At 47.9% G+C, this 115343-nt stretch carries 98 protein-coding genes and 10 pseudogenes (1 of these 108 running past the window's edge); 43 read left to right on the top strand and 65 right to left on the bottom strand.

The window, feature by feature from the left end; all coding sequences use genetic code 11:
* Both JOY44_RS28750 and pyrC read left to right on the top strand, forming a co-directional pair.
* Positions 1-329, top strand: the 3' end of a protein-coding gene (locus JOY44_RS28750; protein ID WP_203032216.1) for a hypothetical protein. It extends 712 nt beyond the left edge of the window; the window shows 329 of its 1041 coding nt (coding positions 713-1041); its start codon lies off the left edge, out of view; the stop codon is at positions 327-329.
* Positions 330-655: 326 nt separating this feature from the next.
* On the top strand, positions 656-1684 hold the full coding sequence (gene pyrC, locus JOY44_RS28745) for a dihydroorotase (RefSeq protein WP_171576846.1): 1029 nt from the start codon (positions 656-658) through the stop codon (positions 1682-1684).
* Between the two features lie 121 nt (positions 1685-1805).
* On the opposite strand, the gene JOY44_RS28740 is transcribed toward pyrC, so the two are convergent.
* From JOY44_RS28740 to JOY44_RS28720, 5 genes are all read right to left on the bottom strand, one after another.
* On the bottom strand, positions 1806-2366 hold the full coding sequence (locus tag JOY44_RS28740) for a hypothetical protein (RefSeq protein WP_171576845.1): 561 nt from the start codon (positions 2364-2366) through the stop codon (positions 1806-1808).
* Between the two features lie 31 nt (positions 2367-2397).
* Positions 2398-2931, bottom strand: coding sequence for a hypothetical protein (locus JOY44_RS28735; protein WP_171576844.1), 534 nt, complete (start codon positions 2929-2931; stop codon positions 2398-2400).
* Positions 2932-3009: 78 nt separating this feature from the next.
* Positions 3010-3456, bottom strand: coding sequence for a CHAP domain-containing protein (locus JOY44_RS28730; RefSeq protein ID WP_171576843.1), 447 nt, complete (start codon positions 3454-3456; stop codon positions 3010-3012).
* Entirely contained in the window at positions 3446-3616 is a 171-nt protein-coding gene (locus tag JOY44_RS28725; protein WP_171576842.1) for a hypothetical protein, read from the bottom strand. Before JOY44_RS28725 ends, JOY44_RS28730 begins: the two co-directional genes overlap by 11 nt.
* A 57-nt stretch (positions 3617-3673) precedes the next feature.
* On the bottom strand, positions 3674-4213 hold the full coding sequence (locus JOY44_RS28720) for a hypothetical protein (RefSeq protein ID WP_171576841.1): 540 nt from the start codon (positions 4211-4213) through the stop codon (positions 3674-3676).
* A 209-nt stretch (positions 4214-4422) separates the two neighbouring features.
* Here JOY44_RS28720 and JOY44_RS28715 point away from each other — a divergent pair, with 209 nt between their 5' ends.
* From JOY44_RS28715 to JOY44_RS28705, 3 genes are all read left to right on the top strand, one after another.
* Positions 4423-4629: a hypothetical protein gene (locus JOY44_RS28715; RefSeq protein ID WP_171576840.1), complete on the top strand. Its 207-nt coding sequence runs from the start codon at positions 4423-4425 to the stop codon at positions 4627-4629.
* A 15-nt stretch (positions 4630-4644) separates the two neighbouring features.
* Complete coding sequence (locus tag JOY44_RS28710) at positions 4645-4812, top strand: hypothetical protein (RefSeq protein WP_171576839.1); 168 nt, start codon at positions 4645-4647, stop codon at positions 4810-4812.
* A 511-nt stretch (positions 4813-5323) separates the two neighbouring features.
* The gene (locus JOY44_RS28705) at positions 5324-6961 is read left to right on the top strand and encodes a hypothetical protein (RefSeq protein WP_171576838.1); all 1638 of its coding nucleotides are present in this window, start codon (positions 5324-5326) and stop codon (positions 6959-6961) included.
* 332 nt (positions 6962-7293) lie between these two features.
* Here JOY44_RS28705 and JOY44_RS28700 read toward each other — a convergent pair whose 3' ends face one another.
* The 18 genes from JOY44_RS28700 to JOY44_RS28615 all read right to left on the bottom strand — a co-directional run bounded on the left by JOY44_RS28700 (position 7294) and on the right by JOY44_RS28615 (position 27971).
* Positions 7294-8823, bottom strand: a complete 1530-nt coding sequence (locus tag JOY44_RS28700) for a DUF6519 domain-containing protein (protein WP_171576837.1) — start codon at positions 8821-8823, stop codon at positions 7294-7296.
* A 17-nt stretch (positions 8824-8840) separates the two neighbouring features.
* A complete protein-coding gene (locus JOY44_RS28695) occupies positions 8841-9377 on the bottom strand; it encodes a hypothetical protein (RefSeq protein WP_171576836.1) in 537 nt (178 codons plus the stop codon).
* 30 nt (positions 9378-9407) lie between these two features.
* Positions 9408-11666 (bottom strand): hypothetical protein, encoded by a 2259-nt coding sequence (locus JOY44_RS28690; protein ID WP_171576835.1) that lies wholly within the window; start codon positions 11664-11666, stop codon positions 9408-9410.
* Positions 11667-11668: 2 nt separating this feature from the next.
* Positions 11669-13234, bottom strand: coding sequence for a baseplate J/gp47 family protein (locus JOY44_RS28685; protein ID WP_203032215.1), 1566 nt, complete (start codon positions 13232-13234; stop codon positions 11669-11671).
* 20 nt (positions 13235-13254) lie between these two features.
* Positions 13255-13623 (bottom strand): GPW/gp25 family protein, encoded by a 369-nt coding sequence (locus JOY44_RS28680; protein WP_171576833.1) that lies wholly within the window; start codon positions 13621-13623, stop codon positions 13255-13257.
* Positions 13624-13679: 56 nt separating this feature from the next.
* Positions 13680-13946 (bottom strand): hypothetical protein, encoded by a 267-nt coding sequence (locus JOY44_RS28675; protein WP_171576832.1) that lies wholly within the window; start codon positions 13944-13946, stop codon positions 13680-13682.
* A 151-nt stretch (positions 13947-14097) separates the two neighbouring features.
* Entirely contained in the window at positions 14098-14958 is an 861-nt protein-coding gene (locus JOY44_RS28670) for a phage baseplate assembly protein V (protein ID WP_242541944.1), read from the bottom strand.
* Positions 14959-15006: 48 nt separating this feature from the next.
* On the bottom strand, positions 15007-16098 hold the full coding sequence (locus JOY44_RS28665) for a phage late control D family protein (protein ID WP_171576830.1): 1092 nt from the start codon (positions 16096-16098) through the stop codon (positions 15007-15009).
* A 9-nt stretch (positions 16099-16107) separates the two neighbouring features.
* A complete protein-coding gene (locus JOY44_RS28660; protein ID WP_171576829.1) occupies positions 16108-16632 on the bottom strand; it encodes a hypothetical protein in 525 nt (174 codons plus the stop codon).
* Between the two features lie 5 nt (positions 16633-16637).
* On the bottom strand, positions 16638-17315 hold the full coding sequence (locus JOY44_RS28655) for a hypothetical protein (RefSeq protein ID WP_203032213.1): 678 nt from the start codon (positions 17313-17315) through the stop codon (positions 16638-16640).
* 642 nt (positions 17316-17957) lie between these two features.
* Positions 17958-20120 carry a DUF4157 domain-containing protein gene (locus tag JOY44_RS28650; RefSeq protein ID WP_242541939.1) on the bottom strand — a complete coding sequence of 721 codons (2163 nt, stop codon included), beginning with the start codon at positions 20118-20120 and terminating at the stop codon, positions 17958-17960.
* Positions 20121-20132: 12 nt separating this feature from the next.
* Positions 20133-22391: an AAA family ATPase gene (locus JOY44_RS28645; protein WP_171576827.1), complete on the bottom strand. Its 2259-nt coding sequence runs from the start codon at positions 22389-22391 to the stop codon at positions 20133-20135.
* Complete coding sequence (locus tag JOY44_RS28640) at positions 22388-23227, bottom strand: Pvc16 family protein (protein ID WP_171576826.1); 840 nt, start codon at positions 23225-23227, stop codon at positions 22388-22390. The genes JOY44_RS28645 and JOY44_RS28640 overlap by 4 nt, the downstream gene beginning before the upstream one ends.
* A 12-nt stretch (positions 23228-23239) precedes the next feature.
* Positions 23240-24181 (bottom strand): hypothetical protein, encoded by a 942-nt coding sequence (locus JOY44_RS28635; protein ID WP_171576825.1) that lies wholly within the window; start codon positions 24179-24181, stop codon positions 23240-23242.
* Entirely contained in the window at positions 24171-25088 is a 918-nt protein-coding gene (locus JOY44_RS28630) for a DUF6760 family protein (protein ID WP_171576824.1), read from the bottom strand. Before JOY44_RS28630 ends, JOY44_RS28635 begins: the two co-directional genes overlap by 11 nt.
* Positions 25089-25095: 7 nt before the next feature.
* Positions 25096-25596: a phage tail protein gene (locus JOY44_RS28625; RefSeq protein WP_171576823.1), complete on the bottom strand. Its 501-nt coding sequence runs from the start codon at positions 25594-25596 to the stop codon at positions 25096-25098.
* A gap of 46 nt (positions 25597-25642) precedes the next feature.
* Positions 25643-27625, bottom strand: coding sequence for a phage tail sheath subtilisin-like domain-containing protein (locus JOY44_RS28620; protein WP_171576822.1), 1983 nt, complete (start codon positions 27623-27625; stop codon positions 25643-25645).
* Between the two features lie 94 nt (positions 27626-27719).
* Positions 27720-27971 carry a hypothetical protein gene (locus JOY44_RS28615; RefSeq protein WP_171576821.1) on the bottom strand — a complete coding sequence of 84 codons (252 nt, stop codon included), beginning with the start codon at positions 27969-27971 and terminating at the stop codon, positions 27720-27722.
* A gap of 313 nt (positions 27972-28284) precedes the next feature.
* Between JOY44_RS28615 and JOY44_RS28610 the strand changes: the two are divergent.
* Positions 28285-28547: pseudogene (locus tag JOY44_RS28610) on the top strand (transposase); the annotation flags it as partial.
* A 391-nt stretch (positions 28548-28938) separates the two neighbouring features.
* On the opposite strand, the gene JOY44_RS28605 reads toward JOY44_RS28610, so the two are convergent.
* Positions 28939-29946 carry a ParB/RepB/Spo0J family partition protein gene (locus tag JOY44_RS28605; protein WP_171576820.1) on the bottom strand — a complete coding sequence of 336 codons (1008 nt, stop codon included), beginning with the start codon at positions 29944-29946 and terminating at the stop codon, positions 28939-28941.
* On the bottom strand, positions 29939-30547 hold the full coding sequence (locus JOY44_RS28600; protein WP_171576819.1) for a ParA family protein: 609 nt from the start codon (positions 30545-30547) through the stop codon (positions 29939-29941). The genes JOY44_RS28605 and JOY44_RS28600 overlap by 8 nt, the downstream gene beginning before the upstream one ends.
* A 238-nt stretch (positions 30548-30785) precedes the next feature.
* Here JOY44_RS28600 and JOY44_RS28595 point away from each other — a divergent pair, with 238 nt between their 5' ends.
* From JOY44_RS28595 to JOY44_RS28560, 8 genes are all read left to right on the top strand, one after another.
* Positions 30786-31850 carry a PDDEXK nuclease domain-containing protein gene (locus JOY44_RS28595; protein ID WP_171576818.1) on the top strand — a complete coding sequence of 355 codons (1065 nt, stop codon included), beginning with the start codon at positions 30786-30788 and terminating at the stop codon, positions 31848-31850.
* 543 nt (positions 31851-32393) lie between these two features.
* Complete coding sequence (locus JOY44_RS28590) at positions 32394-35324, top strand: filamentous hemagglutinin N-terminal domain-containing protein (protein WP_171576817.1); 2931 nt, start codon at positions 32394-32396, stop codon at positions 35322-35324.
* A gap of 661 nt (positions 35325-35985) precedes the next feature.
* Positions 35986-37059 (top strand): IS630 family transposase, encoded by a 1074-nt coding sequence (locus JOY44_RS28585; protein WP_171576816.1) that lies wholly within the window; start codon positions 35986-35988, stop codon positions 37057-37059.
* Positions 37060-37422: 363 nt separating this feature from the next.
* On the top strand, positions 37423-41475 hold the full coding sequence (locus tag JOY44_RS28580; protein ID WP_171576815.1) for a zinc-ribbon domain-containing protein: 4053 nt from the start codon (positions 37423-37425) through the stop codon (positions 41473-41475).
* Positions 41476-41764: 289 nt separating this feature from the next.
* Positions 41765-42106: a YciI family protein gene (locus JOY44_RS28575; RefSeq protein WP_171576813.1), complete on the top strand. Its 342-nt coding sequence runs from the start codon at positions 41765-41767 to the stop codon at positions 42104-42106.
* 11 nt (positions 42107-42117) lie between these two features.
* A complete protein-coding gene (locus tag JOY44_RS28570) occupies positions 42118-42735 on the top strand; it encodes a glutathione S-transferase family protein (protein WP_171576812.1) in 618 nt (205 codons plus the stop codon).
* Positions 42736-42741: 6 nt separating this feature from the next.
* Positions 42742-43974 (top strand): RNA polymerase sigma factor, encoded by a 1233-nt coding sequence (locus JOY44_RS28565; RefSeq protein WP_171576811.1) that lies wholly within the window; start codon positions 42742-42744, stop codon positions 43972-43974.
* 131 nt (positions 43975-44105) lie between these two features.
* Positions 44106-44795, top strand: coding sequence for a hypothetical protein (locus JOY44_RS28560; RefSeq protein WP_203032212.1), 690 nt, complete (start codon positions 44106-44108; stop codon positions 44793-44795).
* A gap of 151 nt (positions 44796-44946) precedes the next feature.
* On the opposite strand, the pseudogene JOY44_RS28555 reads toward JOY44_RS28560, so the two are convergent.
* The 3 genes and pseudogenes from JOY44_RS28555 to JOY44_RS28545 all read right to left on the bottom strand — a co-directional run.
* A pseudogene (locus JOY44_RS28555) lies at positions 44947-45198 on the bottom strand (TetR-like C-terminal domain-containing protein); the annotation flags it as partial.
* Positions 45199-45482: 284 nt separating this feature from the next.
* Complete coding sequence (locus tag JOY44_RS28550; protein ID WP_203032211.1) at positions 45483-46025, bottom strand: IS630 family transposase; 543 nt, start codon at positions 46023-46025, stop codon at positions 45483-45485.
* Positions 46026-46068: 43 nt separating this feature from the next.
* Positions 46069-46434: a helix-turn-helix domain-containing protein gene (locus JOY44_RS28545; protein ID WP_171576807.1), complete on the bottom strand. Its 366-nt coding sequence runs from the start codon at positions 46432-46434 to the stop codon at positions 46069-46071.
* Between the two features lie 75 nt (positions 46435-46509).
* Between JOY44_RS28545 and JOY44_RS28540 the strand changes: the two genes are divergently transcribed.
* Positions 46510-46746, top strand: a complete 237-nt coding sequence (locus tag JOY44_RS28540) for a hypothetical protein (protein ID WP_171576806.1) — start codon at positions 46510-46512, stop codon at positions 46744-46746.
* A 147-nt stretch (positions 46747-46893) separates the two neighbouring features.
* Here the strand turns inward: JOY44_RS28540 and JOY44_RS28535 are convergent, their stop codons facing one another.
* A complete protein-coding gene (locus tag JOY44_RS28535; RefSeq protein ID WP_171576805.1) occupies positions 46894-47679 on the bottom strand; it encodes a GDSL-type esterase/lipase family protein in 786 nt (261 codons plus the stop codon).
* 196 nt (positions 47680-47875) lie between these two features.
* Between JOY44_RS28535 and JOY44_RS28530 the strand changes: the two genes are divergently transcribed.
* Positions 47876-49183 (top strand): IS701 family transposase, encoded by a 1308-nt coding sequence (locus tag JOY44_RS28530; protein WP_171573592.1) that lies wholly within the window; start codon positions 47876-47878, stop codon positions 49181-49183.
* A gap of 394 nt (positions 49184-49577) precedes the next feature.
* Here JOY44_RS28530 and JOY44_RS28525 read toward each other — a convergent pair.
* Positions 49578-49772 (bottom strand): annotated as a pseudogene (locus JOY44_RS28525) (hypothetical protein); the annotation flags it as partial.
* Positions 49773-49939: 167 nt separating this feature from the next.
* Between JOY44_RS28525 and JOY44_RS31920 the strand changes: the two are divergent.
* From JOY44_RS31920 to JOY44_RS28510, 4 genes and pseudogenes are all read left to right on the top strand, one after another.
* Positions 49940-50148: pseudogene (locus JOY44_RS31920) on the top strand (IS66 family transposase zinc-finger binding domain-containing protein); the annotation flags it as partial.
* Positions 50149-50380: 232 nt separating this feature from the next.
* On the top strand, positions 50381-51853 hold the full coding sequence (locus tag JOY44_RS28520; protein WP_203032209.1) for a right-handed parallel beta-helix repeat-containing protein: 1473 nt from the start codon (positions 50381-50383) through the stop codon (positions 51851-51853).
* Positions 51854-51928: 75 nt separating this feature from the next.
* Positions 51929-52117 carry a transposase-like zinc-binding domain-containing protein gene (locus tag JOY44_RS28515; protein WP_415881147.1) on the top strand — a complete coding sequence of 63 codons (189 nt, stop codon included), beginning with the start codon at positions 51929-51931 and terminating at the stop codon, positions 52115-52117.
* Between the two features lie 46 nt (positions 52118-52163).
* Positions 52164-52476, top strand: a pseudogene (locus JOY44_RS28510) (IS701 family transposase); the annotation flags it as partial.
* A gap of 6 nt (positions 52477-52482) precedes the next feature.
* Here the strand turns inward: JOY44_RS28510 and JOY44_RS31915 are convergent.
* The 7 genes and pseudogenes from JOY44_RS31915 to JOY44_RS28485 form a co-directional block, all read right to left on the bottom strand.
* Positions 52483-52569 (bottom strand): annotated as a pseudogene (locus JOY44_RS31915) (recombinase family protein); the annotation flags it as partial.
* Positions 52570-52850: 281 nt separating this feature from the next.
* Positions 52851-53063 (bottom strand): GNAT family N-acetyltransferase, encoded by a 213-nt coding sequence (locus JOY44_RS28505; protein WP_281063347.1) that lies wholly within the window; start codon positions 53061-53063, stop codon positions 52851-52853.
* A 63-nt stretch (positions 53064-53126) separates the two neighbouring features.
* Complete coding sequence (locus JOY44_RS28500; protein WP_171576800.1) at positions 53127-53888, bottom strand: alpha/beta fold hydrolase; 762 nt, start codon at positions 53886-53888, stop codon at positions 53127-53129.
* 3 nt (positions 53889-53891) lie between these two features.
* Positions 53892-55229, bottom strand: a complete 1338-nt coding sequence (locus JOY44_RS28495; RefSeq protein WP_171576799.1) for a family 1 glycosylhydrolase — start codon at positions 55227-55229, stop codon at positions 53892-53894.
* Positions 55230-56780, bottom strand: coding sequence for a GMC family oxidoreductase (locus JOY44_RS28490; protein WP_242541943.1), 1551 nt, complete (start codon positions 56778-56780; stop codon positions 55230-55232).
* A gap of 177 nt (positions 56781-56957) precedes the next feature.
* Positions 56958-57461: pseudogene (locus JOY44_RS31910) on the bottom strand (gluconate 2-dehydrogenase subunit 3 family protein); the annotation flags it as partial.
* Positions 57462-57532: 71 nt separating this feature from the next.
* Positions 57533-58405, bottom strand: a complete 873-nt coding sequence (locus JOY44_RS28485; RefSeq protein ID WP_171576798.1) for a glucose 1-dehydrogenase — start codon at positions 58403-58405, stop codon at positions 57533-57535.
* 470 nt (positions 58406-58875) lie between these two features.
* Between JOY44_RS28485 and JOY44_RS28480 the strand changes: the two genes are divergently transcribed.
* The 3 genes from JOY44_RS28480 to JOY44_RS28470 all read left to right on the top strand — a co-directional run bounded on the left by JOY44_RS28480 (position 58876) and on the right by JOY44_RS28470 (position 61848).
* Entirely contained in the window at positions 58876-59601 is a 726-nt protein-coding gene (locus tag JOY44_RS28480) for a bacteriorhodopsin (RefSeq protein WP_171576797.1), read from the top strand.
* Between the two features lie 836 nt (positions 59602-60437).
* The gene (locus JOY44_RS28475; RefSeq protein ID WP_171576796.1) at positions 60438-61040 is read left to right on the top strand and encodes a PEP-CTERM sorting domain-containing protein; all 603 of its coding nucleotides are present in this window, start codon (positions 60438-60440) and stop codon (positions 61038-61040) included.
* Between the two features lie 280 nt (positions 61041-61320).
* Positions 61321-61848 carry a TrkA C-terminal domain-containing protein gene (locus JOY44_RS28470; protein WP_171576795.1) on the top strand — a complete coding sequence of 176 codons (528 nt, stop codon included), beginning with the start codon at positions 61321-61323 and terminating at the stop codon, positions 61846-61848.
* On the opposite strand, the gene JOY44_RS28465 is transcribed toward JOY44_RS28470, so the two are convergent.
* From JOY44_RS28465 to JOY44_RS28440, 4 genes and pseudogenes are all read right to left on the bottom strand, one after another.
* The gene (locus JOY44_RS28465) at positions 61845-62021 is read right to left on the bottom strand and encodes a hypothetical protein (RefSeq protein ID WP_171576794.1); all 177 of its coding nucleotides are present in this window, start codon (positions 62019-62021) and stop codon (positions 61845-61847) included. The two genes, JOY44_RS28470 and JOY44_RS28465, sit on opposite strands and share 4 nt — an antisense overlap.
* 12 nt (positions 62022-62033) lie before the next feature.
* On the bottom strand, positions 62034-62252 hold the full coding sequence (locus tag JOY44_RS28460; RefSeq protein WP_207211235.1) for a hypothetical protein: 219 nt from the start codon (positions 62250-62252) through the stop codon (positions 62034-62036).
* Positions 62253-62979: 727 nt separating this feature from the next.
* Positions 62980-63162: a hypothetical protein gene (locus JOY44_RS28455; RefSeq protein WP_171576792.1), complete on the bottom strand. Its 183-nt coding sequence runs from the start codon at positions 63160-63162 to the stop codon at positions 62980-62982.
* Positions 63163-64749: 1587 nt separating this feature from the next.
* Positions 64750-65507: pseudogene (locus JOY44_RS28440) on the bottom strand (sensor histidine kinase).
* Positions 65508-66519: 1012 nt separating this feature from the next.
* Here JOY44_RS28440 and JOY44_RS28435 point away from each other — a divergent pair.
* The 3 genes from JOY44_RS28435 (at position 66520) to JOY44_RS28425 (ending at position 73941) form a co-directional block, all read left to right on the top strand.
* Positions 66520-69393 carry a GAF domain-containing protein gene (locus JOY44_RS28435; RefSeq protein WP_171575784.1) on the top strand — a complete coding sequence of 958 codons (2874 nt, stop codon included), beginning with the start codon at positions 66520-66522 and terminating at the stop codon, positions 69391-69393.
* A gap of 1282 nt (positions 69394-70675) precedes the next feature.
* Positions 70676-72370 carry a group II intron reverse transcriptase/maturase gene (gene ltrA / locus JOY44_RS28430; RefSeq protein WP_307822141.1) on the top strand — a complete coding sequence of 565 codons (1695 nt, stop codon included), beginning with the start codon at positions 70676-70678 and terminating at the stop codon, positions 72368-72370.
* A gap of 236 nt (positions 72371-72606) precedes the next feature.
* Entirely contained in the window at positions 72607-73941 is a 1335-nt protein-coding gene (locus JOY44_RS28425) for a vanadium-dependent haloperoxidase (protein ID WP_171576788.1), read from the top strand.
* A 170-nt stretch (positions 73942-74111) separates the two neighbouring features.
* On the opposite strand, the gene JOY44_RS28420 is transcribed toward JOY44_RS28425, so the two are convergent.
* The 4 genes from JOY44_RS28420 to JOY44_RS28405 all read right to left on the bottom strand — a co-directional run bounded on the left by JOY44_RS28420 (position 74112) and on the right by JOY44_RS28405 (position 79797).
* Complete coding sequence (locus JOY44_RS28420; protein ID WP_171576787.1) at positions 74112-74711, bottom strand: rhomboid family intramembrane serine protease; 600 nt, start codon at positions 74709-74711, stop codon at positions 74112-74114.
* A gap of 270 nt (positions 74712-74981) precedes the next feature.
* Positions 74982-75551, bottom strand: a complete 570-nt coding sequence (locus JOY44_RS28415) for a transposase (protein ID WP_203032116.1) — start codon at positions 75549-75551, stop codon at positions 74982-74984.
* Between the two features lie 298 nt (positions 75552-75849).
* Positions 75850-77316 carry a recombinase family protein gene (locus JOY44_RS28410; protein WP_171576785.1) on the bottom strand — a complete coding sequence of 489 codons (1467 nt, stop codon included), beginning with the start codon at positions 77314-77316 and terminating at the stop codon, positions 75850-75852.
* Positions 77317-77802: 486 nt separating this feature from the next.
* Entirely contained in the window at positions 77803-79797 is a 1995-nt protein-coding gene (locus JOY44_RS28405; RefSeq protein ID WP_197985785.1) for a hypothetical protein, read from the bottom strand.
* A gap of 1061 nt (positions 79798-80858) precedes the next feature.
* Between JOY44_RS28405 and JOY44_RS28400 the strand changes: the two genes are divergently transcribed.
* Complete coding sequence (locus JOY44_RS28400; RefSeq protein WP_171576783.1) at positions 80859-82769, top strand: helix-turn-helix domain-containing protein; 1911 nt, start codon at positions 80859-80861, stop codon at positions 82767-82769.
* A gap of 84 nt (positions 82770-82853) precedes the next feature.
* On the opposite strand, the gene JOY44_RS28395 is transcribed toward JOY44_RS28400, so the two are convergent.
* A complete protein-coding gene (locus JOY44_RS28395; RefSeq protein WP_171576782.1) occupies positions 82854-83783 on the bottom strand; it encodes a ParB/RepB/Spo0J family partition protein in 930 nt (309 codons plus the stop codon).
* Positions 83780-84538: a ParA family protein gene (locus tag JOY44_RS28390; protein WP_242541937.1), complete on the bottom strand. Its 759-nt coding sequence runs from the start codon at positions 84536-84538 to the stop codon at positions 83780-83782. Before JOY44_RS28390 ends, JOY44_RS28395 begins: the two co-directional genes overlap by 4 nt.
* A gap of 133 nt (positions 84539-84671) precedes the next feature.
* On the opposite strand from JOY44_RS28390, the gene JOY44_RS28385 reads away from it, so the two are divergent.
* The gene (locus JOY44_RS28385) at positions 84672-85778 is read left to right on the top strand and encodes a PDDEXK nuclease domain-containing protein (protein WP_171576780.1); all 1107 of its coding nucleotides are present in this window, start codon (positions 84672-84674) and stop codon (positions 85776-85778) included.
* Between the two features lie 135 nt (positions 85779-85913).
* On the opposite strand, the gene JOY44_RS28380 is transcribed toward JOY44_RS28385, so the two are convergent.
* Positions 85914-86939, bottom strand: a complete 1026-nt coding sequence (locus JOY44_RS28380; RefSeq protein WP_242541941.1) for a tyrosine-type recombinase/integrase — start codon at positions 86937-86939, stop codon at positions 85914-85916.
* Positions 86902-88092 (bottom strand): transposase, encoded by a 1191-nt coding sequence (locus JOY44_RS28375; protein WP_171575788.1) that lies wholly within the window; start codon positions 88090-88092, stop codon positions 86902-86904. Before JOY44_RS28375 ends, JOY44_RS28380 begins: the two co-directional genes overlap by 38 nt.
* 389 nt (positions 88093-88481) lie before the next feature.
* On the opposite strand from JOY44_RS28375, the gene JOY44_RS28370 reads away from it, so the two are divergent.
* From JOY44_RS28370 to JOY44_RS28340, 7 genes are all read left to right on the top strand, one after another.
* Complete coding sequence (locus JOY44_RS28370) at positions 88482-88790, top strand: DUF4058 family protein (RefSeq protein ID WP_171576779.1); 309 nt, start codon at positions 88482-88484, stop codon at positions 88788-88790.
* Positions 88790-89284 (top strand): hypothetical protein, encoded by a 495-nt coding sequence (locus JOY44_RS28365; RefSeq protein ID WP_171576778.1) that lies wholly within the window; start codon positions 88790-88792, stop codon positions 89282-89284. The genes JOY44_RS28370 and JOY44_RS28365 overlap by 1 nt, the downstream gene beginning before the upstream one ends.
* A gap of 9 nt (positions 89285-89293) precedes the next feature.
* Positions 89294-89989: a hypothetical protein gene (locus tag JOY44_RS28360; RefSeq protein WP_171576777.1), complete on the top strand. Its 696-nt coding sequence runs from the start codon at positions 89294-89296 to the stop codon at positions 89987-89989.
* A gap of 280 nt (positions 89990-90269) precedes the next feature.
* Positions 90270-90785: a helix-turn-helix domain-containing protein gene (locus JOY44_RS28355; protein WP_171572405.1), complete on the top strand. Its 516-nt coding sequence runs from the start codon at positions 90270-90272 to the stop codon at positions 90783-90785.
* Positions 90782-91327: a hypothetical protein gene (locus JOY44_RS28350; protein WP_171576776.1), complete on the top strand. Its 546-nt coding sequence runs from the start codon at positions 90782-90784 to the stop codon at positions 91325-91327. The genes JOY44_RS28355 and JOY44_RS28350 overlap by 4 nt, the downstream gene beginning before the upstream one ends.
* Positions 91230-91442: a transposase gene (locus JOY44_RS28345; protein WP_242541936.1), complete on the top strand. Its 213-nt coding sequence runs from the start codon at positions 91230-91232 to the stop codon at positions 91440-91442. Before JOY44_RS28350 ends, JOY44_RS28345 begins: the two co-directional genes overlap by 98 nt.
* Before the next feature lie 140 nt (positions 91443-91582).
* Positions 91583-91867, top strand: coding sequence for a hypothetical protein (locus JOY44_RS28340; protein ID WP_171576775.1), 285 nt, complete (start codon positions 91583-91585; stop codon positions 91865-91867).
* Here the strand turns inward: JOY44_RS28340 and JOY44_RS28335 are convergent.
* The gene (locus JOY44_RS28335; protein ID WP_171576774.1) at positions 91848-93464 is read right to left on the bottom strand and encodes a GAF domain-containing sensor histidine kinase; all 1617 of its coding nucleotides are present in this window, start codon (positions 93462-93464) and stop codon (positions 91848-91850) included. The two genes, JOY44_RS28340 and JOY44_RS28335, sit on opposite strands and share 20 nt — an antisense overlap.
* A 421-nt stretch (positions 93465-93885) precedes the next feature.
* Here JOY44_RS28335 and JOY44_RS28330 point away from each other — a divergent pair, with 421 nt between their 5' ends.
* Positions 93886-94563, top strand: a complete 678-nt coding sequence (locus JOY44_RS28330) for a response regulator transcription factor (protein WP_171576773.1) — start codon at positions 93886-93888, stop codon at positions 94561-94563.
* A gap of 134 nt (positions 94564-94697) precedes the next feature.
* Positions 94698-95207, top strand: a complete 510-nt coding sequence (locus JOY44_RS28325) for a DUF2721 domain-containing protein (protein ID WP_171576772.1) — start codon at positions 94698-94700, stop codon at positions 95205-95207.
* Positions 95208-95247: 40 nt separating this feature from the next.
* Here the strand turns inward: JOY44_RS28325 and JOY44_RS28320 are convergent, their stop codons facing one another.
* Positions 95248-97488 carry a glycosyltransferase gene (locus JOY44_RS28320; RefSeq protein WP_171576868.1) on the bottom strand — a complete coding sequence of 747 codons (2241 nt, stop codon included), beginning with the start codon at positions 97486-97488 and terminating at the stop codon, positions 95248-95250.
* Positions 97489-97750: 262 nt separating this feature from the next.
* Here JOY44_RS28320 and JOY44_RS28315 point away from each other — a divergent pair, with 262 nt between their 5' ends.
* Both JOY44_RS28315 and JOY44_RS28310 read left to right on the top strand, forming a co-directional pair.
* Positions 97751-98677: a transposase family protein gene (locus JOY44_RS28315; RefSeq protein ID WP_197985628.1), complete on the top strand. Its 927-nt coding sequence runs from the start codon at positions 97751-97753 to the stop codon at positions 98675-98677.
* 449 nt (positions 98678-99126) lie between these two features.
* Positions 99127-99582 (top strand): hypothetical protein, encoded by a 456-nt coding sequence (locus JOY44_RS28310; protein WP_171576771.1) that lies wholly within the window; start codon positions 99127-99129, stop codon positions 99580-99582.
* Positions 99583-99996: 414 nt separating this feature from the next.
* On the opposite strand, the gene JOY44_RS28305 is transcribed toward JOY44_RS28310, so the two are convergent.
* Positions 99997-100734, bottom strand: a complete 738-nt coding sequence (locus JOY44_RS28305; RefSeq protein ID WP_171576356.1) for a DUF4079 domain-containing protein — start codon at positions 100732-100734, stop codon at positions 99997-99999.
* Positions 100735-100845: 111 nt separating this feature from the next.
* A complete protein-coding gene (locus JOY44_RS28300; RefSeq protein WP_171576355.1) occupies positions 100846-101211 on the bottom strand; it encodes a hypothetical protein in 366 nt (121 codons plus the stop codon).
* A 448-nt stretch (positions 101212-101659) separates the two neighbouring features.
* Between JOY44_RS28300 and JOY44_RS28295 the strand changes: the two genes are divergently transcribed.
* Entirely contained in the window at positions 101660-102187 is a 528-nt protein-coding gene (locus JOY44_RS28295; protein ID WP_171576770.1) for a GrpB family protein, read from the top strand.
* Positions 102188-102220: 33 nt separating this feature from the next.
* Here JOY44_RS28295 and JOY44_RS28290 read toward each other — a convergent pair.
* A protein-coding gene (locus JOY44_RS28290) for an IS630 family transposase (protein WP_171573486.1) occupies positions 102221-103353 on the bottom strand; the annotation gives its coding sequence in 2 pieces (ribosomal slippage) (positions 102221-102924 and positions 102924-103353; 1134 coding nt in all).
* Between the two features lie 121 nt (positions 103354-103474).
* Positions 103475-104935, bottom strand: coding sequence for a sensor histidine kinase (locus JOY44_RS28285; protein WP_171576867.1), 1461 nt, complete (start codon positions 104933-104935; stop codon positions 103475-103477).
* 308 nt (positions 104936-105243) lie between these two features.
* Between JOY44_RS28285 and JOY44_RS28280 the strand changes: the two genes are divergently transcribed.
* Positions 105244-105612, top strand: coding sequence for an IS1 family transposase (locus JOY44_RS28280; protein WP_203032206.1), 369 nt, complete (start codon positions 105244-105246; stop codon positions 105610-105612).
* Positions 105613-105959: 347 nt separating this feature from the next.
* On the opposite strand, the gene JOY44_RS28275 is transcribed toward JOY44_RS28280, so the two are convergent.
* From JOY44_RS28275 to JOY44_RS28260, 4 genes and pseudogenes are all read right to left on the bottom strand, one after another.
* Positions 105960-106409: a GNAT family N-acetyltransferase gene (locus JOY44_RS28275; protein ID WP_171576768.1), complete on the bottom strand. Its 450-nt coding sequence runs from the start codon at positions 106407-106409 to the stop codon at positions 105960-105962.
* 3 nt (positions 106410-106412) lie between these two features.
* Positions 106413-106727, bottom strand: a pseudogene (locus tag JOY44_RS28270) (VOC family protein); the annotation flags it as partial.
* Positions 106723-106905: pseudogene (locus tag JOY44_RS33155) on the bottom strand (IS1 family transposase); the annotation flags it as partial. The pseudogenes JOY44_RS28270 and JOY44_RS33155, both read right to left, overlap by 5 nt.
* Before the next feature lie 37 nt (positions 106906-106942).
* A complete protein-coding gene (locus tag JOY44_RS28260) occupies positions 106943-107380 on the bottom strand; it encodes a DJ-1/PfpI family protein (protein ID WP_171576765.1) in 438 nt (145 codons plus the stop codon).
* Positions 107381-107498: 118 nt separating this feature from the next.
* On the opposite strand from JOY44_RS28260, the gene JOY44_RS28255 reads away from it, so the two are divergent.
* The gene (locus JOY44_RS28255; RefSeq protein ID WP_242541934.1) at positions 107499-107786 is read left to right on the top strand and encodes a transposase; all 288 of its coding nucleotides are present in this window, start codon (positions 107499-107501) and stop codon (positions 107784-107786) included.
* A 118-nt stretch (positions 107787-107904) separates the two neighbouring features.
* Here JOY44_RS28255 and JOY44_RS33150 read toward each other — a convergent pair.
* Positions 107905-108655, bottom strand: a protein-coding gene (locus JOY44_RS33150; RefSeq protein ID WP_415881146.1) for an IS1 family transposase whose coding sequence is annotated in 2 segments (ribosomal slippage) — positions 107905-108396 and positions 108398-108655 — 750 coding nt in all. Because the reading frame shifts where the segments join, the coding sequence is not laid out codon by codon here.
* A gap of 90 nt (positions 108656-108745) precedes the next feature.
* On the opposite strand from JOY44_RS33150, the gene JOY44_RS28245 reads away from it, so the two are divergent.
* Positions 108746-109617, top strand: a protein-coding gene (locus tag JOY44_RS28245) for an IS630 family transposase (protein ID WP_242541910.1) whose coding sequence is annotated in 2 segments (ribosomal slippage) — positions 108746-109066 and positions 109069-109617 — 870 coding nt in all. Because the reading frame shifts where the segments join, the coding sequence is not laid out codon by codon here.
* Positions 109618-109748: 131 nt separating this feature from the next.
* Here the strand turns inward: JOY44_RS28245 and JOY44_RS28240 are convergent.
* The 5 genes from JOY44_RS28240 to JOY44_RS28220 all read right to left on the bottom strand — a co-directional run.
* Positions 109749-110579, bottom strand: coding sequence for a cold shock domain-containing protein (locus tag JOY44_RS28240; RefSeq protein ID WP_171576764.1), 831 nt, complete (start codon positions 110577-110579; stop codon positions 109749-109751).
* Positions 110580-110585: 6 nt separating this feature from the next.
* Positions 110586-111152 carry an IS630 family transposase gene (locus JOY44_RS28235; RefSeq protein ID WP_171572406.1) on the bottom strand — a complete coding sequence of 189 codons (567 nt, stop codon included), beginning with the start codon at positions 111150-111152 and terminating at the stop codon, positions 110586-110588.
* Entirely contained in the window at positions 111149-111664 is a 516-nt protein-coding gene (locus JOY44_RS28230; RefSeq protein ID WP_171572405.1) for a helix-turn-helix domain-containing protein, read from the bottom strand. Before JOY44_RS28230 ends, JOY44_RS28235 begins: the two co-directional genes overlap by 4 nt.
* Before the next feature lie 132 nt (positions 111665-111796).
* Positions 111797-114511 (bottom strand): MGH1-like glycoside hydrolase domain-containing protein, encoded by a 2715-nt coding sequence (locus tag JOY44_RS28225; RefSeq protein WP_171576763.1) that lies wholly within the window; start codon positions 114509-114511, stop codon positions 111797-111799.
* Between the two features lie 203 nt (positions 114512-114714).
* Positions 114715-115343 (bottom strand): amylo-alpha-1,6-glucosidase (locus tag JOY44_RS28220; protein WP_281063346.1); only part of this gene is annotated, 629 nt, incomplete at its 5' end.

Raw genomic sequence — 115343 nt, 5'->3', positions numbered from 1 at the left:
GTCTTAAGGACGATCTCAGCGAACGCAGCAAGGCTTATGACGAGTTACTCCAACGCATTGAGGACTATCGTGGTGAGAACAGAAAGGCTTATCATTGGCCGGCTTGGCAAGAAGTTGAGTCGCAATTTTATGGGGGGAGAAACTCTAGAATGGCTGAGTTGAAGAAGGCTTCTGTTGTCGTTTTCGATTACTCTGTTGACCAATCCGTCAAGCGTAGGACTGCATTAAGGGTTTCCAGTAACCAACCTCCTTATACAGAATACTGGCAAGATCCAAACTACTGGCAAGTCACCTTAAAAGAATTTTGTCTAGAAATACCGCGCTGCTAACGCTCATCATGGATTCCTGTTCCATAGCGACCGACAAAGAAATTGAAGTTTCAGCGCTTTGTAGTAGCTTTGAACTTAATAAAGGCGATCGCTGCGGTACTGATTAACAAGAGCAAGATTCTTCAGACTCAATAAGACTGCCTCTAACTGTTCTGTCTCTAGTCTGTCCCACTCCACAGCAATCGGATACGACGAGTGAAACCGCCACGCTCGATTTGTCTCCGTTTTTGTTCTGCCAACACTGCTTCCCGATCAATGCTGTAGGCTGCCATCAGGTATTGTTAGCGTGCGTCTTTCTAAAGCACTAGCGGTTTTATAATTGAAGCATGCAAAAGCTCATGATCACCCGACCTGATGACTGGCATCTCCATTTACGCGACGGCGCGGCATTGAAAGCGGTTCTGCCGCATACGGTGCGTCAGTTCGCCCGCGCGATTATCATGCCAAATTTAAAGCCTCCAGTACGCTTGGTCGCTGATGCAGCAGCCTACCGCGATCGCATTCTTGCAGCAGTTCCAGAGGGTCAGCAGTTTGAGCCCCTGATGACGCTCTACCTCACCGACAACACCAACCCCGAGGAAATCATCGCGGCGAAAGCCTCTCAGTTTGTCAAAGCGGTCAAGTACTATCCAGCCGGGGCAACGACCAATTCAGCCCTTGGGGTGACGGACATTCGCAAGTGTGATCGCGTCTTTGAAGCAATGCAGCAGGTAGACCTGCCTTTACTCCTGCACGGTGAAGTGACCGATCACAATGTTGATATGTTCGATCTCGAGAAGGTGTTTATCGAGCAACATTTGATCCCTCTCAAGCAACGATTTCCCAGGCTGCGCGTAGTCCTTGAACACATTACCACCTCCGATGCGGTGCAGTATGTCCTATCTGCAAACAACATCGCTGCAACCATCACGCCACAACATTTGTTATTTAACCGCAATAGCCTGTTCCAGGGTGGCATTCGCCCCCATTTTTATTGCCTGCCAATTTTGAAACGAGAGGAGCATCGATCAGCTCTTTTACGAGCAGCAACCTCCGGTCATCCTAAGTTTTTTCTAGGCACCGATAGCGCCCCCCATCCTCGAAATAGCAAAGAAAGTTCTTGTGGCTGTGCAGGTTGCTATTCGGCTCTGCATGCGATGGAGTTGTATACAGAAGCGTTTGAGAGTGCCGATGCCCTTGATAAACTTGAAGCTTTCGCCAGCTTCTATGGGCCAGATTTTTATCAACTTCCACGCAACACTGAACACATTACATTAACCAAAACGACTTGGCGTGTTCCCGATGAAGTTCCATTTACGGAATCGGCACTTGTACCCTTGCAGGCAGGTCAAGAAATGACTTGGCAAATGGCTTGACCCTAGAATCCACCTGACTTCTGTCATGCGGTAGATTGACGGTATAGAAAAAACCTATAACGTCATAGTTGGTAGCACTGTATATGTTCCTGAGATAAAAACCAGGAGTTTTATCTCATGGTCAAGCGATCGCTCCGGTCCTCTCTTCCGGGAATTCAGCAAGATTGGTGAAATCAATGCGATTGGCTAGCAAGACGATGAAGTCTTGAAACGGCTGCACGTTCCAGGCGATCGCCATTAATAGCAATAACCCCAACAACAGAGAAACGACTAGCAGAAGAGGACTCCAGCCTTCTTTCTGTTCTTCTCTTGGCTCCGGCTTGCTCGCATCAGCCTGTTGATTCTTGCCAAGGCGAATTCGGAACTTACGTTTAGATTTGTCTGCGGTTTGGGTCATATTTTCAGAAATTTTGGTTTGCGCTTTTTCGGGTTGATAGGGATAGCTCGTTTTTGCAGAGTCGGTCAGATACCACTTGAAAAGGGTGTCGCCTTCCGATATCGCCTGGATATCCGACAGGCTGAGGTAAGAGGGCTTTTGATCCTGAAAAGGTGCTTGCAGCCATCCGTACTCTCCTTCGGCTTTGTAAGCCCAAAAAGTACCCCGCTCTGGGTGAGATGCTGATACCAAATATTGTTTAGTAGGGTCAATCTGCTGGGGAGGCTTGGCGGCGGTTTGAGTCATGAGAGTTGCTCCACATAGTTAGGCTGAATAATTAGTGTTGAAGTCGGGCATTCGCCCCACCGACGCGCCCATCGCCTGCTTGCGGGTTGATGCCGTGCAGGTCCATCGCTTTTCGCACGAGCTGGAAATCTTGAGTAATGGCAATGTCGGTCATGGCGATACCGCTGCCGCCTATATCTGCCATCACAGCAGTGCCACCCTGGTTATCACAGACTACGGAACCCGGTGCGAGGCTTAACCCAGTCGCAGGATTCACCACTTTTCCACCGGGATAAACGTTGCCAAATTTGGCAGTATTACTGGCAGATACCAGGAAGGTGCTACAGCCTTTCATCAGGCGCATATCAGCGGTTTCAGCTTCAGCAGCGACTTTCTCAGCGTCTAGTTTCTTGAGTTCCTGTTCGGTAGAGATGGCGGCGGCTCTGTCTCGCACCTGGCTGAGTCGTTCTAAATTGCGTTGAGTGTCAGGGATGGAGGCGATCGCACAGCCGACTAGAGCCACACCCAAAACAACTTTGATGACGGTGGACTGATGGCGGCGACGGTAGCGAAATGGTAGTTTCATAGGGTGAATCCTTGTGAGGGTTTGCTTTTTTGTAGGGGGTGATCGCGTTGCCGTCCAAAGTTCCGCGATCGCTCTCTCTTAGTTTTTTGCCCAGTAGGTAACGGCTTGGTTGAGATAGCTTTCATCGCGCTCCATAGCGACGTTGGAGCATCCAGCATCAAATTGGTTGCCGCCTGAGTTAGCAGAGTGGATGATGGGCACTCCATCAAAATCAACTGATTGAATGATGGCAACATGCCCGGTGTTGCCTGTCAGCCCAGGTGTGCCCGGTGGAATTCGGGCGATCGCTCCAGCTTCCGGCTGGGAAACTTGCTGGTAGCCAGCGGCGATCATGTGGTCTGCAAATTCCCCGGTGTACTCGCTCAGATCAGGCACTTGGAGATGTTTGCGATGCACATATTCAGCACAGTTGCAGACTTTAGTCGATGCTTGAGCGCGCTGAATGGGGGCATGTTCTGGTTTGATGGGATGGGCGATCGCGAAGCACCCGGCAATCATTAGAGCGACTGCGAAATCAAGATCCATAGGGTTCCTCCAGTAACTCAGCAAAGATTTGTTTGGCTCGTTCGTAGTCGGGGTCTGCGTCGGTTTCGATAATCAAAGTGGTCACGCGATCAAAAAGCGGCAATTGCCCAGGGCAAGACGGCGGCGCGGGTTTGGGTGGTTTGATCTTGGGTCGCTTCATTCGGATTCTTTTGAGGGGCAAGGATGAAGAGCAGCAGTGCTAAGCAGAGAAAAGCGGTTACTTCCCCAAGGCTTGCAACAATTCCAGTGCTTCTTTGAGGGAGTCGGTCTGGTCAGACTGCTCAGAGTCAATCCGATAGGCTTTCTCCTGATAGCGCTGCTGTTGCAGCTTCAACGCCATCGCTTTGGCGGCGATCGCGTCTTTGGCTTGCCTGGTCTGGTTCAGCTTTGCCTTGCGATTATCTAAGTCGGTTTCCATGGCATCACTGATTTGGTCTGCCACTTCAATAAATTGGGTGGCGACTGCCAGGGGGTCTTCAAAGGTGATGGATTTCCCAGTACGCAATGATTCCAGACTGAATGCAGCAGGTAGCTGTGGAGTGGAGAGCACAATCTGATGGTTGCCCACTTCTACGGTGGTCTGGATGGGCACAGGTTCAGGGTCTGATGGGGCGATGTCAAATTCATGCAGCAGGCGATCGCAATCAGTAGGACTGACCCCTTCTGAAGTGTCGATGCCCAATTCTTTACAGCGGTTGAAAACGGTCGTTTTGGCAAGGGAGTAATCTTTGCAAAACTTGGTCAGCGAAGTCTTCATGGTTGCCTCTGAACGGTGTGGGCACTGGGGTGGAACGATTAGAACACGCACGGAACAGCCGAAACAAGTAGCTCTCGTTTCAGGTGCGTTCTAGTGCTGTTTCTAAAGTGTTCCGATTTCTGAAATGATGCTAACATGCTAGAGACTAGATGAGTCAAATAGATCCTATGTGAGTCTTTTGCTATTATTCTGAATATGGAGCGTAGAATATGAGTCACATATCTCTAGTCAGTGACACAGTGGCGCAAAAAGGACGTATACCCGTGGATGTTAGTGATTTGCGGGATTCAATCGAATCGTGTAGGGATGATGCAGCATGGGCTGAACTGCCCTTAGCGGCAAAAATTCGTGTGCTGATTAGAGAACGGTTGGATCAGATGGAAAAGGAAAAGCTAGCCACTAGCAAGGGCAAGTAAGGGGAGCGATCGCTGATGACCACCCAAGTTCTACAAATATCCCAACCCAAACGAGCCAAAGTGATTGATAACGTCAGTTGGGAGCAGCTTGAAGAAATTAATTATTCTCTGGAAGATGTTTCAGGGCTAAAACTGATTAACCTGGATGGAACGCTTGATGATGCAATATCCCAATCAGCCTGATGCGGTGACTGAGTTTTTAAAGGCGATTCACCAGCAGTTGTAAAAGAGGCAAGGGGTAAAGCCGTCCATAACACCGTTTTGCCAAAGAGTTTCTCGAAAAGTGCGGCATTTCCCCAGATCTGCGGTTAGATCAGACATACTCTCTACAGCACAGATCACTGGCAACCGTCAAAGCCGGAGATGAGTCAACAAGTTTCCCTGTTTGAAACCCCCAGGAGGTGAGCCCGTGACATAGAAAACCCTTTAAAAAGTCGAAACCCCCACTGCGCTAACAGAAGGGGCGAAAGACTTTATTTAGTTCTGGATAGGATTCGGAGACTCTAACTACGCCCAGGAAAAGCAACGTTAGGTCATCCAGCTTTGCTATGCCAATTTTAGTAGCAATTTGTCAAAAGGTGCAACATCTTTGATGAATTGTTTAACTTTTTTGCATAGCTTCCTATCCTCTGTTGTTCAAACATAGGAAGTTGATCATGCGTCGAAGATTTTGTGACCATCGGGAGGGCAGCCCATGCCGCTAGCCCTCTCTCGCTCTTCCCATCAATTTCAATCGGTAGCGGAATCGGAGGATGCCTTCCTAGCGCTGTTTCCTCACCGCCATGACTACATCTGGGCAGAGCATCCCCAGCCCAACGCCACCCCAGCGTGGCAGACCGAGAGTCGTCACCCGCTCTCAGATCGCTTGATCCTGCAAGGGGGCTATCTCTACGGGGTGCGCTTTGGACCGAAAACCAACTACCTGCTGTTCGATATTGATAGCGGCAGTCTCTACCATCCCCGGCATGATCCCTTCGCGATCGCGCGTCTGGTCGCTGCCCTGGAAATGCTGGGACTGGTGAGCTACATTGCCGTGACCAGTTCCTACAGTGGCGGTCTCCATCTCTACTTTCCGTTTGAACGGGCGCAGAAGTCCTATGAGTTGGCGGGGGCGGTGCAAGCGCTATTGGAGAACGCTGGCTTTGTGTTCTCTCCCGGTCAGTTGGAACTGTTTCCCAATGATCGCGGCTTCGTCGATGGCAAGCCCACGCTGTATGCGGCGCATCGACTACCGCTCCAGTTGGGTTCTTATTTGCTTGGCTCCGATTGGGAACCGATCTTTAGCACTCCAGCAGAGTTTGTGCATCAGTGGCGGTTTTGTCTACGGCGCAATCGGATCACGTCTAGAGCGTTGAAGCAAGTGCTGAAGACGGCAAAGCGGCGGCGCTTTAGTCTATCGGGCAAAGTAGACAAGTTCTTGAATGACTTGAATGCGGAAATTGAACCGGGTTGGAGTGGGACGGGGCAAACCAATCGGATTTTGGGACGGATTGCGTTAAGAACGTACATCTTTGCCAAGATTCTCTATGGTCATTGCCTGGAGGGCAGGGCGCTGGTGGAGAAAATGGTGGAGATTGCCACGGCACTTCCGGGCTACCGAGAGTTTTGTCAACATCAGCATGAGATTCGGCATCGGGCAGAGGAGTGGGCACAGTCGGTTGAAACCACGACTCGTTATTTTCCCTACAAGGGGCGGAGGGCTAAACCGAATCGGTCTTCTAGACCAGCGGAGACTCCAAGCTGGCATGAGCAGCAGTTGGATGAAGCACGGGGACGGATTAGCAGGGCGATCGCGCTCATGCTGGAGTCGAATAGTCTACCGATTGGGGCGACAGCAAGGTTTAGTGCTTTAACGGCAAGTGGCATCGGTGGGGCGACGCTCTACAGGCATAAGGATTTATGGCATCCCGAATACTTGATGCCTGTGGATAACCCCCCGTACCCCCCAGGTTTAGACATTGAGCGCGAAGGGAACGCGCCAAAGTATCCAAGCTTATTAGCGCTTAAGTCCAGTAATGTGCCATCTGGTAAGGAGTTGAGCGGTGCGAGAGACTCAAATGCTCAAGCAATAAGTAGTAATACTCAAGAAAACCGGGAGGGGGTTGAGTTTGTCAGGCAGAAGCTGGCTGAGGTGGAAGAGGTGCAGGCATATAAGCGGGCGGCTCAGTTGGAGCTTTGGCAGCAGTATGGACAGCAGAGGGAACAGTTTACTCATCCTTCTCCGGCTCATGTGGATAAAATGCGGCGGTGGTTGGAGTCGGGAGATGCCATTCTGGTGGCGGAGGCTCAGGTGTTTCTTGGTCTGATGGAGGAGACCTCAAGGGGGGTCTGAGTAGAGGGTTAATTCGTCATTGGGGTTAGACTAAGCCGCCTCGGTGATGGGGTGGCTTAGTCTAACCCCTTAAGGGCATCCTTTGGACTGAAGCAGGGTCATAATTAAATTTAATCGCCTCAAGCAACACACTCGTGGTCAGCCTCTGGAATAATTGAAATTTAGTCTTTATCAAAGAAATTCACTAGTCGCCTCCACCAGCTTCTTCTGATTTAGAACATCAGTAGTTATGGGCTGAGTGATGGATAGTTGCGGGAGTAACATTGCAAACTGCTTCTGACAACGATGAAGCATCAGCAAGTGAGCCGAACGTGCAAAATTTGATTCCTTGGTCAACTGAGAGCATTAATTGCATAGTCAAAATATGAGTTAGCTGTTACAACGAATTCGCTCGTCGTAATACCATGATTTGCCTTCATGAATTCTAATGCTTCAATGTACCAGCTAGGAGAATCTCCTACACTGTTAAGTGATCTTTTGAGTTCATTCATAGCTGCATCGAGACTGCTCGTTCCTTCCTCTTCGGCTGCTTGCGCAACATTTAATAGGAGAACCCTCAAAACTCCTGAGAGACTTGACATCTCGATGCTTCCATACCGTCGAGCCAAGAATGGAAATTTCTGGTACATCGCTTGGACGGCGCCCCTCGCTAATCGATCTTGTTGCGACCTCAACATACTTGCCACGTCACGTCCACGTTCATCGAAAAGCCAAACACTAATGTTTTTTTGAGTAGAATATGTGTTAATTAGACTAGAAGCTGTTATTTCGTCTTTTAATAAATTCAAGTTGCGGCGATATCTGTTTATAAAATTCCCTTTGCCACTACTTGAGGGGCTTCCATGTTGGTCAAGCGTTTTCAAAAAGTTCTCTTGCGCGTCAGCAAGAATTTGCATTAACTGGAATACATCAGAAATACTTACATTGTTGGTCAGTACTTGTGTAATGCCAGATGTACATATCTGAAAAACATCTTGAAGTGTAAAGTAAACCAGAGTTCTATCCAGATCCGAAGGTGCTGCGTCAACAAAGAGGGTTTGGCTTGCTAAGCGATTCCGCAGAGCATTACGTAGTTGGGAAAACATGCTGCTGAGTGCTTGATTATCTATAACTGTTGACCCTTGTTGTGCATAAATAGGAGTTTTTAGGTATTTGGACAAGTTGAGTTCGGTTCGCCGCTGGTCAGTGATCTGTTCGGGGGTAATTGTTGCACCATCTGTTGGTCGGTTGATGGTTGCTAAAAGATAGTAACTGTGATTTGGTAAGCGATTTTCTGCGCCTGCTTGGAATACCCGCACTATCCAAGAACGCTTGAGACGGACACAGGTTTCTACGCCAATCGCCGGATTCACTAGGTGAGCATTATCTTCTGATGCACCAACTTCCCATTCCCATACATCCAAATAAACTAGATAGGAACCAGCGGTTGTGGGAATACCTGCAATTTTGGGAGCATTGGGATCTACAGGTGTGGCATCAGGAGCCACTGGTGAATTAGATCCGGCATAACTTTCATGTAAAGGTTGAGCTTTAAATTCGATGTCTTGGGTAATAAAAACCTCAACACCATCGACAAGACAGCGATTTGCACCTGAATCATCAGTACCACCACCCGCCAAAATCCTAAAATTTGCACTATCTGGTGTAGGTATTGCCGCAATGCGGAATGCGTCATTCCTAGAGCCATCGCTCTTAGCAGGAATGCCATCGCCGATAAACCATTTTATAAACGTCCGCAACTCAGTTCGGCGGATGTCGTCCATTTCATTCCAGTCAGCATCAATTAGCGGCACCCCCTGCTGTAAGCGCACGCTGGCATACCGCTTGAGCGGATCAAAGGTATCGCGGGAAAAGTTGCCCATTGCTGCTAACTCCTACTCTAAAAGGTTAAGCGCAAGGTGCGCTGGAGGGTAAAGCCCTCCTGGAGATCAATGCGGGGATGAATCCGATGGTTGATCAGAACTCCAGTATTTGAAGCAGCGGTTCCGCCTGAAATCAGCCCAAACTCTCGCAATTGGCGATCGCCAATCGTAGGAATATCTTCTGCGAGGAAATCGACTCTAATTTGTAATTGATTGGATGGACTTAAAGAGGTACCGCCGACAAAAATCATTTGGTTGGCAGGTATGGGTTTGCGTTTCGTTTCACGATATAGTCGTGTGAGTTGGCGACGTTCGTCATCACCAGGTAGCACTGGGGGTAGGCTATCCCAAGAATCCTGTCCTGTTCCAACTGCCCAAAATGTTAATGCCTGTCCCTCTCCCTTTATCAGCGCAGCTAACACTCTACGCAAACCATCGACAATTAAATTGGGCTGCCAGGGAGTTTGCCAAATGACATGACCGTCAATATCGATTAGGGTGTCCTGAAACTCTCCCTGGGGGCAAGAATATTTGAATAGTGGTTCCTCAATCATGGAGTGCCTCCACTAGGAGATGGTAAGGATTTATTCATAGGTAAGGGCAGAGTGCCAAGTTCTGAAGCGGACTTCGATGGGAGAGGCTGAAAAATTTGTAGTCAGATGGTTAAGCGTGTTGGTCACAAATAACTGCCATTCAGGGATGCGATCGCTACCTACATCAACCCCATCACTATAGATTTCTGCCTCGTTTAAAACACCAATATCCTCTGCCAATTCTGTGACGTTTTGTATTGTGTCGTAAATCTCTTCAGCTTCAGCCGGTTGCAGGAAGAATTCAACTCGCGTCTGAATGGGTAGGAATTGTGGCAGGACATTTTTTAGGAGCTCCTGATCGCGTTGTAGCAGATCGGGATCTTCGGTGTCCGGCGTTAAGTAGAGTCCGACGGTATCGCGACGGGCAAACCAGGCAAACCAGTCAGCTGAGCTTGTGGGTCTACCCTGCGAGTTTACAACAGCGGTGTAGGTCTGGAAATCATCGAACTGTTCCCGTAAATTCAGCTTAGTTAGATTACGAGTATCAACGGTAGTACACCCGACGTATCGGAAATCCGTGGTGTCGGTGGCACCATAGACCTGACTGGTGTAGGTCAAACTCTGGTTAGAGCGGTAGATCAATAGAGTACCCTCTGGATTAGCGATACAAAGGGGTGCATGTTGAGAATAGGCACCTGTGGTGATGGGTTCAGCTGTACCCCAAGTATGGGTGGTTGCATCCAGCAATGTGTGCCAAATCGACCAGCTTCCACCCCGGGTAGAACTCCAAAACAACTCAATTGTGCCGTCTTCACGCACCAGTGCAGATGGGTCCCGATCGTCATTGCCCAGTGCAGCCCAGGGGAGGGTACGCACCTCACTCCAGTCACTGGTCACCGTTGGATCAAGTCCCTGTTTGACTCGATAGGTAATCTGCCAGCGGGTTTGGGGAACAATGCCAGATGGCTCTTGGCGTGCCCAGAAAATCCAGAGGGGCTGCGTGGCGGCGGTGGGATGGATGACTACAAATACATCGTTCACGGCCCATGGATCTTGTCCACTTGCCAAAGGGAAGGTAGCGGCGGTTGGAAGCTCCCAATTGGTGCCATTGTGTCGGTTGTATTTGAGTTGTTGCCGTCCATCAATGGATTCAATCCAGAATAACCAAAGACCATTGCTGGTATCCGTAACTGCGCAGGGTTGGCGGCGATCGCTCCCATCGTTTCTAAAAAGCTCAACCGTAGACCAACGGTCATTGATGCGAGTTTGATATTGAATTTGCCAACGGTTCTCAGCCTTTACATAGGCACTCCAGAACACCCACAATCTTTCACTTTGAAGCACTGGGTCTCGCTGAAGCGCGGCGGTTGGATATTTTTCAAATACCTGATTGCTGTTTAAGGGTTGACTGGGTGTCCATTTCTTTTCGTCTGGCGCGTTGGGCGTATAAATCTTGTACCAGATCTCACAGCGGTTTTGCTTGAAGGTGTGATAGAACAACCAGAGCTTTCCACTCTGATCTCGAATAGCGGATGGACGACCTTCATAGGCAAAATTGAGGGATAGAGGTTTGGTTGACTGAGACCACTCGCCGCTGCTATTGCGTTGGCGTAGCCAGAGGTTTAGCCGCTCTGGGCAGTTAGAGCGAAAGACGTTATGAACAAACTCTTTGGTGCGACTCTCCCAACCGATGAACCGCTTGACGGTTGCTTCCAGGGTTGGAATCAGCCCTATTGTTTGATATAGATAAGGGGCGTATCGAATTTCATTGCGTTGCTTGGCAATTTCTATGCGGTAATCGGTTTGCCAACCAATCCACTCCGCTAACAGGGGCAGCAAGCGCCCATCGACACGATCGAGATTGTAGGCGTTGAGCAGGGCAGTGGCAAAACTGTAGAGCTGGTCAAGCTGCTCTCCTGGCAGTTCAAGAAAGTCGCGCAATTGACCAGACTCTGCATCGTAGCGATGATAGATAGCCGGGAGGAGATCGTACAACTGCCCCGCTGTATTGTATGGCGCAGTTGCCATCGCAGATATACGGTTGTGCGGATCGAAGTGGTACTGCTGCGGGCTGCGGTAAGGAAACAGGGTGTAGTAGTAAACGGTTTCGCCCTTGAGATCCTCATCCTCAGCCGTTGTCAAACCCTCCCCCTCTTTGACTAGTTTGCCATCGTTGGGGGATATTGGGTGGGTCTCTTCCCGCCGGACTACCCGCACACCTGGGTACTGATTGGGTGACGGATTCTGCCAGTGCAAGCTGATCTGGTTACCAACAGGATGGGGAGTGGCAGTAATTTGCAGCAAGCGCATGATTACCCTCCCTCTTCTGAGGTTGAAAATTTGATGCCCTTGAGATAAGCGGGATCATCTGAGACAATCGGTATCTCATTACTCCCCAACTCAATCTTGCCGCTGTTCTCGATCGAACTAGGTGCTGCGCCCTGTCGTCTGAACTCTGTGATGTTGACGTAGGCAACCCCTGCGATCGCCTCCATCGCTTCATAGAATTTACTGAGGTAGAGGGTCTGCTTGAAATCAACATTCTCCAGTGCCAGTAACTTAGCAACAGCGCCTTCTAACTGCTCCTTAATCTCATTACGGGAATAGTAGCTTTCAACTCCAACTTCGGCTGTGATATAAATTTTGACGTAATCGACATCGGCGATTTCAATGAGGGTTGTGAGCGGACGTTTATCCTCAAAGTAGGCTAATAGGTTCGCTTCTAGCACATCGCTGACTCGTCCGCCGCCTTCAGGGGCGATATAGAGTGTTACAGTATTCCAGTTCGTTGACTCTGCCCGCACTTTACTCACACCATTGAAGTCAAGCGCCAGTGATTTGTAGTCATCCGCCGTGACAGCCCGTTTGAGGGAACGAAACACTTTGGGCGCGTTCATGACAGCGCGTTCAATGCTCTCTCGATCGGCACCGCCACTAGCAAGAGCAGGATTGGTGACTTTGGCCCCGACCAGTGCTAGTTGAGGCGCACTGGCAAGTGTCTCGATCGTGTTAGCAGGCACATTACCGAACGCTCCACCACCAACCCGATAGGTTACTTTGATCTGGCGTCCACTGGGTGGAATAAATCCGAACGCCCCATCCCCAAAAATCACGGTTGCCCGATCCTGGTCATCGATCGCTAAAATAAAATCGCGCTGCTGCTCTCGACTAAAGGCTAAACTTTCGCGCAATGTCCAGGGTTCAATGATCCCGCCCTGCTCTGTCAGCAGCAGCAGATCTTGATTGACCTGCCGTGTGGTGTTAAGGGAACGTAAAATTACACCCGCATGACTCAGGGTGAAGCGTTGATTCGGCTTACCATCGGAAACTCCCAGAATTTCATCCTTCACTAACCGTCCTTCTTCAACAGGGATACCGTCTGCGTAGATTTTCTTGGTTCTATCCTTTAGATCGAGAGGGAGTGTAGCGCAATTGATGATTAACGGTGTTTCACTCGTATATTCAAAGCGCACACTCTTTTTGTTCTTCTGGCTCTTAGTCGCGAAGGCATCCCCTTTAGAGATTGTCAATACATCACTGACCGAGGTGGGAACGGTCAGGACGAGTTTGGCTGCTGCTGGAGAAGCGGTTGAGAGGCGATAACCGATGAGGCGCAGATGTTGAATAATGCTGCGGCGCGTTTGGGCAGTGCTGAGAAAGCTCTCATTGGCAATGCGATCCTGGTAGTAGCTAAGGGTATCGCCCATATGGGCAAAAAGCTGCAAGAGCACATTGCCCATGTCAGCTTCTGAGGTATAGTCGGTCCACTCCGGCAGCTTGGTGGAAATCTGATCGCGCATGGACTGGAGCAGACTATCGTAGTCGCGAGCCACGTAATCGATGACTGATTGCCCATCTACTTTTTGGATTTCCGCCATGTGTCACCTCTGAATCACTGTTACCGGAATTGAATCCGCACCATCTGGCGCGACAGGTCTACCCGTTTGGTATAGACAATTTCAATCATTGCCGTTTCTTGTTCTGCTTCGACACTCACCGCATCCACGATAATTTCATCCCGAAGCCAGCGAGTCAGCGCCTGCCCCACGGTAAATTCCATCGCATCCGCCAGCACAACATCGTTTGGTTCAAAGACCAGATTAAATAAACCACAGCCAAATTCCGGTAAGTTGACCCGCTCTCCCGGTGCTGTGAAGAGCACCTGAATCATTTTGCCACGAATGGCTTCGTCACCATCGCTAGAAATAATGCGACCTGCTAGATTGACGGAAAATGGAAACCCAAAACTTGTTTTACCCTGTGCCATGAGCCTTTAAGGATTGATTGACACTATGGTTGAATGACCTAATCGGTAATATCGAATCACTCAATTTTCCCTGTTCCCGTTTGAGTCCCTTTACCAATCATGTTATTGTTCGCATCCTTAACCTCAACAGTGATATCTGAAACTGAGCCTCCTTTCACAAACTTATCGATTGCCTCAGCAATATCTAGAGACAACTTCTCAAGGATATTGTTTTGAATCTCATCAATTTTTTGGGGATCTGGATCTTTGGGAGCCTGAGTTTCTTTTGCATCTTTAAAGGCTTGCTTGATGTCTTGCTTTAAAGTTTCTTTATCTAAACTCATTTCATTAGTTCCCTCATTAATCTAGGGGGCAAGCTGGGAAATCAGGCAATTTGGGTAAAGCAAGGGGTGATTTAGAGATTGGTGACGAGATTCCAACATCCGGCGGCGTAAGCGTTGGTAGAGAGGGAAATTTACAGTTGCTCATCCTTCTTCACTTGACTAATACATTGCTGGTGATGAATGGTACTACTGGTGCCGCTAACATTGGTGCAACCGGAGGGATAGGAGGACCGGATGGACCAAGCGCTGTGGGATGGGTATGGGTCGCCCATATGGTACTAAAAAATGTTTTGGCTTTGATGGTCGGTTCCAGTTCTGTTGGTGCTCCCGCTGCCCCCAGCACGACTGATTTTCCCTGCATGACAATCTCTTCTGCAGCAATCCGCGCCATACTACCGCTTAACTCGATCGCCACTTTACCGTCTTTAGTAACGATTGTGATGCTTTCCTCAGACATGATCACTGAATTAGCGTGTTCATCGACCAACATTAGGTTCTTATCTTTTGAATTCAAAAGAATCGTAGAGCCTTTTTGATTACCAATGATGACACTTCCGTTCTCATCGATCGCAAAAAACGATTTATCTTTGTGTTTGATAGTTATTTTTTCCTTGCCATCTGCATCTTCCAATTGAATCGTATGGCCCTTCTTTGTCTTAATGATTTTCTGAGTAGGTGAATTTTGAATCTCATCAGCTACTTTTGGGAGTTCACTTTCACCATCAGGCTTACTCCAAAAAGTGCCTACCCAAATCGGAAATTCTAGATCGCCTTCTTCAAACTCCACCCAAACCCCAGCGCCAACTTCAGGAATAAACAGGAAACCTTGATCGCGATCGCCCCCATAGGGAGTACAAGGCATTGCCCACCCAGAAACAACTTCATTGCCAAGCACACTGGGAACTTTAACTTTCAAGCGACCTAATTTTTCAGGATCAGCATTTTCTACGACAAGCCCCCGATATTTCCCATAAAATCGGTTCTCTATTTTCTGCACTAAGTTGGCAACCACTTTTTCCAAACTCATAACCAATCGTGCTCCGAAATTTAGGTCTAGAAGTTAGGTAGAAAATTGTTCTGATCCGGTCGGCAGAATGGCATTCCGTTTCACTCGAAAGATTTGTTTGTATCCCTCAGCAGAAAACGAATGGGTGACATGGGTGACATAGTAGACACCGCTGTAAGTTTCCCCAATCCCTTTAATGGTGACAGTTTGTCTAGCTCTCAGCACATGCCCGTAACCGTTTGCGGCAACCTCTCCTTCTCCAGTGACAAACCAACTGCCCTGGTCATAAAGTCCTTGACAGAGAGCAGCCATTTCTGGCTGTCCGGTTGCCACAACTCCACCTACGACTACCACTCCAGGCTTCATACCAACTGGTAGCAAGCCGATGGCATCCATTTTTCCTAGAGCTGCTTGTTGGCTAGTTTCGGTAATTACATCCAGCACTTTCTTCGTAGCGCGATCAACTTGAACCATGGCGACGTTGGCAGGAGTCAGCGCATTCACCTCTAAAGAAAATTTCTGCACAGTGGTTTTATCGTCAAAGCGAACTTCCAGCACAGGTTGAGGAGGTGCATCGATTTGCAATGAACGGAAATAGCCGATTGCACCCTCAACGTAGCATTCAAAACCATTTCGCAGGGCTAAACGACGTAAAAACTGAATGTCAGTTTCCCGTTGAATAGTTGTGGAAATCGCTTCATTGTGAATTACGGCTGTATCTTCTGTTTTTGGTGTAAACCCATACAGGTTAAAAATTTCAGATGCGATATCACTATCTTTTTTGTTGGGCCAGTCTTTCAACTTTTCTTCTCGATCCATCAAAACGCTGCTGTCCATACCCCAGACTTCTAGCGTGTATTGAATAGGGTTACGAGAGAAAGATGGTTTGACATGGGTGATATAGCCAGAAATTAGTTCTTCAGCACCACTCTCTAAGCCAGCGGTAATAGTAATAGGCTGCCAAACTCGAAATCGTTCGTCATCAAGATAGGGCCAGGAGCCATCGGGCTGGAGGGCGATCGCAATATGCAACTGGAACATTGCTGCGAGTTCGTCATCAAGCTCTACGTCAAGACTCACCAGGTTCTCATAGAGCTCGCTGACCTCTTCGTCATCAATGGTAATTGCAAGATGTTCGAACGCCATAAATTGCCTTTATGCAAAAATATCAGGAGGAATGACGATCTGCTTGCCCGTGCGTCCAATGGTCTGCGGTTGCCCTACGATAAAACCGGCCCTGCTGATTATCTCAGTCAAGGTGCTGGCTTGAATGTTAATTTGATTAAACGTGATGATCAGGTAATTTTCGTCATCTGTCAGCAAAATATCTTCAATACCAACCTGGTCAGAGATTGTCTTCATCAACACAGCCCAAGGCGGTTGTCCTTGACTCTCAGGAAAAGAGAGGGGAAATTGTTGAGTAATGAATGGTGTTTTGCCTAATAAAGCCTGGGGTGACATGAATTCTGGATTGGCATCACAGATGCGCCACCATTTGCGGGGTTGATTGTAGTATTTATGGGCTAAGTGGTCGAGGCGATCGCCATCTGCAAGGGTGTGTTGAAAGATACCTGTTACTTCGGGTAGCGCTCTTGAACTCTTAGATGTCAGCCGTCGCCCTTTGGCATCCACTGTTACTTCATCTGGCAGTTTGCGGTAACGCGAATTTTTGAAAAACATAAGTTTTATCCTGGAATCACAACATTAGCGATGTCAGTGATATTGGTTAAATTGAGTTCCGACATGGCTTCTTTCCTCGCCTTGGAATACATGTAGGGGCTACTCCGTCCCTCAATGACGGTTAAGCTGACGCTGACAGTAGCCTGGGTTGGGTTTAGATCGGCGCTATACAGCGTTTCAGTGATGTTTAGACTATTGATGTTGACGGGCAATACTCGTTTACGTCCCCAAATGAACAGGACTAAAGGCGGATTAGGCTTGCGAGTAAAGCTAAATCCCCCCGGCGAACCTAAGAGCGATCCGAGTGCTTGACCAATCAAGCTTTCATCTTTTGGATGAACCATCAACTCCAGCGTAGAAAGCTGGGGCGAAATGCCAAACTGCTCGGTAATGGTGTCACCTTCATTCAGCTTATCGGAGGCATCTAGGCGGATCTCAAATCCTATCGTTTCCTCTTGCACGGTGACGATCTGCTCATCCCTGATCTCGGCAAGGTCGTCAGAGATCTTGTGGAAGTCCCTAAGTGAGTCTGGTCCACCACTCGGTGGAGCGTGGGTGAGGCTGCGATTGCGAGTTAATTGTATCGGATTGAACTGAAACACCACAAAGAGAGGGGGAAGGCTGATGCCGTATTCGACAAATGCTCCACGCAGAATTCTGGGTTTATTGGGGAAGCCAGACATAATTGTTTCTTTTTCACAAATGTGAACTGCGTGACCTGAGCTATTGGTGACGATTTTAGGTATTGGGGATGAATTTATTTTATGTTGTCCAGAACAATTGGGTTTCTCAGCTGCAACAAATCGATGTGAAGCGATCGCAACTGATTCATAAAGTGGGTGATTCAGGATAGTGACAATCGCCCTGCCAGGACACCTATGTCGGGCTCTGCCATTTTGAGGAGAATCGCCCGACAATCGTCTCTTACTACCTCAAACAAATACGATCCCCCTTATCCTAAAACGCAACTGCGATCGCTCCTTTCTCTTGAGCCCTAGGCACGATCGTACGGTTCCCTTCACCTGGTTAGGTGTAATTAGCTGCAACCCGTAGACTACATTCGAGTTTTCACCGTTATGTGCGGGATGACTGTTATCCCCTCGATTGGGGTACGGAGGGCGATATTCAATTTCCCCCAGAAATCAGCAATTAATAAACGTAGGTTGGGTTGCGCGACAGCAAAACCCAACAAAGCCAAAGGTTGCATTTGTATTCCGTTTGACCCGAAAGGCTTATAGGTGTTGGGTTTCCTTCGTCAACCCAACCTACGAGGCGATCGATCGCACTATGCAGGGTGCGGATCGCGCTCGCGCCCTAGCATTGCCTCACAACCTATTGTACGAAAGGTCAGGCGGCGGCACGCCCCGCATCTCGTCTTTACGCGGCTGGCCGATGAGCTTGGGGGAGCCGAAGCCGCCGCTAAGGCCGACGACCCTGATCGCGTCGCCATCCACGGCCTCGCCATAGATCTGGATCGTCATGCCGTCGGCGCGCGCCCAAGGCGTGCGCTGATCGCCCACCTGCCTGCTTAGGGCAAGCTTGCCATGAGTCGGAGAGTAAGCGTAGAGCACTCCTATTTGGCCCACAGCGGCAATCGCCGCCGAGTAGAGCTGCGCGCGTTTCACCCCCTCCTCCACGTCACTCCCGGAGGTCCAATCGCCAGTGTACCAGTCGATAAGGCTACCACCGCCCCCATGAGGGCGGTAGCCCTGAATGCCGAGTCGATTAAGCCGATTCTCGATGGGGTCTGCATCGATCAAGTCGGCATCATCGAGCGGCAGCGAGCCCATCCATTGAATCCAGAGGTGGCGCTCCATCCGATCGGCGTCGGCTTTGGCGGCCGCGTCGCTTGCCGCCTTCTGTGCCTCGCGGATGCGCCCGGAGATGGAAGCGATCTGATCGCCAAGTTTGTTCTGCGACTCCGCCGCCCCCTCCAGAATGGAGATCTGCATATCGAGCTGAATCTCGGAGAGCGTTCGGTGGCGACCTGTCAACTCGAACTCGCGTGCATCCGCTTTCGCTTCGACACACCAGTCGGAGACTTGCGCCACATCGTCAATCTTGAGGCCGAGCATCGCTAGCTCGCGGTAGAGGTCCGTAAGCTGCTGAAAAACCTCCAGGCGCTTCAGGGTCGGGTTCACTTTGCCCTTAAAGTCCTCCGTCGCCGCTTCCGCGGTGGCTGCCAGCCCGCCACCGCTGTCCGGCATAAGGGTCTTTTTCACCCCTTCCTTGACCATCGTCTTGCCGAACTCGATGAGCGTCTTATCGAGAATCCGCACCACAACCATACCGCTCAGCGCTGCGCTAAGCGGCACACCGACGGCAACACTGATAGCTATGCTGAGGACCAAATTCTGGATCGCAGCGTTCACCTTCGCCTCTGCCTCACCCCTCTTGAGAATCATCTCGAAGTGCGTGTATGCCAGCATGTAAACCTTGGCAACCGCTTCGAGATCGGCGCGGGTTGCATCCAGGCCCTTTATCCCATCGTCTAAGGCGGTGGTGATTGCCATACGGGAATTCTGGGCTTGCGTCACCACTACGTCTACGCGCTTCTCGAACCCCTTGCCAACGACCCGAAGCGCGCGCGGGGTCGCGCGCGCGGGGTTTCTCTGGAGTACGGGTGCTGATTCGCTACGGCGGACAGATGCCTCACTACCAACCATATTTTGCTGCATTACATGCGTTAACTCATGCGCGAAGAGCCAGCCGCCTTCTGCCGATTGAGGCGCATACTCACCGTTCCCAAACACCACGTCCCGCCCGACCGTGTAAGCTCGTGCGTTCACCGCCTGCGCCGACTCAGCCGCCTTCGCGTCCGTGTGCACGCGCACCCTACTGAGATCGTGACCGAAGCGCGGTTCCATAAAGGCGCGGGTAGCTGGGTCAAGCGGTTGGCCGGGCGAGTTCAAAACTTCGTGGACGATGGAGGGAACTTCAGAGGATTCTCGCGGGGGAAAAGGAGCAGTTTGATTGCCAATCGTTTTCGTCTGAATGACTTCCTCTTCTTCCTCTTCCATCTCAGGCAACGCTTCCCTCTGGACTAAAGGAGTAATTTGGTCAGCAACCTTCCTCTGAACCATGTCCTCTTCTTCTTCCGGATCCATCCGTCGTTGAATCGTTGGCTCTGGCATTCGCATCACCTGATCGGCAATGCGATCGGCTTCTTGCTCGTACCTGTCATTGGGTGAGCCAATCGTCAGCTTAGGCTGGAGTATTCGTTGCTCATTTCCTTTTGCGGCACACTTCGCACATGAACTGCCACAGGCACAAGCCCGTTGAAGCCGCAACCCATTGACGTCCGTTGTCATGTGAGTGCTTGTCGGATTGCTTGCTTGCAGGTAGCCATTACCCAGATTGCGTTGTAGGGATTGCAGAGAACCAACCGGCTCGCGCATTTGTGGCCCACTGTGGGTCTTCCCATCCAAACCTTTAGAACGGGAAGTAACAGCTTTTTTCTGTGGGTCTTGATCCTTCACAGTAAACATCCCAGATCCTCCTCAATGCTTCCTAGTTCCAGATGACGGTGCGTTCACCTCATTCCACAGTTTGCCGATCTTCTCAAATTCTCGCTTTGCTCCCCGCAAAACATGATTCATGCAGATCGCCCCTCCCTCCTCAGCCGCAAAGAAAGCCGCGCTCAACACAATGTTCTTGATACTGCCCCCTGCCACCTGAAACTTTCGTGCCAGGAATTCATAATCTAACTCCTCACTTAAAGGAGCATCAGGTGGGAAATGGGTTTTCCAGATGAGCCCTCGGTTGGCATCATCCGGGAAGGGAAACTCGACAATAAACCGTAGTCGCCGAGTAAAAGCATCGTCCATATTCGCCCGCAGGTTCGTAGCCAGAATCACAATCCCTTCATACTCCTCCATCCTTTGCAGCAAATAGCTAGTTTCAATGTTGGCATAGCGATCGTGGGCATCCGAGACTTCTGTGCGTTTGCCAAATAGGGCATCCGCCTCATCAAAAAATAGAATCGCATTGCTGGTTTCCGCTTCCTGAAAAATGCGGGACAGATTCTTTTCCGTCTCACCGATGTATTTGCTTACCACCCCAGCCAGGTCTACCTTATACAGATCTACCTGGAGATCATGGGCAATGACTTGGGCTGCCATGGTCTTACCCGTACCGGGTGGACCCGAAAACAGCGCACTTAATCCTTTACCATGGGATAGCTTGCGGTCAAAACCCCAGTCACCAAACACCTGGTAGCGATGCCTCGACTGACTACAAATTTCCTTCAGTTGCGCCAGCTTGTCTTCAGGCAGGATCAGATCCTGCCAGCCATAGCGCGGCTCAACCTTTGCCGCCAATTCACTCAACTTTTGATTGCTTTGGTTCCGGCAGGCAGTATAGAGATCAGCTAGCGTTAGATCCGGTTGTTCCGCCGTCAGGGAACCGTGGGCGATCGCCATTGCCACCGCTGCTCGAATTTGCCTGGGGGTCAAACGAAACTGATTCGCCAGTTGGTTTGCCCAAGTCTCATCAGCAGTGGGTAGATGGTTTTCTAGAGACTGCTTCCAAATAGCCGTTCGCAATGCCATATCGGGCAGAGAGAGGGCGATCGACTGAAACACCATCGACTCAAATAAATCCTGGGGGTGCCAGGGCTTTTCCCCCGCCAAAAATGCCAACCAGCCAAAGTCAGCCATGATCCTCGCCAGCCGCTTCAAGATCATCTTCCCCTTTGGCTCATCCCCCATCAATCGATCCAAGTGATCAAAATAGAGCGCCCCCCGTAGCAGCAGTCCTTCACGAAACACTAACCGCACGAGCTTTTCCGCTTCTGCTTCCTGCGCCAGTAGCAAATTCAAATCGACATAGAGCAACCGACAATTGAGCTGGGCACAAGCTCCCAGAGCTAATTCCCGCTTACCCACACCCGTTAGCCCCTGAAGATACACTACTACCCGATCACCTTCCTTTGTGGGAGGTGAGCAGTGGTGCTGCAACAATTGCTCCATTTTGGTTTTGGCGATCGGGTCTATCAACACCTGTTCCAAGGTCTGGCTAGGGTTATGTAGAGTCACCAGATTACTTAACCGTTCATCGATCTGGTAATTGCCCAACAAATAGTTCAAAATCCGCCCATCCAACCGCAGAAATCGCCCCAAATCACTCGCTCCAGAAGGACTGTGGGGATCATCAATGGGTTGGAGAATATCTGCCCGAAAGAGAGTTGCTGTCTCCGAGAAATAGAATTTGGCTCGCCAACGAGCAGAAAGGTCAGGGCTGGCGCGATCGCTTTGAGCTGAGCAAAGCAGCGTCAAAATCAAATCGACACTGGGTTTCTTGCGGGTGATGTCGTCTTGCAAATAAGCGTAGAGCCGGTCATATTTACGGTGTAGCTCTGGAGCGAGACAGATAACTACCGCCTGTGCTTCAAACGGGGAGAGTTTGAAAGTACGGGCTAACTGAATCAGCGGCAGAAAGACCTCTTGTTCAAGGCTAACCACAACCCTAGCTTGCATCTGTTGCGACAGTTGGGCAATCTGATGGCGGAGCTTGCCTAGTTCGACTGAATCTGAGTTGGGCAAGGATGCTGCACCTACTAACCAGTCCACTTCTTCATGACTGATATAGACCTGCTGGTCAACGGCTAACTGCTGGAACGGTTGGGTGCGCGATCGTAGCTTCAATACTTCCATCTGAATTCGCAGATCCAACCACTTCAACACATCATACAGATGCTCAAACGGGTCAGCATAAGCCGGCATCACCTGATTTTTGGGGATATCCGGCTGCACTATCATGGGGTTACCTCAAAGAAAAAAGTTCTCCTGAATAAGTTTGAGACATCAACTCGTATTTCGTGGAACCCTGGGGGCAAATCATTCGGAACCGTGACAGTGAATTGATTTTGGGTTAATTCTTGGGCATTGAGAATGGTTCTCCGCAAAATCCTAACCGAAGCCCGCCAACCTACCAAGTGCTCTCCTTGGAGGGTGATGGCTGTCCCCACAGATCCCCGTATGGGAGTGATGCTGTCTACTATGGGTGGGCTGAACATCGCACCAACCTCAGGTGCTCCAGTTTGGCGGACTCGGGGCGGCATTGGACGCTCACTGGCAGGCAGAGCATCGATTTGCACAACCGAAACCTGGTAGAGAATCGACAGACGAAATGGCTTTGTAAACGTACTCCAGACCCGCGCCAACTCTTCCATATCCAGCGTGTTATGGATAATTTGAATCTGTTCCCGGGCATCCTCCAGTCCATCGGCTAGGTAAGTTTGGGGCACAATTGGGTTTTCGTAGAAAACACGCATGGCTTCACCCAAAATTGCATGGGCAGTCGAGTTGCCAGTCTGCTGCTCATTGGGGGCGTAGGGTGTCATCAGGTAGAACAAATTTAAAGAAAGGGGCGGAGGTACCAGCACATTGGCAGTTCCTGGCTTGAGTTGCCAGTCCATATTCTTAAGGGTTGGATTCTCTAAAACCTGATACAGGAATAAATTAATTCGCTGATTCCCCCCCCCTTCATCCGGTGCCAGGATCGTTACATCTACAGATGAACTCAACTGCATCTCACCCACCAGGAGATTCCTGAGAGACTCACTGACCAACCCGATCGCCGTAGAAGCACTCATCGCTGTTCCTCCTCACCTGCGCGACCAGCGATACAAGCGGCTCACATAACTCCGCTCCCAAAATGCCTGCGGAGTTTTTTGGGGTGACACAGATCGTTCAACGATCTGCACAGATGGAGGCAAAACGATAGGTGGTGCTGGTCGCTGAAATTCCTTCTGAGCAGTAACCTGGGCAGTCAGGTCAGCAACTATGTGACGAAGCCTGGTCAGTTCTTCCGTTACTTTGGCTGCCGGTTGAACTGCCACAGCACTAGGAGGCATATGGATGGCACTTGCCATAGGTATGGGTGTGGTAGCAATTGGCAAGGGTGCAGTCTGGCTAGCTAGCCCTTTAGTTGGTGTTGTATTGATGCTCGTAGTATTAGTATCTGTACTTGCCTGCTTGCGAAAAGATAAGGTGGCAGATTCGCTGGCAACATCCTTGATGCTTGAATCCTCTACCAAATGTTGAGGAGTCTCAATCGAGCTAGCTGAAATTTTAGGCACGATCTTCCTAGAAGGAAAAGCTGAAATCAAACGTTGTGGACTGTCGATGGAATCAATTGCTTCGGGCATCCCTATATTGGTTTCGGCTGGTTGGAGAGAGCCTGGGATCGTTAGTCTACTCTCTAGACTAGGAGAGCGATAATTAGTGATTCCAGGAATGGTAGTGGTAATAGGCGGTTTTGTTAGAGGCGTATGGGGAAGTACTTCCCTTACCAATTCGTTTGCGTTAGTGGAATCTGATTCCCAACTACTCTGTTGAATCGAGTCTGGCAAATTCGCTGAAATCGATCGAGGTATGGCATACAGAAACTCAATGGGCGGAAGATTTGCAGCAGCAGGGGGAGTTGCATCAATGTCTGGCATTCCGAGCAGCGATCGCACATTGCTACGATAGCGAAACGGAGTCGCGCCATTAACGAGAATCTGATGTAAATAACCTGCTGCCATAGAGGGATGCTCAAGCGACATCGTTTAATTTCTCGATTTCTTCTGCAAGAATTTCAATATAGGTGCGTCGCTTTGGGCGGGGCATGTCCATAATTTCCCGCTCACTCCAGTGATAGTGGTAGGCCAGATAATGCACTTCTCGGTAAAGCAAGTCACGGCTGGTTTGTAGTTCGCCAAAGAAAAAGTGCTGGATGTCAAACGGCACTGCATAATCGCGACCACACTCCGGACACTTCGACTCCATCGTTAATTCCACTTTGGGCGCAACAGCCTCCATCTGCTGCTCAATTTCCATCCGCGCTAGGGGCGAAAGCAGATCAATAACCTCCTGCTTGGGGTGTTCAAGTGAGCCTATGCTATGAAGACAGCGTTGCAACAATAGGCTCAGTGCCTGTGCCTCATTTTGAGCCAAAAGGGGCGAGATCAATTCCTGATCGCCACCATTGGGGAGGCGAAAGGCAACCTCACGAGATATTTCTCCCGTCTTAGAGACAAAAGCTGCTTCTAGTGAGAGTTCCATCCTATAAATGAAGTTTTTATCGATTGACTCCGTAACGGGAATATCGGCAATCGTAAAGTTGACCATAATCTTCTTGCCACAGCCGGGCCAGGGGCAGCAGATGGTGGCCCGAACGTAGTCTCCCAGGGTTAGCTCTCGCAGCTTAAGTAACAAATACTGGCGATCAGCGACCAGCAGGTTACAAATTACATCTTTAGTGACAGGGCTAACTGTGCCAATGCGCTGGACACATCGTTGAAGCACCTCTGTGACTAGTGATGCCACCTCCCGTTGTTGCTGTGAAACTAGTAGTTCCTCTTCACGACCTGTGAGCGGCGTAATCTCAACCTCTTGGTGAAGGCTACCATTGCAATCCATATAGCCTCCAGGGAGGAACACCGTGACATTATCCATCACCTTATTTACCATGGCTGCTTTAGGTTTCAACGGGTTCGGTCACAGACATGTCGCGTTTCCAACCCTCATGCTCTAGTTTGATGGTCTGTATCATCACCGCATTGCCACTGGCATCCAATTCAGGAATCGCCTGGTATTCTGCAACCCAACAACGAAAAACGTTATAGGCAAGAACTGTTTTACCCTGGAGGTTACAAACTTCAATGGTGATATCTTTACGAAAGTTCTTCAACGACATCGCTGCTTCCCCCTCGTAGTTATTGACGAGATTTGCCCATGCCTCAAAGGTAGTGTCATGGGTGACACCTGCTGAAAGCGTAATCGGATCACAGGTCGTTTTGCCGGGAATCTTGTGCGGCCCACTCTGATCCCCCGCTTCATACCAGGGCGTTGATTCGGTGGTTTTCTTTAAGGCACTGCACTTGCTCAGCCCTGCCACGTACTGACCATCCCACTTAACTTTGAACTTAAAATTGTGATATGGGTCAAAGCGGTCAGAGTTAACCGTAAATCTTGGCATGCCTAACTCCTTTCTTGTATGTCTTTATGATCTACAGCAGCAATGACTAAGAAGACTGTCCCGCTTTCTGACTGATTTTCACTACTACAAATTCAGCTGGTTTGAGTGGGGCAAAGCCTACCAGTACATTCACTCTTCCTACATTGATGTCGTCCTGGGTCGTTGTTTCTCCATCACACTTGACAAAGAAAGCCTGAGAAGGTGTTGCCCCTTGAAATGCCCCACGTCGAAACAGCCCAGTCATAAACGATCCAATGTTCAGACGCAACTGCGACCAGAGTGGCTCGTCATTGGGCTCAAAAACCGCAAACTGAATGCCACGGTAGATACTGACTCGCAGAAAGATCGCCATCCGGCGAACAGGAATATATTTCCACTCCGGATCAGCACTCATTGTTCGTGCCCCCCAAAGGACGATCCCTGAAGAGGCAAATTGTCTGATGCCATTGATGTTTTTGTCGTTCAAGTTCCCTTGTTGCACATCAGTAAAGTTGACCGCCAACCCCACTGCGCCACCCAACCCCACATTCACACCAGCGGGTGCTTTCCAAACACCCCGCTGGGCATCAGTTTTTGCATAAAGTCCAGCCACAAAACCAGAAGGGGGAACCAGAATTGGCTCCGGCAAAACACCAGTCGGATCAAGCATTTTGACCCAGGGTATATAGACTGCTCCATAGGAATTCTTGGGACTGACCGCCGCCGCAAATATCTCCGCTTCCGCAACCGTATCGTTATCCTGACGCATATCACCAATAAAGAAACAATCGCTCAGAGAACGATTGGCACAGTATTTCATCCCGGCTCCGACGATCGCTTCTGAACCAATGCCAGGAATGGCAATCAGACTCACGTCATCAATGGTGTCGAGGAGCGGTAAGGCCGCAATGAAAGGTTGGTCGGAATTAACCAGATCGCCATCAGAACCAACCTGGATCGATACCACTTGGGCTGTGTTCTCAGTATTATCGCCAAGAAAATAATATGGGATACCAATGGGATTGACTAGGGGGCGTGTCACAGCCCCACCTATCGTTTCTTTACCGCTGTTCAATTTACCAAGTTTGAGCAGCCCACTGGCATCTTCACTACTATTGATGGCCGGGGCAACGGTGACTGAGGATGCCAAACTAGAAGCACCTGATGTGAGTAGAAGAACCCCCTCACTGTTTGGCGCACAGGTAAAGTTGTCGAATGCCGCCTGGTTGGTCGAAGCTCGTAGCTTTGTCAATCGTCTGACCGCAAAGGCAATCGCAGATGCGATAGTTGCTGTGCTGTTGAGGTCAGTAACCTGTCCGGCACCCAACCCTACCGCAGTTTGCAAGTCTACTTCTTGATAGCCATCCCCATCAATGTTGATGCGGAATTTCTTCCGCTCAGCGATCGTCAATGGTAGAGGTGTACCAGCCCCAAGACTGCTTCCAGCTTGGACGTTTGGATTACCCGTGACTGTAGTTTGAATCTGTGTGACTGTAGCTTGAATCTGTTTTGATGCAGAGGTGCGTGTTGCAAAAAAATTGGCACTGCCAGGAACCATGCTTAAGTTTTCAATGCGTTCCAGTAAAGTTGCCTTAGTCAGATCAGAAGGGATTACTGCATCTTGGCGATAGACAAGCAAATTAAATTCATTGGCAGGGTCGTTGCTGCCATCTGTAACTTGCACAGCTAGTTGATTCCCCCAAACACCTGGGGATTTTGCTGAGATTGTTAGGCTGGGTTGAGCCGTAGATCCACGGTCCTTAAGAACTATATTTGCCGTTTTTAGATTGGTTCCTATCCTAATGATGTAACATTGCGAACCACCATTATTGAAAAACTGGTAAACGCTATGGCTCAGAAAGGAATTGTTTAAGAAGCTGCCATATAGATTCTGATACTCTGTAAAGTTGAAGATCTTCACCGCCTCATTAAGAGGACCCTTCTCTGCGATCCCTATGAAAGCCGCTGTTGAGGTTCCCGCAGATTGAATGGGACGAATGCCACTAGATACCTCTTCAACATAAACACCTGGATAGGTCAGATTAGCCATACCTGTTCTCCTTCAGCATAAAGGAACCATTTCTAAGCACAAAACTTGTGTCGATTAGATGGAAACCATCCCATGAGCGACGGCGGAATTATTTTCATGCAGAGGGGGTTGAGCCTCCTGTATCAGTATTCGACTTTACGTCAGGAGTAGAGGCAGTTATCTCATGCACTGCGATCGAACATTGCCGTAGGAGCTTAGCGACTTCAGTATTGTCTTGAACTTCTACACCTACGATCGCCTCCGAGGTCGCGTGAGGCGGAATATGCAGAACTGTACCACTGTTAAGCTTTAGAGACTTCAACCAATTGCCCAGGTTCTCAATCTTAACCTCGTCAACTATATTCATTGACACATACCTCCTGGAGGATTAAGAATAAAGCCATCTATTCGCTAAGCCCATTGCTTGACAACAATGTTGAAGCTTTTAAATAACCATTAGCAAAACTAAATTTTAGTTTTGAATAGCTACATGCCTCAAGGAATACTGCACAAAATTAACAATATAGTCACCCCCTCCTCAACTTTACAATTGTTTATAGAGAAACTGGTGAAATTGGGTGATTGTCAATCAAACGACCCGATACTGTTGGCGAACCCCGACTAGGATCACATCGGCTATTCTAGAGAGCAATTCCCTTAGTTTTGCGAGGTGAGTTGCCATGTCCCTGGCGTTTGAACCAATTCCTTTAGTTCCTCGAGAAACAGTGCGGGTCGCGAAAGCCACTTTCCCAAAGGCAATCCTTACTTAACGCTGAGAGATGAACTAGGACCGATTTTTGCAGATGCAGATTTTGCCAATCTGTTTTCCACAACAGGGCAACCCGCAGTTCCACCTTGGCGATTGGCCCTGATCACCCTCATGCAATTCCGCGAGAATCTGTCTGACCGACAATCCGCTGATGCAGTGCGTTCTCGGATTGACAGTTAAAGCAGAGGAGTGTGATCCCAATCGGACTTCGCCAACAGTATCCGACCCCAAAAGAGACAGTCAGATAGGCGATCTCCCACGAACGACAGAATCAGACTTGGGCGGCTTCAAAACCCGTCTCAAAATCAATGCCTCAAAACTTGCGGTTGCACATGAGTTCTGTAACACCTGAAAATCAAAGCCAAGCTCCGGCTACGCTCAAAAGCTGAGTGTAGCGATCACCATATCATCCAGATTGGTAACGGCGGTGCAGTGGAGATCGATCACAGGGTGTCAAAAAAGGGGTATAAATTGAAGCCGTCTGAAACTGGCTTAAATCGACAGTTATTGCTCGCCTGGAAGGGGTATCAAAAAACGACCCTTTCTTCACGGGCTGATTTCGGTTTTATTCAGTGATTAAGGAACCGAGTTCAGCTAATAACTTTTCCAGCCTTCTTTTCTTTTTAGGATCATTCCAGACTTTTGCCTTTTTAAGTTGCTGCGTCACAATCGTCAGGCGTTGAGGTAAAGGAATTTCATCGGGTTCAGCAACATCCAATGGTACTTTAGCCTGACGCAGGGTTTTAACCTCCGCCTGAATTTCACTAACCGAAAGCTCTTGGGATATCGCCAGTTCTAACAGCTGACGCTGTTGGTTTGTATCTTTGACTTTTAGGACTTCGTTGACTTTGGTGTAGTGCAGTTTACCTTGTTGTAAAACAGCTTGAATGTGCTCAGGAAGCTTAATTAATGGAACCCGATGCTTGCGAAAACTCTCTGGTGTCAAGCGACCTACAACCGTAAAAATTTCTTCAACAGCTATCCAATCTTCACTACGGACAACGTTGTCCGTAAGCCCACGTTTCTGGTTTGCTGCCTGATTAAGTAGGCTAATGACCTCTGCTTGTGTCTTTCCCAAATTACGGCACAGCATCCCCATAATGGCATTTGTCTCTTCCCATTTATTCAGGTCGCTTCGCTGAAGGTTACTGATTGCTTTAATGTCTTCAGCAATCTGGTCGTCCACCTCAAAAAATCTAACTGGGACTTTTTCTAAACCCGCGATCTCCGCAGATCGGTGACGCTTCTCCCCTGCCAGCAAATCGTACTCATCTGATGTGCCAGGACGAAGGCGCACCGAAAGCGGATCGATCACTCCAACAGCTTTCATAGAAGCTGCCATATTGTTCAATTCATCAGGATCAAAATAGCGACGCGACTGCCCTAAATCACGATGAATTTTTTTGTGAGGCACCCAAATTACAGTGGGTTGCTCCGGGAAACTCTCAGCGTTGGATTGCTCTTTCTTACCTTCCGGACTATCTGTTTCATCTTCCTGGGCATCTGGTGCAGCGCTTTCCTGGCGAATGACCTGCATTAACCCTTTGAAGCGATTTTGTTTTGGATTACTCACCAAATACCTCCTTACCAATCGCGCTGTATTCGTTCCAGGCATTTCGAGCACGGCGATCGCTCACCTGGTGAACTAATACACCCTCATTCGCCGCCTTCTGAAACGCCACGGCTTCTCTAATTTTGCCTTTGAACAAAGGAAAGCCAGCTTCGGTTAGAAATTCTCTGGCTTCCTCTCCTTCTCGTCGAGGGGGCGGGGGCACTCTGGTGAGCAGGACTCTATATTTATCAATACCCAAAGCTCTAAGCAATTCAACTGTTTGAATAAGAGCATCGAGAGACATCGTGTCAGGAGTTGTAGGCAGAATCAACAAATCACAACCATCTATAATTTCTCTCAATTCTTCTTCTTCAGCGCTGGCTTCCGTATCGATGACAAAATGCTCACACCCTTTGCTGTACTTAGCAGATTGATTAACTCCAACAACTTTGAAAGGCAATCCTCCCCGCTCTAGACTCCGTTCTGCCCAGCGAGTTGCCGAACGGTTATTGTCACCATCAATCAGGAGAGTTTGACCTTTGGTTTGCAAATAGGCCGCCAAATGAATGGCTGTAGTGGTTTTCGCAACGCCACCTTTAAATGAGGCAGTCGTAATAATCATGGTGTCCGTAGAAGCGACTCTATTAGTTTATATGGACTTGTTGTAAGCAATCCGATGATGAGAAAAACACTTTGCACCAATGGACTGAAATCTGGGCGATCGCGTTCTTTACATACAAATTTTCATGCTTTGTGCTTTTTAGGGCTGGGGAAAATCTATAGTTGATCCACAACCAGCCGTTTGTCAGCAGAAATGAGCTTGACAATGGATATTCACTCCGGACTGTGGAGTCTCCTTCGTGCCCAAACAATCTTCCCTTTTCCCAGACGACTACAACAGCTTCTTAAGCAGCTTAAAGAGCCGAATTCGGAAGGCTCAGGTCAAGGCCGCCGTCGCCATTAATGAAGAGATGCTCACACTGTATTGGGAAATTGGTCGAGAAATTCTCAGCCGACAAGAGCGGCAAGGATACGGCACAAAAGTTGTTGATCAGCTTGCCAAAGACCTTAAAAAAGAGTTTCCTGGACTGACTGGTTTCTCAGCCCGAAACCTCAAATACATGAGGGCTTTTGCTGAAGCTTATCCAGACAAGACAGTTGTGCAATGCAGCGTTGCACAACTGCCGTGGCGACATAACATTGCCCTACTTGAGAAGCTTAAGTCAGAGGAGGAGAGGCTTTGGTATGCACAAAAGACTTTGGAGAATGGATGGAGCCGAGACATTCTCGTGATGCAGATTGAAACTCGGCTGCTTGAGCGGCAGGGAAGTGCCATTACTAATTTTGAGCGCACCCTCCCCAAAACTGATTCTGACCTAGCTATTCAGCTTCTCAAAGACCCCTATAACTTTGATTTTCTATCACTTACTCAAGGAAGCCAAGAGCGAGAGTTAGAAAAAGCACTCATTGCCCATATTCGAGACTTTCTGATGGAATTAGGTGTTGGATTTGCCTTTCTCGGTAGCCAATATTCGCTGGTGGTAGACAACAAGGAGTATTTCATTGACATGCTCTTCTACCATGCAAAATTGCACTGCTATGTTGTAATTGAGTTGAAGGTTGGAGAGTTTCTCCCCTTCTACAGTGGACAACTCAATTTCTACGTGTCAGCCGTTGACAACCTCTTACGCTCTCCAGAGGATCGACGCACGATTGGTCTCATTCTCTGCCGATCTAAAAGTGACATCACTGTGGAATATGCCTTACAAGACATTCATAAGCCAATAGGAGTTGCAACCTATCAATTGAAAGAAGACCTGCCGGAACCACTCAAAGATAGCCTTCCTTCCATTGAGCAACTTGAGATGGAACTGCAAATAGCCGCAGCACAAGTTGAAGAAAAAGACTCCAAGTCAGAAGATTAAACGGGATTTTGAAAATCCACTGCACTCATCGAGTGAATAAATTCAGAAAAAATAAACCAATAGTATAGCTAGAGGAATGAATAATTCTCAGATCAGGTTTGCCCCCAAACTTCAATATCGAGCTAACTCATGATGTTTCTAACCACCAAATTCCCCAATCCAGTTTGTTCTTCCACCGTTGAGACATGCCCTCCAGATTCCAATCCAACTCCAGCTATTAGTAGAGAGGTGTGTTTACAGGAGTTGATTCAAAATGCCCATCAAATCAACAGCTTCAGAAACTACCCTATTGAACTTGCCCTACAACTGGTAGATCGTGCCTAGAAAGCTCAAAAACTACTTTGGGCATTGCGCCAGCAAGAATAAATTTACGTGGATTGAATTGAATAAACTCCACGGAAGCAAATTGACAGTAAAAAATGCATCTAAATTGCACAACTATCTTTAGTCATCAAAAATCCCTCTGCCACATATTATCGTGGTGAGACTGTCTCCAATCTCCAACTTTTAGCTGACTTCCTGATTGATGTTTAGGAGAACAACATGATTCAAAAATCGAGCTTTCAACCTAAGCAAGTTGGGTGGGTGGGGGTAGTTGGCGGAGTCATGTTGACTCTCTATCCTGCTGTTTCGCTGGCTCAAGTTACGGGTGATGGCACGTTAGGAACGCGGGTTAATGGTTCCGCGATCGCGCCCTGTACGGGAACCTGCATTATCACCAATGGGGCGACCAGAGGCAGCAATTTGTTTCACAGCTTTCGCCAGTTTTCTCTACCGAACGGGGATTTTGCCGGGTTTATCACCACCCCGGCGATTCAGAATGTAATTGTGCGCGTGACGGGAGTGGGGCAACCCTTTATCTCCAACATCAATGGCACGATCGCCACCAGCAACTCTGCCAACTTCTTCTTGCTCAACCCCAACGGTATTGTCTTTGGTCCGGGTGCGACGTTGAACATCGGCGGCTCCTTCCTGGCAACCACTGCCAATCGAATGCAGTTTATGGATGGCACCGAGTTTCGCACCAATGACCCGGCTCCACTACTGACTGTCAGCGTCCCGATCGGCTTGCAGATGGGGCAAACACCCGGAGAAATTCGGATGCAGCGATCGGTCTTTTCAGCAGGACAAACTGATAGATTCAGCGACTTTGCTCTTGTAGGGGGCAATATGACGCTAGATAACTCAGTGATCCAAACACCAGGACGGCAAATTACTCTTAGCGCAGTGGGCGAAAATGGTTCAATAGGGCTAGGGCTGAATGGTGATCGTCTGAGAACTGAGCTAGCTCCAGAGACCTCCCGACGTGATGTTACTTTAACAAATCGCACAGTCCTGAGCGCAAATGCGGGAAATCTGATTATTTCAGCGGAGAATTTGACTGTCACAGAGCGGAGTGAACTACAATCGCTGACGCTGGGGCGAGGTAACGCAGGAAATATTTTGATTGATGTTCGTGATCGCTTGCTCTTTGATCGATCTGTAGCAACGAGTTCTGTTCGGTCGGGTGCAACTGGCAATGGCGGTAACATTCGAGTTACCGCAGGTTCTTTGAGCTTTACCAACACGGCTCGACTATCTGCAAGCACCAGCGGTATTGGCAATGCAGGTAATATTTCAGTGGAAGTTCGCGATCTTGCATCCTTTGATGATTCCTATCTTTCAGGAGTTGTGAATCGAACGGGAGTTGGCAATGGTGGCAATGTGAGTGTTTCTGCTGGAACTCTTTCCTTAACCAACGGCGGTCAACTCGTTGCTGAAACAAATGGAAAGGGTGATGCTGGAAATATTCTTATCAATGCACGAGATCAAGTCATTTTGAATGGCTTTAGCCCGAATGAAGAATTCTCCAGTGGAGTCTTTAATGGAGTAGCTCCTTCAGGTGTTGGTAAGGGGGGAGCTATTGATATTGTTACTAACTCCCTATCTTTGACTAATGGTGCTCTCCTCTTTTCGGTTGTAGGCGGAACAGGCAATGCAGGGAATATCCGCATTGTCGCCCGCGATCTTGTATCTCTGGATGGAGCGTCTCCCAACGGGACAATCAGCGCAATCACTAGTAGCGTCGCACCCACGGGCATCGGAAATGGAAGCGACATTAATATCTCAGCGAGTTCTCTTTTCCTATCCAATGAGGCTGGATTGATTTCTAATACAGCTGGACAGGGCAATGCAGGAAATATCTTAGTCAATGCTCGTGAGCAGATTTCTCTCGACAATGCCCTTATCGATAGCAGCGTTACACCTACGGGGAATGGTCAGGGTGGTGAAATTCGTCTTTTCACTGGTTCGCTAATCCTGACTAATGGTGCTTACTTGAACAGTAAGATTGCTGGGCAAGGCAAAGCAGGCAACATCCAAGTCCAAGCGACTAATTTAGAGGTTATCGGTGGAAGCCAATTCCTCACAATCACGACAGGTAGTGCATCAGCCGGAAATATTGTTCTCAAGGTGCAAGAGCGCGTCACGTTAACCGGAGCGAACAGTGGCTTATTCGCCAGTACCACTGCGAGGTCAACTGGTAATGGCGGTAGTATTACCATTGATCCGAGAACAGTACTAATTCAAGATGGTGCGGCGATCGCAGTCGGTAGCCAGGGCAAGGGCACAGGCGGCAACATTACGATTCAAGCAGATGGATTGGAGTTGCGCGATCGCGGCTCAATTACAGCCGAAACTGCTAGTGCTCAGGGAGGCAACATTACCTTAGATGTGAAAGATTTAATGTTGTTGCGGCGCAACAGTTTAATTTCTGCCACAGCAGGCACCGCTCAAGCCGGAGGAGATGGTGGCAACATCACGATTCGGACACCCTTCATCATCGGCGTGTTGGGTGAAAACAGCGACATTACTGCCAATGCCTTTAGCGGACGCGGTGGCAATATTACCATTACGACCAATGCGATCTTCGGTTTACAGTTTCAACCCAAGCTCACGCCCTTCAGCGATATTACGGCAAGCTCCCAGTTTGGTCTCAGCGGCACGGTTGCCATCAACATGCTCAACATTGATCCAAACCGAGGATTAGCAACCCTGCCCATCAAATTATCCGATTCATCTAAACAAATTGGGCAGCAATGTTCACGCCGCACCAGGGATAACAAGTTTGTGGTGTTAGGCAGTGGTGGGGTGCCTCTGGGACCGGAAGATGCTCTGGGCGGCAGTGAAGCATTAGTGGAGTTGGTGGAGTTGGGACAGAGGGGAGTCCAGGGTGCGGAGTTTAGGAGTCCGGAGATGGGGAGTTTGGGAGTGCGAGGTGACTCACCCATCCACCGTTCGGCTGAGCGCGCCTTGACTAAACGTTCGCCAAATGTCTCACGTCGAAGCCCATCGATCCAGCTACCCATTGTTGAAGCGCAGGGTTTGATTGTGGGAACAGATGGAGGTGGGGAACTGGTTGCTAATGCACCATCTACCAATCCTGTAAATGTTTGGATAACTCCTGTTCCCTGTCAGGCTTTTCAAGGGAAGTAATGCCTACCTCGGTAAATAGTCGCTTTAGTTGATAGTGTTTGGGTCAATGTCGCACGATCTCGCAATATCTTGCAGAGCAGTATAATGGTCGGGTGGAATTTTCCTGGCAATGTGGAAATTTTTCATTCGATTAATCAGGTTCACTTGTTACCCGCTGCCCCTTCCACACTTCAGAAAATAGGGATGCAAGAACAAGGTGTTAGTCCAGTTTTAGTCCAAAAGTCTGAACTGATTCTAAAAGCCTTATCTAGCAATTAATAGAGTGGCTAGATTAATTGCGCGTAAGCAATTAGTCTACGAGTTTCCAGTACTTTCAGCCGTTTCGGGCAGTGGATTTAGTCCAATCAGCTTTGCTGATTGTTCAACCTGAGATCGTGGCTTTTCTCTACAATTATTTCGGAATGCGCGATCTCGCTATGGATAAAGCTGCTTTAAGGTTTTCTCTTTAACGCATTTAGTATTGCTTAAATCATCTTGCCAAAACTCACTAGGGGTCCGGCTTAGTCTAACCATACGCCACCCTCACTCCGTAAGAAATCTGAAAATATGCGGAAAGATTCTTGCTAATCAGCTAAAAAGGCATATTATGCGGAAATAATCTGCATAATACGGAATTGAGCAGGGGAGTATCATTTAGAAAAATGAAAAAGGTACTCTGACGATGCCTCGGCGACGCACTCAAATTAGCCCTCATCTAGACTACGCAGATCTAACTCAACGGTATATTCAGTGCCAAGATGCTGGCGAGAAGAACCGTTGGTTGGTGATTCGCTTGCTGAGTCATCCGAAGACTGCAATGAGCATTGAACAAACCGCTGAAATTTGTGGACTCAGTTGTAGTGGAGTGCGGAAAATTGCCCGTCGCTACAACGCCGAAGGCGCAGTCGGACTGATCAATCGGCAGCGCTTAAACCCTGGAGGCAATCGTCTGGCTTTAAGGGATGAACAGCAACAGCAATTGCAGCAGCGCTTACAGAGTCCCCCAGATGATGGCGGACTGTGGAGTGGACCGAAAGTTGGGGAGTACATCAAAACCTACTTTGGCATTCGCTTACACCCCTCAACGGCATGGAAGTATCTACGACGGTTGGGGTTGAGCTTGCAGGTGCCGCGTCCGGTGCATCATCAAAGTGCAACCCTTGAACAGCAAGCAGAGTTCAAAGCAGGATTGGCAGGTCATGTGGCGTGGTTGCGATCGTTGTTTCCCCATCGGGAGATTGAAATTTGGGCAGAAGACGAAGCTCGATTAGGCTTGCAACCCATTGTCAGGCGGGTTTGGGCACCCGTAGGAAAACGCCCATCGGCGCAGCATTGCCGCCGCTATCAATGGGTCTACACTTATGGCTTTGTCCATCCCGATAGCGGAGCCAGTTACTTCCTATTATTGCCCCGTGCGAACGTCTCCATGATGCAGATGGCGTTAGAGTTGTTTGCAGCCCACGTCAATCCCCATCGTCAGCAATTGGTCATCCTACTGGTTGACCAAGCCGCGTGGCATATGAGCCAGAAACTTCAGGTACCCGCAGGCATCTTCTTATATCCACTATTGCCCTATACTCCCCAACTACAACCCACTGAATGTGTTTGGTCTTTGCTGCGTGAAGCGGTTGCCAATCAAGTGTTTAACAACCTCGATACCCTAGAGCATGCCTTAGTCAAGCGGTGTCAATGGCTAATGCAGCATCCTTCGGTAGTTCAAGGCAAAGTTGGCTTTAACTGGATTCAAGCAATTTAATCTGCCTAAAAAATACTGCCTTCCGCAATTCCGTATAAGTAGTAATTTGGGGTGTTATACCGAATCATTCTGCCTATCCATCCTCTATGGGATCTTAGGCGGAAAAATTCAGCCTATTAACAGTTAGCCTGCTGATTTATTTGTAGGGTAGTAGCCTCAGCGTTATCTGTTGAAAGCAGTATCAAGCTACTCCAATGCTGTTTTTAGGATAAGCTTCCGAGGAAATTGGCAAGAAATGTGAAATCGGCTGCCTGAATTGCCTGAAAGCTTTAAAGTTTGGTGAATTTTGAGTAGTAGAAGGGCAAACTGATGTGTGAAGCCTAAAACTAGTACATAGGCACCTTTAATTGTTCAGGTTCAGCTATGGATAATGCAGAGAAGATCCAGGAAGGCACAAAAGGATTTGGCAAGAACCAGACGCTGATTCTTAGAGCCCTATATCTATCTCCTCAACCAGTTAAACAGTTTAGTTCTGTTAAAGACACAGTGCTCAATCTTCAAGATAGGGGACTTATTAAACTAGAAGATAATCAAGTTTTTCTTACAAGCTTAGGTCAGGCTGTTTGTGAATCTTGGCAAGAACAAAAGGACGACCAATCGAGTCGTTTACCTGAATTAGATAGTGAAGGAAGAAAAGAGTTACCTAAACTAAGTAAATCAAAACAAGCAAAACTTGAGAAAAGTAATCAGTTTCTGGAACTTTATAAGCAAGGACTTAACAGGCAGCAAATAGGTGATCAATATGGAATTAGTAGAGAGCGAGTTAGACAAATCCTTAATATCAATCCTGCATTTCATGAGTATTTAAAAGAGTGTGAGGAAGCAGAGGCATCGGCTGAAGAAGAAAAAAGAGAAAGTGCCAAGCAAGAACTTTATTCAAGAAGCTTAGCCGCCCTTTATCCAGAGCGAGTTGCAGAATTATGGGATTGCGAGAGAAATGGAGACCTCAAGCCTGAAGATGTTCCTGCCGGAACTACACAGCAAGATATATGGTTCAGGTGTCCTATTGATGGATATTCTTGGAAGAAAAAGCCTTCTGAAATAGTAAGGCAGAGCTGGGATAGAAATGGAACTAGTGGATGTCCAGCATGTGCGGGCAAAAAGAAGAAGGCTGAAAAGCAACCTACTCTTACAGGAGTTTATCCGGAACTTACCAGACTATACTGGGATTACGAAAAAAATAACCAATCTAACTTAGACGCAGCAAAACTGACTCTTGCAAGCAATAGGAAGGTATGGTTCAAATGTCCTCATGATGGCAATGAGTGGGAAGCACGTATCACAACAACAGTGAATCAGCAGTGGTCAAAGGGAAATGCTGGTTGCCGGGTTTGTAATGGTACTGCTGAACGTAAGCAGGGTGAATGGCAACGTAGAGATTCAATAGTAGTTGAGTTTCCTGAAGAAGTCGCTAAGTATTGGTTCTATGAAGCTAATAATGAATTAGGACTCGATCCAACGAAAATGACTATTGGATCGCGCAAAGAGGCATTCTTTAAGTGCCCTACTGATGGTCACCAATGGGTAGCTCCTCTATCCCAAATCAAATCATCCTGGAAGAAAGGTAATAGCGGCTGTCCTGCTTGTAGAGGATTTGTTGCAATAGAAAGCACTTCATTGATTGCTGCTTATCCTGACTATGTGGCTCAGTACTGGGATTATCAAAAGAACAATGAATTAAGCATATATCCCGAAAAGTTCACTAGAGGTTCTCAGCAAGAGGCATGGTTTAAGTGTCCGCATGACGGATACGAGTGGAAAACTAGAATAGGCAGCATCACTAAGGGATCGTGGAACTTAGGCAATAATGGCTGTGCTCGCTGTTTTGGCTGGAATATAGAGGCTATTCGTCAGTTTGTTGCCAGTTTAGAATCTCACATTCCCAATTTGACTCAGGCTGAGTTGTATAAAATCTTTGAACAATCGGGTGTCTTAGATACGAAAAATATCGAAGGACTCAAGCTTGTTAAAGATATTATTCGAGGCAAGCTAAGAGGACAGAAACTTCGAGATGTAATTCAAGGTAAGGAAGCCAAAGTATCTGAGACTGAAGTTAATTCAGTTGATGTTCTTAAAGCTGACACTGAATTACAGATTGTTGATAGTATTCCATCACTGAGCATATCTGAAGCATCTCAAACCTTTGAAACAACCAATGACTCTCAAGAGCAACTTAATGAGCTTAATGAGCTACCAAAAGTCAAGGTACGGAAAAGTCTGGAGTTTTTGAGCAGCAAAATTGTTGCTTCGGCTGATCAAGAAGCAATTGACTTCTTTATTGCTTCTAGACGCAATCGGATCTGGGCAGAAGTTTTTAAGGATGAATCTGCCGTTGAAGCGATTGAAGCTTTTACGGATGAAGGCTACGGTCGTCAAGTAAGAGATCAATTTCTTGACGAATATAACCAAGCGCGAGATATGACCATTCCATCAGGCTGGGCATTCCGAGTTGATGGCAAAGTCACACCTCCAAACTTAATGCAAAAATTGGCTGCGGTTCACTTACGTAGCCAGCAGCGAATGTTAAACCTTTCATTAACAGGAACAGGTAAAACGATTGGTGGTATTCTGAGCAGTCGCATCATTAATGCTCATCTCACAATCATCATCTGTCCATTGGATACAGTGCAAAACTGGCATGGGGAAATCAAACATGTTTTTCCAGATAGCCGAGTTACAATCAAGAACTTTAATCCTCATTGGATAGATATTGAAGAGGGGCATCATTACGTCCTTCTAAATCACGAGATGTTCCAACAACCCTCAACGCCTGCTCACATTAGGCAACTACTAGAGCGATATCAAATTGACTTCATCATTGTGGATGAGATTCATCGCTGCAAGCAACGTGGTGATGATCCATCTAAACGGCGGCGGATGGTTCTTGCTCTGATTACCAACGCAGCAGAGAAGAATCCTAATCTTCATGTGCTTGGCATGAGTGCAACTCCTGTGATTAATAACTTAAAAGAAGGGAAGAGCTTAGTTGAATTGGTGACAGGTAGAGAGCATTCTGATTTAGGTGAAAAGGCTACGCTTAACAACTGCATGCGTCTACATCAGGCGTTTGTAACGCTGGGAATTCGTTCTAAAGTCAAACCTGAAATCGACATCAATAAAGTAAGAATTCCAGTTGATTGCACTCATTTAGTTGATAAAATTCGGGAAGAAGGCACGTCTATCCTAAAAATGGAGCAGATCCTTACCCATGCTAGGATTCCAGCCATTCTCAAGGAGATCCGTCCTAAAACTATTGTTTATACCCACTATGTTGAGGGCATCATCGATCAGCTAAAAGAGGCAATCGAGGCAGAGGGCTGGACTGTTGGTTTTCACATAGGAGGAGACAAAAGTGGTCGTAACACCTTCATTGACGGCTCTGTGGACGTTCTAATTGCCAGTAGTGCTATGGCTACTGGTGTTGATGGCTTTCAACGAGTTTGCGATCGCCTCATCCTCAATATTCCACCTTGGACAAGTGCTGAACTAGAGCAACTAGAAGGACGATTGAATCGACAGGGGCAAGTCCACGATACCCTCACAATCCTAATGCCAGTAACTTATGGTTTGGATGATGGAGAACATTGGAGTTGGGATGAGGGGCGTTTAGCTAGGCTACAAAACAAACAGACAGTTGCCGACGCTGCGGTTGATGGTGTAATGCCTGAAGGTCAACTACGTACTGAATCTCAAGCATTTCGAGATCTGCGGAAGTGGCTAGAACGGTTGAAAATAGGTGAACAGAAATCAATTATTCGTCCTAGAATTTTTGTTCCACTTCCAGATGCTGATCCTATAGATAGCCAACGACGAAATGTTCAATACGGTGACTTCAGCCGTATGAATGCTCGTTGGAATAGCAGTTATAGTCATACTACCTATGAACGTTTACAAGGTAATCCAGAAGAGTGGATGCAATATCATACGCTCTATCAAGAGGCTCGGAAGACCTGGACAGTTATTCCTTACGAGGAGGCTATCAAGTGGCTTCAGAAGCGATCTGATCTAGTTGTGGCTGATTTTGGTTGTGGGGAAGCGCTGATAGCTAAAGCCCTTGTTGGCAGGCATACGGTTCATAGCTTTGATTTCATTGCAATCAATAATTCAGTCATTGAGTGCGATGTGGCTCGTGTGCCTTTAGAAGATAATTGTCTGGATGTTGCCATGTTCAATCTGTCACTTATGGGTTTGAATACCACTGATTACATCCGAGAAGCAGCTCGTACACTTAAACTTGATGGGCAACTCTGGATTTATGAGGTAACATCGCACTTTAAAGATCTCCAAGGGTTTGTTAGAGGACTTAAACTAGCAGGTTTTAAAATAATTGAAAATACTGAAATATGGAAATTCCGGTATATTCGGGCGATCAAATCAGAGGAGGTTGATCTTTCTCAAATGAAAGTGCAACTATAGCTCTTCTAGCAAGCTAACAAACCTGCTGGAGCGGACTTTTGCGAGATCTTGGTCGTGTTGCAAAGGCTACTTGCAGCCGCTCAGCAGGAACGGTTAGCCTGCTCAAGTAATCGATATTGGTCGGATGGGTGATTATTGGTTTGATAGAATTGCCAGCCCACCAGCCTACTTTAAAATTGCTCAAAATAAATACTAATCCCTGTCGAAATGTCAGACTCTTGTTCGTCATAGAGGCAGGAAGCAGAGAAAGCTTCTGTGCTTTCATCAAACCTCAAAAGGACAAGCTCTGATGAAATACGCCATTCTGGTTTACGAGACCGAGCAAGACTTTACTAACCGTGAAACGCACATGCCTGCATATAACGCCTACTCGCAAGCTCTTGCTGAAGCGGGAGTGATGGCAGGTGGCGCAGCACTCCATCCCAGTCATACAGGCACAACTATCCGTCTACAAAACGGACAGCGGAATGTTCAAGATGGTCCCTATGCTGATACCAAAGAGCAACTGGGTGGCTTTTTTATCATTGATGTCCCAGATCTAGATGCTGCTCTAGATTGGGCTGCCCGCTGCCCTGCCGCGAGTAATTGCGCCGTTGAAGTGCGTCCTTTGCTACCCATGAACCAGGAATAGGAGATTATTTGATGAAACTGTACTACTTTCCCCCCTCTCCGAACACTCGTAAAGTTCATGCCGTTGCGATTCATCTAGGGCTACCGCTTGAACTGCGATTGGTGGATTTGCAGAAAGGCGAACAACGCACCCCAGAGTTTGTGCGATTAAATCCAACGGGTCGCACTCCGGTCTTGCAAGATGGCGAGTTTATCCTGTGGGAGTCCACCGCCATTATGCAATATTTGGCAAGTCAGGTGCCCAATACTCTTTGGCCAGAAGTTCCGCAGATTCGAGCGGACATCATGCGCTGGCAAAGTTGGCAACTTGCCCACTGGTATCAGGTATGTCAGCCCTTGCAGTACGAGAACTTCGTCAAGCCTCTCTTGCAACTGGGAGAACCTGATCTGCAAGTCGTGCAACAGGCAATTGAACGCTTTCATACCGAAGCGATCGCCCTGAATCATCATCTGGCAGAGCGTGAATTCTTAGTCAATGCCACGTTGACGTTGGCTGACTTTTCGGTTGCCAGTGACTTAACGTATGCGGTGCCTGGGCGATTCCCCCTGGAAGACTATCCTCATATTCGCACTTGGTATAGTCGGATTGAGCAGTTACCCGCTTGGCAACAGACAGCACCGAGAGGTTAAACACAGATGGATGCACGTCGAGCGGCAGAATTGGCTGCCCGCAACTCCTATGGCAGGTTGGTTGCTTATCTGGCAGCACAAACAAGGGATGTGGCGGCCGCCGAAGATGCCCTCGGCGATGCGTTCCTGACTGCCTTAAAAACTTGGACGGAGACCGGAGTTCCCAAAAATCCTGAAGCGTGGCTGCTGGTAACGGCGAGACACCGACTGATTGACGCATCACGGCGATCGCAAGTTCAGGATAAAATCCTCAACACCTTCAAACTGAACGAACTGGAATCGCAAACAGAACCGTCTTTTGATGGGACGAACATTCCCGATGATCGCCTGAAATTATTCTTCATTTGTGCTCACCCAGCCATTGATGCCACAATTCACACCTCGTTGATGTTGCAAACGGTGTTCGGTCTGAATGCGGCACAGATTGCTTCTGCGTTTCTGGTTGCACCTGCTACCATGAGCCAACGCTTGGTTAGGGCAAAGGCAAAAATTCGGGATGCGGGTATTGCTTTTGAATTGCCAGAAGCAGAGGAATTGCCGACTCGACTAGCTGCTGTGTTAGAAGCGATTTACGCTGCCTATACCAATGCTTGGGAAACTATAGACGGCGGCGATTCTCGGCATCAAGGATTAGCTGAGGAAGCGATCTGGTTAGTCCGTTTGTGCATTCAGTTAATGCCTCAAGCACCGGAAGCACGCGGATTACTTGCCCTAATGCTTTATTGCGAAGCCCGACGCGATGCTCGTCGCACTATAAATGGTGCTTACATCCCCTTATTGCAGCAAGATACGCGGCTTTGGTCACAGCCGATGATCGATGAAGCAGAACGCGAACTCGCTCAAGCGTCTACATTTAAGCAACTAGGACGATTTCAGCTTGAAGCGGCCATTCAATCTATCCACGCCCAACGTGCCGTTACTCAACAGGTTAATTGGGAAGCACTAGCATTATTATATGAAGGATTGATTCAGCTTTCACCCACGCTCGGTGCATTAGTGAGTCATGCGGCGGCGATCGCCAAAGCCAAAGGATTAAACCAGGGGTTAGTGCGGCTTGATGAATTGCCGACCGAAACTGTGAAGAACTACCAACCCTATTGGGCGCTGAAGGCTGATTTACTTAAGCACCTAGGGTGCAAATCTGAAGCCCAGCAAGCTTACTCACGAGCGATCGGCTTAACAGAAGGTCTTGCAATTCGTGAGTTTCTTCTCCATCAGTCTTCTCTATTAGATGAGTAGAATATATAAAGTTCCCGCAGGCTAACGCTCCCAATGCACACCGACCGCCAAGGGGGTATTGGTTGGGAGTTAGAGGTTATCTACGGCGGGTGATTGGGAGCGTTAGCTAGACTCAGAGAGGAGGGCACCTGTTGATGCGGCACAACTATCGCGACGTCATGCACCGCTTCACGCACATCGACGGCGAGATTCGCCACGCCGACTTTCGCTTGTGCTGCGCCGACACTGAGGCCTCAGCACGCATCGTCGTAAGCGTGTATCCATGGTGGGAGCATCCGCAATACATCGCCGCTCGTGCTTCTGGCGCTGCCTGGGGCTTCAATTGTGGAGACGAGGCGGATCGAGACCTGGTTATCGAGGCAGTACGGCCACTCCGCTGTGAACTCACGGGCTATCGCTCTGCCACCAACCTCAAGTTTTTCGGGGAGCATCCGAAGCTCTGGGAGTTCGAGGACAATGCTGAGATTTTCTGCAACTCTGAGGTTGACCGCGCGGCGCTTTTCGATGCCGTTATCAAGCGCCAGCTTCCCGGTGTCACCCCCGCCGTTCTTGAGCAGTATCTAGGTAGCCGTACTCAGCACCGAGCGCCGTACAGCTTAGGGTACTTCCCGCATACCTTGTTCAACGCCGTGAAAGAAGAGCTCGGGCTCATGGCAGCGCGGACCCACATTTCGCGCGAGCCGTCGCGCAGGGAGGTCCCGGTCATGTTGTGCCTCGACGATAGCGTCTTGGTGATTGCCAATGACTTCTTCGTCGAAGTTCCGGAGTTCGAGCATCGGCCTGAGTGGTTCTCTCCCACCCCGAGCGCAGGAGATGGCTAACAAAGCATTGGAGCGGACAGAAGCGTAATATTTATTTAAGCTGAAGGCGATCGTTTGCCGCTCAATTACAGCCGTTGAGCGGCTTTAAGTTATGTGTGTGGACAGCACATCTAGGTTGTCTGCGAGCGTTCAAAGCTAATCACGTCAAAACTCATCTAAGCAGCAAACTCAGGGCACGACGGACATAGGTTGTCCAAAATTCTATAGGCGGGAAGATCAAGGCATAGAGCATGATGCCGCTTATCGTGTCAAAAACCAAGCCTGAATCTAAGTCTGTTGGAGTTTCATTTCTTGTCTTTGCCCGTTCGATAATAACAGCGAAGGATTGTCGCCGGGGGTGCAGATATTTCTCCCAGTAAATTTGAGCGACCCCAGGATTGCTCGATGCACTACCGATAATCATAGGATCAGGAGATGGTTCAGAAAACGCCCTGTTTCTCACTTAGACCGCGATCGTCTTGGGTGGGTCGGGATTAGTGAGCAGCTTCTGACGACCTTGTGGTGCTACATCCTGATCTCACCGTCCCTTCTATTCCTGATAACATTGATTATCCGGAATGGGGGTTGGCAAAAAGCATGACCCACTAGGCGCTAGGGAGAGTTGATTAATTGCGGAGAGGCAATTAGTCACGCTTTTAGGCGTATTTTGAGCGTTTTCAGCCCCATAGGGCAAACTTACAGCGATTTTCAGATAAATAAGCCACAGTGAGCGAACCAACCGAGCGCGTCATCAGCGGAAATACAGTCATTGATAATTTTGCTCAAGGCTTGGTCGAGTGCTTCACAGGTTCGAGCCTTAGCCGAGCGCAAAAGTTGCTTCAGTTTTGACCAACACAATTCAATGGGTGAAAGATCTGGTGAATAAGGGGGCAAAAATACAACTTTTGCCCCCACCGCTTCAATTGCCTCTCGCACCACTACGGCATGATGAACAGGTAAGTTATCCATGACAATAATCGCTCCTATCCACAGTTGAGGAATCAAAATCTCCTGGATGTAGAACAAGAACACCTCAGTATTGACGCTGCCGACAAGGCTCATCGTGGCAATCAAACCATCGATACTCATCCCTCCGATTAACGAGATATTCTTTCCTTGATCGCCAGGAGTTTCACTGTCGTACAAGCGTTCACCGATTGGGGCGCGACCATAGAGCCGAGTCATGCCCAGATGGATGCCAGTCTCATCAATGAAGACCAAGTTACGCGGGTCTATCGTGAAACTCCACATCCGATGAGCAAATCGTAAATCTTTGACTCGTTGCGTGTCTTGTTCAGAGGCAATCAGTGTTTTTTTTGACGCTTAACTTGAGCTTACAGACAGTTCGTTGCATGGTCGATACACTCACCTCCACCCCGGTTGCCCTTGCAAAGCGCTCACACAACTCTTCGAGCAGGGCATCCGGTTGGGCCGTAACCAACGCTTCAACGATGGGCAACTGTTCTTTCCCTAACTTGGCAACTGCTCCTCCCCCGTGGGGCTTGGGTTGCACGGTGCCCGTTTCACGATGGTGTCGTCTCAGATCTCTGATGAAGGATAAACTCACCTTAAAGCGCTCTGCCAGTTGCCGCTGTGACCCTTCTTTGTCATACGCTGCCATAATTCGTTGACGTAAATCGACAGATAAGGCGGCTGGCATAGGCGACAATTTTGATATTGCATTGGTTGCCTCTTAGACTGGCAAATTGTGGCTGACTCAAGCAAGAACCGCTGTATGATGATTTCACCAGTGATTCACCGTTGGCTGGTGGAACTATGGGAGCAAACCAAAGTGACGGCTCGTTTAGTGGTGAGGTACTTCAACTGGATTTGGCAGCATAGTCGATTGAAGACAACGGCGGCTCAACGCCACCATCGTTTAACGCACTACCATCCGTTTGCTACTCCACCACCTAAAATTCCGTTCCATTCCAACGCTAATTTGATTCATATCCCATTCAGCAACGCCTAATTTTGCTTACCCCTTCTCTTCCCGTTCTTACGGATATGAGTGGATTGGTAGCCTGGACATTGCATCAAAATTAACCCTAATTCATCCCTTCATTATGCAACGCCGATAATCGCTAAATGCACTGTGATGATGGGGTGAACTGCACAGCTATTGCTCCTTTGGGGCTTGAGTTGAACTCAGGGGTAAATAAGGCTTCATCGCCTTGAACCAGGCTAGAGCCATTTTCTGCTGCCCCTGAGGATTAGGATGGGCCCAGTCGAAGGTGTCACTTCCAGGGCCAGGTGCCGCTATAAATCCAAGATAATGAGGCACAGTCACGATCGGTGAAGCTGGTGTTGAAAGCCTGCTCGCCATAGACTCGACCAACAAACGAATTTGCCTTGCAGTGTCGCTATCGAAATTTAAATGCCCTACCAAGATCACAACCCTGGGATTCCGCCTGCGCAGGATGCCGATCATGTCTGCCAACGGTTCCACGATTGCGTGGGTAAAAAGTGCCTTTGCCTCGACCGCGTTAGCAGCGCTGTTGGCAGCATCCTGGTCATTAGTCCCAAGATGAATCAGCACGATATCCGGGCGAGCATAGGATTGCAGCCAAGTCGCCAACTGATCCCGCACAGCAGCCGTTTTCCAGCCATAGTGTCCTTCATGATGGCGATCAAACTGTACGCCAGGAGCCACTGCTGGCCACGTAGCCTCTGGCTGTAGCCCCGTAGTCATAGACCCAATGAACACAAAGGGCACACCTGCCTCGACTAATAGGCGCTGTAATGGTAAGCGGTAGGTATACTCTTCACGGTCCGTCCGCCCACCTTGGGTAATCGAATCCCCCAAGGGCAGAATGTGGACAGGTGGTAGCGTCGCTCCAACTTGCCAAACGGCTAGCACCAGCACAGCCAATATTCCCACCAAGAACGCTCTACCGCTTCGCATATATCCCTCTTGAATCACTTTTGGAAAAGCAAATTTAATAAAAAATGCTGAAGCTTCTATACAGCTTGAGTCTTAGCATATGCAGCTTATTTCCGATATTTCAAAACATTTGACAATGAAGCGTATATAACCCTCTTAAATCACTCTGACTAGAGACTATCTATTATAGAGGTACGTTTGTCCAGATTCAATTGCCATGCCAGCATCTAGAGCCGCCCGCCCGACGATACATTTTGTGGATGAATACTGCCAATTGTATGAGGACTTATTCCCAGAAGTGCGCAGCTATGAAGCCTTTAAGCTTCTGCATCTGGGGATGATTAGCGAGATTAAACGCAAATCCTTACCTGCCATTGCCAAAGCAGTAGGCTTAAACAATCAGCAAAACTTACATCACTTCCTTACCGAGTCTCCTTGGCAGGTGCAACAGTTACGCCAGAAGCGATTGGAGTTGACCCTCAAGGTACTCAACGGTCGGTCATTGATATTACTGATTGATGAAACTGGAGATTGTAAGAAGGGAAAAAGCACTGATTACGTCAAACGGCAATACATCGGCAACGTCGGTAAGAAGGAAAATGGCATTGTCGCTGTCACTGCCTACGGCTTAGTCGATGGCATGATTGTGCCATTGAGTTTTGAGGTGTATAAACCCAGAGAACGACTCAAAGAGGGAGAAGAGTATCAAAGTAAACCGCAAATTGCGGCAACCATGATTCGACAATTACAAGCACTAGGATTTGAGTTTGAACTGGTGCTCGCCGATAGCTTGTATGGCGAAAGTAAAGTCAACTTTGTCGATGTGCTAGATGAATTAAACCTACCTTACATCCTGGCGATTCGCAGCAACCATGCTTTGTGGCTACCGCAAGACCAGGAGGTGTACCAGGAGCCTTGGCAGACCTTCAAGCGCACCTTTAGTAATGGCACGACAGAAACCCGTCACATGGCTGAGGTGATTTACGGCAAAAGCCACCGCAAGCAGTACTGGCTGTTGACCACTGACCCTGACACGTTACCGGACAACTCAACGTCCTATGTCATGGTCTGTGCCCCGGCAATCAAACTCAAAGATATTGGTGACAGTTATGGCTTTAGAACCTGGATTGAGTATGGTCTCAAACAAGCCAAAGATGCACTCGGGTGGGCAGACTTTCGTATGACCCGCTATGAGCAGATTGAGAAGTGGTGGGAGTTGGTCATGAGTACGTTTTTGATGGTCAGTTTGTTTGCCGACCCATTCAACGACTCCTGTCCACTGGCCCATCAGCGGTTTTCGCAGCACCCGTGGTGGAATAACCAGAGCGGTTGGAAGAACTTACTCAACAACTTGCGTTTAGTTATTCAACCTTTAGTTTGCTTCAATTGGCTTAAACACTGGTTGACGGTTTTTCCCATTGCTTCCCTTCAGTTAGGGTTTGAGCAACTGACGCAGAAGATGAATCAGTTTATCTGTCCACGGGTGCATCAGCTAAACCTCCAACTTATCTTTTCATCTGCTTAGAGTGATTAATGAGGGATATAGCAATACCAAAGCGCGTCAGGACATTTTCTCCATTTCGAGCCTGAAATAAAACAAACCTAGCTTAAGAATGTGTCCTAAGACAACAGCGTACTGCTATATCCCTCATATGTCACTCTAGTTAAAGTAAAATCCAGGCAAAACGCTGAAAGTCTTTCACCGACTGCTGTCTGGTATATACGCTTCATTGTCAAATGTTTTGAAATATCGGAAATAAGCTGCGTATGCTAAGACTCAAGCCGTATAGAATCTTCAGCATTTTTGATTAAATTTGCTTTTCCGAAAGTGATTCAAGAGGGATATCAGACAGCGGTCGGTGAAAGTCTTTCAGCGTTTTGCCTGGATTTTACTTTAACTAGAGTGACATATGAGGATTAAAGTGCCCCTTGAGCCAATACTTGAGGATGGGAAACCACAGCGCTTTAGCACTCAACTGCGGCAGCATCAAAAACCGTTGCAAGTTCCGACGACGACTCTCAAATTGGATCGGTTGAGCAAACAGGGTCGCTAACCGCTCAAGTGATACTTGGCGTTCACTCTGCAACAACGTGATTAACATGGTCAGTGTCATCAATTGAATTTGAGAGAGTTATGCCGATAGGCAAGCCTGGTGAAATGGCGGCAACATATTTTGATGTGGTAGAGCGAATTCAAAGACCTCGCTCTATTTTCGTTTATTCGTGTGCTTCATTTCTACTTCCCAGCTTTGCTTTCGTCTTCACTGTCACCCCCTGAGATCCGCAACGCTACATCAACTGTGGAGAGGTGTTGCAGGGCAAAGACCTAGACCCATATTGGGTGCAGCAGGTCGAGATTCCCCCGGTGCGGCTTGTGGTGAGGGAACATCGGTTGCATGCCTCCGTTGTGGCTGCTGTGATACTGCCACAAAAGCATGGGATAAGGATGTCATAGTCGCGATCACCAGGTGCCGTACACATCCCAGGTTGACGCAGCAAGCTCTGTTAAATGCCACCCCAGAAACCCACTTGCGCCAGTGATTAGAAGTTTCATAGCCGTTTTATGAACGGGAAAAGCTGGACTCAAGAACAAATTCGGGGCAAAAAATTCGGTTAAAGTAGCGTAACCCCCCTCGATTCATAATCTGTTATGAAATGGTCAGTCTTTCGGTTCATTAGATTTGCGATCGTTCCCGTTCTATTGATCCTAAGCATCCATGGGTTGAATCCGGAGAATAGCCTTGCCAAAACCAGTCAACCAACCTTTTATGTTGCTACCAATGGAAACGATACCTACGATGGCTCATTCACTCGACCCTGGGCAACCATTCATCATGCGGCTGCAGTTTTAACGACTGGACAAACCGTTTATATTCGGGGGGGGATCTATCCAATTGCTCAACAAATTCAGGTTCATCATTCGGGTACTCAGGCCCATCCAATTACGTATGCAGCCTATCCCAATGAAGCTGTTGTGATTAATGCCGATCAAATTAACATTCTAAAGTCTGAAACCCCTCCCTTTCCTCACGACCAGGGTGCATTTCAATTAGAAAATGTTAGTTATATTACGGTGAAGAATCTTAGCATTAAAAATTCCCACAATTCAGGCTTCACTATTAGAAATAGTCACCACATCACATTAAAGAACAACCAAACTGAAAATTCTTTTTCTTCTGGAATTGGTGTTTGGGGAAGTCAAGGATCAGTGTCTCATCACATCAAAATTCTGGCGAATACTGTGATTAATGCAAATAACCTCAAACTGGGTTATGTCGGTGCTGAAACCGGAGAAGCTCCCCATGAAGCCATTTCTTTAGGCACTGTAGAACACTTTGAGGTGGCTTATAACCAAGTCCAGGATAGCCAAAAAGAGGGAATTGATGTGAAGGAGGCGAGTCAGCATGGTCAGGTTCATCACAATTACGTGCACCATGTCAAACGCCAAGGACTTTATGTTGATAGTTGGTTTGGTGTTTTAGAGGATGTTGAAGTTTTCCAAAACGTTGTACATGATTGCCAGGGGGCGGGCTTCGTTTTGTCTGTAGAAAGCGGAATTTCTGCTAGAAATATTCGAGTTCATCACAATTTACTTTATGACAATTGGGGCACTGGAATATTATTTGGACGATGGGGTGAAGACGGTTTACGCGAAAATATCAAAATTTATCACAACACTATTTATCATAACGGTTATGGAAAACCGAATCCTGGTGAAGAATTTTATTGGATTACTGGAGGTTTGTATCTCTTTTCCAACAACTTAAGATCCGTTGAAATTTCCAGAAATATTGTGAGTCAGAATGTGGGCTTCCAAATTGGATACAGCGATCGCTATTTAGAAAGTAATTCCAATATTCATCAGGTATTTCAACAGAAAAATATTCAGGTGTTTCAGAATTTGATCCATTCTCCTGACAATGCCCGCTCTTCGATCGAGGCGGGTTGGTTGCCGAACGATTGGGCAACGATCTATTCATTCAAGGGTAACAAAGCCATCATTGGTGATCCTCAATTTATGGATCCAACAGCGGATAACTTTTATCTAAAATCGTATTCTCCAGCAATCAGGAATCAAACACCTCTTTATCTGGGTGCATTTCCTTTGAGTGAGCAAAATCGGTTTTGGTGGCAGAAGAACTTTCCACCCCAAAGAACCAAGGGTAATGGTAAAGAGGAAAGGATGAGAGAATGACGGTGCTGTGATTCTAACGTTATTTGTTTTCATGTCTACCGCTCTGCCTGTCTGTCCAAGCTGTTGTCTAACTCTGTGATGAGAAACGGTCGAACCCGACATCAGAAGCAAAATCATAAATGTCGAGATTGTGGACGGCAATTTGTTGAAAATCCGCAATGGCGGATGATTGGCGAGGAAACTAAAGGCATCATTGACCGATTGCTTCTAGAAAAGTTGTCGTTAGCAGGAATTGCCCGTGCCCTGCAAATCTCAGAACTGTGATTGCAACAGTACGTTAACGCGAAATACCAGCAGATAAAGCAGGATGACAGAGTTTGTCGTCACAAACGACTTAACTCAATCTTCTACGGATGCGGTACAAGATGAGTGTGGCATCCGTTGAAAGATTGAGGAGTTTCACCGCGAACTCAAGCAGTTGACTGGCGTGGAAGCGTGTCAATGCCGCAAAGCGCGGATTCAGCGCAATCATATTGCCTGTGCCTTGCTCGTTTGGAGTCGCCTCAAAGCGATCGCTTATCAGACCAGTAGAACGGTTTATCAGATTAAGCAGGGAGGGAATGCTCTCAGATTACTTGATTGCCCAACTCAAGCATCCATCTGTTCAAATGACTCTTGCGTAAGTCCTGTTTGTCACACCCCGCCGTTTGCAGCGCGTCATGTTGTAACGCCAAATTTTGATCATCTGTTGAAACCCGTTCGTACCCAATCAACATGGCAGCGAGAAACTTGCAATGCTACAACTGTATCAAAACTCGTCGCGCCCGCCCTATTTTGATACATAGATTGATTGACAAGTTGTTTTACAGAGTTTGGAGGCTGAAACGCTACTTTACCCTGACAAACCCCAACCGTAAAACAAACGGTCGTTTGTTTTACAGATAACGTTCGCAATGCATCGGACGCAGATAATCTTCGCTAGCCCCCAGCATACTTCAGAGTTTCGGTGCATTGCGGTGTTATGCCGCGATTGCTCACCATTTGCTGCTTTTGGAGCTTACTTGCTGATTGCATAGCAATAACAGTCTCGTGGCTCTTTAGAAATATTAGGGTGAATGAACCAACGCTTCAACATACCTTCTCTCTGCATTCCAACTTTCTCCATCACTCGTGCCGATGCAGCATTTTCAACATCACAAAAAGCCCAGACTCCATAGATTTCATCCTGTCCTAATGCCCAATTAGTCAGTACTTGCATAGCTTCTAACATATACCCTTTAACCCTAGGACTGCCTTTATGCTGCATCAACCTACTTTGGATATAGGAGCCGACTCAGATCGTCAATTGAATCAATTCGCTGACAGCCTGAGGATTTTCGATCGGCAGCAAATGCCCGACCTGCGACACAACCACCAGGCGAGCGATTGCAAGCCGATCGACCACTTCTTGCTGAAGCATATCTTTGGACATAACCGGATCTTCCGCGCCAGCTACGATTAAAACTGGAACTGCAATTCTAGACATTTGGGCAGAAATATCCTCGCGACTGCCGCACTCCAACCAGGCTCGCCACGCGGCAGGAGAACTATGAATATTGTCTTGAATGACGCGATTGAATAAGCGATCAGGTAGTGAATGAGCCGTGATTTTGCGGACAGTTTTCTCTGCTGCGGCTCGATCGCCCCCGGTTTGTAGAAGGTGCGATCGTTCTGCGTCCTCCATCGGTTCTGGAGTTGGGGGTGAAGGAGCCAACAGCACCAGTGATTTTAGCTGAGCGATTTGAGTGGCTGCGATTGCCAGAGCAACTTTACCGCCCATTGAGTGACCGACCAGAATGTATTGCTTGAGCTGAAGCTGCTCTACCAAAGCCAAAACACAGGTTGCCATATCTTTTACGGTGTTGCCTGCGATCGGTTCAGACTCACCGAAGCCAGGCAGATCGAGGGCGATGCAGTGACATTCGTGCCGGAGTTGCGCGATTACTTCTGTCCAGAAGTTTGCTGAACCGCCAAAGTAGTGTAGAAACACTAACGCTGGGTTTCCCTCACCTTGCTCCAAGACATTTAGTTTTGTGCCGTTGACGATGTGCTGCACGGGTTAAATCTCCACCTTGAGCATGGCTGGCTCGTTTGTAACCTCAAACATTTCCCCGTGCGGGACGATCGTAATTTGACCAAATTCCTTCAGCAAGTCGTGGTATGCCTGGGCAACGGGTCGGGGGTTGCGGTCAAGGTCATACAGACCGCAGGCGTTCACCGTTCCTTTAACCTCTGCGAGTTCAATATCCCAATCAATCTGATCGGTGAGGCTGTACCAGGTGAAGCCGAGGACAGGAACGCCATCTTGCCGCATTCGTAGAATATTGACCCACTGCTTCCAGAGCCAGCAGGGAGCTTTTTCGGCATCAAAAACGTTGGTTTCAGTGTGCATGACGGGTTTGCGGTAGCGATCGTAATACTCGCGGGTAATTTGATACCAGCCCAATGTGTCTTCGCCCTGGCAAATGCTGCCGTCTGCGAGCATGATGCGTTCGTTGCGTCCGTAGTAGTCGTTGCCCATGACTTGAAATCCGGGCGGTTCACCTACCATAAACCAATCAAATTCTTCACGGGTGAGTCCGTTATCCAGCAGGTACATACAGACATGAGCATCGGGCGGCATGGCATACAGCAAATCGAGTGAGAGAAAGCGAAGACTATTGAGCAGCTTCACTTCCCGCGATTGCACCGCGCAGGCTTCGTGCGTGTATTCGGCGCTTTCACTTTGGATGACGACTAGATCGGGACGGCATTCGGCAATGCGCTGAGTCCCCAAAATGCTGGCAGCGACAATGTGCTTCATTGCCGTTACGAAGGCGCGATCGTCTTTCAACTGCTCATTCCAAAGTCCGTCTTTGGCACTGACACGCGCCGTAATATAAATCTCATTGACGGGCGTATAGTAGCGCACCCAGGGATAGCGATCGGCAACCGCAGCGCAGTAGTCGGCAAAGTGAATTGGCAGTTCGGGGTTTTGGAAGTTGCCCAACCAATCGGGAACGCCAAAGTGCAGCAAATCCAGAATCGGAGTAATCTCCAATCGCCGCATTTCCTGCATCACGTCATCGGCAAAACTCCAGTCATAGCGTCCTGCCCCCATGTGAATCTGGTGATAGGGCAAACCGTAGCGCAACACCCCCAGTCCCAAATCTTTTACAAGCTGCAAATCTTTGCGCCAGTGCTGATAGTGCCCGCATTCTGCAAGCTGGTCGCGGCGGGTGCGCCCCTGATTGATTGTCGGATAAGAACACTCGATTCCGGTAGCGAACATGAAATTCCCTGGTTTGTGGCTGGGAAGTCCGCTTCCAGTCGAACCTGCTGCGCCGCCCTGTCTATCACCCGGATATTGACCGTTGTGATATCGCTGCTGAATTAGATCGAGAAATCCTTGCGCCACTTATTGTTCTCCTGGTTGAGCTTGTTGCAAAAAGCGATCGGCAACTCGTAACGACAGCGCCATCAGCGTTAAAGCCGGATTCACGCTCAAAGCACTCGGAAAAATGGAGTTGTCCATGATGTAAAGGTTGGGTACATCGAACGATCGCCCGTCTGGATCAACCACAGCTTGAGTCGGATCAGTTCCCATGCGACAAGTGCCAATCGTGTGAGCATTCCGCGAAAAAGTCCATAAACTTTCTGCACCTGCGGCTGACCAGATTTGACGCATCAAGGCTTCAGCGTGGGCATTCATCCGCCGCTCGTTTTCACCATTGGTAAAGTGGACGCGCGGTTTGGGCAGTCCGCGATCGTCTTTCTCATCCGATAATTCCAGGTAGTTGTATTCGTAGGGTAAACATTCACCCAGAATATTGATGCCTGCCGTGTGATTGTAGCCAAACATATGAGAACGGAGGCGATCGCCCCACAGTCCCGATCCCCGTGCAAGCTGGGAGGCATAGGTGACGGGCATTACGCCAATACTCTGCAACAGATATCCTCCCGCAAAATCAGCGTCTTGAGGGCGGTGCGTGTCTTCAGAAATCAGCCCGCCCGGAATGCCCTTATAAGGACGAATATCTTCAGGAAACTGTCCCCACACCTGTACCCCTGGATGCGCCATAAAGTTGCGCCCAACCTGACCGCTGGAGTTTGCCAGGCTGTTGAGCAACAATAGGCGCGGCGTTTCGATCGCTCCCGCACATAAGAAGAGCGATCGACAGGGCTGACGTTTTTCCTGTCCTTCCTGCACATACACGACTGCCGTAATCTGACCACTCGCATCGGTTTCTAGGCGAGTGACAAAGCAACGTGATCGCACTTCTGCCCCGTGCTGAAGGGCGAGTGGAATAAACGTAACATCCATGCTGGCTTTTGCGCCGACGCTGCATCCTACCTGACAAAATCCGCGATTGGTACAAGCCGATCGCCAACCGACTCCGGGCTGAAAGTAAGGCGCAGAAAGGGCAGCATTCGCAGCCGGAGCAGTCCGAATGCCCAGAGCTTGACAGCCCCGCTGCATTAGTTGCGCCGCGCCGTTAAGCGGTAGAGGTGGAAGCGGATAGGGAGCGCGATCGGGTTCCCAAGGATAAGGTGATGCTCCCGATACACCTAAAAAACCTTCGACTTCTTCGTAGTAAGGCTGCAAATCTGCGTAGCTCAAGCACCAGTCTATTCCCACGCCAAAATCACGATGCAGATGAAAATCATCGGGTTGCGGTCGCGGCACATATGCAGTGTAGTGCAGAGTCGAACCGCCTACGCCAATGCCTGAATTGTTGTTGCCAAAGGCGATCGCGTCTTCTCCTGCACTCAATCGCTCGTCTGTCCAAAACAGCTTGGATTGCGATCTCTCATCCGTGGCAAAATCTTGTGCCGGATTCCAGAATTCTCCGGCTTCTAGTGCCACAACCGACAGACCTGCTTGTGCCAGACGAGCTAACAGCGGCGCACCTCCTGCACCTGTACCAACGACAACCGCATCGACCGGGTGATCGAGAGAATAGACAATCGGGGGTGTTACCGGATGTGAAGGAGTAGAAATCGGGGGAATTTGCTCTGCCTTTGAATCTATCTTTGTGTCGATATCGACTACATCGGTGAGTGTCTGAGGCTCCCAAGGCTCTAACTGGTTTAGCCCGATCGCCTGCCAGCCGTGAGCATCTGCCATACCTACATAGCCAATTGCTTCTTGCGCTAATGGGTGGCTATAGTATGCCTCCGTTAGTTCAACCAGCAACTCTTCAAAATATAGATCGCTAGGGAGCGTCTCCCAAGTTGTTCCCGGTGCTTTTGCTTGCTGAACTGCTTGCAGCACCGCATCTTGTTCAGCCTCATTTAAAGATATAAATCCTTTGCCAAAGAGAGATCGCGCACTCTCTTCTAGCCCTTGCAATCCCAATTGATGGGCTTTGGAGTCAGGCGGCACTGTGTCATAACGCCAACCGTCCCCGATTCCTGTTGCCAACCGTTGATCGAGTGCTAAAGCTAGGGCGATCGCTTCGACTTCTACTTGAGGGATCAGCCGAGCGGCAGCAGCTTGAAGAATCGCAAATGATGCTTGATCAAAAAAGCTGGGTTTCGAGTCAGATACTTCCAGCCTTTGCTGAAGAACTTCCTTAGTTTTTGGCGTGACTTGTGAAGTACTTAATAGATGGCGAACTGTTCCAGACGGGTAAGGGGTTTGCTCCATGAATGTGTTCCGTTGATTTTGTTTGAAGCAGTTTGCCCTTCATTAATACACTGAGAAATGCACTGAAATTGTTAGCCGCTTGACAGTTTACCGCCCGTGACTTCAATAATGCTGCCTGTAATGAAACTAGAGTCTTTAGATGCCAAAAATACATAGGCTGGAGCGAGTTCTTCGGGTTGACCGGGACGACCCAACGCAACCTCGTGCCCAAAGTTTTCGACTTCTTCAATCGGCATTGTTGCTGGGATGTTGGGTGTCCAAACTGGACCTGGGGCAATGGCGTTGACGCGAATTTTGCGATCGGCTAAATTTAACGCCAGTGCTTTTGTAAAAGCGTGAATTGCTCCCTTGCTGGCGCAATAGTCAATCAGCATCTCATTCCCAACTAAGCCTACAATACTGCCCGTATTGATAATCGCATCCTCTGCCGAAAGGTAAGGAAGAGCCGCTTGCGCCATGTAGAAGTAGCCAAAAATATTGGTTTCAAGAGTCCGGCGGAATTGTTCTTCACTAATATCTTCAAACTTCTTTTGCGCCATTTGATAAGCGGCATTGTTAACGAGAATATTTAGTCCGCCTAGTTCAACAACTGTCCGCTCGATCGCATGACGGCAGTCTTCCGAGTGGCGCACATCACCCTTGATCGCAAGACAGCGCTGCCCTTGAGCCTCGACCATTGTGCGGGTCGTGTTTGCATCTTCCTCGTTCTCGTTGTAGAAAATGGCAACCTCTGCCCCTTCCATTGCAAAAGCCAAGGCAACTGCCCGTCCAATTCCCGAATCACCCCCTGTCACTAGCGCAACTTTGCCGCTAAGTTTGCCTGCGGGTAAATAGCTCGATAAGTCGGTATCAGGCTGAAGCGCCATGTCTGCTTGGCTCGCAGGATAAGGCAGTTTCTCTCCTGAAATTTCGCTAGAAATGGGGCGTGATTCTTCGCTTTGCATAGCTTATGGGATATGAATAATTTAGTCTGTAAGGAAATGATGAACTGAGGCAGAAGTTAAATCGAATGCCAGTTTTTTCGTAGTATTTTGTATACACCTTGCACTATTGCCTGCTTTACTTATATTGACATCTCTCTATTGGTGGAAGTTACTACAGTTGTAGTCCAATCAGTCTGTGGTACGCTGCTGCAGCCAATGAGTAGAACTTATAAAACCCGCCTGTTGCTCCATATCCCAATTGATCTGCTAGAAATTTGTGCAAAGCTAAGCAACAAAAGATAAACCCTGCCTCTACCCAGTTAACTGCTCGCTTATCGTAACCAGTAGCAATCGCTATTCGAGAGACAGATACGCATCAGCTACGACTCAAATCCCAAAATCTATCCCCAAGAATCTGCCCTTAGAATCATGCAGACAGAGTCGTGAGTCTGAGACGGTATGGGTAAACTTTTGGGGTGATTGCAACTGCTATGGCTCAAACTTGGCTTTGGATTGGAGTAACTTGCATGGCGCTGGGCGCTACATTTTTTGGCTTTGGTAGCCACAATGCTAAAACCGAAGGCTGGAGAAAGCTATATACGCTCAGCTTTTTTATCTGCCTGATTGCCAGCGCTCTTTATTTAGCGACGGCTTTGGGGCAGGGGCAGAGCATAGTTTATGGTCGCCCCACCGTTTGGGTTCGCTATATTACTTGGTCTTTGTCTACACCACTGCTGTTGCTGATTTTTGCCTTTTTGGGTCGCACCAGTCTTCCTCTAACGGGCAGTTTGCTGGGGTCCAATGCTTTTATGATTGCGACGGGGTTAGTGGCAACCCTCTCCCCCAAGCCGATCAACTATATCTGGTATGTCGTCAGCTCTGCTGCATATTTAGCTGTGATCTATTTACTGCTGGTGCCCTTCAAGCACGAGGCTGAGCGCAATCGTCCCCGCACCCAAACAGCCTTTAACCGTCTGATTACTATTCATTTGATGCTTTGGACGGCTTACCCGATTGTCTGGATTTTGGCTCCCACCGGCATTGATGCCATCGGTCAGGACTTTGAAACGATGTTTTACACGATTCTAGATGTGGCCTCTAAGGTTGGCTTTGGCTTTCTCTCACTCAACACTTACAGCAAAATTGAGCGCATCGGTGCAGTTGCTGAGGATTTAGAGTCAACTGCGCCGATTGTCCCATTTTCGGCGACTGGTTGATCAAACACTAGAAGCCTGAAACGGCGCAAAATCGTTCTTCGCAATTTGAAGTGTCCCATTTATGGCTCAAAACGGGACAGTTTAAGCCATCAGGCACCCAAGTAAAGCAACCGCTAAAAGGACCAGCGGGCGCATTTGAACAGAAAGTTACGGTTTTGGCCAAAATCCTTCTCCTGCAATACTTTCATTTCCCATAAAGGCAACCGCTAGAAAAACGACCGTTTTCTTTGTGCCGAGCTTTTCGCCGCAATAAGGTCTTTATCAGCACAAGAAAACTCATCAAGAAATCAAAATCAGGTTACATGGTCAGCTCTAAGTTTCCTGACACATCGAAACCGTAACTTTCTGCAAGGATGCGCCCGCTGGTCCTGGATGCTGACGTGGCTCGACTATCTCCGTTAATTTATGGGCATATCCACATGCTGGGACGTTATTCTTTCGCAGTACCAGAGGTGGTTTCTAGAGGCGAATTGAGGATGCTGCGCAATTCATTGGAGGAGCCTTAAGTGCATTTACCGTTCCACTGCTCTCTAAAACCACGAGCGACTTCTGACCAGAGAGACGCGTAAAGCTATTAATAATCACGCTGACAGCTTTTTGCAGGGAGCATAGTCGTATCCGTAAACACATCAGCAGCGACGGTCAATACAGTTCTTCAGCAGGATGTAGATTCAGTGAAGCTCCCGTGTAGATTCACTGAAGTTATCGTGAAAGTTCCGTAAAGTTCCCGTGAAGGAGTAAGGGAGAACACGCGTTACTCAGAAGAAATCGGTACCGTAGCTATTAGTATTCCTTGAACCAAGGAACATAACTATTACCTGAGAGGAGCTCTTACAATGACTCGATTTCTTCCCTCGCTTGCGACGGTGGCGGCTGGACTAACGCTAGGTGCGAGTGTGCTGTCAGCAGAAGCAGCTCAAGCCCTTAGTTTTTATGACTTCAATATTCAGTGGGCGGACACCACCACCACCACGGGTTGGGTTCAGGTGGATGATACGCCGGATAGTCAATTCTCACTGCCTGACGACGGTTTTCAGGAGCAAACATGGACTTTAAGCAGCTTGCTGGATGCCAGCTTCACGCATGAGGGCACACCCTATGGAAAATCTGACATCACTAACCTGTCTTTGGTGCGGGCTGCTTTTCAAACCGACGTTTTCCAACAGAGGTTCGGCTATCTCTACAACAGCATAGGCTTATCTTTTGCCAACCAGTTTTTCGGTGCTATTGACTACGGTGCTGATGGCAGCCCAGCCATTGAAACCGACTACGCTGACAAATTCAGTGTAGTCGCGTCTACAGATAATACAATTTCAGTCAGCCTCACAGAGCGTCCATCGGAAGCGGTGCCTGAACCCACGACCATGGCAGGACTGGCACTCGCCGGGGCTGGAATGGCAGCAGTCCGCCGTAGGCAACAGCGCAAGAGTGCCGCCTAAGCAACGAGACACGATCGTGTTTTATAAGTCAGCCCTGACACGAGCGATGTAAAAACACCCACTCGCTGCCCTTAGTGAACAACTAGGGGTATTTTTATAGCTTTTTGCGACCTTAAAAGGTTTCGGCAACAGTGACGATCTTCTTGCCCGCGACCAGACACAACGGATGGGGGCGAGCGCCAAAACTCTCAAGAGGGGAAGAAGTAAGCGCGTAGATTCACCTCAATGAAAAGTTTACTGAAAAGCAGCACATTCTGAATTGCTGTGAAGGTTTGAGTTAGTGAAAAAGGTCTTTGCGGGAGCAGCCTTTGGTGAAAATATCCTGAGTCTGTTTCGGCTAACTAATCAAACCATTCTGGTGACGGAATACCACATCGAGGCAACCGATACTTTGCATGGTAAACTTCTGGCACAGGTTGTCTACGGCTATGAAGTGGTGCCGATCGCGTACCCGTCTCATGCTGATGCTCATCTGAAACTGATGCCCTCCGATGATATCCGGTTGCAAGTGGGCGATCGTTTAATCGTTTTGGCCACGATTCAGAGCTTACAAAAGATTGAATGGGGAATCCCTACCCCGCCCCGACGATGGCAGTTGCAAGCACTCAAGCCCTTGAATACAGGAGCCACCTATGACGCTGGAAATACCCTGGAAAGTATCTCTGGATGCGAATTGAGCGAAGCTAGAGCCTTCATGAATCGTTTACCGGAAAACTCAGATGCTCCCGGTTTGATGGACTCTCCCTCTATGATCACTAGGCGGCTCATCTGCTCCGCAAACTCCGCAAACTATTACCTGTTCAGTTAATTCCGTTCTAAAACCACGGCATCAACGACCAATTTTTTTCGTTTCGGATCTACATCTGAAACAATCCAGCAAAGACAAGGCTGCCACTGTGCTACGATACTCCCAATTTCTGCTTGTACCGCTAAGCTGTTATCCAGTAAATCAACTTCAATTGAAATAAACCGCCCCACCATAACCATTCTCCTTTAACTTGCCTCCTGAGCTACCTGGGGCACCGGATTCTCAATGGGTTGGCTCTCTCTCGGATTGACTCCCACCAACCACTGGCCTTGGGCTGTAGTACAGGCTACGTAACCAGTCTTTGGATCTACGGCAAAAATGGTTAGCTCCTGCCTACCATAGTCCTGTTGGATCATCTGATTTGAGCCAATGTAATACATCTTATCGCCCAGTTTAAATCTCATGGCTGGCTTAGAATTAGAAGATCCCATCTTCTTAACTCTATCTTAAACAAATTCTATTGGGTCAATTGAAAGTAAAAAATCTAGTTGAGTATCGTAATCTTACCAACAAGGTATTTTCACTCTAAAGGTAGATTGACTTCACTTACTTTGAAAGTGAGTGTCAGATTAAAAGCAGCTTTTCTCTAAAAACTTATAAATCCTTTCATTTTTAAGTGTTCATTGCGGTACAAAAAGCATGATGTGAATAGATTCATTTGGGTTTGATCTAGGCAATCGCCTAAAAAGTTAATACCCAAGAACGGAGGGACGTAACATTAAGCATTACCCCTCCCGCAAAAGGCGCATTCAACTCCCTATCCTGCGTGCCGATTCACACTTATCGTTTGATCATCAGCGATCGTGTCCTCAAGTACAGCATCCGAGGGGCTAGGAGTAAGACCATCTACAGTGTCTTAGTCAGGGGCTGCACCATTCAGGTCTTTCTGGGCTGCGTCCATTTCCGCATCTGGAGTACGGCTGATAGCATTGGGATCAGATCGATGAATTGGTTGAGACAAGCCTTAAGCCATGACGACTTCTAGGTGAGCGAAACTTTGGCAAGTGTACCTCCACAAAGTAAAGCTTTAACGCTTCGTTGTTGTCTATTTAATGACCTATTCCCCTGAAAAGAGCGGTGCTACGGGGATGTCTGAGACTTGTGTATTACAGCAGACAAATTGTAGTTAAGTTAGGGTGTTACCTGTTTTCCCAAGGATCTGAGCATTTGGGCTTTGACTTCTATGGCCCACTCCTCAAAATCCGGTCTGCTCTGATTCTGCCGTCTAACTTGATTAATCCAATCCTGTAAATCAAAGGTGTCTTGGTCACGCAGGGATTGTTTAGGGGGGCGCTCTATCTGCTGAGAAGTCATGAGATATTTCCTCTCTTAAAATCTGAAAGTGAGGATAAAAACGTTTCTCCATGGGAATTGAGAAACGCTCTAAATTGTAGCTGTTGATACAGGTTTAGTCTATGAGATTGCTGCTCTCAATAGGTTAACGCTGGGCTAAGATTTGGTAAATTCAGTAGTCCGCCTTTACGTAGCAAAGGAACAATTCCCAACGCTATCGATTCATTCCCTGCGCCGCTTTCTGATGGTTGCGCGCCAGGGAGAATTGCGCCAACGCAAGCAGGAAGACTTGGCGAATCAGTCCAGTTGCCTGACTTTAGTTACCAAGTAGACAGGGGTTGCGTTCACTGCGACAACTATAGCGACAAAACTCAAGGCTACACTTCCTTTGCAGCAAGGAATTTAGCCTTAGCGTTGGTTTTTGTTCTGTTGCTACGTAGAGGCGACATTGTACTAATCAAAAATCAGTCGTACATAGCCTCTTTTGATGCGGTTTCAATGGCTGAAAGCCCCATTCTCTCGTAGTACTTCTGCCCCTTCCATAGAAGTGCTGCTGAGCCTCGCTTCAATAGATTCTCTAAAACTCAATCCAAATAAGGCTTTCCAGCCTATCTTGCACTTTTTTAGTCGTATATCGGTTCAACCCCAAGTAAAATCTGTACTGGCACCTTTTTGCCCTTATGTCGGCGTGCGATTCGTTTCTGCCCAAGTCAAGCCCCTCCACCAGGCTTGAAATAAAGCAGAGTCAGGGTGTTGAACCTTGATAACTCAACTTCTGTGTGGTGCGTCCCTTTGGGACAATTCCATCTCCCCTAGTGCTGGGGTAACAGCCTAGCCCTCAGGTGTGCGACTGACTCTCAAGCATCTGAAGCAGGGCTAAAAGGCGGTCACTCAGAACCCGACTGAGAATCCCGTCGAGCAGAGCTGCATAGGGCTAACGCCAGTGAATCCACATCTGAACCATCGTCAAAGGTGAACAAGCCCACGCGGGTTTACGGGCTTGCCCAAAAGGGAACGGATTCGAGGCAGGCAGTTGCCGATCTGACCTGTTAGCACTCTCATACAATCCCGGTGGAAAGTGGGAGCCTACGTGCAGCGCAAAACGGAAGTTGGGAACGAGGTAACCCTCACCATTGTTCTCCTGATCACTGGATCAAGAGCAGGTAGTCAGCCGCAAGCCTGGTGAGGGAGGGATTGTCTCAGAAGCTAATGCCTTTGGGAAAGCCAGAGGATATGCCGACGGAGACACAACCATCAGGAAAGTTGCGTTGTGAGTCGCAATGCACACGTCATGAGCGAGTTAACGACTACGTATGGATGAAGCACCAACCTCTAGCGTCAGCAGAAGCAGTTGGTGTTGCAGTTGCTAAAACAAAGCCACTAAGCCATGAGTTAAGGCAGTTTGCCAACGGCTAATGGTATGCAAGACAAGCACCCGATGGTTGAGGAGCCGTGTGCCAGAAAACTGGCAAGCACGGTTTTGTAGCAGAGGGTAGGGCAGTGATGTCCTACTCGACTGCATCTTAACCCCATGTTCTCCCAGTTTAGGATTTCTCAGCTTCTCACCATAATTTTTTATTCCGCAATAGGTCTAATGGTTGGAAGCGCTCATGGCTGCACCTCGCCCTTGGGTAGAATGATAATGAAGCTTGTCCCTTTGCCCTCCTCACTTTCCACCGAGATCGTCCCGTGATGCGCTTCGGTAATACTCTTGGCTAAAAAGAGGCCCAAGCCCCAGCCTGTTTGCTCTCCAGTAGCGGTGGTGCGACGAAATTGTTGAAACAGGATCGCCTGTGCGTCTGGGGAGATCGGCTGCCTTCGTTATGGATCGTTAGGCTGATCTGCGTGGCAGTTTGCTGAAGTGTCAGCGTAATCGGACTACCAGGCGCACCGTATTTCACAGCGTTAGTGGCAATGTTTTCAATCACCCGCTGGATTTCTTTGCGGCTGCAATAGATCATGATCGGTCCTTCCGACACCACCACAAAGCGATTTTTATAAGCAAAGCTCAAGTCTGCCACGACATCCTGAACTAGCTGCTCTAAATCACAAACTGCACATTCCAGCTTTAAGCTCTGCCCTGCCCGTAACTGACCGGCATCAAGCAGATTTTGAATCATCACATCCATTCGATTAGCAGCACGGATGATCCGTGCTGCCACATTGTCCACATTGGTCTCACCTTGTCCCAGCCGTCCTAGTATCAAATACATACCCGTTTTAACAATCGTGATGGGATTTCTGAGGTCGTGAGTCAGCGTCTCCGTAAACAGTGTCTGAATCTCGCGTAGGGTTTGGGAGAATTGCGTAGCCGCGTCATTCACCGCTTGCTCAAAGGAGTCAATAATGATGTCTCGTTCCTGCATCTTTAAAGGCACTTCTTCCTCTAAAACCTGAAAGACGACTTGACGGAGGATATGGTACTCGAAGATGAGTTGAGGCATGGAGTAGTCAACATACCCAGCCCGTTCACGCCCACGCTTCTTGCCAGTTCGTGTGCTTTCTTTCTCGTCGGCTCTAGTGCGAGTGGGTGTTCGTTCAATGTTGGTTGAAAGCTCATTAACCAGTTGTCTTAAGTACAGCGGTAGTGAATCTCGCAAGAGAAGTGAATCTTGATGCATGGCTGCATCAACTTCCTGACGCGCCCGCTCTTCCCACAAACCCATGATTCGTTCAGACTGTTGCTGAAGACGGTCAGAAACTGAACTAGACATTTGCAATCAAGCCCTAAATATCTATACTCAAATGCATGATCCCTGGTTGGGGTTCTTTGCACAACCCCTCAAAAAGGTATAGTCCACTTTGAGACGATTAAGTCTTAGTATGTTTTTAGCAATCTAATTACTGGGACCAGCGGGCGCATCCATGCAGAAAGTTACGGTTTCGATGTATCAGGAAACTTAGAGCTGACCATGTAACCTGATTTTGATTTTTTGATGAGTTTTCTTGTGCTGATCAAGACCTCATAGCGTCAAAAAGCTCGGCACAAAGAAAATGGTTGTTTTTCTAGCGGTTGCCTTTATGGGAAATGAAAACCTTGTGGCATAAGGATTCTAGCCAAAACCGTAACTTTCTGTTCAAATGCGCCCGCTGGTCTATCAAATTATTACCGAGAAACACGGCGGCAAATTAGACTGTTTCTCGACGGTCGGCAAGGGGTCTGAGTTTGTGATACAGATTCCGGTCAGGCTGCCTGCTGCTACAGGTGCACTGTAGCAGCAGGCGTTAGGGTTCTCAACCAGCCAGCCTTTACTTTGGCTGTCTCATGATGTTGTTTTGATATGGTGTGATGGTGGCTTGTTTGCAGAGAGGGTCTTCTGGTCAAGATTAATACAGTCGCTGTGTCAAAAAGACGACTCCGTCTTTGGGAGTATTAGGGTGTCTAGAGATTCGTTAACCGCTTTGCTTGCTTTGGAGGTCATTCTCGAGAAAAGCGCAGACATTACTGCCCAGATCCAACACGGTCTAGCACTAGAAAGCCTTTTGCAGTGGGTGATCACCGATGCCCGAGCCCTGCTGCAATGTGATCGTGTGCTCATCTATCGCTTCCTAGAGGATCAGGATGCTGTTGTCGCTTTTGAGTCTGTTGGTGCCGATGGCACACCGCTGCTGGGACAACGGCTCTATGACCCGTGCTTGGGTGCCACTTGGGTCGAACGCTATCAACAAGGACACACCACTACCATTGCCGACGTGCACAACGGCAGGATTGACCCTTGCTACGTCCAACTTTTGGCACGCTTACAGGTACAAGCCAATCTGGTGGTACCAATTTTCAGCCAGAGTACCCTCTGGGGCTTGTTAATTGCCCACCACTGTCGCAGCCCGCATGAGTGGCAACCCCTGGAGGTGCAGTTCTTGCAGCACATCGCTCTGCCACTAGGGGTCGCTGTCCAGCAGGCTACACTGCGCCAACGCCAGCAACACTTAGAAAGTCAGATAGAGCAGCAGACAGCAGACAGTGCCACCGACTGCAGCTCACACCAACAGTGCCTAGTGAGTGTGAGCTGCGATCGCCCAGGCACCACCTTACGCTCAAGTGAAGCGCAGTACTATAACCTGGTCAACCACTTAAATACCGGTTTGGTAGTACATGCTCCAGATACCCAGATCTTGCAGTGTAATGACACTGCCTGTGCTTTATTAGGGCTGTCAAGGGAGCAAATGCTGGGTAAAGTCGCGATTGATCCGGGCTGGCAGTTTCTGCGTGAAGATGCCAGCGTGATGCCCGTGGAGGAGTATCCGGTCAACCGCGTGCTAGCGATGCATGCACCCCTCAAAAATTATGTGGTCGGGATCAGGCGGGGCGATCAGTCACAAAAGTGGGGCTTAGTCACGGCCTTTCCAGAGTTTGCCGCTGACGGGTCCCTGCTGCAGGTGGTGGTGACCTTCATTGACATTAGCCGTTTGAAGCAGGCAGAACTGGACCTGCAATGGCAGTCTGAGCAACGACGGTTGCTGCTGACGGTTACCCAACAGATGCGTCAAACGCTCGACTTAGACCACATCCTCCAGACCGCTGTGTCCGAGGTGCGGCAGTTCTTGCAGACCGATCGGGTGATCATCTATCAGTTTGAACCCAACTGGAGTGGCAGCATCATTGCGGAAGCCGTGGCGGTGGGATGGACATCAATCCTGGGCAAGCAAATCACCGATACCTATTTTTTGGAAACGGAGGGAAAACCCTATATCCAAGGCAGAGTGAAGGCATCCAATGATATTTACACCGATGAGCTTGATCCTTGCCATGTGGCACTGTTAGAACAAATGCAGGTGCGGGCCAATCTGGTTGTGCCGATCTTGCAAGACAACCACCTGTGGGGGTTGCTAGTCGCTCAGCAGTGCAACGCACCGCGCCTATGGGCAACTTTAGAAATTGAACTACTGCAACACCTAGCGACCCAGCTTGCGATCGCCATTCAGCAAGCAGAATTGTATCGGCAGGTGCAAACCTGCAACACTAGACTGGAATTGCAGGTTCAGGAGCGTACAGCCCAACTCCAAAAAGCCTTAGAGTTTGAAGCCCTCCTCAAACGGATTACCGATCGTGTGCGCGATAGCCTGGATGAAAGGCACATTTTGCAAACGTCCGTTGAGGCACTCGCCCAGGGATTATCGATCGGTGCCTGCGATGCGGGTATTTACAACGCGGAACAAACCACGTCTACAATCGCCTACGAAGTGACCAACACCCTCGCGTCCGCTCAAGGCTGCACCTTTGAGCTGGCGACAGCTACCCATCCCGAGGTGTATCCCTACTTGCTCAGTGGGCGAAGCTGCCAGTTCAGCGATGTTACGCCTCACCCGCTGCGTGCTGATCAACAGCGACAGACCACCCTGGCAGTGCCTCTTATAGATGACCAGGGTGTCTTGGGGGATCTGTGGCTATTCAAACCATCCGGTGAGGTGTTTGATGACCAGGATGTCCGCCTGGTGCAGCAGGTGGCCAACCAATGTGCGATCGCGCTGCGACAATCGCGTCTCTATCAAGCAGCCCAGGCGCAGGTGCAAGCGTTGGAGCGGCTTAACCAACTGAAAGATGACTTCCTCAGCACCGTCTCCCACGAACTCCGCACGCCCATGTCTAACATTAAAATGGCGACCCAAATGCTAGAAATTAGTTTGGAGCCGTTGGGCGTTTTAGACGATGCCGCCAACGCGATTAATCACTACTTCAAAATCCTGCGCGAGGAGGGGAAACGTGAGCTGACGTTAATCAACGATCTGCTAGATCTGGCGCGACTGGATGCTGACACAGAACCACTCACTCTCACCACCATTAACCTCCAGATCTATCTGCCGCACCTGGCAGACTCTTTTAGCGAACGAACCCAGCAACAGCAGCAGCACTTAACCCTCCATCTTCCTACCAATTTTCCCCCCTTCACCACCGATTTACCTTACCTGGAACGGATTCTGACGGAACTCCTGCACAACGCCTGCAAATACACGCCGACCGGAGGCACCATTACGGTGTCAGCTCGAGCTACGCCAGCAGCCTTAGAACTGCGCGTCAGCAATACGGGTGTCGAGATTCCAGCGACCGAATACGAGCGCATCTTCGACAAGTTCTACCGCATCCCCAACCACGACCCCTGGAAACATGGTGGCACCGGACTGGGGTTAGCCCTGGTGAAACAGCTCACCGCACGTTTGGGTGGTCAAATCCACGTTGAGAGTGGCGGTGGACAAACCACCTTTGTGCTGACGTTCGGACCTAGTAGCGTCGCCGCCGATGAGATCCATCCATAAGCACTCCTTAAGGCGCGATCGTCGGTACGTGGGGTAGGGCAGCGATGTCCTACTCGACTGCATCTTAACCCCTTACACAGCAACGCTTTCCGGCTTAACACTCTTTTCTCTGCCGCTGCTCGTTTTCCTCTATCCCCATCCCGGCGTATGGCAACAATTCGTGTGAAAAAGGGCCATATGCGCTAGAGAAGTATCAATACTTACCAACATTGCTAATCGGTCAGGCGACTCATCAATTTTACTAATAGGCTTGTAGAGCTTGAATAGTTGCGAAACGAGCAACGAGTCAACGATGAGATCGGGCTTTGGAGTCCTTAAAGCCCGCAAGATTACGCTTGTAGTATAAGATTCTGGAATTGAATCAGTCCAGAAAAAGTCCAACCCATCTGTAGTAGGGTTTTTCCATCTTTAGTAGAACTTATCAATAGTTGTCTGCTACCTTCCAACTTACTTCGTTTCGTTTGCATTGAACCCGAAACCATCGCAGCGCTTAGTCCTTATTGGACGCAGCACATTAATCGGTTTGGTCGTTACAGTTTGGACATGGACCGTTGCCCTCCTCCCATTGATTTTGGCATCCCTGTCGTCTTCCAAAAGTCATCGGATCAATGATTTTCTTGAAAAATTGTCTCTTGGAAGTACTGCCTAATAAAGGTTTCAGCCGATGTGGTACTTAATTGCCAGGAACGGTGTCATACGTGCGATTCGTTTAGCTGAAACAAGCGAAAGCTTGGGGATAGCTAGCAAGGAATAAAGGAGGTTAACAACTCAAACAACCTTGTAACTGAATAATCATGAGGGTGAAAGCCCCTCCCCACAAGTGCAGTGGTGACAGCATCACCCCTACGGTAGCGACTAGCCATCAATCCGTAAAGCGGGGTGAAAAGGCGGTATCTGAGAGCCTTACTTGGAAACCCGTCGAGCAGAGAACCGATGAGTAACACCCGTGAAGATGCATTGAACCATCGTCACCGTTAACCAGCCAAATCAGGCTGATAGGCTGGAGCCAAAAGGCAAAGGATAAGGGGTTGGCGTGTGTATGAGCGACCAATTGCACTCCCAATAAACCCGGTGGAGAGCATCACTCTAAGGGTTCTAATCAATGGTTATTCGGAACGAAGTAACTCACCATTTGCTCTTGCCCCCTGGGTCAGGCGGGCGAGTAGGTGCTAACCGCAAGCAAATGGTGAGAGGGATTGCCTAAGAAGCTAATGCCAGCGGGAAAGCCGCAGGATATGCAGACGTAGGCACGGTGATTTGGAATGAAGGGGAGTGATTAGCAATGAAAATGTCTAAAGCACGGGTAAACCCGATGATGGAATGGAACACGATCCCCTGGTGTCAGCTAGAGCGGCGCGTGTTTAAGTTGCAAAAGCGCATCTTCAAAGCCTCGCAGCGTGGCGATGTCAAGGCAGTTCATCGACTTCAAAAGACTCTGATGAGATCCTGGTCTGCCAGGTGTCTCGCGGTACGTCAGGTGACTCAGGATAACACTGGCAAGAAAACAGCCGGAATTGATGGAATCAAGCAATTGGTTCCATCCCAGCGGTTGAAACTGGTCAGTATGTTACACCTAACCCATCGAGCACAACCCGTTCGCCGGGTCTTTATTCCAAAGCCTGGAAGTTCGGAAAAGCGTGGGTTAGGTATTCCGACAATCCATGACCGCTGTGTGCAGACATTGGTAAAGCTAGGACTAGAACCCGAATGGGAGGCAAAGTTTGAGCCCAACAGCTATGGGTTTCGACCAAGCCGCTCATGCCATGATGCGATTGAAGCGATTTTCAGTGCCATTCGGCAAAAGCCCAAATTCGTTTTGGATGCAGATCTCGAAAAATGCTTCGACCGGATCGACCAGTCCGCCTTGCTGGCAAAACTCAAGACCTTTCCAACGCTACGACGACAAGTTCAAGCTTGGCTAAGTGCTGGGGTGATGGAGAGAGGAGCACTGTTTCCGACCAAAGAAGGTGTGCCACAAGGGGGGTGTTGCTCTCCGTTGATGGCAAATATCGCCTTACACGGAATGGAGGCAGTGGTGAGCCAAGTCTCTAAGACGGCACGGCTCATTCGCTACTGTGATGATTTTGTGGTGTTACACGAAGATATTACAGCGGTACAAGCCTGCCAGCAGGCATTACAACAGTGGTTAGGTGGCATGGGCTTAACCTTGAAGCCAAGCAAAACCCACATCACGCATACCCTCAAACCATTTGAGGGACGAGTGGGATTTGATTTTTTGGGTATGCAGATTCGGCAATTCCACGTTGGCAAATATCAATGCGGTAAATCTGGAACCCGAGGCAAGCATCCCCAACCACTTGGGTTTAAGACTCTCATCAAACCTAGTCTCGCTAAGCTGAAACAGCAACTTGAAGCAATCGGGTGCATTATCAAGACCCATCGAGCAGCCCCTCAAGCGGCATTGATTCGTCATCTGAATCCACGTATTCGAGGGTGGGCAAACTATTATGCATCCGTGGTCAGCAAAGCCTGTTTTGAGAAGCTCGACCATCTCATTTTTCAGCAACTGCGGGCTTGGGCACGTCGTCGTCATCCCAATAAGTCTCTTTACTGGATCATTCACCGTTACTGGAGAATGGAAAGTGGAGAGAATTGGCGCTTTAGCGTCACACTCAACGGACAACCGATGCACCTTCTCAAACATCGTGATACGCCCATTGTGCGGCATATCAAGGTGCAGGGAAATCGAAGTCCCTATGATGGCGATTGGCTTTATTGGAGTATAAGATTGGGCAGCAATCCAGAGGTGCCAACCCGAGTGGCAAGGCTACTCAAGCGCCAGAAAGGACAATGCCCAGCCTGTGGACTGTTTTTCAAAGATGGGGACCAATTGGATATTGACCACATCCTCGCGCTCTCACAAGGGGGTAAGGACGAATACAAAAACTTCCAATTGCTCCATCGACACTGCCATGTGGTTAAGACAAGACGGGAAAGAGCAACCGTTCAATCCTAGTTGGTTCGTAGGTATGCATGACAAGCACCAAATTGCTGAGGAGCCGTGTGAGGTTACAAGCTTCAAGCACGGTTCTGAAGACCAGCGGGGTGGGCGACTGCTCCGCTGAGTTTAACCCCTAATTGTCGCATTTTCTGATTACTGAAGGAAATAGTGCCCGTGTGGGTACTGTGAAGCGGAGATCGTCCTAGCCACAATCAAGTGGTCTACTGAATTGAACTCCCCCTAAGCAACTCATGAATATCCTAGATATCAACGCTCTCGCGCTTGAATTGGTCGCTCGTGATTTTAGCAACGGTCATTCACCGACCAACGCAGGTCCCACCAAAACCTCGCGTGCCCTTGCCCTTATCCACCTTGCTGCGCACGATGCATATGCTGCAATCACCAGTTTCTTGCCCTTCGTCCTCGCGCCCCTGCCGATTCTACCCGTAGGCATTAGCACCGATGAGGCGACTGGAACGGCTGCCCTCTTGGGTGCGGCACTTCAAGCTGCCACCGCTTTGTATCCAGATGACGCTCAATTCATCGCCGCTCGATCGGCTACGCTGATCGTCGGTGCTGATCCTGCCGCTCTCGCCTATGGTCAGCAGGTCGCTGATGCTTGGCTGTTCGCTCGTCAAGGTGACGGCTCGGAACTGCCGCAACTTGATGAACTGTATTCAGAAGAACCCGGACATCATCGCCGTGACCCGCTCAACTCAATGCAAAAAGCACTGGGGCGACCTTGGGGCAAGGTCAAGCCCTTTGTCCTAACCAACGTTGTCACCGATGCTTTCCTTGCTGCTCCCCCTGCATTAGATAGCGATGAGTATGCGCTGGCGTTCAACGAAGTGATCAAGGCGGGCAAAAGCGACACTACTCAGCGTGATTCGGATTCGCGTGAGCAAGCGGCGATCGGCATCTTTTGGGGATATGACGGTGCGAATCAACTGGGCACACCACCGCGCCTGTATAACCAAGTCGTACGCCAACTTTCTGAGTTGAAAGATTTGTCGCACAAAGATCAAATCAAACTATTTACAGCAATCAACGTGGCGATGGCGGATGCTGGCATTGCCGCATGGCACTGGAAATATGAGTACGATTTTTGGCGTCCCGTCGTCGCCATTCGCGAAGCAGAAACGGGATTTGGACCGACGGGCAAAGGCGATCGCAACAATCTGCGGAAAGCGGGAGACCCGTTCTGGCTACCGCTGGGCGCTCCCAAAAGCAATCCGGCTCCTCCAGTGTTTGGCGGTCTAGGCAGCAATTTCACCCCGAACTTTCCAGCCTACCCTTCTGGACACTCGACGTTTGGCTCCGCTTGCTTTGAAACTGCTGCCGCGCTGCTGGATAAACAGCCAGAAGATCTGCGAGTGACTTTCGTCTCAGATGAATTTAATGGCATAACGACAGACAACACGGGCACAACCCGCCCGCGCTGGGAGCAGACTTTCACCTTGCGCGAAGCGATCGAGCAGAATGCGGTCAGTCGGATCTACCTGGGTGTACATTGGAACTTCGATGCGACAGGTGGTGAGACAGTAGGCAAAGCGGTCGCGGTCAAAGCGATCGCTACCTTCAAATAAGCTGGCAGCAAAGTACCTAAACTGAGGTGATTCACAGTGTCGTGAATCACCTCAGTTTAGAGCTGTCGTATTCCACTTTATTTGTCGCCGATCCCACGCTCGTTGTCGTGTAGTTTTAGCGGCTGTAATCTTGACAGAACTTGTGCTTGAGCGGTGTAGTATGGCAGTTTTTATGTGATCGCAAGCAGCTCAAACAACTGCCTCAACTCCGGTAAATAACGTGCCGTAAGGATGCCGCCCACAAAGCCAAATAGATGTCCTTGCCAAGAGATGCCGCGTCGTCGTGAGGGTAAAACGCCCCAAATGAGTGGACCGTAGAGCAAAGCTACCACGACTGAAACGGTGGCAGAGAACAGCTCTTGCTCAAAGTAGCTCCGGGACAGCAAAAAGCCGAAATAGCCAAAAATGATGCCGCTAGCGCCAATGTGAATCGTGTTAGGTGCTGCAAAGAGCCAAATGCCTAAACCACTGACGAGCCAAATCACAGCCGTGGCGACCGTGAATTCTGTGACCCCGTGCAGCAGCGTAAACCAGCCGAGCACAGCGAAAGGTAACGTATTGGCAATCAGGTGATTCCAGGTGCCATGCAGCAGTGGAGCAAACAAAATGCCCCGTAGTCCAATTTGAGTACGGGGCACAATACCCAGACGATTTAGGCGGTGCTGTAACAACAATTGATCCACAATCTCTAACATCCAAATGATCGTAATCAAGACACCAATGATTTTGGCTTGAGTTGCAACGTTATTAGCAGTAAGGGAAAAGGGCATCAATGGCGAACATCACGGTCTGTAATGAGTTTAGGCTACCTGCTGAACTTTGGGTTGAATAGAACGTGGTAAGTAAGAGCAGCGCTCCTACACTAACGAAGTATGAAATTCAGTTTCTTGCTTAGAGCTCTCCTGCAGAGTTGCGGTTGAGTAGGGCTGGTTCACTGCATCTTAGCCCCTTCTTACCCATCAACCCAAAATTTAGAGGTGGAGATAAAGTAAGTCCCGTGCAAGAGGCTAAAGCAGCGGCAATTCCCTGTGCTTAGTATGCTAAACGGAGGGATGTCCAGAGGCACCTTGGCTTCCACGGCTCAAGTTCGCCTTTCTCAACCAGGACCGAATCGTTTCACCTTTAATGCCTGTCAGTTTCGCAACTTCGGTAGAACTTTTGCCCGCTAAGTAAAGCTGGATACAATGCTCCTTCTCCTCCTCTGAGTATCGTTTCTGTCCTCTGCCAATACCAGCTTCAGCAATCCAGCTACGGATTGTTACAGCAGGAATACCTGTCCTCTCAAAAATCGCATTGGAAGAATTTCCGCGCTCATATAGCTTCAAGCAAGCTTGCTTCTCCTCCAGAGTGTATTTCCTCTCCCTCGAAATTCCAGCTTGAGCAGCCCAGAGCGTGATGGTATCAGCTGGCACATTGACTGCATCCTCAATTTCCTTGGGAGGCAATCCATTGGCATAGCTCAGTAGGCATTGTTCTTTTAGGCTGTCAGGATATTGCTCTGACAGTCCTGGCAATTTTCCAAATTCTCGAAACCATTTCCTAATGGTGCGACGCGAAGGTATATCAAGCAAATATTGAATCTCTTGAATTGAGTAGCCAAGATCAAACATCCTTAGCGCCTGCTTTTTAGTGTCCTCTGAGTAGGGATCCTCATTACTTGAAGGCATGATTGCTCCAAAATCTTTGTCTGAAGAAGCAATTTGAGCCTGGATTAGAAGACCAAGCTTTTTGTTATATGGACAACTTTGGCATTGGCTACTTAGGCCAGGTTCAGAGCAATCACACGCTTTTCGCCACTCTTGCAGTGCAATCTTCTCTGCCTTAAGAAATCGATTTACAGCAGCAGCGAAAATATTCAGAGGTAGCATAGACATCCTTTTAGAAGTCCGAAAGTAGAGGAATGTAAGTTCAAACGCTTAAATCTATGGCTAATACCTTTCCATCTACTATTAATATACGGTCAACCAGTTTCCCATAAAAAATTTCACGCTCAGTTTTGGTTAATGTGTACCAAAAATTGATATTTTGAGCTTGAGGATGACGAATAATTTCCTGACTAACCTTTCTAGGTTTGTTCATTTCAGTTTCAAGCTCTCTACAGAGATCCCGCTTAATATTGCTTAGATCTCGATCTACTTTAGACCATGAAAGATTTTCTATATCTTGTATTTTTTTCTTGATTTCAGCTGTTTTAGCTAACTCAGCCGAATCTTCTGTAAGAGCAGTATTGCCTAGGTAAATTTCATTAGCTCTTGTAGAAATTCGATAAATAATCGCTTCCTCTATTCTCTCAAGTCTGACGTGTTTTCGACTATCGCAGTAAGTTCTTGAGTGCCCACATGCATAATAGGAATACTGTCCACCACGTTTCAGATCACAAGAACCACCGCATTTTTGACAAACTACTTTTCCAGTTAAGTAATAAGTTCTTTCAGGTTTTCCTAATTTGCCAAAAGAGGAACTTATAATTTCCTCAATCTCCTGATATTCCTCACTAGTTATCAGAGCTTGACCAGGATGGGTATTAGGAATAACATTCCACTCATTAATATCAGGATATTTTCCTTTCCTTGGATACTTCTGATAACATGTATGTCCTTGAAGAATTGGATTTCTTAACCATCGCTTTAAGCCGGATATAGTTCCAAAGATAGCTAAACCTACAACTGGTTTCCTCTTCTTTATTATTGAGGAACCAAACCTCGCGTGCATCCGCTGTAGTACTTTTGAAGCCTTTCTTAGTTCTAGAAAACTCTCGACCATTTCTCGAGAAATCCTAGCTTTGCTCCAACTTAATAGCTTTGATGAATTATCTGGTTCATCTTCAAAACTCAATTCTCGATAGTTAGCTGGCCTTCCTTCTATGGGGCAGACGCAAGGGGTTGTATCAAGCTCATACTTGTTGTTAATAATTCTGTAGCCAAATGGAAATACCTGCCAGGCGATTTGGTCTTTTCTTCGACTTTTATGAACTCGATTAATTCGTTCGATGATCGTTTTGCGCTCATAAGCGCCTAGCATTATCTGCATATCTGCACTTAGTTCACCAGCGGCTGTGCTTAAATCTACTTCTCCCTGGTTAAGCAAAAAGAGCTGTACGTCGTGTTCGCGTAATAGATCCTTGACAAAAAATCCCATATAAGGGTCGCGCATCAAGCGATCCCAGGCAACCGCCTTTAAAGTACGAACCTCGCCCTGCTGAATCAATTTAATTAGTTGTTGAAATTCTGCTCTATCTGAGTTTGCGCCTGATTCAACATCACGGAAAATTTTGTCAACGCCGTGTTCCTTTAGAATATCAATTTGCCGATCTAATGATTGAGAGTAAAACTGCTCAGTTGTCGAGACACGAGCATATCCAATGGTCAGTTTCATTAGGTTGATAATAGTATCCTTGCACTATTAAACTACCAGATAATCTGCGGAGATGCTACTACAATAGAATCCCCGCAGACTTGAGGGATACTTCTTGATAAGTTACCTTTTGAAAGAGCTGTAAACGCTTCTATCGCTACGGGTAGATTCCCTGCCCTTTGGGGCGCACGTAGTACAGCAGTCCGAATGGGCGCTGTTGAGCGGAGTCGAGCCGCAAAGCGTGTGAAGCGTAGCGAAGTAATACACCGTCCGCTTGCGGTGGTGACGTTCATTGCGTAGCCATACAAAAAATTACGTAAGGCTATATCCCTCTGTTTGGTGTTCCCGTAGCGATCACAAAAACAATGCTTAAGACGTTGTCGAGAGTTTGTGGAAGAGGAGACCTACATAGGCCAGCAGGGACTGTCTAAAATCTACATTAGTTCTCATTAGAATAGCCGCCGCTTGGACTCCAATGAAAAATACATTCTTCTCACTTTACTCCTCCTATCTTTGCATCCTTGGTTCATGGCTTTTAGAGTCGGATAGCTCCTCCAGCCAAAGATTCCACAGCGCCAACTCCATATCATCTAACTGAGCCTGACTACGCTTACCCAATAGTTGCCATAAGCGATCGCCCACCTGCTCTCGCGTCCATCCTAATCGCTGAATCTGCACCGATATAGCCGCCAGCACCCCAGACAGATCCCGCGCCGAATCATCGAACTCCAAAGCCTCAAATAACGGTAGATTCAAGCGCTCCACCTGCAACACCCCCGGATTGATTTCAGCCCACGCGATCGCCTCCGCCATCAAAATTGGATCACCCGATTCCAAAAACCGCTGCATCCGAGCAATCGGAGCTGCCTGCATTGCTTCAAGGCGGATCTGATTTACCTGTTGATCAGCCGATTGAGCCGCCGCCTGACCCAGATCGAACCAAGTTTGCAGGTCAAATAAAGGGAGTTGAATCGTGTGATCCCTTCCATTTGACTCCCCCACTCCCCTTTGAGCATGTCTAGAAGTTGGATCTACCTGAGCATTACCGCCTACTGAGAGTAACGATTGCCCTAGGCGATCATTCAAATCCTTTCCTGATGGGTCATTACCGCCATTATCTGATAATAAGCTTGTAGGATTGTGCCAGTTAGATGCGTCCCCAACGCAATCTAACTGGGCATCCGTGTTTGAAGTTGGGGGGTTTGGGGGGATTTTCACAGGAGAGGCAAATGCATCTGCCAAATCCTGATTTGCGTCCATACCAAAGTGGTTGGGATGCCACAGGTCGCGGTGGCGATAAAGCGATGCTCCACCAATGCCGTATTTTAGTAACATCTGAAACCGGGTAGTGGCTTGAATCGGTAGACTATTTGTCTCAAGCAAATCTGCGATCGCTCGTCGAATTCGGTCTCGGGTTGCAGCAGACTGGCGTTGATTCCAGGATGGGGATTTATCAATAGCAGCGATTAGTTCTGGGTCTTGAATTTCTGGTTTAGGCTTTTTACTCTGGTCGCTAAAGTGAAAATAATGGCTATTTTCAATACACCGCGTCCATTCTTCGGCGCGATGTTCAATTTCGTGCTGATGCTGGCACCATTCTCGATAGCCTGGAAGAGATTGAGCGGTTTCAACAATGGTAGTCATCAGTGCTGTTCCTGCTAATGGTTTTCCACCCGAAAGGACGTGATGAAAAATGTACTCTCGCATAGTGATCCGTCCGAGCAACCGATTGGTTTGTCCATAGCCCGTCCATCCCAATTCAATTTCGGCATTTAAGTCGTTAACAAACTTCTCTGCTTTGCCTGAGATGCCGAAGTGCTTACGCTTTGCCTGTTTAAGGATCTGCTTAAGCGTTTTGCTATCAATATCGTTGCGCTGTTGAGCAAACTGCCACTGCTTGACGAAGGTGTGAGCATTACTCCAGATCGGTTCAAACTCTTTGTTGAGTAGATAGGAACCGATCTGCAACGGTAGCCGATGAGCATTGAACAGACTGGGAGTGCTGTCTGTTGCGTAGGGCTTCGGATTTGGGAAGATTTCAAGTTGTCCGGGTTGAAGTTTGAATCCGGCATTTTCCAGCAGGCAGGCAAGGGCGATCGCTAGCTGCCAAGAGCTTTGCGGTTGTTGAAAGGGAAAATAAAGGTGTAAACCGCTGCTGTAACTAGAGGTGCAAGTGATGTAGCGAACCAGTCCAAGGGATTCCAGTGCAGCAGCAATGCGGGAGATGGCAAACGGATCGTGTTTGGGGTGATAGGTGCTACCAGCGTCAATGTCGAGAAGGCAATAGTTTGCTTCTGCGCCAAAGCGAACGCCGTAGAGATACGCCCCCTGCTGAATTAGGCGATCTGATAAGGGGTGACGGCTTTCAGTCTGCCAGGCTGGGGTTTCACCAGGATTTGGGTAAGGTGCAAAGATATAGTCGAAGCGGTGAGAAAACAGAGATAAAAACGGCTCATTCCACTCACGTACGCTTTCAAAGCGGGTTGCACTGGTCTGTTTCATGTTTGCTTCTTGTTTATCTCAGCTTTTTGCTATTTCTTGTTGCTCTCAATTGCTTGAGGTGCATAGCAAATAGTTTCTTCATATAAACCCTGTGAAGACCGCCAATTGTATGGTGACGCTCAACAGACTCACAGGGTATACACCTGTAGACATTTGTTCTTGATCATTAAACAATCCGTTTTTGCGCGTTACTAGCTGAGTCAATTGGGAATATTGCGCTTACCCTTAGACTTGGCAATAGTCGGTAGAAGTGCCTAGCTGTCCCAGTCCTGAGATTGCTTTGTTCGCTGATTCTAGGCACTAAAATTTAGTAAAAATTTTTTTCGTAGCGCCATTCTAGAGTGGTAGCAACCGTCTCAATGACTTTGTTTCGCGATTCTAGAGAACTTGACAATCTTGTCAACCTGATTTGTTACGTTAATCTAGTCGTAGTTGTCAATATTGGCAATGTTTCAAGATACTAGGCAACCTGTCAATTTTTGGCAATTTTGGACGACTGACCATACGTTGCTAGATCCTAGAGTCTGTCGTCAATTTGTCAATCCGTTACTTAATCTTGAGCTTTTGTTGCTCGCAACTAGTCTAATAGGCAATTTTGTCAATGCTGTCAGTTGGCGATGATGGGAGAATTGCATTGAGTAGTAGAATGAGCAATGTAGCTGGATTCTAGAAGTCGTGTCAATTTTGGCAATTGTTAAATCTTCTAAACTTTTGACAGGTTTTTACTTGACTCTAGTGACGCTCCTAGCTCAACTTCTAAGACCTTTACGGTTTGGAGATTTTGGAGCGAGCTGTTTGTTGATTACCTTGACCTACGGTTGATAAATTCATTCTATGTTAATAGATCCTAGAGTTAAAGTTGCGTGATTCTAGTCTCTCAAGGCAAAAAGAATGCACAGGGGTAATCGTCGTATCCCCCTCTCCGAGGGCACTGATAATTTTTTATATGTGACACCAGTCTGCGATGGGTTCTCTTTTATTGACAACATAGCTGACTGGATCTCGATTTTCTGCTCTCAGGGCTATACTGTGCCGATGTGGATAAGTTTTACATAGTACCCGTGACCCAGCTCAATGAACTCGCTTTAGACTCAACCTCACTCTTGTCTGACTCACTCTCTTCTGATGTCGCGTCAATTGTGTTGGATCAGAGTCAGGTACAGTTTTATGCTGCAAAGTTGAAGATGGACAAAGCATTTCTAAATCTGGTTTTGGTTAATGTTGCAACTGGAATTAACCAATTTAGATTACATCTAGCGCACACACGGCTGAAGGGTGATATCGATATAATCAATCTCTATGGCGAGACAGAGAAGATTGATGCCCTTCAAAAGCAAACGATGGTGCGGCTTGAACGGCGATTTCGCTCAGTATTGAAAACTGATAAGTTTTGGGATCAGACAGCAACCTGGATCTTGCTACGACTTGACCAATGGCATCGAGAAGGGCTGATGCCATCTGATTGTTCTGTTGTAGGTGTGCTGTCGCTGGAGTCAGGGGACGATTTAACGGATAGTGACGAGTGGCGCGAGTCATTAGTGACGAGTGCTTGTGCTTTTCACACGGCCAGTCAGTGGTTACGACATCTGAATCTATCGGGGCATAGCGCCGCTGAAATTGATAAGCTGCTGGGCGTTAAGTCTGTTGCTGCCGCCACGCGTGAGCCTTTGTTTCAAGATGCAGAAGTTGAACGGGTGGCAACTGGCTACCCAATTCTCACAGGTGCACAGGCGCTGATTAATTCTCAATGGGAAGATGGGGAGTATCCGTACTGGAAGAAACTGGTAGGGGAAGGCTTTATTCAGCATCAAATTGTACGTCAGAGTCCCTCAAACCAGCAAATTGAACTGGTGCCAGGTAAGGCAGCGTGGGAAATCATTCAGCAGTTTGGTCCTGAGGCGGCGTATGTCTTCTTGATTTTCTCTTCTTATGCAACTGATTCAGAAGAGCCGTGGGCAGAGCAGATTCGGCTCAAGGGTACTGATCTAATTCGACTCTTTGGTTGGGGCAAACGCACTGATATTACGATCGCTCAAAAGCTCAAGAAGATTGGACATCTAGTCGAGTTGGTCTGTAGCCTCTCTGTACTTGTAAGTAATATCAACATTGGCGCAAAACGTTACAACGTTGAGCGGGGTGCAATGTGGACTTTGGAGGGTTTGGGGTATGCGGGTCAACTGGCATTGACAATGGATATTAATCAACCCGATTCTCCAACCTACGAAGCGGGTGAGCCAGATGAACTTTACATTAAGGTACGCCCCGGCGTTTGGACTGAAAAGTTCTTGAATGCTAGCGATGCCAGCGCTAAAGAAGCCCTCTTTCAATATGGCTATTTGGCAAAGAGTACGCTTCAGATCAACCCTTACCGTCAACGATTAGCTTCAAAGCTTGCCATCTTCCTCACCATCATGAGTCGGATACGAGATGACGGTCGTTATGAGGTGCGAACACTGCTAGAGCGGTTGGAGCCGAAGGATCTTCTGGAGAATGTTCAAGAAGATCGATTACGCCGGATTAAATTGATCAACCAATGGGACAGCGCTTTGTTGACTCTCAAAGAATTGGGGTGGGAGATTGATTTTGATCAAGCGACTTATCCAGAGAGTATCAGACCCGCTTGGTCGTTGAGTGATGATTTAGATTCTGGCTATCGTCCTCGCAATTGGTTGGCGACTTGGCTCAGAGCGATCGTAATTATCAAGCCTTCTGTGAAAATCCAGGAAAAGCTGGGTGGTCATATACCTGTTGCCTTGAAGCCCTCACGTACACCTGCCCAACCGCCCCTGCTAACAAGTGAAGCAATTCAGGCTGCGCTGGATGCGAAGGGAATGACCAAGGCTCAATTGGCAGATGCGTTGCAAGTAGACCGCTCTCTGGTTACGCGCTGGTTAAAAGGACAGCGAACGATTCAACCAAAGCATCGTACGCGGATCAAAGCATTGCTTGGAGATTTTGATGGGCAGATGTAGCCGTGAAAATAGTGAAGCTCAATTCCCCCCTACAAAAGTACTGGAACAGTGTAGATTTCACGCTAACGGCATTAATGCTTGAAGCTATTTTTCAATTAAACTTTCCAACTTTTTCAACAGCTTATCTATCTCTTCGCATTTTTCTGAATTCTCCAGCAATCCCTTACGCCGGATAGCTTGCTCAATCTTAGAAATTCGACGATTAAAATTCAGCGGCTCTGCTTTAGAAAGAGACTTTGGTTTTACTTCTTCTTTGATCTGAGCTAGAGAAAGATCCTCAACGATAGCCTTCTCTAGAAGCTGCTGGCGTTGGTTGGAATCTTTAAGTTTGGCGATCGCCCTGGCTTTTGTGTATTCTAGTTGACCCGTCCTCAAAGCACCTAAGACTTCTTCGGGCAGATTCAGAAGGGGTAAGCGGTTGGTTCTAAAGCTTTCAGAACTTAGTGTTCCTACTATAGCAAACACCTTTTCTATCTCATCTAAATTCTTGCGGATAACGTTATCCGCAACTTCCTCCCCTTTGCGCTTTGCGTGAGCTGCGATATTTAAGGTGCTGATAATTTCTTCTCTGGAAGTCTGTAGTGTAATTGCTAGCAAGTCAAGAATGCCTTCAGTTTCCTCGACCGGATTGAGATCTTCGCGCTGTAAATTCTCGATTAGAGCAATTTGAAGCGCTTGTTCATCGTCTAACTCTCGAACAGAAATCGGAACTTCTTCAAGTCCGGCTTCTTTAGCCGCCCGGTAACGCCGCTCTCCAGCTACTAGTTCATACTTGCCGTCTGGTAAACCTCTTACTAGAAGAGGCTCCAGAATGCCATGCTCTTTCACTGACTGTGTAAGCTGCTCCATCTTGATGGGATCAAAATATCGACGCGGTTGTCGGTGGGGAAGTCTGATGTTTTCAATAGAGATTGTGTTGCTTGACTTCTCAGCCTCTTTTTTGCCTCCACTACTTAGGAACGCATTGACTCCACTTAAAGCTGAGTATTGGGTTCTTTGTCGCTTTGTGCTCAAGGTAACTTCTCCATGTCTTTCGCTATTTGATTGAGAATGGTAATTGCTGGATGCTTTGGACTAAATATGGCTAGTGGTAATCGCTCTTGAGAGGCATCTGGGAAAGCTGTGGAGCGTGGAAGCGGTGGATAAACTTTCGTAATCGCTGAAAGCTGACTTTCAAGGACCCTGAGGGCTTCCCGATCCTGTAATGTTCCTTTGGCATAGATAGTCGGTACGACTCCAGCAAGTTCAAGCTTATGATCGATCGCATCCCTAACATCAGCGATCGTTTGAAGAACTAGATTTGTCCCCTGGATGCTTTTGAATTGAGTTTGACTTGGAACCAAAACATAATTGGCTGCAACAAGGCTTAAAGTACTCAACATTCCTAAACTAGGTGGCGAGTCGATTAGGATAAAATCATATCGATCCGCTATTTTATCGATTGCCTGTTTGAGCCGTAGCTCACGCCGGAGTACTGAAGATAACTGCATTTCCGCCGCACTCAGCAGAATATTGGACGGAACCAAATCCATGCCATGTATGTTGTCATGGATTGGTAGATTCTTCTTGTCAAGAATTGCATCCTTTACGGTTAATTCCTGTTCAGTTGGATCTATTCCCATAAAAATTGTGAGGCTAGCTTGCGGGTCCATGTCAATCAGGAGGACTTTCTGTTTTTTCCGTTGCCCTAACTGATACCCTAAATTCATGGTCAGGCTTGTTTTACCAACGCCACCAGCTTGGTTAAAGGTCGTAATTACTTTTGCCACTAGGTGAACCATAAATTAATTTCTAAGATTTAGTCGTCAGAGCGCCTGAAGCGCAGTTGATCGATTCTGAGATGAATCATACTAAAACAGCTACCGTTTGGAGCGATGATTTTGTTAACTGTTGGTGCGAATCGTGACTAAGCCAGGTTTTCTCTCTTCTCCCGATAATTACGTTTCTTTCTTCAATGACTTAAAGCAGCGTATCCGTCAGGCTCAAGTTAAAGCCGCATTAGCAGTCAATCAGGAACTTCTGTTGCTCTATTGGCAAATTGGGAAGGAGATTTTGGAACGCCAGCAAGCAGAGAAATGGGGATCGAAGATCATTGATCGGTTAGCAAAGGACTTGAAGTATGAGTTCCCAGATATGAATGGCTTTTCCCGCTCTAACCTCAAATATATGCGGTTGTTCGCTCAATCATACGCAGAAGATCAAATTAGCCAAGCGCCGCTTGGCGAAATTCCCTGGTACCACAATATCGCTCTTCTAGAGAAGCTTAAAAATGCCGAAGAACGTCTCTGGTACGCCCAAAAGACGATTGAAAATGGCTGGAGTCGAAACGTCTTGGTCATGCAAATTGAATCTGATTTATACCGTCGTCAGGGGGGAGCAGTTACTAATTTTGCTTACACTTTGCCTCAACCTCAATCTGATTTAGCTCAAAATCTAATTAAAGATCCCTATAACTTTGATTTTTTGACTCTTAAGGAAGGCGCACAGGAGCGAGAGCTTGAACGGGCATTAGTGGATCATATTCGAGATTTCTTGTTAGAGCTAGGGGTAGGGTTTGCCTTCTTAGGCAGTCAGTATCCAATTCAGGTAGATGGCAAAGACTATAGGCTAGACTTGCTTTTCTATCATGTCCAACTGCGCTGCTACATCGTAATTGATTTGAAGATGACCGAATTTGAGCCAGAATTTACAGGCAAAATGAATTTCTATGTGTCCGCAGTGGACGATTTACTCCGTCATACGGATGACCAACCGACTATTGGACTGATCCTATGTAAATCCAAAAGTAAAACAACAGCCGAATATGCACTCCGTAATCTCAATACACCAATAGGTGTATCAACTCATAGGTTGCCCAAGCAATTAAAAGACAGTTTACCTTCCATAAAACAGTTGGAAGTTGAATTAGAGGCAATTATTTCAGAGATTGACCGTGATAAAAGCCCCTCGGTGTTAGAGGATTCTCAACTGGCGCTGGATAGTTCTAAGCAAGACGAGAATTCCCCATAGCAGCAGATAATTTTGCCGAACTGAAGCTATTCCTCCACAAAGTAGTATCGCTAATTGCAGCAATCTTTTCCCAGTTTTCGTAAACACATAAATTTACTATCCTGGGCAATTGATGGGATTGCGAGGGCTTTACGATCAAGTTAATGATCTCGATCCATCCTCCTCTAGCTTGATCGCATTTTCCATTCCCATGACTTCAACAAACGCCTTTTCTGCCGCTTGTTGGTCTGCCGCCCTAGTGTAGCGCCGAAAGTTTTGCACCGACTTATGCCGAGTCAAAGTCATCACATGATACGGATTCATCCCCTTCAATACGAGATTCGTGGCAAACGTATGCCGGAACTGATGAGCATGAAAATCAATTCCCGTCTGCCTTGAAATCATATCCATCACCTTGCGAATCCCGTCATAGCCCAGTCGCTGCGAGAGATTGCGCCGAGAATGGGAAACAAACAGCGGACGCTCTGGCAATAATATTTCCCCCGTCAATTCGCGCCACTGGAGATACCGCTCTACCGCTTCCTTTCCTTGAGGTGTCAGTGGAACCCATCCCTTACTATCTGCCTTCGCCTCCCGGATGCGTAACCGTCGCCCGTCATAATCTTCAAGATTTAACATGGATACCTCTTCAGCCCGTAATCCATGCAACAGCACTGTAATCAAAGCAATGTTCCGCTCTGGCAATGAACTAGCTAACGCTGCTTCAACAATCTTCTGTACCTCCCCATCCTTAAGATTCTGTGCCTCCGGTTCCGTTAGCTTCGGCAGATCCACTTCCGTCGTCGGATTGATACTCACATAGCGAGAACGCACCATCCACCCAGAGAAGTTTTTCAGCGTTCCCAAAATTCTTCTGACCGTCGCATCCGAAAGCGATCTCCGACCTGTTTCTAAATCCTGCCGCATCAAATGTGCCTTGAACTGAGCCACTTGACGAGGCGTAATCTCTGCCCACCCCTTGTCCGTCCAATTCAGAAAACACTGTAAGTCTTGCCGATAAGCTTTCTGACTTTTGGGAGCCAGCGATCGCGCCTGCAAAAACTCATCTACCCGCAAACTCCTTAAATCAGCAAGTTGACTGGTCTGACCTGGTTGACTGACACATCTTTTCGACTCTAGCCTTCTAAGCAGTGCTGAGACTTTGTTCCAGAGAAATCGCACAATCAACAGTCGTGCATCTGAAATAGAGCGGTTGTTGCTGTGCCGCTTGAGATTTAGACGAAATGCAGGGAGCAGGGTCAAGGGCAGATTTGAGCGCCAGAGTCGTGGGCAGTCCCCAACCTTGCACGAGGGCTTTGCGAATCCAATGCCAGCCAATCTTGAAATAGCTACTGCCCCGAAACCAATGCGGGTCAACCTGACGACGCTCACCTCGCTCCACCACTGCTGTGCCAGCACTGGTCAAATAGAGAGTGGCAACGGCGAGTACCAAGCACAAGCGTGAGAGCATGGCAGCAGAACGGATGTGGGAGGATTCAAGTTGAAAACCGTTGGACTTATCATCCAAAAAGTTCTCCTCAATATCAAACCTCAAGCCGTATTCAACAAAGGTTTCGGTCGTAGTGGGTTGGTCACTAACGACATACCAACGTTCCCGACTGGGATAGTGATGAGCTAAGGCTAGATGCACCAGCCCATAGCGAGCTTTAGTGATCTTGACTTGATGCAGAAACAGGGCATGACTGGTCGATAGCGTGTAGAACGAGATGGGTGTACCCTGCTGACCGCGATACACCAGAAAGTTGGACTTGACCCGAATCCGGTAGTGCCAGCCCAAACGATGCAGGTGTTTGAATAACTCCACGTCAGCAAAGCCTCGGTCTGCCAAAAACAAGACTTCAACCCCTGCGGGCAATACCTCAACGACGGCATCCAACAGCGGAGCGTAGGTGGCATAAGCAACGGTACTGCTAGAATGCTTCAGCACCTTCCAGACCACTGGAATTCCTCGTCCTCGGTATACGACCACAATCCGGATCACACAGTATTGCTCCCACAACCGGGTCGTATCGAGTGCCAGAACAATGCGCTCTTGCTGCCAAACCGATAGGGCATATCCAATCAACCGGGCATATAACGAATGCTCGTGTACCCGCTCATTCCCAAGCCACCGTGAAAATCGCCGTTGCGTACTCTGAGCATAAACCGCACGACTTCGCACATAATCGCTCCATGCCGTTAAGCTGATTTGTCCGCTTGCAACCAGTCCTGCGACCATCCAGACCAGAGGGTACAAGTGGCGCTGATCTCGCCAGCGACAGTGTTGACCCAGCAACGCTTGCAGCGCATCATAGAGGCGAGGGGTGTTTTCCATAACGACTTCTGTTGATGTGGTAATCCTCAGAGTACTTGGATTTGCCCCTCTTCCAAGTTTTTGTGTCAGTCAGCCAGCTGGTCTGACTCAATCGGGCAGCATCAGACTGCCCCGGGATTGACTGGAGCGGAACAATAATCGGATCAGGAATCGATTTCCGTCGTGTCATAGGAAAATTTGCAGAGAGTATCACAACAATCGAGCATCCGGTGAATTTGAGCGATCGCCGATTCAACAGGTGTTCGGGGTGAGCGATTCAAAATCCATGCTTGATTATATTCCGGATAATAACCATTATCTGGAATATGATGAGGCTCAGACGAAGTTAGGATTTTGAGCTGAGATTAGAAACTATAATGCTCTCATACTGCCTATTCGGGAGTCTTGCCATGCCGTCACCTTTTCCTGGGATGGATCCCTACTTGGAAGGCTATCTGTGGGTCGATGTCCACAATGCCTTAGCCAGTAAAATTCGACAGCAGCTTGCTCCTAAAATCCAACCGGGCTACACCGTGCCGCTATGTCTCCCGGATGTTGATGCGCCACTGGATTTAGCGGCTGCCCTGCGTGACATCTACGATGAGGTGTTTTATCACTTGTTGATCGACTATCGTGAACTTTCTCCTAAACCCGTGCTAACAGCAGACGCTTTAGGGTGGGTAGATGCCTTACTCGCACCCTTGAGAACCGAGGTGTAATGTCTAAAAGAGCCTTACCAGAGAAATGCCGTAAGTGTGCGACCTTGTCAGCGGAGCAGGCACAGGCGTTGCATGGGGCAGAAGGCGATCGTTGCTGGAACCCGGCGGTTTGCTATAGTCGCAGGTCGTATGCCAGAAATCGCGAGCGCATTAATCAGACTCGCAGCCGCAAACGCAAAGAAGGGGAATTAGAGCAGATTTCAGTGGAATTTGAGCCACTGAGTCGATTGGTGTTTGGGGTGCTGGTGGTGTATCGCAAAGCGGGAGTGGACACGCCTGTTCATGCGATCTCAGCAGAGATTTGGCAGGGACAGGAGAAGGTGGCGATTGTGCCAACCGTGCATTGTGCGGGTATGGTGCCGAGTCAAGTGCATCAGTATGTAAACAAGATGTTGAGTGTCTTGGAGGAGCGATACGGCATTAAAAAGTTTGCCAGTCAAATGCGGCTTGACCCGGAGTTATGTGCATCCCGTCCCTGTCCACTGCATGGGTGAGATTAAGAGATGAGGCAGATTGAGCAATTAGAGTTGGGGTTGTGGGAGGTGCTAAAGGAAGCAGCGATCGCACCCGATGAAGCAGATGTGGGACAACTGCTGGATGGGTTGGATGCGGCGTTGTTGTCATTGGATACAGTGGGGCAGTTACAGGTAGCAGCAGAAGCGATCTCCCAAATTGCTCAGGTCTTTTGCGATCGCTCTACGCTGGCGTTTGAGGAATTGGAGGCAACAACCAGCGATGAGGGTCCGGTGATGCCAACCGAGGCGTTCGATCAGTATGTCCGCCAAACAATGGAGGTGGATTTCGACCAGTTCATCAAACCTTTGGCGACTCTACCTAGAAAAATTACAGAGCGGCAAGCGATTGCGGAGGGTGATTCAGTAGTTGGGGAATTAAATCGAACCACAGTGCTGCAAGTGCTAGATCAACAGATGAGTCAGGAGCCAGATCTTACGGAAGCAGAAATCTTCAACCGTACGTTGGCTTTAGCCCACGACGAAGATGTGGCAGCGTGGGCAAGGGCGATCTCCCGGTGGATGGGAGATCACCAGATGGCAACAATTCCTTTAGTGCAGCTTCAGCGAGCAATGGGGATACCCTTAATCCAACTTTGGTTGGCTTTGCTTTTGGGAGGATACTCCATGGAACAACGCGGGGAGTTTTATGAAACTGGACAGCTTTGGATTCTGGGACGGGATTGAACCGCATCTCAACCTTTATGAGCCATAAGACCCAACAACCTTGGAAATCGATTATCATCTGCTGCAAAACTTGTCTGAGGCTTTGGAGTGGTTTTTGGCACCTCATACCAATTTAGATAGAGTAAGCGGCAAAGGACTAGACTGAGCGGAGTTGTTTGGATGGTCTAGTAATGGCTGGTGTAACGTCAATAGACGTGAAAGAAAGTTTGGATGATACCAAATTAAATTGGAGCCATTACAGATCAGATAAACTGAGCGATGTAGAGGTGAGAGTCTAACAATGGCTGGAGTAAGCGCAATCGCAATTAAAGAAAGTCTCGAGGAGCTAGGCACCCGTTTGCGAGCGGTTGAACAGCCGATACTCAAAGAGCGATTGCAAGTGTTGTACTGGCTCAAACAAGCGCACGCACCGAGTGTCAGTCAGATTGCGATTGCAATTGGCAGGCATCGGGGCACGGTGCAAAAATGGTTAGCCCTGTACCGAGCGCAAGGATTAGAAGCATTGCTGGTGGTTAAACCCACTCCAGGAGGAGGCAACCGGGTGATTCCAATGTGGGCGGAGGTTGCCTTAGCCAAGCGATTGCAGGAACCGAGCAATGGGTTTAGCAGCTATGGGAAGGTGCAGCAGTGGCTGTTAGAGAGTTTAGGGGTAGAAGCCGAGTATCATGCGGTCTACCAGATGACGCGCTATCGACTCAAAGCGAAACTCAAGGTCGCCCGTCCTCAAAACATCAAGCAGAACCGAGTCCAGCGAGAGGCATTTAAGCAAACCTCGCAGACGACCTCGACTTATTGAGTCAGTACTATCGGCAGGTGCGCCAGGATGAGCGACCGATTCGTTACTTCGCACAAGATGAGAGTCGCTTTGGACTTCACACGCTCATCGGACGATTAATTACGGCAGTTGGGGTTAAACCCATCGGGGCGTGGCAATGGATATTCAAAGCATTCTGGCTATACGGTGCTGTGGAACCTACCACAGGAGAGTCCTTTTTCTTGCAATTCTCCCATGTCGATACCGCATGCTACCAATGGTTCTTAGATGAGTTCTCCAAGGCTTACCCCGATAGTCTCAACATCCTGCAAGTGGATAACGGACGGTTCCACAAAGGCAAAGACCTTATTGTGCCAGAGAACATTATAGCGGTTTTCTGTCGGATGAGGTACGGGCAGAATAATAGAGAGCAAGGGTTTGAGCCTTTAGTTTGTACCTCACAGGAGCCGGAAACGCTATATCTTGGTGTTTCAACCGCCTTACTGCCCAGAGTTAAATCCTATCGAGCGTTTATGGGAACATCTCAAGGCGGATCTCAAGTGGGCTGCGTTCAAAACGCTTGACCAACTGCAATCCAGGGTTGATCAACTCTTAGCCCAGCTAACCCCTCAAGTGATTGCTTCCCTTACAGGCTACCCCTTTATCCTCAATGCACTATCTGTCATTGACACCATTTAAATTGGTATGACTTGGCCCAACAGTTCCGCTAAGCGGATACGCCAACCGTTAAAGACCAATTGCAAGTGCTCTACTGATATTTTGGCTATATGGTGCTGTGGAACCTGCCACTGGAGAGTGCTTTTTCTTGCAATTTTTCCATGTCGATAGCCGAGTGCTATCAGTGGTTCTTGGATGAGTTCTCTAAGGCTTACTCAGAGAGTCTCAACCTGTTGCAAGTGGATAACGACCAGTTTCACAAAGGCAAAAATTTGATTATGCATCGAGTTCGACACAAGCGTTTCGGGTTGCGATTTAACCTGATTGCAGCGATCGCGAACTGTGAACTTACCCTCTCTTCTTTATTCACCAAAAATTCTAATGTATGTGTTTACGTTTCACTAAATATTGAAGCTCAGGCAACGCCTACGCGATCGCAAATTTAATGCTTACTTGGGTTCCTTCCGCCGCATTAGAGGTGATCATCAGTTCTCCAGAATGGGCATCTATGATGCGTTTTACGATTGCCAATCCCAATCCTGTTCCGCAAGATTTTGTAGTGAAAAAAGGTTTCATTATCTTTGGCAGCGTTTCGGGAGGAATTGGATTGCCGCCATTGTGTATCCGAATGTAGACCGAATTAGTCGTTAAATCTGGTTCTACAGTCCATGTGATTCTTGCATCTGCATTGGCACTTTCTATTGAAAGTGCTTGACAAGCATTGTCTACTAAATTGATAAATACCTGCTTCAGTTTATCTTTATCGGCTAAAACCCTGATGGGATAGGGTGCTGGCACAAAGTCAATTTTTCGGCTGATTGCAGGCATCATGCGAATGCTTTCCAACGTATCGCCAATAAATGCATTGACCTCTAACTCGGAGAGCTGAAGCACTTGTGGTTTTGCGTAGAGCAAAATTTCCTTCAACAGGTTACGAATGCGGTCTGCTTCTTCTAACGATAAGTTGAGCCGCTCTTGAACTGATTCTGGCAATTCTATCGACTTGATTGCATCCAGTCCCATCAGTACCGTAGTTAGAGGATTGCGAACTTCATGCACGATCATGGCGGCTAATTCGCCCACTTCTGCCAAAGCGGCGATCGCTTTCCCCATTTCCTGCTCAGCTTGTCTGCGTTCCGTAATATCCTCAGCAATTCCGGCAATGCGGTAAACATGTCCTGAATCATCGCGCACCGGAAATGACTGATCTCTAATTAACCGAATTGAACCATCAGCGCGAACAATGCGATATTCTTCATCCACTTTTCCCTGCCCAAGCCGTTGTGCTTCTAGCATTCGGGTGCGATCGTCAGGGTGAATGGAGGCTGCCCACAGGCTGCAATCGTGAAGCCACTGCTGACAGGATTGTCCCCACACTTGTTCAAAAGCGGGGCTGAGATAAAGGATTTGACCGTCGGGTCTGCGTATCCAAAAAACTTGCTCAATATTCTCGGCAAGCTGACGAAACTTTTCTTCACTTTCTTGTAGGGCAATTTGGGCTTGGCGACGGTCTTTAATTTCTGCCTCAAGCTGTTTGTTAACTTGCTGCTGTTGCTGATAAAGGTGGTAGTTATCAATCGCCGTTGCGGCCCGTTCAGCAAACAATTTTGCCAGTTGCACTTCTGCCTCAGTGAAGTAGCGCGGTTGATGCTGAAATGAACAAATAGTGCCAATTACTTCACCCGCCGGAGTCCGCAGAGGAACTCCTAAATAAGCTCGATAACCTTCTGGCGCATTGCCATAATTTGTACAGGTTGTGGCATCTTCTACCACCAAAGGCTGCCCTGTCTTAACTACGGTTCCCGTTAAACTACCGTGTAAAGAATACATCTCATCGGCTGATTCTCCCAAATTAATGGTGCTTGCCAAAATGCGTTCGGAATCATCTTTGCAGAATGTGACCACCGACCAATCTAGTTCCATCAGTTCGCTCAATCCTTGAGCAACTTCTTGCAGATAGCTGCTAAGCTCTCCTGTGCGGTAGCTCAAGGAGGAGAGAACTTCTAATACAGTCTGCTGCGGGTGCTTTGAAGTTGCTGTCACTACTTTCTGTTTGCTTAATTAAAGACTTAACAATTTGTGGTTAAAACCTTTGTTATCGGAGACTTATATCTCTAGAAAGTATACTTCTTAGAACCAAAATCTTATAAAGGCAGGTAATTTCTTATAAAGGCAAGTAATTTTCAAAAAATTGCTGACTTACCTTGTGCAATGCTCTAGATTTAGTTTCTTCAGCAGTTTTTAATCTTCCTCTCAGCGTCGAATGAAGCTTCAGTTACACACTGTAAATAGATAAAAAGTTTCTAAAAAATTACGAAAGAACGTTTGAAATGACCTGTATCAAAGGTGTTATACCTGCGACAAATTTTCAAAAAAATCAAATTATTAAGTCCGTACACTCATTTCCTTCAATCATTCAAACTACGGCACAACACAAGATCATGCTCATCTCAGGAGCTAAACGATGACCGCACATATTCTATTGGTAGAAGATGAAGTCAAGCTAGCTCGGTTTATTGAACTAGAGTTGAGCAGCGAAGGCTATCGCGTGAGTGTGGCGCATGATGGCATGTCAGGATTATCTTTGGCGCGGGAATCGAAGCCAGATTTAGCGATCTTAGATTGGATGCTACCCGGTTTGACGGGCGTTGAACTCTGTCGTCGGCTGAGGGCAACGGGTAGCAAAGTTCCCGTCATTTTGTTGACTGCACGAGATGATGTGGGCGATCGCGTCGCGGGTCTAGATGCCGGAGCCGATGATTACGTCGTCAAACCCTTCAGTATTGAGGAACTCTTGGCAAGAATTCGTGCCCATCTACGCCGCACTCAGGAAACGGACGAAGATCTATTGCAGTTTGAAGACTTGATCTTAAATCGCCGCACCCGCGAGGTCCATCGAGGTCAGCGGGCAACAGATTTAACCGCAAAAGAATTTGACTTGCTTGAATATTTGCTCAGCCATCCTCGTCAGGTATTTACCCGCGACCAAATTTTAGAAAAGGTCTGGGGATATGACTTTATGGGCGATTCTAATATTATTGAGGTTTACATTCGCTATTTACGCTTGAAGCTAGAAGAGAAGGGTGAAAAGCGCCTGATTCATACCGTGCGTGGCGTTGGCTATGCCTTGCGGGAGCAGTAGTGATCATAATAAAACTGGGATAACAGCCCGTAATATTTAAGCAGAATAACGCTTGCCCAGTGTGATCATTTGATGACAGATTTACTGCTATCCAGTAGAAGAAAGAGTTGTTCCATACACTGAAAAAGCGCTCTATGACTAGTGAAACAATTGTTAAGGCGATTAGTCTAATCCTTGCACCTGTTGTGATGATTACCGCTTGTGCCATTCTGCAAAATGGTCTGATTGCTCACTACAGCGGAATTAGCAATCATCTGCGCTCAGTTAATCAAGAGATTTTGAGTCTTTCTGAAATTGATTTAAGCAGCAGTCCTTCTAGAGCCGCGCATCTTCACGATTTAGAGCATTTGTTACTGCCGGATTTGTTTCACCGTAATCATATTGTGCATACCGTCTTGGAATGGGTTTATACTGCTGTTCTTGTGTTGATAGTCGATATGTTTGCAATTGCAATTGCGATCGCGACAGGTATTAGTTGGTTATCCCAAGTGGTGTTGATCATTTTTTTGCTTGGAGTTGGAATGTTGTTTTGGAGCATTATGCTTGTTTCGCATGAACTTCACACCTCTCATCGATCGCTCCAGATTGAGGTGCATCATGCTTGTGAATTGTGTCAACCAAAACGACGAAATCAAAGGCATTGACTTTCGTAGTTATTGCGACAGCAGCCTGAAATTGCCCATCTCAAACTTTTGATACAGCCACTACGCTGACATCAGGATTGCGATCGAAGACAAACCGGGGTCTGAGAATGATCCTACACAGCAGCCAGAGCGATCGCAATTCTCCTGGAGAACAACGGCTTTTCCATTGACCGGGACGGCAAAATAGCATTTCAACTAGTTGTCGCTGCTGTTTGAGGCTAACTTGCTCAAACATAACTCGCACTGTTGACTGTTCATCTTTAATACTCGTACAGGTTGCCCTGCCTTGAAGGACTAACTTATTTTCCAAAATCTCTAGCTCGACTGGAATTGATGTAGTCGTAGCTTGACCCTTCAGGCTCTGTGACACCATTGGAAAGCCTGCTTGTGTCAGAATCACCTGGGCACCCACCTCTGAGATGGCGCTTGTGGTGCCCCAAAATGTTTGTTCCCCTATGTGCAACCGCACTGTTCGATGGAGATCAAACCATTCATGCAGATTAGGACGTGGAACATCGATCAACACAAGTAGAGAAGTTCCCAATATCAACAGGTTGTAGATGCTCCAGAGCAACCCTAAATCGAAACCCTTCATTTTCTCAGCCATCACGGGTGACATGCCAGGTTGCCACATGCCAATCGCTAAGTTAATACCCAAGTTAATCCACAAGCTGAAAGCACTGGCGATAAACACAATGATCAAGGGCAACGCCAACTGCCAGTTAAAGAAAAAGTGATCGCTGGAAGTGCCCTTGGGCGTCACCTTAAAGCCTTTGCCAAATGGATTCAGCATCGTTTTAATCACGGTCAACGCTAGCGGAAAGCACAACACGACTGAATAGACATCTGCGAGCAAGGCGGATCGCGATTGATAATTGAGCCATGAGAACACGCTCAGATTAACCAGGTAATAGGGCACAAAGAAATACAAAATATCGGCACCCGTTGCCCGTAGGGGAATCACACCCAAAAAGGAATATGCCAGCGGTATTAGCAGAAAGCCTACGCGAGAAATGCTGGTAAACCAATGCAGCAGCCCTTCTAGATAAGCAAGCCGCTGGACTGGGCGTAAACCCGGAATCGTTAAGGGATTGGACTTCACAAAAAACGCCTGCAAGGTTCCCTGTGCCCAGCGAACTCGCTGCAACGCTTGATCTGCCATACTTTCAGCTGCTAAACCCGCACTCAGCTTTTCATTTAGATAAACCAGGCGATGCCCCTGTGCTGCCAACCGAATGCCCGTGAAAAAATCTTCACTCAGGGATTCTGTGACGAAAGAGCCTGTTTCTACTAAGGTAGAGCGCCGCATCACAAAGGATGTGCCAGAGCAAACGACTCCTCCAGCACTATCTCGGATGGGTTGAATTTGGCGATAAAACACTTCTTCTTCGGGTGTGAGGATGTGTTCCAAGCCCAAGTTGCGGGCGATCGGATCAGGGTTGTAAAACGTTTGAGGCGTTTGCACTAACGCGACTCGCTGATCTTGAAAGAAGCCGACTGTGCGAGTCAGAAAGTTTTTTGTAGGCACAAAATCTGCGTCGAAGACTACGATGAGTTCTCCACTGGTATAAGCGAGCGCATGATTCAGGTTTCCGGCCTTAGCATGAAGGTTATCCGGTCGGGTGATGTATTCACACCCCAGTTCCGCTGCTAGCGCCTGCACTTCTGGACGATGGGTATCATCTAGCAGATAAATTGTTTTAGGGCTGTATTCTAGTGCCTGACAGCCAATGATGGTGCGTTGAAGGATGAAAGGAGGTTCATTGTAGGTGGGAACCAGGATATCGACACTGGGTGTGAAAACACCGTTGATTACATCCATTGATAATAAATCGGCTTCAGGTCGGCGAGTTCCTTCAGGATCATCTTGCGAACTGCGGACTTTTACCAGCAAGGTCAGTTGAATGATGGTGCCTGTCAGAGTCAATAACTCTAGAAAAAACAATCCGAGGCTGAATACGCCGTTAAGCGGGGTACTGAGATTGAGGGTGGAGAGCGATCGCCAGAGCAAGTAGCGAAGGGTCAAAATTGCCAAAATACTAATCACCAGGTTTCTTGACCAGGTTCGCGGTTGAGGAGTCAGCCGCATCACTACCAACACGACTAAGAACAACGCCACTGTCCAAAACAGCAGATATTGCCCAACCATCATTGGCGCTTCAATCCACATGGGTGGATTTTCTTGAAGCTGGTTCAAAGTCTGAAAAATTTGGTTAATTGTTCCTTGTTTAGCAAACCAGGCGGCAATGATTGCACCCGATACAACTACGCTTCCTACCATGATCACTGTGGCAAGCTGAACGCGAGAAAACTGCTTCCAAATACGCTGCCGAAGTTTTGTATCAGGCTGAATATTCACTGGGTTGCCCTGAAATAAAGCTAAACGAGCAATTCCATTATGATGGCTCAAGATGAGAAGAGCCTGAAGAAGATCTGAGTTCGTCCTGAAGACTTCTGTTTATGCGATTCGATTCAGTGCAATAGACTTAATCGGAAATAGAATAGGATGCGAAAAAGATAACGCAAGTCGAACGGAACCAGCGATGTTGAGCTATAGCAAAGTTCAAGGTAAGCCCTACGTGTTGCAAAGTCTCACGGGATTAAAGCCTGCGGAATTTGAGCAATTGCTGGAAAGCTTTGAGGTGGCATGGCAAGAATATATCGAACGGGAATACATTAAGCGACCTCGTGCCCGTCGCTATGGGGGAGGACGACACGCTGAGGTGTCCAGCAGTGCAGACAAACTGTTATTTATTTTGGTGTACTTCCGAGTGTATCCCACCCAAACGGTGCAAGGGTTTTTGTTTGGGATTGGACAAACCCAAGCCTGGGAATGGATTCACAAGTTGAGCCGAATATTGAATCAAGCATTGGGCTATGAGAAACAATTACCGGAGCGAGAACCCGCACGGCTAGAAGCGGTGTTAAGGGAGTGTCCCAGTTTGGAGTTCATCATCGACGGCACTGAGCGCCCGATGAATCGGCCAAAAGACCCAGAGCGCCAGCAGGATTATTACAGTGGCAAAAAGAAGCGTCATACGATGACCAACAATATCATCAGTGAGCGGGGGGGAAAGGTTGTGTTTTTAAGCGACACCTACTGTGGCAGTGTGCATGACAAAGCCATTTGTGACGGCGAGGAATACCAGTTTCCACCCGGCAGTACCTTGTGGCAAGACAGAGGGTTTCAAGGGTTTGCACCCCCTGGAGTGACGATTAGACAACCGAAGAAAAAGCCTCGAAACCAGCAGTTAAGCGACCAAGATAAACACCACAACCGGGAGATTTCCAGCGAACGAGTCGAAATAGAACATCAAATCAGTGGCATCAAACGCTGCAACATTGTGGCACACAAGTTTCGCAACCGAACTGGCTATTATGCGGATGATGTGATGGAAACTGCCTGCGGACTGCACAACTTTCGGCTCACTCATCGTCAACTCACCCATCCTCAACTCAAAACCGCCTAAGCTTAAAATTGCTAGAAGTACTCTCTTGTCGTGCTTTCTAGTGCTTCGCTATTTCCAATAATGTCTAATGTAGTAATTCTTGTTCAAAAAAGGTATAGAAACTTCTAAAGTAAATACTTTGCCGATGAGTAGATTTATTTAGAAGACTGCTACCTTATCTGCTTAAGGCTTCTCTGTCGGTACCAGAAATTAATCTATTTGAATTGCCACTCTTATAATTTTTTTATAAAAGTTTACCCAACAGATAGATTCAAATTAGTTTGTTCTTTAATTTAATACCAAGATATTGTATTTTCTCATTAACTAATCATATTGCTTTACTCTGTTTTTAAACTCCCTCTCATTCGGATTTCTTAGATTTACTTTAATTTGTAACTTACTAGATGTGCTTAGTGTCTCAAATTGACTAAAGGCATCTAATCTAACGAATAGTTTAAGGAGTTTTTCCAGTGAAAAGACTTGTTTATGGCATTGTGTCTAGCTTGATAATTGTGTCTGTGGCTGTACCTGCTACAGCCAAAACGCCGACTTTTGTTATCGCCCAGCAAGACGCGACGATACAGCGGATGTTTCGGGAACTGCGAGTAGTTACCGAAGATATGCAAGAGATGATGACACAAATGAAACTGATGATGGCAGAAATGAAAGCGCTAACTTCTGTGCCATCCGGAAAGCCTACAACAACGAACGATTTATATAGGCAGCAACAGGTTCTGATACAGCAAATGGAGATACTGATTGGTAGGACGAGGTTAGGTACCATTCAGCCCAGAACAATAAGTACATCGACCGTGCAAGAAGTTCAGCAGCAACAACAAGTAATGATGACTGAGATGAAGGAAATGATGGCAGAAATGAAGAGGATGATGGCAGCCTATCGGGGGCGAGCCACCGACCGTAGGTAATAGTATGAACTTGCAGCAGAGAACCTTAAAGGTAAAGTCGTTGCGAAGCGAAAACAGCCTACTCTGCTGCAAGGGTTAGACGACATTTTTAGCGAGATCGCTTTCAAGTTCAGCAGCAAAAAAGAGTGTTGGCGTAGCCTGTGCAGAGTCCATATCGCCGACTCACAATAAAACTGGGTTGTTATCCGTTGATAGCGGGTTTCGACTTCACTTATCCACCGCGAGTTGAGCGAAGTCGAAACTCAATCACAACTCAACTCAATGATGCCAATTTGATAAATATCTGTCGCTGCATATTAACCCGGCAACGAAAGTTGCAAGAAGAAAGCTAAAATCCTTAGGGGTTTTAGCCTAAAAAATGTAGGAGCAATTATTGCCACGTTAATATCTTCCTCGTCCGTCTTCAAGCAAGTATTATTTAGCTATTTGAGGGGCAGGCGCTGCTTGAACCGTACAAGGTTTCTTATCGCATTGCTGCCCATAAAGTTGATTAACATAGGGTTCTTGCCATGCGAGGGGAACTTCCAGTAGTGATTGGGTTCCAGTAATGCCCTGACCCATGAAAATGAGCACCGCAATGGAATTGAGAACAATGTGAATGGTACGCCAGCGGTTGGTTCTATCTTGGTAAATCTCGCGCAAAATTGCCAGAGAAAAAATCATTAATAGTGCCGCAGTGATGCCGTAATAGTAGTGAGAAAAGTACCACTGATCTGTTTTGCGATAGATACCATCTTGACAACCAAGCACAACCAAACTCATGCCTGTGAGAGTTGCAAATACTCCTCGCCACAGTCGTGTTTTTGCACGGTAAAGCAACGCTAGAGACGCGATCGCAACGCCAAAAATTATGATAATTATTCCTACCTTAAGTGGGCTTTGATCCCAAACTTTTTGATCAAAAATATTGCTAAAGATGTCATAGGCTAATGCTAATAGAACAATTCCTACTACTGCGCCAGTCAGCCAACGACCAAGCTGTACATGCTCCTGTCCTGCACTTGGAGGAATTTTGCTCTTCTCTCCGCTAGCAGTCTGCAATCGACGTTGCCGTGTTTGAAGGGCGCGATTCAGAACAATGCCAATGAGTGGGAACACAATCACTACAGCGGCGATCGGATGTAGCAGCAAGATCACATCCCTGAATTCCATATACAACCTCTCTTGAATTGGGGTGATTCTGATAAAAAGCAGCTAGGAAAAAGAAATTGTATTTTCTTCTGACTCCTAGCTTCTAAATTTTGATTTTTTTGACTGTGTGCCCTACTTCACTTCACTGGCAAGAAACTGAGCCACTTTTCCCTTCTTCACTGCAACCACCACGTCAAAATGCGCACAGTATGAGAAGGTCACATCGTTGGCTTTGTTATATAGGTTGACCACATGACCTCCTCCACCTGGCTGAATGCCGATTGGATCTAACTCTCCGAAGAAAAATCGACGGAGTTGATCGCCACCGCCGATTTGCCCTTTATTTTTAGTGATTAGGGCGATTTTTTGTTGAGCAGTTGGCATTTCAGCCGCAGTGGCTACTTGAGTCAATGAAGGATGCACTGCCGTTAATGAAACATCTCCAACGGTAAATAATCCAACCACTGCAAGACCTGTAAGCAAAGAAGCTAATTTCATGGGTTACTCCTGACTAACTGTTGAATCGTGAGATGATTTTCTTGAGTAAACCTTACTGGCTCACTGGTTAAAAGCATCTCAGTCAGCACTGAAGCCTATCTGAAGTAAGAGCAGAAATCTCCTGAATGTAGTCGTAAAAAACTCTCAGCTTGAATTCAGCTTCTTCTCAGATTGCGATCGCACCACATCTACAGACAAGGAGATTTGCTGACTCATCGCTATAAGTAGCGCGATCGCGTTAGTCCCAAAAGTCTTTCGCCTCATGCAAACCAATTTCTGAAAATATACGGAAAAAATCCTGATAATCCACTTGGCAGGGTCATTATGCAGAAACAGTCCAATGAATTAATAGTTAGCTGGCTTCGGGTCTAGGTTGGAGCGGTATTAGATTGTCTGTAGAAGGGTTAGCATTGGGTTGGCCCAGTTCATATCGACAAGTTGCAGACCGATGGATGAAATTATCATCACTGATTACAACCCAAACTGGGTGCTACTTTTTGAACAAGAAGCTGTAAGCATTCGGGCGTTTCTAGACGGAGATCTCATCACTCGTATTGAGCATTTTGGCAGCACAGCAGTTCCAGGGTTAGCGGCGAAGCCCATTATTGATTTGTTGGTAGAGGTACGCTCACTTGCAGAAGCAAAACAAGTTGCAGTTTCTCAGCTAGAGTACCTGGGTTATGCTTACTGGGTTGATAATCCTGACCCCCAGCGGATGTTTTTTGTGAAAGGTTTACCCCCCACCGGTCCACGCACTCACCACATTCACATGGTTGAACCAGATAGCGAATTGTGGGAGCGTTTGTTGTTTCGAGACCACCTTCGCAAGCATTCAGACGAAGCCGAACGTTATGCAAGATTGAAGTACAATCTTGCTCAACGCTTTTTCAGCGATCGGGAAGCGTACACAACAGGCAAAGTCGAGTACATCGAGTCTGTGATGCAAAAAGCTCGACAACACCTAGCTAACCCATAAGTGCAGCGGATTGATGGGTATCCTAGTGTTTAGTCAATTATTAATAGACGGGTAAAGCCGCTTTAATTTCACCCTGGCATCCGCCGTCGCAAAGCGCCAGTCAATCCAGGTTTCCTCATGATTGCGGTTGTCCTGCCAAGCTGCAACTTCCCGCTTGAGCACATCCATATCAGGAATGCGACGATCCAAACATTGACGACTCAAAATACTCAGTTCAATTTCAGCCATGTTTAACCAACTGCCATGCTTAGGAGTATGACAAAACTCCAAGCGGCTCAAAATTCGCTGCGCTTCGGTTGGCTCAAAGGCTTTGTAAAGTGAAGCGGGTGAATGGGTGTTGAGATTATCGGCAATGACGATCACTTTGTCGGCTTGGGCATAATCTACATCGACCAAGGTTTTGAGCAAGTGGGCATAATCGAGGGCTGTGCGTTGCTTTGTCACTTCCACCCGCCGCCATCCCACCATCGGTTCACTCACCATAAACAAGTTCGCTGTGCCGTTGCGTTCATACTCATAATCGACCCGTTCCGGTTGTCCCCGCTCTGCTGGCATGGGAACGAGGGTTTCTTTGACTAATTGCTTGGTTGCCTCATCAATGCAAACCACTGGAACGTTGGGGTTATAAGCTGTTTGATACAGGTCCAGCACTGCTTCCATTCGCCAGACAAACTCTGCGTTTTGCTCCGGTGGAATTACCCAGCACTCTTGCCGCCAGGGTTGCAGTTCGTTTTTTTCAGCACTTGTCGCACGCTTTCATGACTCAACTGTTCGACATACCCCAGTTCCACCATTTGATCTGCCAATAATCGCAACGTCCAGCGCCCCTTTCCCTCGGGAGCCTCACTACATCGCAATGCGATCAAATGTGCCTCACTTTCCCCATCCAACTTTCTTTTTCGTCCTCCACCCGGACGGCTTTTAAGCGCAGCTTCCAGACCTTCTTCGACAAATCGTTGCCGCACCCGCTCAATCGTTCGCAAACTAATGTCAAAGGCATCTTTGATGTCCTGGTCACGCCAACTCCCGTTCGGTTGATTGCAATCCGCTTTCAGAAGAATCCGCGCATGATTGATCGTGTAGGCAGCTCGTTTGCCGGTCGTGACCAGTTGTTCGAGAGACTGCCGTTCTGTTTCGTTTAAGTTAACGATGTACTTTTTAACCATACCAGCACCGTTGAAAGGACTGACTCAATCTTACTCCTTCTACTCGTCACTTCTTGATTGACTGAACACTAGTGCTGAGTTCGAGGAAATCTGCAACCGCTGACTTTTGCCGTGAGGGTTTCTAAAGTTGCGTGGGTAAAACGATCGCAAAAACACTCCCCTCACCCAGTTTTGATCGCACAGTAATGCTGCCGCCCATTCCTTCTAGCAAAGTTTTTACAATTGATAGCCCCAACCCATGTCCTCCAGTCATTTGGGTGATGCCGTCGTTAGCTAAACGAGTTCGAGCTTTATCTATACGATAGAACCGTTCAAAAATACGACTTTGATCTTGAAGAGGAATGCCAACACCGCGATCGCACACTTGAATAATTGCCTGTTGATTTACCCGCTCTATCATCAGTTCAACAGACTGATCAGAGTATTTCACGGCATTATCAATTAGGTTGATCAACACCTGTTTCAAGCAATCACGGTCTGCAATCGCCTCAACCTCTTCATTGGCTTGAACCTTGATGGATCGGTTACTAAACTTTGCTGCCATCCCTGCTACCTCTGTAACAAGGTCGTTGAGCAGGACTGGTTCTAGACGATAGTGCATATAGCCACTGTCTGCCCGCGCCAGATCTAATAGATCTTGCAGCAGGCAAACTGTGCGCTCAGCTTCCGAAGCCGCAGTCTCTAAAGCTTCTTTTTGATAATCGTTTAGGTTTGTGCTGCGGCGCAGCAAACTTTGCAGATAGCCCAGCACGACCGTCAAAGGGGTTCGCAGTTCGTGGGAGACATTGCTGACAAACTGACGCTGTTGTTCCCAAGCATCCGAAAGCCGAGAGAGCATCATTTCAAGGGTTTGAGCCAGTTCCTTTACCTCATTAGGAGCATTGCTCAGTTGCAACTTAACGTTACTCAAATCCTCGGCTGAAATTGCGCCTGCAATCTGGTTGATATCTTGTAATGGTTGCAGCGATCGCCGAATCCGCAGAGCGATCGCCGCCATTGTCAACAACGTTGCTAGGATGCAAACCACCGCTAAACCCTGAAGCATTGCAATTAAATGACGTTGCTCCTCCGTCACATCCTGCGCCATGTAAACTTTACCCAGTAATTTCCCCTGCAATACCACTGGGCTTACATACAAAATGAGATAACGATGATCGACTAGGTAGACTTGCGGCTTTAAAGGCATCTCTGCAAGAGAAATTAATTCAGCCGTGGCAGAAAAAGATGAATTCATGCCCATAGACTGCGCCAATAGCTGACCATCAACGCTCTTGACCCAAACCACTAAGCCCGACACAGCCACATTATTAATTGTTTTTTGCAGTCCAGTTTTGACTGGCAACATCTCGCTGTAAAGTTCTACATCACGAGGAAAGCGGCTTGCAATATATTCAACAGTCTGGGTATGAGTTGCAATCAAAACTTGTTGCATCTTCCAACCAGTCCAAATGGCAACACCACCCAAAGACAAAACTGACAATGTTGCAATTTCGACAGTAAGACGAAATTGCAACGAGGATGAAGCGAAGTGTTTCTGTTTAAGTTGATGGATCGTCTCCCACAATTGGCGCATCAGTAGCATCCGAATATAGTTACTTGCGTACACCAAACCCAGCTGATTGACGAATTCTAACAATTAGAGGATTACGTAGGGACTTTCTGCTTCTCAAAACGCTGCATTGATTCACTACCCTGAGAATTTGAAATAAGTGATCGCCCACTCCGTTCACAGATTCAAGACTTTAAGTAAAATTGGCTGCAACAATATGATGTGACCCTAACAAAACTATAAATTTTTGCTGAGAAAATGCTGTTGTTAAATGAATGGTAGTGCATCAAACGGATGTGGCATTAGTAGAGTAGGGCAGAATCTCTCAACATAAACCGTGTATGCAATGCTCCTTGTGTAGTCATCCCAAAGCTCATAAACATGGCAAGATGCCCAACGGACATCAACACTATCTCTGTCCCATCTGCCATCAAACCTTTTCCGAATCCTTTGACAGTTTCTACTACCGTCATCATCTCAGGGCTAAACAAATTCGCCAAGTCTTGCAAGCGCACAGTGAAGGCAGCAGTCTGTGGGGCATTAGTCGGACAACTCGATTAGCTTACAATACCGTCGTCAGCATTGTTCGTGCAGCAAGCCAAAAAGCACAATTGGTTCATAATGCTGAGGTGCAAGCGGTTCAAAACGAGGAGATAAGCGTCAGCCATTGTACTTCGGGACAACTGAAATTTGAAATGATGATGCTTTAGATGATGATCCTCCCGGCACAAAACTCGTCTCGTTTGTTCCTGCTCCAGATTCTTCGACCAAACAAAAGATCGATCAATTAAAAATAATTGGATCACCCTTCCAGAAACCTCAAATGACTGTTTCATCGATAACTGAAAACAAATTGACTCTAAACACTAATAAATAATCTCTGCGTACTGCCCTCATCAATATCTCAGGCGGCACAACGACCCCGTTCACTCGTTGTTAGGCACACTAATACTCATACTCTATACGGTTCAGATTCTAACGGCTTTCACATCATTAGATTGGCAATTTAACTTTATAGAGATACTGAGTAGAGGCTGGAATTAATTGATACGTTTCATTATAGATTGACTGACATGAGTACATATTTGTCACGGACCTCGAAGTTAGAGCGAGAGTAAAGCTTATGAGCATTAGTGTTCGTTCTTGCAACTTCAAGATGAATTGCGCGAATATCAAGATCTTTCGCCGCCATTTTAATAAATTCTAAGGTTTGCTTCCCTAGTCCCTTTCTTCGAAATTCAGGTCTAATGTAGAATTCATCAATAAAAGCATCTTTTCCAGCGAACTCAATACTATAACCAAGGCACAGTGCTATATACCCAACAGGTTGGTGATTATAATAAACTAGCCAAACTCCACCAAGTACTGCATTGGCCAACAATGCAGTAAGTGAGCTTTTCCTTTGTTCTTCTGTAATGTGGAGATCCTCGAATTCGTGGAACGCCCGAACGAGTGGCAAAAGAATTTCCAGATCTTCTATCGAAGCTATCTTAATTTCTGGTGTCATAATTTACAATCTCTTAGACTCATCACTGCCTTGCCGTTCCGTGAAACCACGACACACAACCGCCAGTTTGTTTCCATCTAGATCGCGGACGTAGGCAGCATAGAAGTCAGGGTTATATTGCAGGCGGAGTCTAGGTGCCCCTTCAGATGTACCACCATTGGACAGGGCTGCCGAGTAGAACGCTTCAACCGCTTCCCAGGATTTTGCGTGCAGTGCGATCATCACACCATTGCCAGCGATAGCAGCCTTTCCGTCGAAGGGTTTGCCAAGCCAAAGCGCAACCTCTTTGATGCCTTGGTCTTCGTAAGTACCCCAGCCCTGCAATTTGCCGTTTTACTTCTGGGAGGTATCCACGATACCGATAGTCGCGAATAAAAGTAGAGCGAGAACATTGGGAGTTACGGCATTTGTAGCGTTGCTTGCCTTCCCCAGATTGACCATGCTTGACGACATCGTTACTTCCGCAGGTTGGGCAAAGAATCGGTTCAAGCACCATATTCAAGTCTCCAGACAACTACCCTTTTGATTGTTGCCTATTTCCACAGGTCTAGTCCACTACCGGATTGATCGATAACTTGAGCACCCGATTCAACTAGCCACGGACGAGTCACTAAATCAGTGCAAATGGGAATATTTTCGACCAGTCCAATTCGTTTCATAATCAGTGCACCTGAACATTGTGAACCAATCAGTTGACGTGACGGATTGAGTTGAAAACCCGCCATCAACTTCTCATCTTGAATCAAAGTTCGGGTCAGTTTGCCGCTCCCGAACAAAACAGCATCCGCTTGATTCACAAACGAGAATGGTTGCTGCGTATGAACTGTTACTCCATTCATTGATGTTACGCGATCGCTTGGTGCAACGATTTCAGCATTCCAACCTTCGCGTTTTACCCGATTCAAAATATGCAGGGCAACAAATGAGTCAATTTCATTGAAGCCCTCAAATGTGACAACTGCAATTTTCATTAAATCTTCCTCCAGCAACATCTACGAGTCTACCCAACCTCTATCGTTACTCAGAGACTGCACCCGATTGAACCTTGAAAACTTGACCCGTATCTCGGTGTAGGACCAGCGGGCGCATTTGAACAGAAAGTTACGGTTTCGCTTGAAAGGCTTTTTCTGCAAGGCGTTTACCAATCTCGGTTGTATCCTCAAGACCCTATACATCTTGCGCTATCTCACCGATCCCAGTTTGCGGCAGACGGTACAGCTACAGCTTAATAAGAGCGAATATTGGCGCAAGTTGCCACGACGGGTATTCTTTGCAGATCAAGAGGAGTTCACGACGGGGGATTACGAGGAGATTATGAACAAGGCTAGTTGCCTGAGCTTAGTCTCCAATGCGATCCTTCTACTGGAACACTATTAAGGCATTGAGTTTAACTCAATGCCTTAAACGCTTGACAGAAATTCTAGCAATTGAAGGTAGGAACTAAAATTACCACTTGGATATTTTTAGGGTTGTGTTCTAGACTTGTGGATTGACCTTAGATGTCTAAGCCAAATTCATAGCGGTTGATGAATAGACCAATGACGACATCATGTAACCAAATGGACTTGGAGAAGCAAATCGTTTTTCGAGCCAGCCGCTTAATCCGAGTGCGTAAAGTGAGATGTTTGCGCTCAATGGTCTGAGTATTGGCTTTGCCAACGGTCTGCACAGCAGGCTCAAGATGGCGTTCATAAGCGCCCCAACCATCGGTATAGAACTGGGTAATTCCGAATGGCTCCAACAATGATTTGAGTTTGAGAAAGGCACTGTCTTTGTGGTCTGACAACACATAAGCTAATACTGCACCGGTGTGGTGGTCGATGGCATGCCATAACCACCGTTGTTGCTGCTTGGATTGAACAAAGCTCCACATTTCATCGACTTCTGCCTCTACCTCCTCCCATTGGCACAGCCGCACCATTGTCTGAGCGGGTTCTATCTCAGCTAACCGAGCTTGATTGATCGATTGCAGATGACGATCTTTTTTTTAATGCTTCAATTACAGTTGTAGGACTAATTCTCAGCACACGGGCAGTATCTCGGATGCCACTGCCGTTAACCGCCATGTCGGCAATCTGCTGTTTGACATCGGGCAAGTAGCCTCGGTAAGCATAGTCTCGGATGAAGGTTCTGCGGTTACACTCGCGGTTGCGGCACTTGTAGCGTTGTTTGCCTGTCTCAGATTGACCATGCTTCACGACATCAGTACTACCACAAGTAGGACAAGGAACAGGTTCCAAAACCATGCTGCAAATTTAGCAATAACACCTATAGCAATCGAGAGGATAGTTAAGACAGGATATACAGATACACCTAAGTAATGGATAGCTATTCCCATGCCTGCTCCTTACAGCGAGGACCTGCGCCAAAAAGTATTGGACGCGATTGCTAGTGGACACCGTAAAAGCCACGTCAGCCAACTGTTTAACATTAGCCGCAACACGATTGACCTGTGGCTCAAACGACGAGACGCAACAGGTTCACCCAGTGCTATTCGGCACTATCCACGTGGTCCCCAAGGCAAGATCACTGATTTGGAGCAATTTCGAGTCTTTGCCAAGCAGCATGGACATTTGACGCAGAAGGAGATGGCAGAGCAGTGGGGTCAACCAATCAGTGACCACACCCTGGGTAAAGCCTTAAAGCGGATTGGTTTCACTCGAAAAAAAAGAGCTATGGCTATCGGGAACGGGATGAAGCGCAACGGCAAGTCTGCTTAGCCCAATTGCAAGCCTACCTTCCGGAGCAACTTGTTTATGTGGATGAAGCCGGTGTGGATGACACCGAAGACTATGCCTATGGATGGTGTGAGCAATCCAAGCGATTTGAGGCCCTGAAATTAGGGCATCGAACGGAGCGCATCAGCATGATTGCGCGATGGTGTGAGCGTCAAGTGATCGCGCCGATGACCTTCAAGGGCTATTGCGACAGTGTGTTAGTTGAAACCTGGGTACAAGAGTTTCTCGTGGCTCAGTTAAAGCCAGGACAAGTGGTCGTGATGGACAATGCCAGTTTTCACAAATCGAGGGTAATTCGAGAGCAGATTGAGCAAGCTGGGTGCCTTGTTCTATTTCTGCCACCCTATTCCCCGGACTTGAACAAGATTGAAAAGTTTTGGGCGCGGCTGAAGCACTACTTACGTAAAACCCTCAATCAGTTTCAAACTCTTTGGGATGCAGTCGATAATGCCTTCAAAGCGTTGTCCTAACCAACTACTCGATTGCTATATCTCATTTTCCCTCATTTCCACAAGTCTAGAACATTACCATTTTTAGGAGACACGTAACTAAAGTCTTAAGTAGAAACATTAGTTCTGGTAGACAATGAAGACTAACGTTTTCATTGCTTTTGAATATTGCGAGCAGTCAACCCCGCTTTATTTTCAACCAACTCAAATTTGACGAATGTGCCTGCTTGCAGTGTGCGATAGCCTTCACCGGGAATGGCTGTGAAATTGAAGAAGATCTCGTCATTCGTGTCATCTCTGACAATCATGCCGTTACCTGACTGAAGATCAAACCAGCGAATGATGCCTTGCCCAACCGTTAAACCATTCGTGCCCAAGGGTGGTGCCCCATCAAGCCAATCTTGTTGGGGAATGCGAATTTGCTTCACATCGGGAGTGTTGTATGACTCGTAGCGGTAGTCCGATCGCGTTTCCATTAGTGTCCGCAGATCGTGTCGCAGTTCTTCGATCGTCGGTCGCCCAACAAAAAACCAGCCATTGTAGATTTTGTGGATTGTTAGATTCGGACGCAGGACAAATGTATAAGGCTGAGCACGGTAGGCATACTCGCCTTCCGTTTCATCCAAGATGTTGATCTGTTTGATGATGGTTCGCTGTTCATCCGCTAGAAATTGCCACTGTGCCTCCAAACCCGCCCGAAAGGCAGCTTGCACGAGCGGTGGATCGGCACTTACCACAGCAAGTTTGCCATAGTTGACTGCTAATTCCTCTTGAAATTGCACAAGCTGGCGAAACTGTTGACGATCGCGTGGGCAAAAAAAGCCTCGATAAAACACCAGAATGAGTGGATAACCATCCAGAAAACCTAGCGTTTGATCCATCAGACCAGGTTGTGTGAACCGAGAAAGCTGTGTTTGATCATTCTGGTGATTGGGCAAAACAAAATCGGGGAAGCGATCGCCCACTTGAAGGTTCGTTGTCATACCAATTTAAATGGTGTCAATGACAGATAGTGCATTGAGGATAAAGGGGTAGCCTGTAAGGGAAGCAATCACTTGAGGGGTTAGCTGGGCTAAGAGTTGATCAACCCTGGATTGCAGTTGGTCAAGCGTTTTGAACGCAGCCCACTTGAGATCCGCCTTGAGATGTTCCCATAAACGCTCGATAGGATTTAACTCTGGGCAGTAAGGCGGTTGAAACACCAAGATAATGTTCTCTGGCACAATAAGGTCTTTGCCTTTGTGGAACCGTCCGTTATCCACTTGCAGGATGTTGAGACTATCGGGGTAAGCCTTGGAGAACTCATCTAAGAACCATTGGTAGCATGCGGTATCGACATGGGAGAATTGCAAGAAAAAGGACTCTCCTGTGGTAGGTTCCACAGCACCGTATAGCCAGAATGCTTTGAATATCCATTGCCACGCCCCGATGGGTTTAACCCCAACTGCCGTAATTAATCGTCCGATGAGCGTGTGAAGTCCAAAGCGACTCTCATCTTGTGCGAAGTAACGAATCGGTCGCTCATCCTGGCGCACCTGCCGATAGTACTGACTCAATAAGTCGAGGTCGTCTGCGAGGTTTGCTTAAATGCCTCTCGCTGGACTCGGTTCTGCTTGATGTTTTGAGGACGGGCGACCTTGAGTTTCGCTTTGAGTCGATAGCGCGTCATCTGGTAGACCGCATGATACTCGGCTTCTACCCCTAAACTCTCTAACAGCCACTGCTGCACCTTCCCATAGCTGCTAAACCCATTGCTCGGTTCCTGCAATCGCTTGGCTAAGGCAACCTCCGCCCACATTGGAATCACCCGGTTGCCTCCTCCTGGAGTGGGTTTAACCACCAGCAATGCTTCTAATCCTTGCGCTCGGTACAGGGCTAACCATTTTTGCACCGTGCCCCGATGCCTGCCAATTGCAATCGCAATCTGACTGACACTCGGTGCGTGCGCTTGTTTGAGCCAGTACAACACTTGCAATCGCTCTTTGAGTATCGGCTGTTCAACCGCTCGCAAACGGGTGCCTAGCTCCTCGAGACTTTCTTTAATTGCGATTGCGCTTACTCCAGCCATTGTTAGACTCTCACCTCTACATCGCTCAGTTTATCTGATCTGTAATGGCTCCAATTTAATTTGGTATCATCACTGGTTCTCCCACAAGGCAGACCCAACATAATAATCATCCGTTAGCTTGCATTCAGCTTTCTAAGGATGGGATAGCGCTTTAACACTCTCCACTACAGCGTTCGGTGATGGAGATTGCCCCTCGTATTCGCCAAATTGCTGAATCAGTTGAGCCACCAAACCAGTCCACCCCGTTTGATGGCTGGCACCAATACCTGCTCCATTATCGCCGTGAAAATATTCGTAGAACAAGATTAAATCACGCCAGTGTGGATCAGTCTGAAATTGCTCAGTAGCGCCATAAACGGGACGATCGCCCGCTGGGTTTCTCAGAAAGATGCGAGTCAGCCGTTGTGATAAAGCAGCCGCCACGTCCCGAAGCGTCAGCATCTGACCAGAACCTGTCGGACACTCAACCTTAAAGTCATCGCCCAGATAATGATGGAACGTTTGCAGCGATTCAATCAGCAGGAAGTTTACCGGAAACCAGACAGGACCGCGCCAATTGGAGTTGCCACCAAACAAGCCACTGCTGGATTCTGCGGGTTCATAATCGACGCGGCACTCCATCCCGTTGGCATAAAAGATATAGGGATGATCAGCGTGATAGCGGGAGACAGCTCGAATCCCGTAGTCGCCAAAGAATTCAGACTCATCCAGCATTTTTTGTAGAATGCGTTTGAGTTTGTCCTGGGAAGCGATCGCCAGCAACCGAGTTGCACCCATCCCTTTTGTTTCCATACAAGCCACATTGCGTCGGAGGTCAGGACGATTTTGGATGAACCATTCCAGACGTTTCTTGAAGTTAGGTAACTGTTGGAGAGTTTCTGGTGCTATCGTTTCAACGGCAAAGAGGGGAATCAACCCGACCATCGATCGCACCTTCATTTCAATCTGGCGATCGTCCGGCAAATGCAGCACATCATAGTAGAAACCATCGGCTTCATCCCAAAGCGATGCTTCCATCTCACCGATATGGTTCATGGCATCGGCAATGTAGAGGTAGTGTTCAAAGAACTTGGTAGCGATATCTTCGTAGACAGGATTGGTCTTTGCCAATTCCAGGGCGATCGTCAGCATATTGAGGCAATACATCCCCATCCAACTAGTGCCATCGGATTGGTCAATATGTCCCCCAGTGGGCAAGGCAGCGCTGCGATCGAACACGCCAATGTTATCCAGTCCCAGAAAGCCACCCTGAAAAACGTTGTTGCCTTTGGTATCCTTGCGATTCACCCACCAGGTGAAATTGAGCATGAGCTTTTGAAAGACACGCTCTAGAAACTGGCGATCTCTCTTGCCATAGATCTTTTGCTCCATTTGATAAACCCGCCAGGTTGCCCAAGCGTGAACGGGTGGATTGACATCGCCAAACGCCCATTCATAGGCGGGAATTTGCCCATTGGGATGCATATACCATTCCCGCGTCAGCACATCCAACTGATATTTAGCGAAATCAGGATCAATCATGGACAGGGTAATACAGTGGAAAGCCAGATCCCAGGCAGCGAACCAGGGATATTCCCACTTGTCACACATGGAGAGAATATCATCAGCGTAGAAATGGAACCACTCGCGATTTCTGCCCCGCTTGCGCTCTATTGGCAGCTTTGGTGCAGTGATATCGCCTTTCAACCAGTCTTCGATAATGTAGTGGTAATACTGCTTACACCACAACATACCTGCAAAGGCTTGCCGCTGGACATTTCGCATATCTTTACTGAGAGGGAAAGGCGTGATGCGCTGATAAAATGCATCGGCTTCCTGCTTCCGTGCCGCAAAGACGGCGTTAAATTCATGCCCTAACGGTTGTGCTAAATTGGGCACATCACTAAGGCGTAGCTGAATGGTTTTGGTTTCTCCCGGCGAGAGTGTCAAGATGTAATGAACAGCCGCTTTCGTACCTGTTTGAGCGGGATTCACCGCTTCCTTGCGACCCTGCACAATATACTCATCAATGCCATCTTTCACGTAAGCGGAGGCATTGGGCACTCCAAAAAGGCGCTCACTATTGGTCTCATTTTCTGTGAAGAGAACCTCTGCCTTTCCTTGTGCATAGAACCATCGTTTCTCTAACGTCGGATGAAAGGCTCCAATCAGAGTGCTGTCATCGTCAGAATGAAGGGCTTGTAAGGTTGGTTTGTCTGATTTACCATCCCACGACCAGGTATTGCGGAACCAGAGAGTCGGCAGCAAATGCAGCGTTTTTGCTTCTGCACCACGATTGATAATGGTAATTTGGATCAGCACATCTTCCGCCGATCGCTTGGCGTATTCCACAAACACATCGAAGTAGCGATTGTCGTCAAAGATACCTGTATCTAGCAACTCAAACTCTGATTGATGCCGATCGCGGCGACGGTTTTCTGCTACCAGTTGGTCGTAGGGAAAGGCTGTATGCGGATATTTGTAAAGCGCCTTCATATACGAATGCGTCGGGGTATTGTCCAGATAAAAATAGTATTCTTTAACATCTTCCCCGTGGTTGCCTTCGTTACCTGTGAGACCAAACAGACGCTCTTTCAAGATGGGATCTTCACCATTCCACAGGGCGATCGCAAAACATAGCCGCTGATGGTTATCGGAAATGCCCAACAACCCATCTTCACCCCAGCGGTAGGCACGCGATCGTGCCTGATCATGGGTGAAATCGTCCCAGGCAGTGCCATGCTGGCTATAATCTTCGCGCACCGTGCCCCACTGGCGATCGCTCAAGTAAGGTCCCCATCTGCGCCAGTGTGCAGTATGGGCGATCGCTGCTTCCAATCGTTGCTCTTCTGCGGTTGTCGTTACCATAGTGGGGAATACTCCATGCTGAGAGATTCGGTTACAGGTTTATTTACTAGCTGAAGTATCGGCTGATCAACCAATAGAAAGGCTGAGGGCAAGATGAGAAGTTGATGAACGCCAATGTAATAGCGTTTTAGTCTCAATTGTGAGTGAAATGCCGCAGCGGTTATGGCAAAGACTGAGGGAGTGGAATTAGACCATTTCCACTCCTAAGCTTGCTCGGTTGCAACCCAGGCGCGCAATACTTCTGCAACGGTCCAGGCTTGGGCAATACAGCCGCGTGGAGTCATGGGAGCATCCCCGTCAAAAATTTCACTGCAAGTAGCAAGACCGTGAGTCAACAGATGATGAGCGATTGGTTCTAAGAATTGTCGCGCTTGAGTAGGATTGTTATACACTCGCAAATGTGCCAACACAAAAGGACCCAGCAACCAGCCCCAGGTCGTTCCCTGGTGATACGCACTATCCCGCTGCAATGAGTTGCCGCCGTAGTGTCCCTGGTATTGAGGCTGATTGGGAGCTAGCGATCGCAGCCCATGGGAAGTCAACAGTAAGCGTTCACAAGTATCGACAACGCCTTGCTGTTGGGCAGGGGTGAGTAGCGGTGCATGACTATTTGCCCCGGCGACCGGTAAGGACACGGCAAAAATTTGATTGGGACGCAGTGAGGCATCATCGCCGTCAGGACTATCGAGTACGTCATAGCAGCATCCTAAATCTGGGTTCCAGAAGCGGGAGAACTTACTCAACGTGCGGTCTGCGATCGCCTCATATTCTTGATGGGGTCTGCCAAGTTGGCGGGCAAATTTCGCCATCGTCCGTAGCGCACTGTACCATA

Source organism: Leptolyngbya sp. Cla-17 (assembly GCF_016807185.1).
Classification (GTDB): domain Bacteria; phylum Cyanobacteriota; class Cyanobacteriia; order Leptolyngbyales; family Leptolyngbyaceae; genus ULC077BIN1.
Note: the sequence above shows the minus strand (reverse complement) of the source record. Positions and strands in the feature narration are given on the sequence as shown.

Bases quoted from the DNA above. Each gene is read 5' to 3' on its own strand.
- pyrC (WP_171576846.1), top strand. From the start codon at position 656: ATGCAAAAGCTCATGATCACCCGACCTGATGACTGGCATCTCCATTTA.
- JOY44_RS28740 (WP_171576845.1), bottom strand. From the start codon at position 2,366: ATGACTCAAACCGCCGCCAAGCCTCCCCAGCAGATTGACCCTACTAAA.
- JOY44_RS28735 (WP_171576844.1), bottom strand. From the start codon at position 2,931: ATGAAACTACCATTTCGCTACCGTCGCCGCCATCAGTCCACCGTCATC.
- JOY44_RS28730 (WP_171576843.1), bottom strand. From the start codon at position 3,456: ATGGATCTTGATTTCGCAGTCGCTCTAATGATTGCCGGGTGCTTCGCG.
- JOY44_RS28725 (WP_171576842.1), bottom strand. From the start codon at position 3,616: ATGAAGCGACCCAAGATCAAACCACCCAAACCCGCGCCGCCGTCTTGC.
- JOY44_RS28720 (WP_171576841.1), bottom strand. From the start codon at position 4,213: ATGAAGACTTCGCTGACCAAGTTTTGCAAAGATTACTCCCTTGCCAAA.
- JOY44_RS28715 (WP_171576840.1), top strand. From the start codon at position 4,423: ATGAGTCACATATCTCTAGTCAGTGACACAGTGGCGCAAAAAGGACGT.
- JOY44_RS28710 (WP_171576839.1), top strand. From the start codon at position 4,645: ATGACCACCCAAGTTCTACAAATATCCCAACCCAAACGAGCCAAAGTG.
- JOY44_RS28705 (WP_171576838.1), top strand. From the start codon at position 5,324: ATGCCGCTAGCCCTCTCTCGCTCTTCCCATCAATTTCAATCGGTAGCG.
- JOY44_RS28700 (WP_171576837.1), bottom strand. From the start codon at position 8,823: ATGGGCAACTTTTCCCGCGATACCTTTGATCCGCTCAAGCGGTATGCC.
- JOY44_RS28695 (WP_171576836.1), bottom strand. From the start codon at position 9,377: ATGATTGAGGAACCACTATTCAAATATTCTTGCCCCCAGGGAGAGTTT.
- JOY44_RS28690 (WP_171576835.1), bottom strand. From the start codon at position 11,666: ATGCGCTTGCTGCAAATTACTGCCACTCCCCATCCTGTTGGTAACCAG.
- JOY44_RS28685 (WP_203032215.1), bottom strand. From the start codon at position 13,234: ATGGCGGAAATCCAAAAAGTAGATGGGCAATCAGTCATCGATTACGTG.
- JOY44_RS28680 (WP_171576833.1), bottom strand. From the start codon at position 13,623: ATGGCACAGGGTAAAACAAGTTTTGGGTTTCCATTTTCCGTCAATCTA.
- JOY44_RS28675 (WP_171576832.1), bottom strand. From the start codon at position 13,946: ATGAGTTTAGATAAAGAAACTTTAAAGCAAGACATCAAGCAAGCCTTT.
- JOY44_RS28665 (WP_171576830.1), bottom strand. From the start codon at position 16,098: ATGGCGTTCGAACATCTTGCAATTACCATTGATGACGAAGAGGTCAGC.
- JOY44_RS28660 (WP_171576829.1), bottom strand. From the start codon at position 16,632: ATGTTTTTCAAAAATTCGCGTTACCGCAAACTGCCAGATGAAGTAACA.
- JOY44_RS28655 (WP_203032213.1), bottom strand. From the start codon at position 17,315: ATGTCTGGCTTCCCCAATAAACCCAGAATTCTGCGTGGAGCATTTGTC.
- JOY44_RS28650 (WP_242541939.1), bottom strand. From the start codon at position 20,120: ATGTTTACTGTGAAGGATCAAGACCCACAGAAAAAAGCTGTTACTTCC.
- JOY44_RS28645 (WP_171576827.1), bottom strand. From the start codon at position 22,391: ATGATAGTGCAGCCGGATATCCCCAAAAATCAGGTGATGCCGGCTTAT.
- JOY44_RS28640 (WP_171576826.1), bottom strand. From the start codon at position 23,227: ATGAGTGCTTCTACGGCGATCGGGTTGGTCAGTGAGTCTCTCAGGAAT.
- JOY44_RS28635 (WP_171576825.1), bottom strand. From the start codon at position 24,181: ATGTCGCTTGAGCATCCCTCTATGGCAGCAGGTTATTTACATCAGATT.
- JOY44_RS28630 (WP_171576824.1), bottom strand. From the start codon at position 25,088: ATGGTAAATAAGGTGATGGATAATGTCACGGTGTTCCTCCCTGGAGGC.
- JOY44_RS28625 (WP_171576823.1), bottom strand. From the start codon at position 25,596: ATGCCAAGATTTACGGTTAACTCTGACCGCTTTGACCCATATCACAAT.
- JOY44_RS28620 (WP_171576822.1), bottom strand. From the start codon at position 27,625: ATGGCTAATCTGACCTATCCAGGTGTTTATGTTGAAGAGGTATCTAGT.
- JOY44_RS28615 (WP_171576821.1), bottom strand. From the start codon at position 27,971: ATGAATATAGTTGACGAGGTTAAGATTGAGAACCTGGGCAATTGGTTG.
- JOY44_RS28600 (WP_171576819.1), bottom strand. From the start codon at position 30,547: ATGATTATTACGACTGCCTCATTTAAAGGTGGCGTTGCGAAAACCACT.
- JOY44_RS28590 (WP_171576817.1), top strand. From the start codon at position 32,394: ATGATTCAAAAATCGAGCTTTCAACCTAAGCAAGTTGGGTGGGTGGGG.
- JOY44_RS28585 (WP_171576816.1), top strand. From the start codon at position 35,986: ATGCCTCGGCGACGCACTCAAATTAGCCCTCATCTAGACTACGCAGAT.
- JOY44_RS28580 (WP_171576815.1), top strand. From the start codon at position 37,423: ATGGATAATGCAGAGAAGATCCAGGAAGGCACAAAAGGATTTGGCAAG.
- JOY44_RS28575 (WP_171576813.1), top strand. From the start codon at position 41,765: ATGAAATACGCCATTCTGGTTTACGAGACCGAGCAAGACTTTACTAAC.
- JOY44_RS28570 (WP_171576812.1), top strand. From the start codon at position 42,118: ATGAAACTGTACTACTTTCCCCCCTCTCCGAACACTCGTAAAGTTCAT.
- JOY44_RS28565 (WP_171576811.1), top strand. From the start codon at position 42,742: ATGGATGCACGTCGAGCGGCAGAATTGGCTGCCCGCAACTCCTATGGC.
- JOY44_RS28550 (WP_203032211.1), bottom strand. From the start codon at position 46,025: ATGTGGAGTTTCACGATAGACCCGCGTAACTTGGTCTTCATTGATGAG.
- JOY44_RS28545 (WP_171576807.1), bottom strand. From the start codon at position 46,434: ATGCCAGCCGCCTTATCTGTCGATTTACGTCAACGAATTATGGCAGCG.
- JOY44_RS28540 (WP_171576806.1), top strand. From the start codon at position 46,510: ATGATGATTTCACCAGTGATTCACCGTTGGCTGGTGGAACTATGGGAG.
- JOY44_RS28535 (WP_171576805.1), bottom strand. From the start codon at position 47,679: ATGCGAAGCGGTAGAGCGTTCTTGGTGGGAATATTGGCTGTGCTGGTG.
- JOY44_RS28530 (WP_171573592.1), top strand. From the start codon at position 47,876: ATGCCAGCATCTAGAGCCGCCCGCCCGACGATACATTTTGTGGATGAA.
- JOY44_RS28505 (WP_281063347.1), bottom strand. From the start codon at position 53,063: ATGTTAGAAGCTATGCAAGTACTGACTAATTGGGCATTAGGACAGGAT.
- JOY44_RS28485 (WP_171576798.1), bottom strand. From the start codon at position 58,405: ATGCAAAGCGAAGAATCACGCCCCATTTCTAGCGAAATTTCAGGAGAG.
- JOY44_RS28480 (WP_171576797.1), top strand. From the start codon at position 58,876: ATGGCTCAAACTTGGCTTTGGATTGGAGTAACTTGCATGGCGCTGGGC.
- JOY44_RS28475 (WP_171576796.1), top strand. From the start codon at position 60,438: ATGACTCGATTTCTTCCCTCGCTTGCGACGGTGGCGGCTGGACTAACG.
- JOY44_RS28465 (WP_171576794.1), bottom strand. From the start codon at position 62,021: ATGGTGGGGCGGTTTATTTCAATTGAAGTTGATTTACTGGATAACAGC.
- JOY44_RS28460 (WP_207211235.1), bottom strand. From the start codon at position 62,252: ATGAGATTTAAACTGGGCGATAAGATGTATTACATTGGCTCAAATCAG.
- JOY44_RS28455 (WP_171576792.1), bottom strand. From the start codon at position 63,162: ATGACTTCTCAGCAGATAGAGCGCCCCCCTAAACAATCCCTGCGTGAC.
- ltrA (WP_307822141.1), top strand. From the start codon at position 70,676: ATGAAAATGTCTAAAGCACGGGTAAACCCGATGATGGAATGGAACACG.
- JOY44_RS28425 (WP_171576788.1), top strand. From the start codon at position 72,607: ATGAATATCCTAGATATCAACGCTCTCGCGCTTGAATTGGTCGCTCGT.
- JOY44_RS28420 (WP_171576787.1), bottom strand. From the start codon at position 74,711: ATGCCCTTTTCCCTTACTGCTAATAACGTTGCAACTCAAGCCAAAATC.
- JOY44_RS28415 (WP_203032116.1), bottom strand. From the start codon at position 75,551: ATGTTTGATCTTGGCTACTCAATTCAAGAGATTCAATATTTGCTTGAT.
- JOY44_RS28410 (WP_171576785.1), bottom strand. From the start codon at position 77,316: ATGAAACTGACCATTGGATATGCTCGTGTCTCGACAACTGAGCAGTTT.
- JOY44_RS28405 (WP_197985785.1), bottom strand. From the start codon at position 79,797: ATGAAACAGACCAGTGCAACCCGCTTTGAAAGCGTACGTGAGTGGAAT.
- JOY44_RS28375 (WP_171575788.1), bottom strand. From the start codon at position 88,092: ATGGAAAACACCCCTCGCCTCTATGATGCGCTGCAAGCGTTGCTGGGT.
- JOY44_RS28370 (WP_171576779.1), top strand. From the start codon at position 88,482: ATGCCGTCACCTTTTCCTGGGATGGATCCCTACTTGGAAGGCTATCTG.
- JOY44_RS28365 (WP_171576778.1), top strand. From the start codon at position 88,790: ATGTCTAAAAGAGCCTTACCAGAGAAATGCCGTAAGTGTGCGACCTTG.
- JOY44_RS28360 (WP_171576777.1), top strand. From the start codon at position 89,294: ATGAGGCAGATTGAGCAATTAGAGTTGGGGTTGTGGGAGGTGCTAAAG.
- JOY44_RS28355 (WP_171572405.1), top strand. From the start codon at position 90,270: ATGGCTGGAGTAAGCGCAATCGCAATTAAAGAAAGTCTCGAGGAGCTA.
- JOY44_RS28340 (WP_171576775.1), top strand. From the start codon at position 91,583: ATGTCGATAGCCGAGTGCTATCAGTGGTTCTTGGATGAGTTCTCTAAG.
- JOY44_RS28330 (WP_171576773.1), top strand. From the start codon at position 93,886: ATGACCGCACATATTCTATTGGTAGAAGATGAAGTCAAGCTAGCTCGG.
- JOY44_RS28325 (WP_171576772.1), top strand. From the start codon at position 94,698: ATGACTAGTGAAACAATTGTTAAGGCGATTAGTCTAATCCTTGCACCT.
- JOY44_RS28320 (WP_171576868.1), bottom strand. From the start codon at position 97,488: ATGGTAGGAAGCGTAGTTGTATCGGGTGCAATCATTGCCGCCTGGTTT.
- JOY44_RS28315 (WP_197985628.1), top strand. From the start codon at position 97,751: ATGTTGAGCTATAGCAAAGTTCAAGGTAAGCCCTACGTGTTGCAAAGT.
- JOY44_RS28305 (WP_171576356.1), bottom strand. From the start codon at position 100,734: ATGGAATTCAGGGATGTGATCTTGCTGCTACATCCGATCGCCGCTGTA.
- JOY44_RS28300 (WP_171576355.1), bottom strand. From the start codon at position 101,211: ATGAAATTAGCTTCTTTGCTTACAGGTCTTGCAGTGGTTGGATTATTT.
- JOY44_RS28295 (WP_171576770.1), top strand. From the start codon at position 101,660: ATGGATGAAATTATCATCACTGATTACAACCCAAACTGGGTGCTACTT.
- JOY44_RS28285 (WP_171576867.1), bottom strand. From the start codon at position 104,935: ATGCTACTGATGCGCCAATTGTGGGAGACGATCCATCAACTTAAACAG.
- JOY44_RS28280 (WP_203032206.1), top strand. From the start codon at position 105,244: ATGCAATGCTCCTTGTGTAGTCATCCCAAAGCTCATAAACATGGCAAG.
- JOY44_RS28275 (WP_171576768.1), bottom strand. From the start codon at position 106,409: ATGACACCAGAAATTAAGATAGCTTCGATAGAAGATCTGGAAATTCTT.
- JOY44_RS28260 (WP_171576765.1), bottom strand. From the start codon at position 107,380: ATGAAAATTGCAGTTGTCACATTTGAGGGCTTCAATGAAATTGACTCA.
- JOY44_RS28240 (WP_171576764.1), bottom strand. From the start codon at position 110,579: ATGACAACGAACCTTCAAGTGGGCGATCGCTTCCCCGATTTTGTTTTG.
- JOY44_RS28230 (WP_171572405.1), bottom strand. From the start codon at position 111,664: ATGGCTGGAGTAAGCGCAATCGCAATTAAAGAAAGTCTCGAGGAGCTA.
- JOY44_RS28225 (WP_171576763.1), bottom strand. From the start codon at position 114,511: ATGGTAACGACAACCGCAGAAGAGCAACGATTGGAAGCAGCGATCGCC.